The 115,343-nt window shown below is 42.9% G+C and carries 118 protein-coding genes and 1 other annotated feature (2 of these 119 cut by a window edge); of the genes, 85 read left to right on the forward strand and 33 right to left on the reverse strand.

What is annotated here, in order from left to right:
- Positions 1 to 535, forward strand: partial view of a class I SAM-dependent methyltransferase gene (locus H70737_RS12120; RefSeq protein ID WP_042187532.1) — the 3' portion only. Its footprint begins 197 nt before the window's first position; the window shows 535 of its 732 coding nt (coding positions 198-732); the start codon falls outside the window, past its left edge; the stop codon is at positions 533 to 535.
- A gap of 110 nt (positions 536 to 645) precedes the next feature.
- Here the strand turns inward: H70737_RS12120 and H70737_RS12125 are convergent, their stop codons facing one another.
- Positions 646 to 1,464: an AraC family transcriptional regulator gene (locus H70737_RS12125; RefSeq protein WP_042187534.1), complete on the reverse strand. Its 819-nt coding sequence runs from the start codon at positions 1,462 to 1,464 to the stop codon at positions 646 to 648.
- Positions 1,465 to 1,784: 320 nt separating this feature from the next.
- On the opposite strand from H70737_RS12125, the gene H70737_RS12130 reads away from it, so the two are divergent.
- From H70737_RS12130 to H70737_RS12150, 5 genes are all read left to right on the forward strand, one after another.
- The gene (locus H70737_RS12130) at positions 1,785 to 2,558 is read left to right on the forward strand and encodes a sugar phosphate isomerase/epimerase family protein (protein ID WP_042187536.1); all 774 of its coding nucleotides are present in this window, start codon (positions 1,785 to 1,787) and stop codon (positions 2,556 to 2,558) included.
- Positions 2,551 to 3,648, forward strand: coding sequence for a Gfo/Idh/MocA family protein (locus H70737_RS12135; RefSeq protein ID WP_042187538.1), 1,098 nt, complete (start codon positions 2,551 to 2,553; stop codon positions 3,646 to 3,648). The genes H70737_RS12130 and H70737_RS12135 overlap by 8 nt, the downstream gene beginning before the upstream one ends.
- 22 nt (positions 3,649 to 3,670) lie before the next feature.
- Complete coding sequence (locus tag H70737_RS12140) at positions 3,671 to 4,747, forward strand: Gfo/Idh/MocA family protein (protein ID WP_042187540.1); 1,077 nt, start codon at positions 3,671 to 3,673, stop codon at positions 4,745 to 4,747.
- A gap of 26 nt (positions 4,748 to 4,773) precedes the next feature.
- A complete protein-coding gene (locus H70737_RS12145; RefSeq protein WP_042187542.1) occupies positions 4,774 to 5,742 on the forward strand; it encodes a sugar phosphate isomerase/epimerase family protein in 969 nt (322 codons plus the stop codon).
- 97 nt (positions 5,743 to 5,839) lie between these two features.
- Positions 5,840 to 6,097 carry a DUF2164 domain-containing protein gene (locus H70737_RS12150; RefSeq protein ID WP_042187544.1) on the forward strand — a complete coding sequence of 86 codons (258 nt, stop codon included), beginning with the start codon at positions 5,840 to 5,842 and terminating at the stop codon, positions 6,095 to 6,097.
- Between the two features lie 20 nt (positions 6,098 to 6,117).
- Here H70737_RS12150 and fabV read toward each other — a convergent pair whose 3' ends face one another.
- Positions 6,118 to 7,308 carry an enoyl-ACP reductase FabV gene (gene fabV / locus H70737_RS12155; RefSeq protein WP_042187546.1) on the reverse strand — a complete coding sequence of 397 codons (1,191 nt, stop codon included), beginning with the start codon at positions 7,306 to 7,308 and terminating at the stop codon, positions 6,118 to 6,120.
- A gap of 129 nt (positions 7,309 to 7,437) precedes the next feature.
- Here fabV and H70737_RS12160 point away from each other — a divergent pair, with 129 nt between their 5' ends.
- From H70737_RS12160 to H70737_RS12170, 3 genes are all read left to right on the forward strand, one after another.
- Positions 7,438 to 8,400: a phosphotransferase family protein gene (locus tag H70737_RS12160; RefSeq protein WP_052404261.1), complete on the forward strand. Its 963-nt coding sequence runs from the start codon at positions 7,438 to 7,440 to the stop codon at positions 8,398 to 8,400.
- A gap of 507 nt (positions 8,401 to 8,907) precedes the next feature.
- Positions 8,908 to 9,975, forward strand: coding sequence for an ABC transporter ATP-binding protein (locus H70737_RS12165; protein ID WP_042187548.1), 1,068 nt, complete (start codon positions 8,908 to 8,910; stop codon positions 9,973 to 9,975).
- A gap of 187 nt (positions 9,976 to 10,162) precedes the next feature.
- Positions 10,163 to 11,629 (forward strand): arabinan endo-1,5-alpha-L-arabinosidase AbnB, encoded by a 1,467-nt coding sequence (locus H70737_RS12170; protein WP_042187550.1) that lies wholly within the window; start codon positions 10,163 to 10,165, stop codon positions 11,627 to 11,629.
- Between the two features lie 87 nt (positions 11,630 to 11,716).
- On the opposite strand, the gene fabF (H70737_RS12175) is transcribed toward H70737_RS12170, so the two are convergent.
- Positions 11,717 to 12,955 carry a beta-ketoacyl-ACP synthase II gene (fabF, locus tag H70737_RS12175; protein ID WP_042187551.1) on the reverse strand — a complete coding sequence of 413 codons (1,239 nt, stop codon included), beginning with the start codon at positions 12,953 to 12,955 and terminating at the stop codon, positions 11,717 to 11,719.
- A gap of 124 nt (positions 12,956 to 13,079) precedes the next feature.
- On the opposite strand from fabF (H70737_RS12175), the gene H70737_RS12180 reads away from it, so the two are divergent.
- Positions 13,080 to 13,928, forward strand: a complete 849-nt coding sequence (locus tag H70737_RS12180; RefSeq protein ID WP_042187553.1) for a helix-turn-helix transcriptional regulator — start codon at positions 13,080 to 13,082, stop codon at positions 13,926 to 13,928.
- Between the two features lie 106 nt (positions 13,929 to 14,034).
- Here H70737_RS12180 and H70737_RS12185 read toward each other — a convergent pair whose 3' ends face one another.
- Positions 14,035 to 15,204: an MFS transporter gene (locus tag H70737_RS12185; protein ID WP_042187555.1), complete on the reverse strand. Its 1,170-nt coding sequence runs from the start codon at positions 15,202 to 15,204 to the stop codon at positions 14,035 to 14,037.
- Positions 15,205 to 15,390: 186 nt separating this feature from the next.
- Between H70737_RS12185 and H70737_RS12190 the strand changes: the two genes are divergently transcribed.
- Positions 15,391 to 15,807 carry a Clp protease/crotonase-like domain-containing protein gene (locus tag H70737_RS12190; RefSeq protein ID WP_042187557.1) on the forward strand — a complete coding sequence of 139 codons (417 nt, stop codon included), beginning with the start codon at positions 15,391 to 15,393 and terminating at the stop codon, positions 15,805 to 15,807.
- A 158-nt stretch (positions 15,808 to 15,965) separates the two neighbouring features.
- A complete protein-coding gene (locus H70737_RS12195) occupies positions 15,966 to 16,730 on the forward strand; it encodes an exodeoxyribonuclease III (protein ID WP_042193767.1) in 765 nt (254 codons plus the stop codon).
- A 66-nt stretch (positions 16,731 to 16,796) separates the two neighbouring features.
- Here the strand turns inward: H70737_RS12195 and H70737_RS12200 are convergent, their stop codons facing one another.
- Together H70737_RS12200 and H70737_RS12205 are read right to left on the reverse strand one after the other, a co-directional pair.
- The gene (locus H70737_RS12200; RefSeq protein ID WP_042187559.1) at positions 16,797 to 18,239 is read right to left on the reverse strand and encodes a serine hydrolase domain-containing protein; all 1,443 of its coding nucleotides are present in this window, start codon (positions 18,237 to 18,239) and stop codon (positions 16,797 to 16,799) included.
- An 86-nt stretch (positions 18,240 to 18,325) separates the two neighbouring features.
- Positions 18,326 to 19,462 carry a VanZ family protein gene (locus tag H70737_RS12205; RefSeq protein ID WP_042187561.1) on the reverse strand — a complete coding sequence of 379 codons (1,137 nt, stop codon included), beginning with the start codon at positions 19,460 to 19,462 and terminating at the stop codon, positions 18,326 to 18,328.
- A gap of 149 nt (positions 19,463 to 19,611) precedes the next feature.
- On the opposite strand from H70737_RS12205, the gene H70737_RS12210 reads away from it, so the two are divergent.
- Together H70737_RS12210 and H70737_RS12215 are read left to right on the forward strand one after the other, a co-directional pair.
- Positions 19,612 to 19,959 carry a hypothetical protein gene (locus tag H70737_RS12210; RefSeq protein ID WP_042187563.1) on the forward strand — a complete coding sequence of 116 codons (348 nt, stop codon included), beginning with the start codon at positions 19,612 to 19,614 and terminating at the stop codon, positions 19,957 to 19,959.
- A 166-nt stretch (positions 19,960 to 20,125) separates the two neighbouring features.
- Positions 20,126 to 21,358 (forward strand): aminopeptidase, encoded by a 1,233-nt coding sequence (locus H70737_RS12215; protein ID WP_042187565.1) that lies wholly within the window; start codon positions 20,126 to 20,128, stop codon positions 21,356 to 21,358.
- A 238-nt stretch (positions 21,359 to 21,596) separates the two neighbouring features.
- On the opposite strand, the gene trpS is transcribed toward H70737_RS12215, so the two are convergent.
- The gene (trpS, locus tag H70737_RS12220; protein ID WP_042193769.1) at positions 21,597 to 22,592 is read right to left on the reverse strand and encodes a tryptophan--tRNA ligase; all 996 of its coding nucleotides are present in this window, start codon (positions 22,590 to 22,592) and stop codon (positions 21,597 to 21,599) included.
- A 102-nt stretch (positions 22,593 to 22,694) separates the two neighbouring features.
- Positions 22,695 to 22,978 (reverse strand) — a binding site (T-box leader).
- 201 nt (positions 22,979 to 23,179) lie between these two features.
- Here trpS and H70737_RS12225 point away from each other — a divergent pair.
- On the forward strand, positions 23,180 to 23,605 hold the full coding sequence (locus H70737_RS12225; RefSeq protein WP_042187567.1) for a hypothetical protein: 426 nt from the start codon (positions 23,180 to 23,182) through the stop codon (positions 23,603 to 23,605).
- A gap of 56 nt (positions 23,606 to 23,661) precedes the next feature.
- On the opposite strand, the gene H70737_RS12230 is transcribed toward H70737_RS12225, so the two are convergent.
- Entirely contained in the window at positions 23,662 to 24,030 is a 369-nt protein-coding gene (locus tag H70737_RS12230; protein WP_042187569.1) for a winged helix-turn-helix transcriptional regulator, read from the reverse strand.
- A gap of 224 nt (positions 24,031 to 24,254) precedes the next feature.
- Here H70737_RS12230 and H70737_RS12235 point away from each other — a divergent pair, with 224 nt between their 5' ends.
- The 3 genes from H70737_RS12235 to H70737_RS12245 all read left to right on the forward strand — a co-directional run bounded on the left by H70737_RS12235 (position 24,255) and on the right by H70737_RS12245 (position 27,663).
- Positions 24,255 to 24,791 carry a sigma-70 family RNA polymerase sigma factor gene (locus H70737_RS12235; RefSeq protein WP_042187570.1) on the forward strand — a complete coding sequence of 179 codons (537 nt, stop codon included), beginning with the start codon at positions 24,255 to 24,257 and terminating at the stop codon, positions 24,789 to 24,791.
- Positions 24,784 to 25,905 (forward strand): DUF4179 domain-containing protein, encoded by a 1,122-nt coding sequence (locus H70737_RS12240; protein WP_081951102.1) that lies wholly within the window; start codon positions 24,784 to 24,786, stop codon positions 25,903 to 25,905. Before H70737_RS12235 ends, H70737_RS12240 begins: the two co-directional genes overlap by 8 nt.
- A 186-nt stretch (positions 25,906 to 26,091) precedes the next feature.
- Positions 26,092 to 27,663, forward strand: a complete 1,572-nt coding sequence (locus tag H70737_RS12245) for an ABC-F family ATP-binding cassette domain-containing protein (protein WP_042187574.1) — start codon at positions 26,092 to 26,094, stop codon at positions 27,661 to 27,663.
- 2 nt (positions 27,664 to 27,665) lie between these two features.
- On the opposite strand, the gene H70737_RS12250 is transcribed toward H70737_RS12245, so the two are convergent.
- The gene (locus H70737_RS12250) at positions 27,666 to 29,471 is read right to left on the reverse strand and encodes a cache domain-containing sensor histidine kinase (protein WP_081951103.1); all 1,806 of its coding nucleotides are present in this window, start codon (positions 29,469 to 29,471) and stop codon (positions 27,666 to 27,668) included.
- Positions 29,472 to 29,477: 6 nt separating this feature from the next.
- Positions 29,478 to 31,106 (reverse strand): response regulator, encoded by a 1,629-nt coding sequence (locus H70737_RS12255; protein ID WP_042187578.1) that lies wholly within the window; start codon positions 31,104 to 31,106, stop codon positions 29,478 to 29,480.
- A gap of 294 nt (positions 31,107 to 31,400) precedes the next feature.
- On the opposite strand from H70737_RS12255, the gene H70737_RS12260 reads away from it, so the two are divergent.
- The 7 genes from H70737_RS12260 to H70737_RS31205 all read left to right on the forward strand — a co-directional run bounded on the left by H70737_RS12260 (position 31,401) and on the right by H70737_RS31205 (position 38,998).
- Positions 31,401 to 32,792 carry an ABC transporter substrate-binding protein gene (locus H70737_RS12260; RefSeq protein ID WP_042187580.1) on the forward strand — a complete coding sequence of 464 codons (1,392 nt, stop codon included), beginning with the start codon at positions 31,401 to 31,403 and terminating at the stop codon, positions 32,790 to 32,792.
- Positions 32,793 to 32,916: 124 nt separating this feature from the next.
- The gene (locus tag H70737_RS12265; protein WP_442950251.1) at positions 32,917 to 33,813 is read left to right on the forward strand and encodes a carbohydrate ABC transporter permease; all 897 of its coding nucleotides are present in this window, start codon (positions 32,917 to 32,919) and stop codon (positions 33,811 to 33,813) included.
- Between the two features lie 12 nt (positions 33,814 to 33,825).
- A complete protein-coding gene (locus tag H70737_RS12270) occupies positions 33,826 to 34,713 on the forward strand; it encodes a carbohydrate ABC transporter permease (RefSeq protein ID WP_081951104.1) in 888 nt (295 codons plus the stop codon).
- A gap of 59 nt (positions 34,714 to 34,772) precedes the next feature.
- Entirely contained in the window at positions 34,773 to 35,690 is a 918-nt protein-coding gene (locus tag H70737_RS12275; protein WP_042187582.1) for a dihydrodipicolinate synthase family protein, read from the forward strand.
- A 17-nt stretch (positions 35,691 to 35,707) separates the two neighbouring features.
- Positions 35,708 to 36,379 carry an N-acetylmannosamine-6-phosphate 2-epimerase gene (locus H70737_RS12280; protein WP_042193777.1) on the forward strand — a complete coding sequence of 224 codons (672 nt, stop codon included), beginning with the start codon at positions 35,708 to 35,710 and terminating at the stop codon, positions 36,377 to 36,379.
- A 19-nt stretch (positions 36,380 to 36,398) separates the two neighbouring features.
- Positions 36,399 to 37,394, forward strand: coding sequence for an ROK family protein (locus H70737_RS12285; RefSeq protein WP_042187584.1), 996 nt, complete (start codon positions 36,399 to 36,401; stop codon positions 37,392 to 37,394).
- Between the two features lie 197 nt (positions 37,395 to 37,591).
- The gene (locus H70737_RS31205) at positions 37,592 to 38,998 is read left to right on the forward strand and encodes a GNAT family N-acetyltransferase (RefSeq protein ID WP_081951105.1); all 1,407 of its coding nucleotides are present in this window, start codon (positions 37,592 to 37,594) and stop codon (positions 38,996 to 38,998) included.
- Positions 38,999 to 39,266: 268 nt separating this feature from the next.
- Here the strand turns inward: H70737_RS31205 and H70737_RS29775 are convergent, their stop codons facing one another.
- Positions 39,267 to 39,803, reverse strand: a complete 537-nt coding sequence (locus H70737_RS29775; RefSeq protein WP_052404262.1) for a GNAT family N-acetyltransferase — start codon at positions 39,801 to 39,803, stop codon at positions 39,267 to 39,269.
- A 240-nt stretch (positions 39,804 to 40,043) separates the two neighbouring features.
- Between H70737_RS29775 and H70737_RS12300 the strand changes: the two genes are divergently transcribed.
- Together H70737_RS12300 and H70737_RS30245 are read left to right on the forward strand one after the other, a co-directional pair.
- Complete coding sequence (locus H70737_RS12300) at positions 40,044 to 41,231, forward strand: stalk domain-containing protein (protein ID WP_042187586.1); 1,188 nt, start codon at positions 40,044 to 40,046, stop codon at positions 41,229 to 41,231.
- A gap of 190 nt (positions 41,232 to 41,421) precedes the next feature.
- A complete protein-coding gene (locus H70737_RS30245) occupies positions 41,422 to 41,610 on the forward strand; it encodes a hypothetical protein (protein WP_076121390.1) in 189 nt (62 codons plus the stop codon).
- Positions 41,611 to 41,687: 77 nt separating this feature from the next.
- On the opposite strand, the gene H70737_RS12305 is transcribed toward H70737_RS30245, so the two are convergent.
- The gene (locus tag H70737_RS12305; RefSeq protein ID WP_042187588.1) at positions 41,688 to 42,977 is read right to left on the reverse strand and encodes an adenylosuccinate synthase; all 1,290 of its coding nucleotides are present in this window, start codon (positions 42,975 to 42,977) and stop codon (positions 41,688 to 41,690) included.
- 113 nt (positions 42,978 to 43,090) lie between these two features.
- Between H70737_RS12305 and H70737_RS12310 the strand changes: the two genes are divergently transcribed.
- The 6 genes from H70737_RS12310 to H70737_RS12335 all read left to right on the forward strand — a co-directional run bounded on the left by H70737_RS12310 (position 43,091) and on the right by H70737_RS12335 (position 49,937).
- Positions 43,091 to 43,969 (forward strand): LysR family transcriptional regulator, encoded by an 879-nt coding sequence (locus tag H70737_RS12310; RefSeq protein WP_042193785.1) that lies wholly within the window; start codon positions 43,091 to 43,093, stop codon positions 43,967 to 43,969.
- Between the two features lie 45 nt (positions 43,970 to 44,014).
- Complete coding sequence (locus H70737_RS12315; protein WP_042187590.1) at positions 44,015 to 45,250, forward strand: molybdopterin-dependent oxidoreductase; 1,236 nt, start codon at positions 44,015 to 44,017, stop codon at positions 45,248 to 45,250.
- A 225-nt stretch (positions 45,251 to 45,475) separates the two neighbouring features.
- On the forward strand, positions 45,476 to 46,222 hold the full coding sequence (locus tag H70737_RS12320; protein WP_331281433.1) for a hypothetical protein: 747 nt from the start codon (positions 45,476 to 45,478) through the stop codon (positions 46,220 to 46,222).
- Positions 46,223 to 46,235: 13 nt separating this feature from the next.
- Positions 46,236 to 47,924, forward strand: coding sequence for a vWA domain-containing protein (locus H70737_RS12325; protein ID WP_042187594.1), 1,689 nt, complete (start codon positions 46,236 to 46,238; stop codon positions 47,922 to 47,924).
- 24 nt (positions 47,925 to 47,948) lie between these two features.
- The gene (locus H70737_RS12330; protein WP_042187596.1) at positions 47,949 to 49,088 is read left to right on the forward strand and encodes a toxic anion resistance protein; all 1,140 of its coding nucleotides are present in this window, start codon (positions 47,949 to 47,951) and stop codon (positions 49,086 to 49,088) included.
- A 126-nt stretch (positions 49,089 to 49,214) separates the two neighbouring features.
- On the forward strand, positions 49,215 to 49,937 hold the full coding sequence (locus H70737_RS12335; protein ID WP_052404263.1) for a sensor domain-containing protein: 723 nt from the start codon (positions 49,215 to 49,217) through the stop codon (positions 49,935 to 49,937).
- 86 nt (positions 49,938 to 50,023) lie between these two features.
- On the opposite strand, the gene H70737_RS12340 is transcribed toward H70737_RS12335, so the two are convergent.
- Positions 50,024 to 50,812, reverse strand: a complete 789-nt coding sequence (locus H70737_RS12340) for a tyrosine-protein phosphatase (protein WP_042187598.1) — start codon at positions 50,810 to 50,812, stop codon at positions 50,024 to 50,026.
- 214 nt (positions 50,813 to 51,026) lie between these two features.
- Here H70737_RS12340 and H70737_RS12345 point away from each other — a divergent pair, with 214 nt between their 5' ends.
- A complete protein-coding gene (locus tag H70737_RS12345; RefSeq protein ID WP_042187602.1) occupies positions 51,027 to 51,848 on the forward strand; it encodes a DUF2785 domain-containing protein in 822 nt (273 codons plus the stop codon).
- A 91-nt stretch (positions 51,849 to 51,939) separates the two neighbouring features.
- Here the strand turns inward: H70737_RS12345 and H70737_RS12350 are convergent, their stop codons facing one another.
- Positions 51,940 to 52,668, reverse strand: a complete 729-nt coding sequence (locus H70737_RS12350; protein WP_042187603.1) for an SDR family oxidoreductase — start codon at positions 52,666 to 52,668, stop codon at positions 51,940 to 51,942.
- 155 nt (positions 52,669 to 52,823) lie between these two features.
- Here H70737_RS12350 and H70737_RS12355 point away from each other — a divergent pair, with 155 nt between their 5' ends.
- From H70737_RS12355 to H70737_RS29780, 4 genes are all read left to right on the forward strand, one after another.
- The gene (locus H70737_RS12355; RefSeq protein WP_042187604.1) at positions 52,824 to 53,162 is read left to right on the forward strand and encodes a winged helix-turn-helix transcriptional regulator; all 339 of its coding nucleotides are present in this window, start codon (positions 52,824 to 52,826) and stop codon (positions 53,160 to 53,162) included.
- Positions 53,163 to 53,243: 81 nt separating this feature from the next.
- On the forward strand, positions 53,244 to 53,636 hold the full coding sequence (locus H70737_RS12360) for a hypothetical protein (protein ID WP_149644280.1): 393 nt from the start codon (positions 53,244 to 53,246) through the stop codon (positions 53,634 to 53,636).
- A 143-nt stretch (positions 53,637 to 53,779) separates the two neighbouring features.
- Positions 53,780 to 54,142, forward strand: a complete 363-nt coding sequence (locus H70737_RS12365) for a BlaI/MecI/CopY family transcriptional regulator (protein WP_042187606.1) — start codon at positions 53,780 to 53,782, stop codon at positions 54,140 to 54,142.
- A 2-nt stretch (positions 54,143 to 54,144) separates the two neighbouring features.
- Entirely contained in the window at positions 54,145 to 56,214 is a 2,070-nt protein-coding gene (locus tag H70737_RS29780; RefSeq protein ID WP_052404265.1) for a M56 family metallopeptidase, read from the forward strand.
- Positions 56,215 to 57,124: 910 nt separating this feature from the next.
- Here H70737_RS29780 and H70737_RS31470 read toward each other — a convergent pair.
- Positions 57,125 to 57,259 carry a hypothetical protein gene (locus tag H70737_RS31470; protein WP_256716290.1) on the reverse strand — a complete coding sequence of 45 codons (135 nt, stop codon included), beginning with the start codon at positions 57,257 to 57,259 and terminating at the stop codon, positions 57,125 to 57,127.
- A gap of 216 nt (positions 57,260 to 57,475) precedes the next feature.
- On the opposite strand from H70737_RS31470, the gene H70737_RS12375 reads away from it, so the two are divergent.
- Genes H70737_RS12375 through H70737_RS12395 form a run of 5 tightly spaced genes read left to right on the forward strand, consistent with a single transcriptional unit; the run spans position 57,476 to position 62,133 of the window.
- Entirely contained in the window at positions 57,476 to 58,489 is a 1,014-nt protein-coding gene (locus tag H70737_RS12375; protein ID WP_042187607.1) for an ABC transporter substrate-binding protein, read from the forward strand.
- 22 nt (positions 58,490 to 58,511) lie between these two features.
- Positions 58,512 to 59,519, forward strand: coding sequence for a FecCD family ABC transporter permease (locus tag H70737_RS12380; protein ID WP_042187611.1), 1,008 nt, complete (start codon positions 58,512 to 58,514; stop codon positions 59,517 to 59,519).
- Complete coding sequence (locus H70737_RS12385; RefSeq protein ID WP_231573437.1) at positions 59,512 to 60,549, forward strand: FecCD family ABC transporter permease; 1,038 nt, start codon at positions 59,512 to 59,514, stop codon at positions 60,547 to 60,549. Before H70737_RS12380 ends, H70737_RS12385 begins: the two co-directional genes overlap by 8 nt.
- Before the next feature lie 19 nt (positions 60,550 to 60,568).
- Positions 60,569 to 61,369 carry an alpha/beta hydrolase gene (locus H70737_RS12390; RefSeq protein WP_042187613.1) on the forward strand — a complete coding sequence of 267 codons (801 nt, stop codon included), beginning with the start codon at positions 60,569 to 60,571 and terminating at the stop codon, positions 61,367 to 61,369.
- A gap of 20 nt (positions 61,370 to 61,389) precedes the next feature.
- Entirely contained in the window at positions 61,390 to 62,133 is a 744-nt protein-coding gene (locus tag H70737_RS12395) for an alpha/beta hydrolase (protein WP_042187615.1), read from the forward strand.
- A 57-nt stretch (positions 62,134 to 62,190) separates the two neighbouring features.
- On the opposite strand, the gene H70737_RS12400 is transcribed toward H70737_RS12395, so the two are convergent.
- Together H70737_RS12400 and H70737_RS12405 are read right to left on the reverse strand one after the other, a co-directional pair.
- Positions 62,191 to 62,724 carry an SRPBCC domain-containing protein gene (locus H70737_RS12400; protein ID WP_042187617.1) on the reverse strand — a complete coding sequence of 178 codons (534 nt, stop codon included), beginning with the start codon at positions 62,722 to 62,724 and terminating at the stop codon, positions 62,191 to 62,193.
- Positions 62,725 to 62,742: 18 nt separating this feature from the next.
- Entirely contained in the window at positions 62,743 to 63,075 is a 333-nt protein-coding gene (locus tag H70737_RS12405) for an ArsR/SmtB family transcription factor (protein ID WP_042187619.1), read from the reverse strand.
- Positions 63,076 to 63,417: 342 nt separating this feature from the next.
- Between H70737_RS12405 and H70737_RS12410 the strand changes: the two genes are divergently transcribed.
- The 7 genes from H70737_RS12410 to mnhG all read left to right on the forward strand — a co-directional run bounded on the left by H70737_RS12410 (position 63,418) and on the right by mnhG (position 70,011).
- On the forward strand, positions 63,418 to 64,056 hold the full coding sequence (locus H70737_RS12410) for a universal stress protein (protein ID WP_231573438.1): 639 nt from the start codon (positions 63,418 to 63,420) through the stop codon (positions 64,054 to 64,056).
- A 126-nt stretch (positions 64,057 to 64,182) separates the two neighbouring features.
- Complete coding sequence (locus H70737_RS12415; protein ID WP_042193797.1) at positions 64,183 to 67,047, forward strand: Na+/H+ antiporter subunit A; 2,865 nt, start codon at positions 64,183 to 64,185, stop codon at positions 67,045 to 67,047.
- Positions 67,047 to 67,385 (forward strand): Na(+)/H(+) antiporter subunit C, encoded by a 339-nt coding sequence (locus tag H70737_RS12420; protein WP_042187622.1) that lies wholly within the window; start codon positions 67,047 to 67,049, stop codon positions 67,383 to 67,385. Before H70737_RS12415 ends, H70737_RS12420 begins: the two co-directional genes overlap by 1 nt.
- Entirely contained in the window at positions 67,382 to 68,860 is a 1,479-nt protein-coding gene (locus tag H70737_RS12425; RefSeq protein WP_042187623.1) for a Na+/H+ antiporter subunit D, read from the forward strand. Before H70737_RS12420 ends, H70737_RS12425 begins: the two co-directional genes overlap by 4 nt.
- Before the next feature lie 5 nt (positions 68,861 to 68,865).
- Positions 68,866 to 69,339: a Na+/H+ antiporter subunit E gene (locus tag H70737_RS12430; protein ID WP_042187625.1), complete on the forward strand. Its 474-nt coding sequence runs from the start codon at positions 68,866 to 68,868 to the stop codon at positions 69,337 to 69,339.
- Positions 69,339 to 69,632 carry a Na(+)/H(+) antiporter subunit F1 gene (locus H70737_RS12435; RefSeq protein WP_042187626.1) on the forward strand — a complete coding sequence of 98 codons (294 nt, stop codon included), beginning with the start codon at positions 69,339 to 69,341 and terminating at the stop codon, positions 69,630 to 69,632. Before H70737_RS12430 ends, H70737_RS12435 begins: the two co-directional genes overlap by 1 nt.
- Positions 69,607 to 70,011: a monovalent cation/H(+) antiporter subunit G gene (gene mnhG / locus H70737_RS12440; protein ID WP_042187627.1), complete on the forward strand. Its 405-nt coding sequence runs from the start codon at positions 69,607 to 69,609 to the stop codon at positions 70,009 to 70,011. The genes H70737_RS12435 and mnhG overlap by 26 nt, the downstream gene beginning before the upstream one ends.
- Positions 70,012 to 70,124: 113 nt before the next feature.
- Here the strand turns inward: mnhG and H70737_RS12445 are convergent, their stop codons facing one another.
- Both H70737_RS12445 and H70737_RS12450 read right to left on the reverse strand, forming a co-directional pair.
- On the reverse strand, positions 70,125 to 70,502 hold the full coding sequence (locus H70737_RS12445) for a PilZ domain-containing protein (RefSeq protein ID WP_042187629.1): 378 nt from the start codon (positions 70,500 to 70,502) through the stop codon (positions 70,125 to 70,127).
- A 119-nt stretch (positions 70,503 to 70,621) separates the two neighbouring features.
- Positions 70,622 to 71,203, reverse strand: coding sequence for a TetR/AcrR family transcriptional regulator (locus H70737_RS12450; protein ID WP_042187630.1), 582 nt, complete (start codon positions 71,201 to 71,203; stop codon positions 70,622 to 70,624).
- Between the two features lie 229 nt (positions 71,204 to 71,432).
- Here H70737_RS12450 and H70737_RS12455 point away from each other — a divergent pair, with 229 nt between their 5' ends.
- Positions 71,433 to 72,692, forward strand: coding sequence for an MFS transporter (locus tag H70737_RS12455; protein ID WP_442950252.1), 1,260 nt, complete (start codon positions 71,433 to 71,435; stop codon positions 72,690 to 72,692).
- Positions 72,693 to 72,861: 169 nt separating this feature from the next.
- On the opposite strand, the gene H70737_RS12460 is transcribed toward H70737_RS12455, so the two are convergent.
- Complete coding sequence (locus H70737_RS12460) at positions 72,862 to 74,352, reverse strand: 4-hydroxyphenylacetate 3-hydroxylase family protein (RefSeq protein WP_042187635.1); 1,491 nt, start codon at positions 74,350 to 74,352, stop codon at positions 72,862 to 72,864.
- Between the two features lie 299 nt (positions 74,353 to 74,651).
- On the opposite strand from H70737_RS12460, the gene H70737_RS12465 reads away from it, so the two are divergent.
- Both H70737_RS12465 and H70737_RS12470 read left to right on the forward strand, forming a co-directional pair.
- Positions 74,652 to 75,029, forward strand: a complete 378-nt coding sequence (locus H70737_RS12465) for a BlaI/MecI/CopY family transcriptional regulator (RefSeq protein WP_042187637.1) — start codon at positions 74,652 to 74,654, stop codon at positions 75,027 to 75,029.
- Positions 75,030 to 75,034: 5 nt separating this feature from the next.
- Positions 75,035 to 77,272 carry a M56 family metallopeptidase gene (locus tag H70737_RS12470; protein ID WP_042187639.1) on the forward strand — a complete coding sequence of 746 codons (2,238 nt, stop codon included), beginning with the start codon at positions 75,035 to 75,037 and terminating at the stop codon, positions 77,270 to 77,272.
- Here the strand turns inward: H70737_RS12470 and H70737_RS30705 are convergent.
- Entirely contained in the window at positions 77,232 to 77,414 is a 183-nt protein-coding gene (locus H70737_RS30705) for a hypothetical protein (RefSeq protein ID WP_156113105.1), read from the reverse strand. The two genes, H70737_RS12470 and H70737_RS30705, sit on opposite strands and share 41 nt — an antisense overlap.
- Positions 77,415 to 77,501: 87 nt before the next feature.
- Here H70737_RS30705 and H70737_RS12475 point away from each other — a divergent pair, with 87 nt between their 5' ends.
- The 6 genes from H70737_RS12475 (at position 77,502) to H70737_RS12500 (ending at position 81,683) form a co-directional block, all read left to right on the forward strand.
- Entirely contained in the window at positions 77,502 to 77,831 is a 330-nt protein-coding gene (locus tag H70737_RS12475) for a PadR family transcriptional regulator (RefSeq protein ID WP_042187640.1), read from the forward strand.
- Positions 77,824 to 78,177 (forward strand): DUF1048 domain-containing protein, encoded by a 354-nt coding sequence (locus H70737_RS12480; protein ID WP_052404266.1) that lies wholly within the window; start codon positions 77,824 to 77,826, stop codon positions 78,175 to 78,177. The genes H70737_RS12475 and H70737_RS12480 overlap by 8 nt, the downstream gene beginning before the upstream one ends.
- 11 nt (positions 78,178 to 78,188) lie before the next feature.
- A complete protein-coding gene (locus tag H70737_RS12485; RefSeq protein ID WP_042187642.1) occupies positions 78,189 to 79,133 on the forward strand; it encodes a daunorubicin resistance protein DrrA family ABC transporter ATP-binding protein in 945 nt (314 codons plus the stop codon).
- Positions 79,130 to 79,894 (forward strand): ABC transporter permease, encoded by a 765-nt coding sequence (locus H70737_RS12490; protein ID WP_042187644.1) that lies wholly within the window; start codon positions 79,130 to 79,132, stop codon positions 79,892 to 79,894. Before H70737_RS12485 ends, H70737_RS12490 begins: the two co-directional genes overlap by 4 nt.
- A gap of 233 nt (positions 79,895 to 80,127) precedes the next feature.
- Positions 80,128 to 81,381, forward strand: coding sequence for an MFS transporter (locus tag H70737_RS12495; protein WP_042187645.1), 1,254 nt, complete (start codon positions 80,128 to 80,130; stop codon positions 81,379 to 81,381).
- 116 nt (positions 81,382 to 81,497) lie between these two features.
- Positions 81,498 to 81,683 (forward strand): hypothetical protein, encoded by a 186-nt coding sequence (locus H70737_RS12500; protein ID WP_042187647.1) that lies wholly within the window; start codon positions 81,498 to 81,500, stop codon positions 81,681 to 81,683.
- Between the two features lie 23 nt (positions 81,684 to 81,706).
- On the opposite strand, the gene H70737_RS12505 is transcribed toward H70737_RS12500, so the two are convergent.
- From H70737_RS12505 to H70737_RS12525, 6 genes are all read right to left on the reverse strand, one after another.
- A complete protein-coding gene (locus tag H70737_RS12505; RefSeq protein WP_042187649.1) occupies positions 81,707 to 83,983 on the reverse strand; it encodes a preprotein translocase subunit SecA in 2,277 nt (758 codons plus the stop codon).
- A 378-nt stretch (positions 83,984 to 84,361) separates the two neighbouring features.
- On the reverse strand, positions 84,362 to 85,444 hold the full coding sequence (locus H70737_RS12510) for a hypothetical protein (RefSeq protein ID WP_042187651.1): 1,083 nt from the start codon (positions 85,442 to 85,444) through the stop codon (positions 84,362 to 84,364).
- A 61-nt stretch (positions 85,445 to 85,505) separates the two neighbouring features.
- A complete protein-coding gene (locus H70737_RS12515) occupies positions 85,506 to 86,909 on the reverse strand; it encodes a sensor histidine kinase (RefSeq protein ID WP_042187653.1) in 1,404 nt (467 codons plus the stop codon).
- A 2-nt stretch (positions 86,910 to 86,911) separates the two neighbouring features.
- The gene (locus H70737_RS12520; protein WP_042187655.1) at positions 86,912 to 87,571 is read right to left on the reverse strand and encodes a response regulator transcription factor; all 660 of its coding nucleotides are present in this window, start codon (positions 87,569 to 87,571) and stop codon (positions 86,912 to 86,914) included.
- Between the two features lie 197 nt (positions 87,572 to 87,768).
- Positions 87,769 to 87,927, reverse strand: coding sequence for a hypothetical protein (locus H70737_RS30710; protein ID WP_156113106.1), 159 nt, complete (start codon positions 87,925 to 87,927; stop codon positions 87,769 to 87,771).
- 147 nt (positions 87,928 to 88,074) lie between these two features.
- Positions 88,075 to 88,332, reverse strand: coding sequence for a hypothetical protein (locus H70737_RS12525; protein WP_042187657.1), 258 nt, complete (start codon positions 88,330 to 88,332; stop codon positions 88,075 to 88,077).
- Between the two features lie 676 nt (positions 88,333 to 89,008).
- On the opposite strand from H70737_RS12525, the gene H70737_RS12530 reads away from it, so the two are divergent.
- Positions 89,009 to 89,692, forward strand: coding sequence for a hypothetical protein (locus H70737_RS12530; protein WP_042187659.1), 684 nt, complete (start codon positions 89,009 to 89,011; stop codon positions 89,690 to 89,692).
- 1,257 nt (positions 89,693 to 90,949) lie between these two features.
- Here H70737_RS12530 and H70737_RS12535 read toward each other — a convergent pair.
- From H70737_RS12535 to H70737_RS12545, 3 genes are all read right to left on the reverse strand, one after another.
- Positions 90,950 to 91,786 carry a sulfurtransferase gene (locus tag H70737_RS12535; protein WP_042187660.1) on the reverse strand — a complete coding sequence of 279 codons (837 nt, stop codon included), beginning with the start codon at positions 91,784 to 91,786 and terminating at the stop codon, positions 90,950 to 90,952.
- 99 nt (positions 91,787 to 91,885) lie between these two features.
- A complete protein-coding gene (locus H70737_RS12540; protein ID WP_042187662.1) occupies positions 91,886 to 92,263 on the reverse strand; it encodes a hypothetical protein in 378 nt (125 codons plus the stop codon).
- Between the two features lie 124 nt (positions 92,264 to 92,387).
- The gene (locus H70737_RS12545; RefSeq protein ID WP_042187664.1) at positions 92,388 to 92,759 is read right to left on the reverse strand and encodes a hypothetical protein; all 372 of its coding nucleotides are present in this window, start codon (positions 92,757 to 92,759) and stop codon (positions 92,388 to 92,390) included.
- Between the two features lie 199 nt (positions 92,760 to 92,958).
- Between H70737_RS12545 and H70737_RS12550 the strand changes: the two genes are divergently transcribed.
- The 5 genes from H70737_RS12550 to H70737_RS12570 are packed head-to-tail and all read left to right on the forward strand — an operon-like array spanning position 92,959 to position 96,468.
- Positions 92,959 to 93,915 carry an ABC transporter ATP-binding protein gene (locus H70737_RS12550; RefSeq protein WP_042187667.1) on the forward strand — a complete coding sequence of 319 codons (957 nt, stop codon included), beginning with the start codon at positions 92,959 to 92,961 and terminating at the stop codon, positions 93,913 to 93,915.
- Positions 93,908 to 94,654, forward strand: coding sequence for an ABC transporter permease (locus tag H70737_RS12555; protein ID WP_042187669.1), 747 nt, complete (start codon positions 93,908 to 93,910; stop codon positions 94,652 to 94,654). The genes H70737_RS12550 and H70737_RS12555 overlap by 8 nt, the downstream gene beginning before the upstream one ends.
- A gap of 2 nt (positions 94,655 to 94,656) precedes the next feature.
- Complete coding sequence (locus H70737_RS12560; RefSeq protein ID WP_042187671.1) at positions 94,657 to 95,031, forward strand: GntR family transcriptional regulator; 375 nt, start codon at positions 94,657 to 94,659, stop codon at positions 95,029 to 95,031.
- A gap of 13 nt (positions 95,032 to 95,044) precedes the next feature.
- The gene (locus tag H70737_RS12565; protein WP_197071286.1) at positions 95,045 to 95,746 is read left to right on the forward strand and encodes an ABC transporter ATP-binding protein; all 702 of its coding nucleotides are present in this window, start codon (positions 95,045 to 95,047) and stop codon (positions 95,744 to 95,746) included.
- Positions 95,740 to 96,468 carry a hypothetical protein gene (locus H70737_RS12570; protein WP_042187675.1) on the forward strand — a complete coding sequence of 243 codons (729 nt, stop codon included), beginning with the start codon at positions 95,740 to 95,742 and terminating at the stop codon, positions 96,466 to 96,468. Before H70737_RS12565 ends, H70737_RS12570 begins: the two co-directional genes overlap by 7 nt.
- 113 nt (positions 96,469 to 96,581) lie before the next feature.
- Here H70737_RS12570 and H70737_RS12575 read toward each other — a convergent pair whose 3' ends face one another.
- Complete coding sequence (locus H70737_RS12575; protein WP_042187677.1) at positions 96,582 to 96,962, reverse strand: PilZ domain-containing protein; 381 nt, start codon at positions 96,960 to 96,962, stop codon at positions 96,582 to 96,584.
- A gap of 123 nt (positions 96,963 to 97,085) precedes the next feature.
- On the opposite strand from H70737_RS12575, the gene H70737_RS12580 reads away from it, so the two are divergent.
- From H70737_RS12580 to coaD, 8 genes are all read left to right on the forward strand, one after another.
- The gene (locus H70737_RS12580; RefSeq protein WP_042187679.1) at positions 97,086 to 97,694 is read left to right on the forward strand and encodes a pentapeptide repeat-containing protein; all 609 of its coding nucleotides are present in this window, start codon (positions 97,086 to 97,088) and stop codon (positions 97,692 to 97,694) included.
- A 579-nt stretch (positions 97,695 to 98,273) separates the two neighbouring features.
- Positions 98,274 to 99,083, forward strand: a complete 810-nt coding sequence (locus H70737_RS12585; RefSeq protein ID WP_042187681.1) for a glycoside hydrolase family 73 protein — start codon at positions 98,274 to 98,276, stop codon at positions 99,081 to 99,083.
- 20 nt (positions 99,084 to 99,103) lie between these two features.
- The gene (locus tag H70737_RS12590; RefSeq protein ID WP_042187683.1) at positions 99,104 to 99,388 is read left to right on the forward strand and encodes a holin; all 285 of its coding nucleotides are present in this window, start codon (positions 99,104 to 99,106) and stop codon (positions 99,386 to 99,388) included.
- Between the two features lie 111 nt (positions 99,389 to 99,499).
- Entirely contained in the window at positions 99,500 to 99,922 is a 423-nt protein-coding gene (locus H70737_RS12595) for a hypothetical protein (protein ID WP_042187685.1), read from the forward strand.
- Between the two features lie 120 nt (positions 99,923 to 100,042).
- Complete coding sequence (locus tag H70737_RS30255) at positions 100,043 to 100,147, forward strand: sporulation protein YjcZ (protein WP_081951108.1); 105 nt, start codon at positions 100,043 to 100,045, stop codon at positions 100,145 to 100,147.
- 376 nt (positions 100,148 to 100,523) lie between these two features.
- Positions 100,524 to 100,979 carry a DUF6773 family protein gene (locus H70737_RS12600; RefSeq protein ID WP_042187687.1) on the forward strand — a complete coding sequence of 152 codons (456 nt, stop codon included), beginning with the start codon at positions 100,524 to 100,526 and terminating at the stop codon, positions 100,977 to 100,979.
- A gap of 501 nt (positions 100,980 to 101,480) precedes the next feature.
- Positions 101,481 to 102,089 (forward strand): 16S rRNA (guanine(966)-N(2))-methyltransferase RsmD, encoded by a 609-nt coding sequence (rsmD, locus tag H70737_RS12605; RefSeq protein ID WP_042187689.1) that lies wholly within the window; start codon positions 101,481 to 101,483, stop codon positions 102,087 to 102,089.
- Positions 102,073 to 102,591, forward strand: coding sequence for a pantetheine-phosphate adenylyltransferase (gene coaD / locus H70737_RS12610; RefSeq protein WP_042187691.1), 519 nt, complete (start codon positions 102,073 to 102,075; stop codon positions 102,589 to 102,591). Before rsmD ends, coaD begins: the two co-directional genes overlap by 17 nt.
- Here coaD and H70737_RS12615 read toward each other — a convergent pair.
- Positions 102,563 to 103,789 (reverse strand): nucleoside recognition domain-containing protein, encoded by a 1,227-nt coding sequence (locus H70737_RS12615; protein WP_042187693.1) that lies wholly within the window; start codon positions 103,787 to 103,789, stop codon positions 102,563 to 102,565. The genes coaD and H70737_RS12615 overlap by 29 nt on opposite strands.
- A 152-nt stretch (positions 103,790 to 103,941) precedes the next feature.
- On the opposite strand from H70737_RS12615, the gene H70737_RS12620 reads away from it, so the two are divergent.
- Complete coding sequence (locus tag H70737_RS12620) at positions 103,942 to 104,979, forward strand: SepM family pheromone-processing serine protease (RefSeq protein WP_042187695.1); 1,038 nt, start codon at positions 103,942 to 103,944, stop codon at positions 104,977 to 104,979.
- On the opposite strand, the gene H70737_RS12625 is transcribed toward H70737_RS12620, so the two are convergent.
- Positions 104,969 to 106,207, reverse strand: coding sequence for a nucleotidyltransferase (locus tag H70737_RS12625; RefSeq protein ID WP_042187697.1), 1,239 nt, complete (start codon positions 106,205 to 106,207; stop codon positions 104,969 to 104,971). The genes H70737_RS12620 and H70737_RS12625 overlap by 11 nt on opposite strands.
- Before the next feature lie 218 nt (positions 106,208 to 106,425).
- On the opposite strand from H70737_RS12625, the gene H70737_RS12630 reads away from it, so the two are divergent.
- From H70737_RS12630 to smc, 11 genes are all read left to right on the forward strand, one after another.
- Positions 106,426 to 106,938: a YceD family protein gene (locus H70737_RS12630; protein ID WP_042187699.1), complete on the forward strand. Its 513-nt coding sequence runs from the start codon at positions 106,426 to 106,428 to the stop codon at positions 106,936 to 106,938.
- A gap of 69 nt (positions 106,939 to 107,007) precedes the next feature.
- The gene (gene rpmF / locus H70737_RS12635; RefSeq protein WP_019911234.1) at positions 107,008 to 107,181 is read left to right on the forward strand and encodes a 50S ribosomal protein L32; all 174 of its coding nucleotides are present in this window, start codon (positions 107,008 to 107,010) and stop codon (positions 107,179 to 107,181) included.
- A gap of 423 nt (positions 107,182 to 107,604) precedes the next feature.
- The gene (gene fapR / locus H70737_RS12640) at positions 107,605 to 108,201 is read left to right on the forward strand and encodes a transcription factor FapR (RefSeq protein WP_042127208.1); all 597 of its coding nucleotides are present in this window, start codon (positions 107,605 to 107,607) and stop codon (positions 108,199 to 108,201) included.
- Positions 108,185 to 109,174 carry a phosphate acyltransferase PlsX gene (gene plsX / locus H70737_RS12645; RefSeq protein ID WP_042187701.1) on the forward strand — a complete coding sequence of 330 codons (990 nt, stop codon included), beginning with the start codon at positions 108,185 to 108,187 and terminating at the stop codon, positions 109,172 to 109,174. The genes fapR and plsX overlap by 17 nt, the downstream gene beginning before the upstream one ends.
- An 8-nt stretch (positions 109,175 to 109,182) precedes the next feature.
- Positions 109,183 to 110,172, forward strand: a complete 990-nt coding sequence (locus H70737_RS12650) for a beta-ketoacyl-ACP synthase III (protein ID WP_139328492.1) — start codon at positions 109,183 to 109,185, stop codon at positions 110,170 to 110,172.
- 37 nt (positions 110,173 to 110,209) lie between these two features.
- Entirely contained in the window at positions 110,210 to 111,133 is a 924-nt protein-coding gene (gene fabD, locus H70737_RS12655) for an ACP S-malonyltransferase (RefSeq protein WP_042187705.1), read from the forward strand.
- Between the two features lie 52 nt (positions 111,134 to 111,185).
- Positions 111,186 to 111,935, forward strand: coding sequence for a 3-oxoacyl-[acyl-carrier-protein] reductase (fabG, locus tag H70737_RS12660; RefSeq protein ID WP_042187706.1), 750 nt, complete (start codon positions 111,186 to 111,188; stop codon positions 111,933 to 111,935).
- A gap of 224 nt (positions 111,936 to 112,159) precedes the next feature.
- On the forward strand, positions 112,160 to 112,393 hold the full coding sequence (locus H70737_RS12665; protein WP_036686493.1) for an acyl carrier protein: 234 nt from the start codon (positions 112,160 to 112,162) through the stop codon (positions 112,391 to 112,393).
- A gap of 218 nt (positions 112,394 to 112,611) precedes the next feature.
- Positions 112,612 to 113,850, forward strand: coding sequence for a beta-ketoacyl-ACP synthase II (gene fabF / locus H70737_RS12670; protein ID WP_076282776.1), 1,239 nt, complete (start codon positions 112,612 to 112,614; stop codon positions 113,848 to 113,850).
- Positions 113,851 to 113,862: 12 nt separating this feature from the next.
- Positions 113,863 to 114,567: a ribonuclease III gene (gene rnc, locus H70737_RS12675; RefSeq protein WP_042127220.1), complete on the forward strand. Its 705-nt coding sequence runs from the start codon at positions 113,863 to 113,865 to the stop codon at positions 114,565 to 114,567.
- 171 nt (positions 114,568 to 114,738) lie between these two features.
- Positions 114,739 to 115,343 carry the 5' portion of a chromosome segregation protein SMC gene (smc, locus tag H70737_RS12680; protein ID WP_042187708.1) on the forward strand. The gene runs 2,965 nt beyond the window's last position, so the window shows 605 of its 3,570 coding nt (coding positions 1-605); its start codon is at positions 114,739 to 114,741; the stop codon falls past the right edge of the window.

The raw sequence follows: 115,343 nt of genomic DNA on the forward strand, positions 1-115,343 counted from the left end.
CTCAGTCGTTGGCGTAGATATCTCTGAAAAAATGCTTCAAGAAGCGCGTGAAAAAACAGACGATCCAGCTATTTCATATATCCAGATGCCGATTGAAGATATTGAATTTGCGAGCGAACAATTTGATGTGGTCATCAGTTCATTGGCCCTGCATTATGTAGAGTCCTTTGAAGCTATCTGTCGCAAGGTTCATACTTACCTTAAGCCAGGCGGTAGCTTTATATTTTCAGTGGAGCATCCCATCTTTACTTCTCGAAATGAACAGGATTGGTATGTGGATGACCAAGGCAATCGTCTTCATTGGCCTGTAGATCATTATCAGTCTGAGGGGTTGCGTGAAACGACCTTCTTAACAGAAAATGTGATTAAATATCATCGCACAATCTCAACCTACTTCAATGACTTGATTGGAGCCGGGTTTGCTATCAAAGCAGTTAAGGAGCCTAAGCCTTCTGATGAAATGAGCAATGATCCGTGGATGAAGGACGAGGATCGCAGGCCGATGTTCCTGATCATTTCAGCTGAAAAAGAATAATCATCTCATTAACATGAGTATTGTTTGAATATAGAAGCAAGGGTTATCCTCGTAGTAGTTTATCTACTATAGGGATAGCCCTATTTTTGTTGATGCAATTCACCTCTATATTATACTTGAGTTCTGCTGTGTACACGGTACTGTCTAGGGGACATGCCGAAACGACTTCGGAATACACGGTGAAAATAAGTATAGTTCGCGAAACCGCAGGTTTCTGCTACTTGCTCCAGCGGCATCGGGCTGAAGGTTATTCGTTCTCTTGCCATCTCTAGCCGGACATCATTTACATATTTGATAATACTGGTCCCGAAGGCCTCCTTAAATAAATGAACGGCACGGGAGACGGAAATATCTACATGTGCGGCAACATCCTCCAACAGAAAAGGTAAGGTTGCATGCTCCTCAACATATTGCTTCATTCGGTAAGCTAGATAGCCTTTAGGCGTAATCGCTGGCTGATCTGTAATGAGTCTGTCGATTTCCATACACAGGATTTGCAGATAACAGGCAGATATCGCTGGTGAGAAATCGGAAAGACGTCTGTGCTCAAGAATCAGTTGACGAAATAAGCCGAGGAAATTCTCACTAAGTGGCACACTTAAGAGTGAGGGTCTCTGAGCACGTTCCCACCATTCAACAATCCAAGTTCCTTCACAAAAAATATGATAATCTCCGCTTTCAATCCGCGGCTTACCCACAGGATACTCTTCCTTATCAATGATTAAATAGTAAGGATCATTAGGAGCAAACAGCATGATATCGCCGCTCTCTACTGGAGTCATCACACCGTCGATCATTGCTCGGCTTCGGCCCTCTGTTTGCAGACGAATTAAATAGTTCTGATTTCCATGGCTATGTGACATATGAAAAGGTTTGCGGTGAAAGGAAAATCCAGCAGATAAAACGTGACAGGTAGTTGATTGATTCATGTGTCCTCCTTGATGTCTAGAAATGATAATCAGATTGTTCATGTTTTAATCATATTATTCATTTTATTATATACGCTTTCATATTACTATGTACCTAAGCAATAAAGAAAGAAATCGACCATCCACGCTATACGGAGTCGATATTAGCTATGCAAACAAGAATGGCAGTTGAAGGAAACTAATGGGAATCAGATTAGTCAATTCTGCAACAGCATTATTGTTCAAGTGATTGCTGCTGTTGATCTCTTTGGGGACGAGCAGCAGAAAGAAGTTTAAATGAATTAGTAAGCTAACCCTAAACCCATTGGAGTGATTAGAAAATGCTGAAGATAGGTCTGCAATTGTACACGCTTAGAGAAGAATTGGAACAGGATTTTGAAGGAACACTGCGTAAGGTAGCAGCCCTTGGATATAAAGGCGTAGAGTTTTTCCACTATTTCGGCCGCACCGCAGCAGAAGTCAAACAATTGCTAAATGAGCTTGGACTAGTTGCGCTCGGCGCACATCGTCCATATGACGCATTGCTGAATGATACAGAAGCAGAGATCTCTTACAATCTTGAGATTGGAAATCCAAATTTGATTGTTCCTTATTTGTCAGAAGAACAACGTAACTATGTAGAGGTTGCCGCGAATCTGAAGGTTATTGGAGAAAAGTGCAAAGCGGGCGGAGCAGTTCTTCTGTATCACAATCATGATTTCGAGTTAACAGATAAATATGGTGATAGTGACCGTACTGCTTTTGATGGATTGTTTGAAGAGGTGCCGGCTGACCTGTTGCAAGTGGAAATGGATACTTGCTGGGTACATCATGCAGGCTATGATCCAGTTGAATATATCAATAAATACGCAGGTCGACTACCGATCATCCATCTGAAGGATTTGAAGAAAAAAGAAGACGGATCTCCGGAAACTGTTGTACTAGGTGAAGGTGAAGTGAACCTTACTGCAATTTTAAATGCAGCTGTACAGGCAAATGTGGAGTGGGCGGTAGTAGAGCAGGATTTCTGCAGTCGTTCACCATTAGAAAGTGTAGAAGATAGTTTGAAATGGGTAAAAGCATACGCAAATCAAGGAGGAAAAGTTAATGTCTAATAAGTTGAGAATTGCTATTGTAGGTTGCGGTGGTATCGCAAATGGGAAACATATGCCAAGTTTGTCACGTCAGAAGGATGCTGAAATGGTAGCTTTCTGCGATATCATAGAAGAGCGTGCACAGAAAGCCGCTCAGACTTATGGCGCTGAAGGCGCTGCTGTTTATACAGATTACACTGAGCTTTTGAAAGCTGGCGGATTTGATATTGTTCATGTATGTACACCAAATGACAGTCACTCCGTGATTACTATTGCTGCATTGGAAGCAGGTAACCATGTAATGTGCGAGAAACCAATGGCTAAAACCACTGCCCAAGCACAAGAAATGTTGGATGCTGCGAAGCGTACGGGGATGAAGTTGTCTGTCGCTTACCAGAACCGTTATCGTTCGGATAGTGAATACCTTAAAGCACTCTGCGAAAACGGCGAACTAGGTGATATCTATTATGCAAAAGCAATTGCCCTTCGTCGTCGTGCGGTTCCTACTTGGGGCGTGTTCCTGGATGAAGAAAAGCAAGGCGGCGGCCCACTGATCGATATCGGTACGCATGCACTTGATCTTACTTTATGGATGATGGATAATTATAAACCACGCAGTGTTATGGGCTCGTCTTTCCATAAGCTGAGTAACCGAAAGAACGCTGGAAATGCCTTTGGTCCTTGGGATCCTGAGCAATTTAAGGTAGAAGATTCAGCTTTTGGATTTATTACCATGGAAAATGGTGCTACAATTGTACTTGAATCTAGCTGGGCACTAAATGTATCTGAGTATCGAGAAGCTCAGACGCTTCTTGCAGGTACAGAAGGTGGTGCAGATATGAAGGATGGTCTGCGCCTAAACGGTGACCGTGGTGGACGTCTGTATGAGACCAAAGTAGACTTGTCTGCTGGTGGAGTAGCGTTCTTTGATGGTGGACAGGAAAATGAATCTGATCGTGAAGCTCGTTTGTGGCTTGAGGCGGTTAGAGAAGACAAGGAACCTGTAGTTAAACCTGAGCAGGCCCTCGTTGTTACTCAAATCTTGGAAGCTATTTATGAATCTTCACGTACAGGTCGCGCTGTGTATTTTGACGGCACATCAGATAATTAATAGGGAAGTAGGAGTGGAAGTCATGAGCTCAAAGATACATTCCGTAGTCATCGTTGGCTTTGGTGGAATGGGAAGTTATCACGCGAAATTAATTAAGGAGACTAACTCTCTAGAAGTGGTAGGGACATACGACTTGCTTGAAGCACGTCGTGCGGACTCCATCAATGCTGGTTACAAGGTATATGAAAGTTATGAAGAAGTATTAGCAGATCCTGCAGTTGAGATTGTTCTTATTGCGACACCAAACGATGTACACAAAGAAATCGCTATACGTGCGCTACAAGCTGGCAAACATGTTATTTGTGAGAAGCCAGTCGCTATGTCCAAGGAAGAGCTTCAAGATATGCTGGATGCTGCGGATGCAGCAGGACGTGTGTTCATGGTACATCAGAACAGACGTTGGGATGAGGATTTCTTAACCATCAAAAAAATGTATGATCAAGAGACCATCGGTTCTTTGTTCCAGCTTGAATCTCGCGTACATGGAGCGAATGGTATTCCAGGAGACTGGCGCCATGTCAAGGCACAAGGTGGAGGAATGCTGCTAGATTGGGGCGTTCATTTATTAGATCAGCTCTTATTTATGATCGATAGCAAAGTCATCAGTGTGAGCAGCAGTCTGAGCTTTATTTTAGGCAATGATGTAGATGATGGCTTTGAAGCCATCCTGCAATTTGAGAATGGAATTAAAGCTATCGTTGAGGTTGGGACAACTAACTTTATTACGCTGCCTAGATGGTATGTGAAGGGTATTGAAGGAACGGGTATTATCGAAGATTGGTCTTTAACTGGACGTTTAGTAACCAGAAACAATGAAGGTGAAAAGATCGAACCTAAGCCTATACGTGCTGGTGTTGGATTAACCAAAACTATGGCGCCTCCTTCAGAAGGGGCTACGATTACAGAAGCTTTACCTCAACCTGCGGAGCTAGGCTCTAGCTTCTATGACAATTTCGCAGCCGTTATTGAGGGAACAGCAGAGCCAATCGTTAAGAATGCCGAAGTAATGCGTGTTCAGAATTTGATTGAAGCTATTTTTGAATCTGCTGAGAAGAACCAAGTAGTAAAAGACTTCGATATGTATGGTGAAGGTAAGTAAACTATTTGCAAAAGAGGTGACTTACAATGAAACTTGGAGTATTTATGGTCTTGTTTGGGGGTCGCAAGCTGGAGGATGCTCTTGATTATGTAGCGTCCAAAGGTCTAAAGGCGGTAGAGATTGGTACAGGAGGGAATCCTGGTAACAGCCATTGTGATCCTAAGATGCTTCTCGAGAATGAGACAGCATTGAAAGAATTCAAACATGCTGTGGAATCCCGTGGATTGACGATCAGTGCATTGAGCTGTCACGGAAATCCCCTACACCCACAAAAAGAGCTTGCCCAGAAGGATCATGAGGACTTTGTGAACTCGGTCAAATTGGCGCAGAAGCTAGGAGTTCCAGTCGTTAATACGTTCTCTGGCTGTCCAGGTGATCATGAGGGTGCCAAGTATCCGAACTGGCCGGTAGCTCCATGGCCAAATGATTATCAAGAAATTCTGGATTGGCAATGGGAAAATAAAGTGATTCCTTACTGGACTGAATGGGGAGCCTTTGCCGCAGAGCATGATGTGAAGGTTGGTCTTGAGCTGCACGGCGGATTCTCCGTTCACACACCTGCTACTCTACTGCGGTTGAGAGAAGCTGCAGGTGAAGTAATCGGAGCTAACCTTGATCCGAGTCATATGTGGTGGCAAGGAATTGATCCAGTGCAGGCAATTCATATTTTAGGCCGCCAAGGCGCAATTCATCATTTCCACGCTAAAGATACAGTTATTGATCCAGTCAATGTCAATATGCATGGCTTAACAGATATGCAATCCTATACCAAAATGCTTGACCGTGCATGGCAGTTCCGTTCGGTTGGCTTTGGACATGATCTTAAGACTTGGGCTGATATTATGAGTGCTCTTCGTTTGGTAGGATATGATTATGTGGTCAGTATTGAGCATGAAGATGGATTGATGTCTGTGGAAGAAGGCTTCTCCAAAGCTGTAAGTAACCTTCAACAAGTATTGATTGAGGAGCCACTAGCAGAAATGTGGTGGGTTTAGATTAAAGGGTGTAGATATAAGAAATGACGTGCGCAAGCACGTCATTTTTCCTGTATTAATAATCTGAATTTTAAACCATACAAATTGGAGGACGATCATGCAGCCGATAAAAATACAGAGAGAACACAAACTACAAATTACATCCAGCATTCAGGATTATTTTGAAACGGAGCTGTCTAGCGAAATTGGCCAATTAGCAAGTGAGAATCTTCTTGATTTTATGCTCAAAGAACTCTCACCTTATATTTATAATCAGGCACTGGCAGATGCCCGTAAAGTGATTGAGCAAAAGATGATTTCCATTGAAGAAGAATTGTATGCACTTGAGCAACCACTAACATCTGCTAGAAGATAGTCCGCAACATAATGTATTGTTTACCGCTGATTGGTAACCGTTACGTCTGGATCAGTCTCAGCTTCATAATCTACACCCTCAGTCTCAAATCCGAATAACTGGAAAAACTCCTGTTTGTAGCTTTCTAGATCTGTCAATTCATAGATATTGTCTGTCGTGAGTTTATCCCAGATTTGAGTCACTTGATCCTGTACATCCGGGGACATCTCCCAGTCATCGATTCGGATACGCCCTTCTTCGTCCACAGAAGTCCCTTCGATCGCATAAAGACGTTCTGCAAACAACCGATAGGTTTGCTCAATACAACCCTCATGAAGTCCTTTCTCTTTCATGACTTTGTATAGCGCAGAAGTGTACAGGGGGACGACAGGAATTGCTGAGCTAGACTGTGTGACCAGTCCTTTCGTAACTGCTACATAAGCTCGACCGTCTATACTAGATAGTTCATCGTTAAGAGTGTGTGCTGTTAATTCTAGATGATCTTTTGCGCGTCCAATCGTTCCCTTACGATATACAGACTGGGTAATCTCCGGCCCGATATATGAGAATGCGATGGTGGTGGCATGATCGGCCAAAGCTCCGGCTTGATGGAGAGCTTCAATCCAAAGCTGCCAATCGTCACCACCCATCACTCGAATGGTATCATCGATTTCTTTGTCTGTAGCAGGCTCAATAGAAATTTGACTAACTTCACCCGTATGAAAGTTTACGGTTTTATTAGTGTAGGTATCTCCTATAGGTTTAATTACGGAGTTATAAACTTCACCCGTCACAGGATCTGTTCGACGGGCAGAAGCAACGCTGTAGATGACTAGATCAACTTGTCCCAATTCACTGCGAATCAGCTGTATGGTTCTATCCTTAGTTTCTTTGGAGAAGGCATCACCGGTTACGCTGTAGGATTGAAGTCCAGCTTTCTCTGCAAGTTCCTCAAAGGCTGCTGAATTGTACCATCCAGCAGAGGCTGTACGGGCTCCATTGCTGCTGCTCTGGCGGTAGACGCCTACTGTGCTGGCTCCAGCCCCAAAGGCGGCTGTAATCCGTGAGGCGAGGCCATATCCTGTAGAGGCGCCAATGACAAGCACCTTGCGTGGTCCTTTGATCTCGGGTTGTGTCTGGATATATTCGATTTGCCGCTCTACTTGACGAGCGCAACCTTGCGGGTGTGCGGTAGTACAGATAAAGCCGCGTGTTCTAGGTTTAATAATCATGTTAATCGTTTCCTCTCTTTCATAAAAAGCAGGCTAATGAGACTCGTTTGTTCTAATTTTAACAATTTTCAATCAAATGGAGAAGGATTGTTTATCCTTTGATACTTATTTCATTATGGTGGTGAGATCTTGGAGAGCTTTACTAAAACAAAATTAACGACAGAGCAACAGAATGATTTGGTAGGTGTTACTTTTGGAAGCCATGTGAGCATTCAGCGAAGTACTGAACTGACAGGTGGCTATTTTAACGCAGCATATGACCTTTTATTATCAGATGGAAGAGACATGATTCTTAAGATAGCACCGTCAGCTGAAGCAGATACCCTTAGTTACGAGCATGATATTATGTCTGTAGAGGTTGCGGCGATGCGACTGATGAAGTCAAAAGGGACAGTACCTGTGCCTGAGGTATACGCTTATGATAACAGTAAAGAAATGATTTCAAGTGAGTTTTTTTTCATGGAGAAAATAGTTGGCCAGCCCTATAATGAAATTAAGGAAGCGCTAAGCTCGCAGCAGAGAATAAGTATTGAGGAAGAGTTAGGTCGTTATTCCCGTTTAATTAATGAAATTCCTGGTGAGCGTTTCGGATTATTTAGTGCGTCCACACCAGTAAAAGGAACTTCATGGCGGGAAACTTTTAAACATTTGATAATGAATCTGCTTGAAGATGCACGTCGTTTAAAGGTAGAAATGCCCATTCCGTTAGAAACTGTTGAGGCAGAGATCAAAAGTCACTTACATGTTATGGACGCAGTCGTTGAGCCTCGTCTAATACATTGGGATTTATGGGATGGCAATGTGTTTGTGCGAGAGGGCCGCATTGTTGCATTGATTGATTGGGAACGGGCACTTTGGGGCGATCCACTTATGGAATATTATTTTCGCTATATTGAGAATTCAGAGCATTTCTGCAGAGGTTACGGGAATAGCTTCGACAGCCCAAACGAACATGCCCGTAAAAAACTCTACGACTTATATATCGACTTAATTTACTTCATCGAGTGTTATTCGCGTAAGTACGATAGCCAAGGTCACCTTGAGTGGGCGCATGATAATCTGCTTGAGGGCTGGAAGCGGTTCATGAATTAACACATTTTTGACACAACTACAACATGACAGATAGGGAGACTGAGCAACAGTAGGGGAGAATTCTTATATTTGAACGGCTGAGTGTACATATTGATACCGTAAGTTTGCTGTAGCCGCTGTCAATACTACGTTTGTTTCATGATCATTTATGCACAAATAGCATTGCTTACTGAAGTACATGACCATGTAACTTTTGCTTTGGTTGTATTATTCGTGTATATTTTGATAGTGGGCTTTAGAATCATGGCAGTATTCCTTCCATACCATTTATTGTATTTAGCAGTACCTAGTAGTTCTTCCTTATTCTCTATTTGCGTATTTTAAAGAGGAGCTATCGCAACTATTGAGCACGCAATAATTAGATCTAGTACTAAAGTGTGAGGTTAGCCGTATTTTTTTCAGAAAAATCTTGACTAGAACCCTTAAAACTAGATAAAATAATACTTATTGCTTACAACATGCTGAGAATCATTATCATAATTGACGAGGAAATGAGAGGGTGACAAGATGGAGCGCCTTTTAGAGGTAAAAGACTTAGCGATATCATTCAAAACACACGGCGGAGAGGTACAAGCGATCCGTGGTGTTAGCTTCCATGTAGATAAAGGTGAAACTCTAGCGATTGTTGGGGAGTCAGGTTCCGGTAAAAGTGTAACCTCACAAGCGGTTATGAAGCTAGTTCCCACACCACCAGGAGAATATAAACGCGGACAGATTCTGTTCGATGGACAAGATTTGATTGGCAAGACAGAGAAGCAGATGCAGAAGATCCGCGGTAAAGAGATCGGTATGATCTTCCAAGATCCGATGACCTCTCTGAACCCAATGATGAAGGTCGGCAGACAAATTACTGAAGTGCTGCTTAAACATGAGAACATCTCCAAGGCTGATGCGAATAAACGTGGGATTGAGCTTCTCAATCTTGTAGGTATTCCTTCTCCAGAACGTCGCTTCAATCAATATCCACATGAATTCAGTGGTGGTATGCGTCAACGTGTTGTTATTGCAATGGCACTTGCTGCGAACCCTAAGCTTCTGATTGCGGATGAGCCGACTACTGCGCTCGACGTAACCATCCAAGCACAAATCCTTGATTTGATGAAGGAATTGCAAAAGAAGATTGATACGGCTATTATTTTTATCACCCATGATCTCGGGGTTGTAGCAAGAATGGCAGATCGTGTAGCTGTAATGTATGCCGGACAAATTGTTGAAATGGGAACAGCGGAAGAGATCTTCTACGATCCAAGACACCCATACACTTGGGGCTTGCTAGCTTCCATGCCAAGTCTAGAGAGCAAAGGATCTTTGCTAACAGCAATCCCTGGTACTCCTCCAGATTTGATCAAACCGCCTAAGGGCGATGCTTTCGCACTACGTTCCACTTACGCTATGCAAATCGATATGGAGAAAGAGCCTCCAATGTATAAGGTTTCGGATACCCATATGGTGAAGTCTTGGCTAATGCATCCGATGGCTCCTAAGGTGGAACCGCCGGCAGTTGTTAAGAACAGACAACGTGTGCTTAAGAATGCTTATCCAGAGCCAGTTTTGGTACAAGAAGGCGCTAATTAAAGAGATTATTTTACGTAAAATATAAAAGAAACGTCAGGCCATTTCGATGGCTTGGCGTTTTTTTATGTGTATGAATGTTCACTATTATTTAAATAAATATGAATTAATACGAACTTAGTTAAATAAAAAGATTGACTATTGTTTGTTTTCGTTTCAAAATGAAAAGGCATACATAGGAGGTATAACGATGAGAAAAGCAATTATGACTACAATGATCAGCGTTTCATTATTAGCAGTAACCGCGTGCAATGACAATTCAGCTAGTTCCAGCAACACAAATAACGTAGCTGACTCTGCCCAGCCTGTCTTCAAAAATGTATCTGTACATGATCCGTCGATCATTATGACAGATAACAAATACTATGTGTTCGGCTCTCATTTAGCATCTGCTAAATCAAATGATCTGATGTCTTGGACTCAGCTGTCCTCTGGGGTGGTAGAAGGAAACGTTCTCATTCCTAATGTCAAAGAGGAGTTTGCTGAAGCATTAAAATGGGCACAGACGGATACCTTATGGGCACCCGATGTTATCCAATTGGCGGATGGCAAATACTATATGTATTACAATGCTTGTAAAGGGGATTCCCCGTTGTCTGCACTCGGCATAGCTGTGTCGGACAATATTGAGGGACCTTATAAGAATAAAGGAATCATTCTGAAGTCAGGTATGATGGGCAAGGGTGATGATGGAGAAATATATGATGCCACTCAAAAGCCGAATGTAGTAGATCCGGATGTGTTCTTTGATAAAGAAGGGAAGCTGTGGATGGTCTATGGCTCTTACTCCGGTGGTATTTTTATTATGGAACTAGATGCGAATACAGGCTTCCCGCTGCCAGATCAAGGTTATGGCAAAAAGCTTTTGGGTGCGAACCATGCTCGGATAGAAGCTCCATATATGCTGTACAGTCCGGAAACGGATTACTACTATCTGTTCCTATCCTACGGTGGTCTGGCTGCAGACGGTGGATATAACATCCGTGTAGCTCGTTCAAAGGCGCCTGATGGACCTTTCGAAGATTCTGAGGGTCAAGATATGATTAATGCACAAGGATCGCCATCCGTATTGTTCGATGATCCAGCATATGCTCCTTATGGAGTGAAGCTAATGGGGAATTTCGAATTCTTGAATACAGATGACGAGCTGCCAGTGAGTGGAGAAGGATATGTATCACCAGGTCATAACTCAGCGTTTTATGATGAAGAGAATGGCAAGTATTATCTGATCTTCCATACACGGTTCCCGAATCGTGGAGAAAAGCATGAGGTAAGAGTTCATCAGATGTTTATGAACAGTGAGGGCTGGCCGGTTGTAGCCCCGCACCGCTATGGCGGAGAGAGCATAGAGAAATACACAAAAGAGCAAATTTCAGGCGAATATAAATATGTAAACCATAACAAAGACATTACGGCTGATATCGTGCAGTCGGAGCTGATTGAATTCACTAAGAGCGGTAAGATTAAAGGAGCAGTAAAAGGGAAATGGAAGCTTATTGATGATCATACTGCTGAGCTTACCATTGACGGTTCTACTTATAATGGGGTGTTCCTGAAAGAGTGGAATGAAGCAACAGCTAGTAACGTTATGACGTTTACTGCGGTTTCCAAGGAAGGTATCTCTATCTGGGGGAGCCACGTATCAACGATGGAATAACAGATTTTTTTGAAATTGGCAGTAGAAACGGGGTTCCAATTAGTCCTAAGAATGACTAAGTCGGAACCCCGTTTTATGGATGATTGGTCAATCTTCAAACTTTCGAATCACAATGACAGCATTATGCCCACCGAAACCAAAGGAGTTAGACATACCTATAGTAAGATCAGATTTTCGCGCAATGTTCGGAACATAATCTAAATCACAGATGGAATCTTTGACCTCCTGATTAATGGTAGGTGGGATGATTCCTTCTTGAATGCTCTTAATAAGGGCAATGGCTTCTAGGCCACCAGCCGCCCCTAAGGCGTGTCCAGTCATGGACTTATTAGCAGTTACGGGAATCTGGTAGGCTTGATCACCGAATAACTTCTTTATCGCAAGGGTCTCAGAGCGGTCACCTACTACTGTACTCGTGGCATGAGCACTAATTACATCCACCTCTTCGGGCTGGAGATTAGCTTCATTCAGGGCCAGCTTCATCGCTTGATAAGCACCAATTCCTTCTGGATGGGTGGCGACCATATGATAGGCATCAGAGCTGGCACCATAACCGATAACCTCTCCGTGAATCTTGGCGTTTCTACGCTGCGCATGAGAAAGTGACTCCAGAATAACTATTCCGCCACCTTCACCGATAACAAATCCGTCACGTTCCCCGTCAAAAGGCCGACTCGCCTTAATCGGCTCCTCATTTCGAGTGGATAAGGAGGTGGCATTGCCGAAACTGGCTAAAGAGATTTCAGTAATGGCTGCTTCTGATCCACCAGCAATTACGATGTCGGCACCTCCATAACGGATCAACCGGAAGGCTTCACCGATTGCCGTATTTCCAATAGAGCAGGCAGTTACTGGAGACATTGTAGGACCTAAGGCTCCTAATTTAATGCTGATCATCGCCGCAGCCATATTAGAGATCATCATGGGAATTAAAGTGGGGCTGACCCGATCTGGTCCGCGGCCCTTTAGCACATTCCCTTGTTCCATCAAGGTTTGAATTCCACCAACGCCTGATCCTACATAAACCCCGAGACGTTCCTTGTCAATCTTATCAAGCTGTAGACCGGAATGTGTCCAGGCATCTTCAGCGGCTGCCAGAGCGAACTGACTAAATCTATCCATTCTGCGTGCTTCTTTACGGCCAAATCTGGCCTCCGCATCGAAATCATGCACGACTCCCGCGATCTTTGTCTTAAAGTTAGAGGTATCAAATGAAGTGATTGGGGAAATACCCGACTCACCAGAAACTAGACGATCCCAGAATTGTTCTATTGTATTTCCAAGGGGTGAGATTAAGCCCATACCTGTAATAACTACGCGTTCCATAATGAACCTCCTCAAGAAGTGTATATAGGTATTTTTCCACTTATTTTATCCTATTACAAGTTATCGTTTATCATAGTATAATTTGTACTATACTAAAGAATGTAACAGAGAGGAGAGGAAGCGTATGGCTAATCAGACGAGGTTGCAGGCATTATCAGATTTCTTAAAAGCACGCCGTGCTGCAATCTCACCCAGCTCTGTTGGACTGCCAGAAGGCACACGTAGGAGAACGCCTGGACTTCGCAGGGAAGAGGTTGCACAGTTAGCGGGGGTAAGCAGTACCTGGTATACGTGGCTAGAACAGGGCAGGGATATTAAAGTATCTTCGTCTGTTCTGGACTGTATTGCGACTGCCCTAAAGCTAACTAATGATGAGCGGAAATATCTTTTTGCACTAGCACTAGAGACTGGAACAGGGAACGTTCTATTTCAGCAAGAAGAATCCTCAATAATAAGTCCTTCTCTACAGAAAATTTTACAGGAGCTTAAGACTTGTCCTACGATTATTTCAGACCGGCGTTGCGGGATTGTAGGTTGGAATGAGGCTGCAGCACATGTGTTTCTAGATTTCTCTAAGTTGCCCATCGAGGAGAGAAACATGATTCGTTTGTTATTTGTTCGTAAGGAGTTCAGACGTTTAGCTGTAAATTGGGAACAATTCGTAAGTGGTTATCTATCCATCTTTAGAGCGTATTACGGACAATATGTAGAGGATCGTTGGTATGATGAATTCATAGAGGAATTAAAGGGACTGCATCCAGCGTTTAATGAAATGTGGGAACAAAGTCGTGTAAGTTCTGCTCCAGATGTGCTATTGGAATTCAGACATGCCAAAGCAGGGAAAATGTTATTTCATTTAACCTCACTACAGGTTCAAGGCAGCACAGATTTACGTTGTAGTATTTATACACCTGCCGCAGATTCAAATACTGAAATCAAACTGAAGCAGCTTATGGAGCAGCATAAAGAATGACTTAGGTAGAAGTTCATAGAAAAGCATCTCTAGCTGAATTATCAACTAGAGTGCTGCGACCAACAGTGCATGAACTTGAAGTGTAAGACTATTGAATGCTGGAAGATTAATGAGTGGCTATATTCTTTTTATTAGCGTGTTTACTTCCATAGATTCTGTACAATATCAATCCGAACAGCATACCGATAAATGACATCACGGAAATTGTTAAATAAAGGACCTTACCTCCAAAGGCTTCATATAATGCTCCACCTGCATAAGAGGCGAGAATTCCTGATACACCGAAGAACAGTAACGCCAACACAGTTTGACCCGTAGCACGCCATTCCACAGGCACAATACTATATAGATACTGAATAGCTGCAGAGTAGAATACCGGAAAGGTAAGGATTTGTAGAATCTGTAGATAAGCTAATAAATGCGGATCCAAAATCCAGGCCGAAATAAAGAATCGAAGAAAATAAAAGGCTCCAGAAATCGAAATAATGATTAGCTCTTTTCCTTTGCGTAGCCACCAAAAGCTTAAGGCGAACACAATAATTTCACTCATTGCGGCGATAAAGAACGATTGACCAACTAATTCAGGACTGCCACCAAGCTCGCGAATATAAACTCCAAGGAAGGTATCGTTCATTCGTGCGGGAACGGAGCTAATAAAGATGAGCACTAGAAATAGCAGTGTTTCTTTGTTGCTAAGAAAATGCTTCAGGCTGTCAAGTGTGACCGGTTTACCGGTCACAGGAGCATCTGGCATGAACCAGCTGACTACGAAGCTTGTAAGACTAATCGCGACGAACAGCAAGGCCATCCCTTGTGAACCGAAATAACTCATCACATAACCTGTGAGTAGGGCCATAACACCGTACCCTAACGCACCGTATGTACGTATCGAACCATAACTAATTCCAGCTGCCTCAGAGATCCGGAAATTCAGGCTTTCAGCTAGCGGATCGATAGGCATTAAGAAGAAATAGAGCAGCATCGCAAAAAGAATAAGTCGCACGTAGCTGCTAGAATCGAATAAAAAGTATCCCGTTACCGCAGAGCATAACAACAGAATTAACAGCACTTTGCGGATCGTTCTTGTTTTGTCACTGATCATCCCCCATAAGGGTTGAGCAATAATGGTAACAAACCCTCCAGTACCAATAATGAATCCAATTTGCGCCGGGTTAAGACCCTGCTCCCCTAAATAGACTGGCAGAAAAGGAATAAACATAGCCAGCAACGCAAAATACAAAAAGTTAAACCCTCGTAATAGTGTTGGTGCATTCATAAGTCTCTTTACCTCACGTATTTAATAATATTTGTATAGTGTCAATTTGGTTATTGTATCACGGATGTTGAATGATTAGGATATAAATCTATGATAAAAATATACTATTCTCCCATATGATATATCCATTCAAGGTTCAGTTCATTTTCATAGAATGTTGTATAACCTTGAAAGGAAGTGTTAAGAATGGCGTCAATTATTGATTATGGTTCTACGTTTTTAACTGTTGATGGTCCAGTATTGGCGGTTGGTGTTGGTCAAGGAATAACTACTACCTCTGTATTTCTTGATCCGGCTAATCCTGCAACTTTTCGTTCGAGAGTTGAGCTAAAAGCGAGTTTCGGTGTTGATAGTTTTTCATTTACAGATGATATTCGCGTAGATATTTACAGAGGTGCTACAAAAGTATACAGTAGCCCGCTCAATCGATTCTTTGAACCTGGTAACAACCTTCAGATTGTAAACGTGCTTGCTGTGGATGGTGGACTGCCGGGAACCCAAATTTATACACTGGGTGTTCTATTTGCTAATAGTAATAATGCTGGAAGTTTAATTCAAATAAAAGGCCCAATTACATTCACAGCTACAGCCATTGGTCTATAAGTTAGCTAGCGTATGAATTAACCAAAAGCTGCACCAATTCTCCGCAATGGAGAGAGGTGCGGCTTTTGCTGCTATACATATCCCGTCAGCTCACTATAGTGATATAATAACCGCAGTAATAGTATAACTAAAGCAAAATGCAAGGAGAAAAGCCGATGATAAAGCTGGTATCATGGAATGTTAATGGCCTTCGGGCCTGTGTCAAAAAAGGGTTTAATGACTATTTCAAAGAAGTAGATGCGGATATCTTCTGTGTTCAAGAAACAAAGCTTCAGGAAGGGCAAATTACACTGGAGCATGGCGAAGAATACGATCAATATTGGAATTACGCAGTGAAGAAGGGCTATTCCGGTACGGCAATATTCACTAAAATCAAGCCGATCTCTGCGAGATATGGGATGGAAGAAGATGAAGAAGCAGAAGGTCGGATCATTACATTAGAGTTCGAACATTTTTATCTGGTCAACGTCTATACGCCTAATGCCAAACGAGATCTGTCTCGATTGGCATATAGGATGGAATGGGAGGACCGTTTCCGTAATTATCTCTTAGAACTGGATAAGCGTAAACCAGTTGTTGTCTGTGGAGACCTAAATGTTGCCCATGAAGATATTGATATCAAGAATGCAAAGGCTAACCGTGGGAACTCCGGTTTTACGGATGAAGAGAGAGGGAAAATGAGTACACTGCTTGAGTCGGGCTTCATAGATACGTTCAGATATCTTCACCCGGAGCTTGAGGGAGTGTATTCATGGTGGTCTTATATGCCGAAGGTGAGAGAGCGGAATGTGGGCTGGCGAATTGATTATTTCTTAGCTTCTTCTAGACTTGCACCTAATGTAATTGATGCCCAAATTGATTGTCAGATCATGGGTAGTGATCATTGCCCAGTCATGTTGAAGCTAGCTGATTTTTCGGAATAAAAAAAGGGATATAAGGCCGCTAAGTTCCTGCATAGGACGAAGCGGCCTTTCTTTTATTAACTATACCTATTGTATTCTTCCGATTATATCATCGAATTCAAGCGGTCCCATATTCACATTAATCCGCTGCTTAAGGATAAGCATGTTCTCTAGAATATTAATATCAAGTGTAATTAAGAAAGGCATTTCAACAAATAGCAAGGACAATTTAAGTTGATCTTCTGCAGTCCAAGTAAAGCTGGACATAATCCGGTTCATGAAAGGCTCCAGGATGAGTGCAAAGCTTTCGAGCCATTGTCCTCGGCCTAATCGAATGACATTCTTTTCACCAAGTTTAGTTATTAAAGTAACTTCAGCTTCATCATTGTTGAAAGAGATAGAGATAGTAGCTAGTGAAAATTGGTTGTCATCGAGTGTATAGGTTATACCATTCAATTGATCTTCTTGAAAAGATGACCGCTGCAATTGTGGAGGGTCTATCGATAAGTTTTTTAATTGGTCTGCCAATTTGGCTGCTAATGCTTGTTCTTCCAGAAGAGGGACATCTTTCATATTGGGTAATAAATGCTCCCACACTGCATTCAAAATACCTTGAATACTATTTGAAGCGGCAGTAATAGCAATTACCGCATCCTGATCGGGAAGAACAACGCAGAGTTGTCCGAATGCGCCATCGGCGCGGTAGGCTCCGTGTTGGCATCTCCAGAATTGATAACCATATCCGAGCGCCCAGTCATGATCGCCTTCGCCATTGGAAATGTGTTTGGAAGTTGCCTCATTAATCCACTGTTCAGGCAGGATTCGTTGATTATTCCAGATCCCTTTTTGTAAGTAAAGCTGGCCGAATTTAGCGATATCCTCTGTGGTAATGCTTAAGCCAAATCCCCCCGTGTTAATTCCACGTGGACAAGACTGCCAAGTTGCTCCGTGAATACCGAGCGGAGCGAACAGACGCGGTTCTAGATATTCTAGCAGTGTTTGGCCAGTAACTCGTTGAAGGATCGCGGACAGCATGTAAGTGGCGCCGGTATTATATAGGAAATGTGTACCTGGTTGTTTCTCCACTGGGACTGAGAAGAAAGCTTTAACCCAATTCCCGTCTGCACTTTTATGAAGTGTGTCCATAGTATCCACGACATGCCCGGTACCCATCATCAATAGATGTCTGATTGTCATGTTGGATAGATTGTCAGTGATAGTCGCAGGAGCCTCTTCAGGGAAGAAGGAGATGACTGAATTGTCGAGTGTGATTAGCTTTTCTGTGACCGCAATCCCGATTGCCGTTGAGGTGAAGCTTTTGCTAAGGGAAAATAGCATATGTGGAAGATCGGACTTATAAGGAGACCACCAGCCTTCAGAGACCACATACCCATGCCTAAGGAGCATGAAGCTATGCAGACCTAAGCTTTGCGTCTCTACTGCATCAATAAAGCTGGATATTGCGGCTGATGATATGCCCTGCTCTTCTGGAAGACTTCTAGACAACTGCAAGCTACTTGTAGTTTCCATTCATTCATCTCCTAAATTTTGAGAATCCTTGCCTTCCTATTTTATAATAAATTCCATTGTATAAATACTATATAAAATGAAGATTTTTAATCCTCTAAAGAGCTGCTGTTGGAGGCATCGGTATGCAATCTTTTCTCAGGCCATGAAATAACATGCGAGGTTCGGCTTAATTTCTCATAGATTAGCTGGTCATCTTTTTTGAATACCTTAATGATTAAATGAATAAAGAAAACTAAATCGACCAGTAGAACAATGAGGTAAGCGACCGTTCTCAATGGTGAAGATAGAAGCCCTGTCACATCAGAATCGATAACAAGCGCGTGAAGTCCAAGTAATATCCAATATAGCAGACCATATCGGATCATAAGCGCCCAGAAAGAAGCTCGATTACCTTTGCTCGTCACCCGAATACGTACAATCCATTTGCCTAAGGTCCGCCCACCAGTGAAAGCTGGAATCAGGATGAAGTAAATCCCTGTTACAATCCAGAAAGCACTTTTTATATCGAATCCATAAAGTACACCAAACCCGATGATCCACACCATACTATCGATGAAAAAAGCAATCCCTCTGCGGGTATAGGAGACTCTTTTGGCAGAACGGTCGATATTCGTATCCAGTTGTTCTATGCGTGGCAGTAACCCGTTTATCCAGATAGAAATTCGGAATCCAAAGATCCCTCCCAGCGTGTTGGTTATAAGATCATCGACATCAAATAGACGGTAGGGATGATCAAAAAAGCCGTAGATGCCTGTAACCTGAGTGACCTCAAAAGATAACGAAAGTATGAAAGACAAGAGAATACACATTCCCCAGCGCGTTCGGAAATAGTAGCCCAGAAACAATCCAAACGGCACGGTCAAAGCGATGTTAAATATCACCTGTAAAAAAGCAGGCTCGCGCAGTAATGACCAATACGTTGAAATCTGATCAGGTATGATCTTAGAACCATCTATAATATCTTGTATGAATTGAAGAGGGACGAGCTGCATCATACTTCCCGAAGGTGCCATATTATGTCTTGAGGAAGGCATCGGAAGCAAAACGAGAAAATAAGCGTTCATCAGATAGAGCAGCAATAAGTATAGGATTAAAGCTCTAAGCTTATGGATGTAGCCGTGTCTACGGTATTGAACGATTAGAAAAGGGAGTGTGAAGATCAATGCCGCTATAGGAAACATCATAAAGGCATAAGAAATTGGGAAAAAGTAAGAATGAAACATAAGTCACCTGCCGAATCATTGTTTTTGTGGAATAATGTAGTTTGCTGCAAACTAGCGTTCCCGGCTCATTATAAAATTTTATGATAGGGAACTCAACTTATTTATTTAGCGCTTCCGGCATACATATGTCTATAGAGGAGCGTGAAGTGATGGAGAAAAAGGTGCAGCAGTATTATCGACTGAAGCAAAAGCAAAAGGAAATTGAAAAAGAGTTAGCAGAGCTTCGGCAGGATATTCTAAGCTATTGTAGTGAGCAGGGGGCTACCGAGACTGAAATCGGAAGCTACAAAGTGAAGCTAGTGATGCAAAATCGCAAAGAATATGATGATCTCAAGTTATATGAAACCCTATCAGACCCCGAAGTGTGGCGTATGCTCTCCAAATCAGATCCCGCGAAGGTAGCAAGTTTGACCAAGCTTAACGTAATCTCTGAGGACAAGATTATGCATACCTATTCTTTAAAGACCGTAACGTTGCTGCAAGTGGATAAAAAATAAGGATTTACGTGAGCGGTTCCTTTCATGGGGGCCGCTTTATTATATCGAATCGCAACTCTTAGCATTTTGCGTTAAAATAAGAAGTGAAGCTGACCGTCTGCTGTTAAGGAGCTCCGGTGCTTTGGTGCGACAGTAAAGCAACCATAGAGATGGAGGAAGAGAATTCATGAAAGATTTTGATGTCATGTTAGAGAAATATGCGAACCTGGTTGTAAAAGTAGGGGTAAATGTACAGCCTGGACAAGTTTTGATGGTGCATGCACCTATTGAAACGGCAGAGCTTACTCGCTTGATTGTAAGTAAAGCCTATGAAGCAGGTGCTAAATATGTAATCGTTGATTGGGACGATGAAGCGACTACACGTATTCGTTACGAAAAAGCCCCAGAAGATTCCTTCGATTACTATCCACAGTGGCAAGCAGAAATGATGGAGAAGTTTGCGGAAGAGAACGGCGCCATCTTACATATTAAAGTACCAGATCCGGAATTGTTCAATGGTATTGATTCTTCCAAAGTGTCAAGAGCAGTTAAAGCGGCAGCTGTTGCTCGCAAAAACTACTCCAAATATACTCGTAATAGCAAAATTAGCTGGTCTCTCGTTAAGGCTCCAACGCGTGCTTGGGCGAACAAGGTGTTTGCTGATCTTCCAGAGGAAGAGCGAGTAGAGGCTATGTGGGAAGCGGTGTTCCAGATGAATCGTGTAGGTAGCGAGGATCCAGTTGCCGCATGGAGAGAGCATATCGGTCAATTGAAAGAAAGTCAGGATAGAATGAACGCTAAGCGTTATAAAAGCCTGCATTACCGCGCTCCGGGAACGGATCTGCATGTGGAGCTTCCAGAAGGACATTTATGGCGTGGAGGCGGCGGAGAGAATGATAAAGGCGTGTATTTCGTGGCTAATATGCCAACGGAAGAGATCTATTCCATGCCACATCGTACAGGTGTGAATGGTACCGTTAGAAGCACACTTCCATTGAATCTGAACGGACGTTTGGTAGAAGGCCTTTCCTTCACTTTTAAAGATGGAAAAGTAGTAGCATATGAAGCTGAATCCGGACGTGAGCATTTGACTTCGCTGCTGGCAACCGATGAAGGTGCATCCTATTTAGGAGAAGTGGCTTTAGTGCAGCATGATTCTCCAATCTCTCGCTTGAACCGAATTTTCTACAATACAGGGATTGATGAGAATGCCTCCTGCCATTTCGCGTTGGGAAGTGCTTATCCTGTCAATATTGAAGGCGGCACAAAGCTTACGAATGAAGAGCTTGTCGCACGAGGTGCTAATGTCAGCTTAACGCATGTCGATTTTATGATTGGTTCAGCTGAGCTGGATATTGACGGAGAATTGGCGGATGGTACGATTGAGCCGGTATTCCGTAAAGGGAATTGGGTGCTATAAGTGAAAATAAGGCCGTAATGATCCCTTGGGGGGAGGGTTACGGCCTTTTTTTGAAGAAAGGATTTACGTTATAGAAAGTATTTTTATATAGAAGCGGACAAGTATAAAGTCCTAACCCCTGGTCCAGAGTATAGCTTCAAGGAGGGATCGACGCTTGTAGCTGCAAGCGAAGCAAAAACAGCCGGCGCTCTCTCCAATAGAGAGTCCGGCGTTTTTTTATTGCCCTTAGAGATCAGTTTTATTTTGAAAAATAATTAAGGCCAATAGCCTCGCGTACTTCGGACATCGTTTCTTGAGCAATATCGCGGGCACGCTTAGTTCCGGATAATAAGATATCCTCAACAACCTTGGGTCTGGCAGCATAATAGGAGCGACGCTCACGCATTGGTTCAATTAGCTGGTCTAGAGCTGTCGTGATAAGCTGCTTACAGGCAGAACAGCTTATACTGCCACTTTCGCAGCTATCGTGAATTTCTGAGGCGCCATGCGAACGAACAGCACGATGATAAGCATAAATGGGACAAATATCTGGATGCCCAGGATCATTTTTATGAACACGGGCTGGATCGGTTGTGGCTTTACGGATCTTGAAGGTGATCTCTTCTTTCGTAGAGTCCAGCTCGATAGCATTGCCGAGGCTTTTACTCATTTTAGCATTGCCGTCTGTTCCTACTAGTCTTGGCGTCTCGCTGATGAGCGCTCTGGGCTCCACAAGGATGGGGCTGTACAGTTCGTTGAATCTACGTACGATTTTGCGGGTCAACTCCAGATGGGGAAGCTGGTCTTCTCCTACAGGAATAATCGTCGCTTTACAAAAGGTTATATCCGCAGCCTGGCTAACTGGATAACCTAGAAAACCATAATACAATTCATCTAAGCTGGAATTTTTCGATTCGGCTTTAATCGTGGGATTATGCCGTAAAGAATTCACAGTAACAAACATGGAGAATAGGACGGTCAGCTCAGCGATCTCAGGAACCATAGATTGAATAAATAGGGTGGCTTTATCTGGATTTATACCCGCCGATAAATAGTCCAGTGTGATTTCATTCAAGTTTTGACCAAGGTATTGAGGCCGATCAAAGTGAGTCGTTAGGGCTTGAATATCTGCTAGAAACACAAAAGTATCATATTGCTCCTGTAGAGTCACTCGGTTCTGTAAACTGCCCACGTAATGGCCAAGGTGCAGCTTTCCGGTCACTCGATCTCCAGTTAATACACGTTCTTTTATCATTTGAATTCCTCCTGTTTTGTCGCTTCTGATTAATATTGAGTCGCCACCACCAGCCATCATCCATGGCCATCACCTCCTTTAAATGACAAAAAAACCTCATCCAATAAGGACGAAGTTGTCGTGGTACCACCTTAAATGATCGCGCAACCAGGTTTCGTTAGTATTACGATCTTCTCTTACCGGTACGGAGAAGGTCTGAGACAATCTCGATACAGGTCCCTTGATAACGGCGGGAAACCCGGCTTTCCCTACAACATCAGCTAAGATGGTTCGGAAGAGCAACTCTAAAGGCCATTCGATCAAGCGCTGGACACCGGTTCGCAGCAGCCACCGGCTCTCTGAAGTCCATGTTCGATTGTCTACTTACCCTTTGTCTGCGTTGTTCATGATATTTTGGTAATTGTAATTCTGATAAGTGAGTTTGTCAATGGTTGGAAATTAGATGATGATACAGAGCATCTAGGTTTATATGATCTAGCAAAGTATCACTTAAATGTATATTATCATCAGCAATTAAGTCCAATCTATCATTGTTGATTCACAATATAATAATGTATAACCTTGTAATTGGAATGGAGTGATGATAAATGGCGACAAATATAAGTTATGGTTCACAGGCAAAAATCCCTTTAGACCCGTTTAATGCTGTTACAACGGTTGCAGGGATTCCTGGAGCTGGAGTGGGTCTTGCCACAGCGCAAGTAAATATTAGCCCAGCTAACCCAGCTTCTTTCTCTAGTAGAGTCGAGTTAAATGGTAGTTTTAGTCTTACTGCACTTGCTGATAGTCAATTTCTTGTTTTAATCCGACGTGCAGGAGTCGATATTTATAGCTCCTTTTTTCGTTTTACTACAATTACTGATATTCAATTAAATGTTCAGTGGGTTGATGGTCCTTATATTGGAGTCCACAATTATGAATTGGTAATTCAAAATGATAGCAACTTACCTATAAATCTATTTGGCCCCATATCATTCACAGCAACTGCTATTGGAGGAGACGGAGTAATTTAAGTTAAGGACAGTTAAATCAATCTGATTTAACTGTCCTTATTTTCATAGGGTAAAATTTATTTATTTAAAATGTTGTCCTCTAAAACAGCATATTTATCGCCATACTGCTTAATGATATGTTGTTCTCCCCAATTACATAGAGAAGTTAAAATGTCGCTTAAACTATCACCATACTCACTAAGCTCATATTCCACTTTGGGTGGAACCTGATTGTATACGATCCGGTTGATAATTCCATCGGCCTCAAGTTCGCGTAGTTGCTGGGTTAACATTTTTTGAGTAATTCCGGGCATTAACTGTTTTAGTTCCGATGTTCGCTTTTTGCCATGAGTTAAATGACACAAAATTACACATTTCCATTTCCCTCCAATTACTTCGAGTGTGGCCTCAACAGAAATATTGTATTTTTTCTTGATAGTTGTCATGATATCCTCCAATGTATGGGTACTTTTTAGTACCTATGGTACTTTTAAGTGCGTACTGTTGATTATGTCCAATTTTACTTATCATAACATTTATCGTTCTTTTTTTATAGAATGTTATAATTTTAAGTGCTCAGTCCCAAAAAAGTTAATACAAATAAAAACCGTTTCTATACCCTCCCCGTCTTAATCTATGAGAGGTTTAGGAGAGGGGGCTAAGGAAGGATATGACGATGACTAATGCAGAAATGAAGAAGGTAACGATTCTTGATTCTCGGAGCGAGACGGATTTCTACGATTCTATATTGGTACATAGAGAACAGCTATACAGTATTGCCTATAGCTACTTGCGTAACCGGAATGATGCGCTTGAAGCGATGCAGGAAATGACTTGCCGGGCCTGGATCAAAAGAAAAACGTTAAAGGATCCAAAAGCGTTTAAATCATGGATCATTCGGATCCTGATTTATGTCTGTATAGATGAACAAAGACGTAGAAAGCGTTCCATGCCGCTTGTTGACGAGAGAATAGGAGAGCAGATTACGCACATTGGCCATCATCGGATGGAAATGCTGTGGGCACTTGAACAGGTTAAACCCAAGTATCGCCATGTGCTGCTGCTTAAATACTACAACGATATGACCTTAAATGAGATTGCTAAAATACTGGATAAACCTGAAGGAACGGTCAAGACATGGCAGCATAAAGGACTCAAGCAGTTAAGAACGATCATTAAGAATCGGGGTGATTGGAACCATGAGTAGTCAGGAGGAGCTTGCCATGTTAATCGATGCTGAACGAATCCCACAGGAGCAAAAAATGGAGAGTGCGGCCGCACAAATCTATGCCATTCAAGCAGGACTCGAACTAGGTAAAAAGCGCGGAAAAAAGCTAATGTTCGCTAGAAGCGCTATGGCTGTACTGACTGCATCTGTTTTGATTGCAGGTTTACTCTTCTTCAATCCAACCCAATTGATGCCACAGCAAGCCTCTACAAGTATTGAATCAAGTGATTGGGGTGTGCTGGAACCTTTTAAGAAGCTGGCTGAATCTGATGTTGATGCCCTTACGTTAGAATCTGCAATTCGAAACGATTATGTGCAAATCGTGAATAAGAGCGCTGAGAAAAACGGATATAAGATCACTCTAAATGCTGTAATCGCTGATGAAAATAAAATTATACTGCTATATACAGGGACTACAAGTGGTGGTCAGGAAATTTACAATGTGAATAGTGTATGGCTTACAGATGCTGTGACGGGACAAAGTGTAGTGGATAAAAATGGGGGTAGAGGTGGGATGGGTTTACATGCTGTGGATAGTATTTATACATGGCTCGGAAAAACTATCTATCCACTAGATAAGGATAAAGCATTTCCAAAAGAGGTGGTGGCGAATTTTCAGATCGCTTCAGTGGATCCAGGAATGCTAGCAAAACCAAAAACGGGAACGGATCTAGCTGACATGCGCTATTCTGAACGTTTAAAGGTGAGCTTCGCTATTGATCCAAAATTCTGGGAACAGAAGACCGAGACAGTAGTTATAAATCAGCCTTTTATGATTGACGGACATGAAGTGAATCTTGCGCAGGTGGAGCTATCTCCTTTAAGTATAGTAGTTAAATTTACGTTAAGTGAGGCATTAAAAACCGATTGGGAGATCAGGAATGAGTTATTTGGAAAGACCCCCAGTGAGTTGACATCGCGGGTTGGGAAGCGCGAATTGAAAAATAATTCGATTGGCGGAAGTGGCAGTGAGGACGGATTTATAAGTAACTTTAGCAGTAACGTATTGGATCATCCAAAATTCATTCGTTTGAAGCTTGATGCGGGGCCTGATCGCGAGAAAGAGGAGTATATTGATATCTTGAAAAAATAAGCAGCAAGTGATGAGAGTGAGAATGTGCTGGGATTCGTAATGCAGAAAAAGGTCCGCTGACAGCGACCTTTTTTTGTTTTCTAGAAGATTAAATATGATTATAAAGTCCTTTTTAAAATAGTGCTATAATAGCTCTTTGAGTGTTCTGAGCTGTATTTTGATCTATATGAACTAGGGGTGATAGGTTTGAGCGTAATCCGTATGGAGAACGTAACTAAGAAATATGAGAATACTTTGATTTTTCGAGATATATATTTTCGAGTTAGCAAGGGTGAACGGATTGGGTTAATCGGACGAAATGGTGCGGGGAAGTCTACTGTATTTAAACTGATGATGGGAAAAGAGGAGCCAACAGCAGGGAAAGTAGAGTTAGATCCCAATGTGAAGATCAGTTATTTCTCTCAATTCTCGGAGCTTTCCGGGGCCTTGTCTGTACAGCAAGAGTTAGAATTGTGCTTTGAGCAGGTAGCGCTTATCGAACAGGAGCTTAACCAAATCGGGGAACAGCTTGGACAAGTGACGGATGATGACCAGATGAATACACTTTTAGAGCGGCAAGCGGCGCTTTTTGAACAAATGGATCATTTGGATGGCTGGAATGTATCTGTAGAAATCAACACTGTTCTGACGAAGTTGGGCTTCAATGAAAGATCACGGCATCAACCTGTAGATGAGTTATCGGGAGGATGGAGGAACCGTGCAGCACTGGCTAAAGTCTTAATTGAAATGCCCGACGTCGTATTGCTCGATGAGCCTACTAACTTTTTGGATATCGAAGGGATCGTATGGTTGGAGCAGTGGCTTCACCGTTTTAATGGGGCGATGATTCTCATCTCCCATGACCGGCAATTTATTGACAGAGTAGTCACACGTACGATAGAAATCGAGAATTATCATTTTCAGGAATATGAAGGCAATTACACCGACTATGTTCGTAAAAAGAAGATGCGCAAAAAGGTGCTTGATCGTCAATTCGAGTGGGAAGAAGAGCTTCTACTTATGGAGTCTGAAGCCATTGAAACCCGTGGGAACAAAAAGTCCCCGAAGGATCGTCTATCACGTAAACTGACAGATATGAAAAAGCGTGTGGAGCCTCATCCAGTGAACGTACTGATCACCGATATCTACAGCAATTTACGGTTTCCGGAAAAGCTTGGTGAAGTGAAGGGAATTGGACAAAGCTATGATAATCGGACAATATTCCAGAACATTAGCTTCGATATTCAAAAGGAAGATCGGATAGCTATTGTGGGGCCTAACGGAAGTGGGAAGTCGACACTCATAAAGGTATTGACTGGGCAAGAAGAGCCTGAAAGGGGTGGTGTGACTTGGGAACGTGGGGTCAGCTACGCGTACTTCAATCAGATGTGGGACGAACTCGATGTTAAAGATACAGTCAGTCATGCCGTAAATGTGTATGGGCTGGGACTCGATGCTCCGCGGAAAAAAGTGAATAAATTTCTATCGATGCTACAATTCTCGGAAATGGATCTGAGCAAAACGATCGGCAGTCTGTCAGGTGGACAGCAGGCCAGAGTAGCGTTAGCGAAATGCCTTCTCTCTGGCGCGGCTGTCATTATTTTGGATGAGCCAACGAATCATTTAGATTTGACGAGTATTCAGGTGATGGAGCAGGCACTCATTCATTTCCCTGGAGCCGTAGTTACCGTCAGTCATGACCGCTTCTTTATCGATAAAATAGCAACGAAAATGCTTACCTTCGATCCTGAAGCAGGAATCACTGAGCAGAATGTTTAGGATTATGCTGGCAGTCGGATGATCACGGTCGTCCCTTCACCTACTTGACTGGTGATTTCAATCCCATAGGCTTCACCAAAATGAAATTGAATACGATCATGAACATTTTTTATACCAATATGATCTTCATCTAGGGTGTCTGATGGTTGAGAGAGACGAAGACGTAACTGTTTAAGTTTCTCTTCATCGATACCAATTCCGTTATCTTTAACGATAATTAGCATGTCATCCCCCGAAATCATCGAGGAGACTTCAAGGAGACCCGGTTCACTTCGACACTCCAGTCCATGGACGATAGCATTCTCAACGATGGGTTGAAGGGAAAAGTGCATGACTTTAATTATTTCGGTATTAGGTTTTAGCTGTTCAATATATTGAATTTTGTCCCCGAAACGTAATTGTTGGATTTTTACATACAGCCGGACGTGTTCAAGTTCTTCTCGCAGGGTTACGGTTATCTTTCCGGTCTGGATATGAATCCGAAACAATCTACCTACAATCCCCACCATTTCGCCAATCTCTCTTTGCCCATTAATGATGGCTTTCATTTGAATAGATTCAAGTACATTCGCAAGGAAATGTGGATTGATTTGGCTTTTAAGGGCGCCGTATTGAGCTACTTTTTGCTGTGCTTTGGCCATAGAAGATCGCTCGATATAATTTTGCAGGTCTTTCACCATTTTTCGGATTCCATTGTATAGAACACCAAACTCATCTTGACGATTACTATACAAATCCACATCAAAGTTCCCCATTCCCACCAGCTTAACCTTTCGGCTTAAAAGAATAATAGGCTTAGTGACACGCTCCGATAGGATATACATGAATAAGATCGCAGTGACAAGCGACAAGAGCGCTAATGTTAAAATGATTTTTCCGAGAAAAGTGGCTTGCTTAGTCATCTCTTTTTCATCTATATACTGAATGACCTTCCAGTTGGAATAGGGAGACGTAACAAAGTTAATGTACGAGTCTTTATCGTCAAAAGTACCATAAAAGCTTCCCGTATCATTGTTCATGAAAGTATTAAGCGCCTGAGGGTCTATAGGGATAGGTTGTAAGGGTGAGGTCTCCATGATATCTGAGCTGTAAACACTACCGCCCTTATCGTCTAAAATAATGAATTTTCGTTTGCTATTCTCCGAGAGCTTTAAGATTTCACGTAATGAATCCAATCGGATATCGATTAACATAACGCCAATGGGCTGCTTGCTTCCTTTTTTATTAATGACCCGGGCAATAGAAATGACGGATTGTTTGGAATTGGTGCGATAGAAGGGGACATGGCTGCCAAATAGAATCACTCCGCCTTTTTTCTGCTGGGTCTGTAAATACCAATCCTCCTGGGTATAATCCTTCACATCATAATCCGCACGATTGAAATTGGCAGAGTAGAACACACGTGATCCCGAAAAAATCTGCACACTATCAACATTTTTAATCGTCATCTCAATCCCGCTGATGAAATGCTCAATCGTGTTTCCATACTGAATATTCAGGTCATTTCCGACGTCGTCTTTATGGATCGTCCAATGCTCAAGTGCGGTTTGGAGCTGGCTATCTACCTGTGCGTTCAGTGTACCTTTATCAATACTTTGAAGATATTGGTCAATGTTGAACGAGAGGTTATTAAGGATCAGATTTGAGCTGCTCTGGTATTCATTTTTGACGGCTTGGTTTGAAAAGATATAGATGATTGCGGATATGATCAGGAGTGGAATGGTAATGGTCAGGATCATCAGCATGAAAATTTGACGATTGACATGTCGCATCCGGTAGCGTCTCTTTGGTTGCTCAATCTGCATCATTTTAGGTCACCAGCCTGATTGTTTTCTATAGTCTGATGGGGTCATGTTGGTGATACTTCGGAATGTTTTCACGAAATGCTTATAGCTTTTGTAACCACACATCGTACAGACATCGGTCACTAGAATCTCCGGTTTTTTTAAGCATTCCTGCGCATATTCCATCCGAATCTCGGTTACAAATCGCATGTAGTTCTTATCGAGTTTCCGCTTGAACAGGCGACTTAAATAAGACGGATTATAGAAGAATCGATCTGCTACCATCTGCAGAGTCACTTCTTGATCAATATTCTCTTTAATGAAGGATTTAATATGCTCGAATATGATCACATCCTGTTGGTGGTTGTGTGTCAGTCCTTCGGTATAAACAATCCCCAAATGAATCATCCACCTGCCAAGCCAGTCAAAAAGCGTCTCAAGCGAATCAAAATCATCCGCAAACGTAAGGTTCAGGAGCTTTTCGCTGTACACACCTTCGATATGGATGTGGTTTTTATTGGCGAAGCGGATTATAACACTTATGATTTCCTGAAGAAATGCGAGCCAGTAATCAGGAGAAGAGACATCGGTTTTACTCAAAATATCTTGAGCCAGGCGATGCATCAGCTGGAGCGTTTCTATTTCGTTAGAACTTTCGATACAGGAGATCATCCGTTTCTTATCATTCTCATCTAGTTGAATTAGGGATGGTTTCTGAGAATTTGAGTTTTCTATCCATTGTGGCACATAGAATAACCTGCAATCTCTCATGTAAAAGCGTTGATATAACATTCGATCGGAATCGTGCAGCAAAGTATGTATTTGTGCAGGGTTCTCCGTCGTCTTACCTATAACTAAATAGAGGCCTAGATGATGTTCTAGCGTAAGCGCCTTCAGATATTGATCGATTCGTATCTGTACTTGAGTTTGAAGAGGGAAGTTGTCAGTAGAAGACGGAGATCCCAATACAATAAGACCATAGAGCTTTGTTTTAGATGAATATGTAAAAATAGAGTGCGGTGTAGAGGCATGAAGATACTCATCCACAGCATTATGAATGAACTTCTCCGCATATTCTCTCATCCACAGGGTGGATGGAGTGCGCGTTTCTCTCATAGGGATCCCTGTCAAAACAAAGGGGAGATAAAGATAGTAGTTACTGTTGAAATTACATAGTTCATGGATAACAGCATCATCTATTACTGAATGTTCTTCCTCTAATAACAGCTTTACAAGTTGTGCCCCTTCCAGATTAGAACGTTTTAATCTATCCTGTCGCTTTAGTTGGAGCTTGTTCATACACTCTTGTATCACTAAGAGGCTTTCCTCGTATTCCAAAGGTTTGAGCAAAAAAGCATGTACATTCCCTAGTTTAATAGCCTTCTGCGCGTATTCGAAATCGTTGAATCCTGTCAAAATGATAAATAATGTATCAGGAAGCAGATTGCGAATCTGCTCAATCATTTGAAGACCATTCATTTCGGGCATCCGGATATCGGTGATCACCAAATCGGGCTTCTCGCGCAATGCGGTGGCCATACCTTCTTTTCCATTTTCTGCTTCAATAATGCTGTGAACCCCAAGCTCCTCCCAAGCAAAGTAATGTTTTAAGCCCGTTCGTATTAATGGCTCATCCTCTACAATCATTAGTTTGTACATGAAATCCCTCCGGAAGACTAGAATTATAGTGGATCACTCGTAAGAGAATACCATTAGATGTAAGATTAAAAGGGTTACATTAAGGCGAAAAAGTGAAAAAATATAAATTCAATTGTTAATAGGTGGAATATGTAATGTATTATAACATTGAAGAGGGGTGGATTGAAGGGATATGTCAGAAATGAACCCTAAAAGTAAAAGGAGTGGGATTCTCCTGAATTTACAATTGATTTATGATTAGCGCAAGGAATGAGAGCAGTACTTTATTCCACAAAAAATAATTGGGGGTAGCACATGAAAGCAATGAAAAAAGGGCTAATGAGTATTGTTGGTGTCGCACTTTTAGGTACACAGTTAGTTGCATGTGGAAATACGAACACAGCGAATTCAGCGGTTACACCAAGTAATAATGCTGACAAGACAGAGCCCGCAGCAACTGAGGCTGCTGCTAAACCAGTAGAAATTACTTGGTGGAATTTTCCGAGCTTTCAAGCTTTAGATGGTGAAGTAGGCAAGTATGAGAAGGAAATCATTGCAGCTTTTAATGAGAAGAATCCTGAAATTAAAGTAAACCTTGAGATGATCACCTTTGAAGGCGGCCCTGAAAAACTGAATGTCGCAATTGCTTCTAATACCGCACCTGATGTGATCTATGATGCACCTGGAAGGATTATCGATTGGGGTAAAAAGGATTTGCTTGCACCGCTTAACGACATGGTGACTGATGAAGTGAAGAATGATATTTCAGAAGCTTTTTGGAAGCAGTCAAGTGTAGGCGACAACATCTTTATGTACCCGATTAACACAGCGCCTTTTATGATGGCTGTTAATAAGTCTATTTTTGAAAAGATTGGCGCTCTAGATTTACTTCCTCTAGATAAGGAAGATAGAACTTGGACGTTTGAAGAATATAAAAAGGCATTGGAAGCTGTGAAAGAAAAGGCTCCGGATGTTATTCCTACAGGATTCTTCGCGAAGAGCCAAGCTGGAGACCAAGGTACTCGCGCTTATCTTGCTAACTTGGGTGTATCCCGATTCTTAAATGAAGATAACTCAGCAGTCGCAATCAATACAGATAATGCTGCTAAAGCGTTAGACTGGATTGTCCAAGCTACGAAAGATAAACTCAGTGTCTCTGGTGCAGCTTCACTTGCGGCTGCTGACGTGAACGATTTGTTTCTGCAAGGGAAATTGGCCTTTACACTTAACTATTCCGCTGTACTAAAAGCACAGAACGTATCCAAAAAAATGGTTCAGTTCGAAGATATTCTCCTTCCATTCCCAACACTAGATGGTTCGGAACCAAAGCTTGAACCTTATCTGGGCGGTATGGCTGTATTTAACAACGGGGATGAAGCTAAGATTGCAGCTTCCAAAAAACTGATTGATTTTATTGCTAATGATCCTGTATGGGGTAAGAAAAACCTGATTCAAACAGGCGGACTCTCGGTTCGTAATTCGATTACTGGTCTATATGACGATCCAGAGTATAAATACGCTGAATATGCTCGTAAATTTACGACAGATGCCCCAACGATTGCTGATGGATATGCAGATATTCGTACGTTCTGGTTCCCTGAATTACAACGTGCTTTAACTGGAGGCGCAACCGGCAAGGAAGCTTTGGATAGTTTTGCTACAAAGGCTAACGAAGCTATTACTAAAGCAAAAGCAGCTATGAAATAAATAGTGAATGGTGTTTAAAAGAATAGAGTGCGGGAAGCACTCTATTCTTTTAAAAAAATGAAAATTTTCAAGACACGCACCTATAAATATCATTATTTTTCATCAGAGAAATGGGGAGAAGGTTGTGGGGACAACGGTACGCAAAATTAAAGGTTATGTGATACGTGACTGGATGATGAGTTATCTTTTCTTATTACCAGCGTTTGGTTTCTTTCTTCTGTTTGTAGCTTACCCGATGATAAAAGGGGTCTATATTAGTTTCTTTGATTACTCTTTGAGAGAATTTAGTTTTATTGGTCTCGATAATTATATTTCATTATTTAAAGATGATAATTTCATAAAGTCCATGGGAAATACTTTATTACTCGTAGTGATCACTGTACCGATCGTGATTATCTTTTCACTGTTTGTTTCAATGAACATTTATAAGAAAAAAGAGTTTGCCAGATCATTTTTCCGCGGTGTGTTCTATTTGCCAGCCGTATCATCGGTCGTAAGTATCACAGTCGTGTGGGGATGGATTTACCATCCCAACTACGGGATTCTGAATTATTTAACAGGTTTGTTTGGAATGGAGCCTGTTTCATGGCTAGGGGATACAAGAACCGCATTACTTGCAATTATCGTGGTTTTAATAACGACTTCTGTAGGGCAACCGATCATTTTGTATGTGGCCTCTATTGGTAACATTCCTACCTCTTACATTGAAGCAGCAGAGATTGATCGAGCAACCCCTTGGCAAATTTTCCGAAAAATATTATGGCCGATGCTGATGCCAACGAACTTATATATTATCGTGATTACCACAATTAATACTTTTCAATGTTTTGCGTTGATTCAACTTCTTACCTCAGGTGGACCTGTATATAGCACTTCAACCGTTATGTATGGTGTATATGAACAAGCCTTTATGCTAGGTCATTTCGGTTATGCCTCAGCAATGGGTGTCATACTTGCGATTGTGATTGGGATCATTTCTATCATTCAATTCAAATACTTTGGCAGCGATGTTGAGTATTAAGGAGGGGACATCATGAATTCTACGAATCCATTAGAACTGAAATCACCTATTATCCAGTCTAAGAAAGTAAGTGCATGGAAAAAAGAATTAACGATTCCAAAAATTATAGCTACAATCCTATTGATTTTGGCTACATTGTTTTTTATCTTCCCTTTTTATTGGGTAGTGTCGGGGGCCTTTAAACTTCAAACCGTGGCAACGACTATCCCACCGGAGTGGTTTCCATTAAAGCCGACGTTACAAAACTGGACAGAATTATTTAAGAATCCCGTAGAACGCTGGATGTTTAATAGCTTTATTATTGCTTTTGCAGAAATGGCTGCGATCTGTATTGTCTCTTCCTGCGCCGGATATGTTCTCGCAAAGAAATCATTTCCAGGACGAGGAATTATCTTCACGATGTTTGTTGCCGCTATGGCATTGCCTAAGCAAGTTATTCTCGTTCCGTTGTTTACGATGTTAGCTGACTTTGGTTGGGTCAATACGTATAAAGGGCTTATTTTACCGGCAATTGGCTGGCCATTTGGAGTCTTTTTGATGAAACAGTTCGCGCAGACGATTCCGGGAGAGTTGATTGAAGCGGCAAAAATTGACGGCAGCTCGGAAATTCGATTGTTCGGAACGATCATTTTACCGTTATTGAAACCAGCAGTTGGTGCACTGGCCATATTCACCTTTATTACTTCATGGAACGATTATTTCAGCCAGCTAATCATGACGCGATCTACTTCGATGATGACCTTGCCACTTGGGGTTGCGACACTTCGAGGCGAATTCACAACGAACTATGGACTGCTTATGGCAGGAGCTGCGTTAGCTTCAATTCCTATGATTGCGATTTTCCTAATGTTTCAAAAGGCATTCACACAAGGGATTACGATGGGTGCTGTTAAGGGTTAAATATTCTTATAACAACGTAAATTAATGATCTGTGACTTAAACGACGGAGGCTGTTATTTATGAAATCAACTGATCTTGAAGCTTTTAAAGGCATTATTATCGCTTTGTACTCCAGTTATGATGCCGAGGGGAATATAGATAAAGAAGCGGCACGCAAATTAGCTCGTCATTATGCTTCTACAGGTGTGAAAGGACTTTATGTTGGCGGAAGCTCAGGCGAAGGCATGCTGCAATCTGTAGAAGAGCGTAAACAAATGCTCGAAGCAGTTATAGCGGAAGTAGGAGATGAGCTTACGATCATTGCTCATGTAGGTGCTCCATCTACAAGAGACAGTGTTGAGCTAGCAGTACATGCTGAATTAGTTGGCGCACATGCGGTATCGGCTGTTCCGGCTATCTATTATCGTTTGTCTCCAGACAGTGTTGAAAGTCATTGGCAGGCGATCATTGATAGTACTTCACTTCCATTTATTATCTACCACATCCCGCAAACGACAGGCTTTCAATTATCGAAAAGCTTGTTAGTGAAGATGGCCGCGCAGGATAAAGTGATTGGCGTGAAGATTTCAGCAGAAAGTACATTTGAGCTTCAGCAGTTTAAGGCAGCAGGTGGAAATGATTTTCTTGTATTGAATGGACCAGATGAGCAGTACTTAGCTGGCCGCAGCATTGGGGCAGATGGTGGGATTGGTGGAACCTACGGGGTTATGCCCGAGCTATTTTTAAAAGTAGAACAATGTTATGGGCAAGGCGATATGGCTGAGGCGCAGAAATGGCAGTTCATTATCAATGATCTCATTGTAGAATTATTATCCTTTCCATCATTATATGGTGCATGCAAAGCAATTCTGAGTTTGCGTGGATTTGAAACGGGTCAACCGAGAATGCCACTTTTACCCATCAATGCTTCGGATCAGGATCGGGTGGAAGCTCTCAACAATAGAATATTAGAGTATATTCTTGAAGCGAAGGGATAGGGTTTATAATGACTCGAATGAGCGATATCTTTCCGATGAAAGGTCTGATCGTGTCATGTCAGGCACTTGAGCATGAGCCGCTTCATGGTGGGGATACAATGGCAAAAATGGCAAGAGCGGCGGTTCAATCAGGGGCAATTGGAATTCGCACGAATGGGGTTCCAGATATTCTAGCGATTAAAGAAGAAGTAAATGTACCGGTTATTGGACTTATTAAACGGGATATTCCCGGATCAGCCATATTTATTACGCCAACTCTGGATGAGGTGAAAGCAATCGTGTCCGCTAAAGCGGATATTGTTGCATTAGATGTTACGAATCGGGAAGGTCGCTTAGCGTCGGTTAAGCCTTTAATCGCATATGCCCATCAAATGGGTGTGCTTGTAATGGCAGATATATCGACTTTGGAGGAAGGACTGGCAGCGGAAGAATTAGGTGTAGATTTTATTGGTACAACACTTTCGGGCTATACACCATACAGCACACAACAAGAAGGACCAGATCTTGTCTTGCTTCAGCAGTTATGCGAGTTCGTGAAGATTCCCGTAGTTGCAGAAGGGCGTATATGGACACCGGAAGATGCGGCGAGCGCTAAGAGGGCTGGGGCATCTTATGTAGTTGTAGGAAGTGCGATTACAAGGCCACAGTTGATCACTTCACGATATGTCAAAGCCGTGATCGATTGCTGAGACTTAAGGAGGCGAGTCCGTGTTAGAAGATTATGATCCTCTAAAGGAATATGCTGTAGGAGTGGATATCGGGGGAACGAAAATTAATGCTGGACTGGTTACACCACAGGGGGACGTAGTACATACTGTAAGTCTGAGCACAAAGGCTGGGTTCACGAAGACCGTGGACCGAGCTTTTCAGGCTATTCAAAGGTTAATAGAAGAAGCTACAGCCATGCATGCAGGCGTTCAGATTAAAGGGATTGGTGTAGGAACGGCAGGACAAATCGATTGGGAGGCAGGGAGTATTCGCTCAGCCTCTGAGCTTATTCCTGGATATGCTGGGACAGATTTGAAAGCGTTGCTTCAGACTCAGTTCCAGCTTCCAGTAATCGTAGATAATGACGTGAATGTACTGGCATTAACAGAGAAATATTTAGGTTCTTGTATAGGTGTAGAAGATTTTATCTGTCTTGCACTTGGAACGGGTGTAGGCGGAGCAATTATTGTAGAAGGTCGCCTTGTTCATGGTTCTTGGGGTGGGGCTGGAGAGTTAGGGCATATGTCTGTAGATTTCAAAGGGCCTGCTTGTGTTTGTGGAGGAAGAGGCTGCTTAGAACATTATGCGTCAGGCACAAGCATTGCTCGTCGAATGCGGGAAAAACTAACTTTAAACAATGAGCCACTTGATAACTTAGAATCACGAGACGTGATCGCGAGATGGAGAGAAGGAGACCGTCTAGCTACAGAAGTAATGGAAGAAACAATTGCTGCGCTTGGTTCAGCTATCGCTTCGTTTATTCATATTTTTAACCCAAAGGTTATTGTTATTGGTGGTGGAGTGGCTGAAGCAGGTGAGCTATTATTCGAAGGAATAAGAAGAGAAGTGGCTACGAGAACGATGCCATCGATGCTGGAAGGCGTCCGCATTGAAGCAGCCTATCGTGGCAATTCCTGTGGAATGATCGGTGCGGCATTACAGATCTGGGAGTACGGAGTCCCATCCCTTTCATCTAGTAATGAAGGCTTTATCTAAATCTCTTGATTAAATAGAATAATTTACCGATAATGTTAAAGGGGATGAGAGTAAAGGTCAAATCTTTCTGGGGTCCCTAATCCGTTTATAAGGAGTGATGATGTTTGAGTACGAACAACACCACAATGAAGTCCGAGAGAGGTCAGTATTCGTAAGGGAAGAACACCTCTCAATGACTACGGGAGGCACTATCGGAAATGATGACTTTAATGAACATGGTGAGGGGAACAGAGAACGATCTACCTGCCAAAGAGATGATCAAGTATTGGAATCATGAGCCTGGAACTTTGAAGCTTGTGAGAGCAAGTAGCAATTTTATTTATACGTTTCAATGGAATAGTAAGCACTATTATTTAAGGTTTACTCACGAAGAGGATAATAGCGCAGAGAATATTCAGGCTGAACTAGATTTTATGATGTACTTATTGGAACAGGGCTATGAGACCGTGGCGCCAGTACGCTCCATGCAAGGGAAGTGGATTGAGACCCTTTTAACTGGAAATGGTAGATATCACGGGGTTGTTTTTGAACAAGCCCAAGGGGAGTACGTTCCGCTTGAAGAGATGTCGGAGCTGCAGTTCCAACATTGGGGTCAAACGCTCGCGAGATTGCATAATTTATCTGAGACTTATGCTCCGAGCACACCCGCGCGTAAAAGCTGGGTCGATTCGCTTCAATTTATTTTATCCGTATTAAGAAGACATCCCGAGGAGCATAAAGCGCTTAAGGAATATGAACGAATTGAGGCGTGGTTAAGTGAGCTCTCTTTTGGCGTAGGACATACGGGGCTGATCCATTTTGATTTTGAGACAGACAATATCTTTTATATGAAAGAGACGTCTCGATATAGTTCGATCGACTTTGATGACTCTATGTATCACTGGTTTGCGATGGATATCACATCAGCGTTAAGAGATCTATCCAAGCAGAATGATGATGAGAGCAAGAAGAACATCGATCTTTTTATTAGTGGATATAGATCTGTAAAGCGGCTGGACGATGAATATATCAAGTTATTGCCAGAATTCCAAAGGTTCTCTGACTTATATGGATTCGCTAGGTTGCTTCGAAGTTTAGAGAATTTGGACGTTTCTATTTGTCCGGAATGGGCACTACAGCTTAAAGCTAAATTAGATGCAATCTGTGATCGTATTCGGGATGGCTTTCATCCACATATTGCGCTGAAGACAATCACTGAGAATAACTGGTATGCCTGTACGCAATTAGAGGTGTCCAATGAGCAAAAAACGGTTTTTCCTGTACCAGTAGTCTATTGGTTAGCAGAATCGGCTTATTGCGGAATGACTCCGTTGGCTTTATACGCAGATGAAGAATTGGTAGGATTCTCAGTATATGCCGTAGATCCTGAGGACGGAAGTTATTGGATTATGGCTTTTATGATTGATCAGAAATATCAGAATAGAGGATTCGGTAGAACCGGAATGGATGCCTTGATTCGAACTATAAAAGCGGAACATCACTGCGACAAAATCGTTATTGGACATCGAATAGAGAACGAACGTGCTTCGAACTTATATACATCCCTTGGATTCGTTGAAATGAGCAGGGATGAGGTTGAAGTTATACGTGAGTTGATAGTGTAAAGAAAAGAGGCCGTTCCAAAAGTAGTTTTTAACTACTCGGGAGCGGCACTTCTTGTTATCCTGTAAATGAAGTTCCAAATGATGATCCAAGTGAAGTTCCAAGTGAAGTTTCAATAGAACAATTAGGGAAAACCTCCCCTAAATTCGTCTGATTTGATGAGAATCAAAGGAATTAGCCTGATTTATAGGGAGGAATTCCCTAATTTCATTCATTATTAGCGGATATCGACTTTTTATAGGGAGTTTTTCCCTAATCAGTTTTAAACCATCAAATATTAGCCCACTCCTGCTCTAAAGAGGAATAGACGATCTCGTTGCACCATTGCTGATTACAGAATCTAGTCTCCCTAAGAACCCCATCTTTTAACATTCCTGCTCTAATCATTACTTTCTCAGATTGCATATTCTCGGCGTTGGCATAAGCAACAACCCTATGTGCATTAAGAGAGCTAAAGGCATAACCTATCAGGGACTTTACGGCTTCAGTTGCATATCCCATTTTCCAATAGTCCGGGAGTAGGACCCAACCGATTTCCCATTCTCTGATTTCTTCCCAGTTTAACTTTATGCTGACATTACCGATGGGCTTCATATCCAGCTTTGTACATATTGCAAGATCATAATATTGCCGTGGATCACTTGTTGCTTGAGACAAGATCGAAAGGAAGTCATCTTTAATTTGTTTTGCATCAGGTGCAGTGTTCTCATATTTGTAGGAGAGGGGATTTTGTTCTAGTTCTTCATAAAAAGAAGAATCACTGCTTGTATAATCTCTTAAAATTAATCGGTTCGATACTATTTCCATGAACATAACACTCCTGGTTTAAGTTTTAACTGTTCTTCAGTTGCTACCGCCAAAAACGATTACATAGACTCTGTTATACGTACTCTGTAATTTCTTGTAGATCCATGTAATTTCCTTTATTTTTCATAATATTTACACATTATAAAAATATAAGCTTAACAACCTTCCATTTTTATCTACAAAAATAGTGGAATTGTGATAAAGTAATATTGGTTTATTTACTAGAGGGGGATTTTGGAAATGAAAATGATTAAATGGGGCATCACTGCAGCGCTGGCAGTATCTATGTTTGGTCCAATTCATACAGCGAAGGCAGCAGATACAAGTGTACAAGCAGAGACTACGACTCAAAACAACGATGATCTAATCTTTAAGATGGACTATACGGAGATGACCGTTGGTGACAAGGTTCCGGTGCAGATTTTTGCAAAAGGTCCAGATGGCTCATCCGAACGTGTTCCACTGTCTCAAGCAGATATGGTTATTGAGAAGCCTTACTTATTGCAAAAGCTGCCTGATGGTTCAATAAAAGCATTAGCCGTTGGCGAAACAAATGTAACCGTACGTTCAGGAGCTAATTCCAAAACGTTAAAGTTATCTATCAGTGCTGATAAGGACATCGAAACAGGTGTATTAATCAATGGCACGATGTATTTGCCTGTACAAACTACCTTTAAGAGTTTAGGTGCAACTATTCAGACGAATACAGCCACTAAGACTTTTAGAATTCGTGTAGGGGATTTGCCTATTCAGCTTCAACTGGGCAGCGATATTGCTATGGTGAATGGGAATAAGGTGAAAATGAGTGGTAAAGTGCAAACCGTGGATGGAGGAGCAGTATTCCCTGCTACCCTCTTAAAAACAGCATTGGGAGCAGTATTGGACTTTGGTGCTCATTATGAGTCTTTGAACATCAATTTCGGTAAAGCGGAGTTATTTGCGTACACAAAAAATACGTTAAAAATAGCCAAAAGAGAATCTCAAGGTGACCTCGCCAAGCTAATCGGAAAGACTTATTGGTTCAACCAGTATGATTCCGACTATAAATTCCAAAAAGCAACGATTGTTGATATTCTTGTGAACGACGATAATGAGTTTTCGATTTCTTTTCAATTGGCATCAGGTAAAATTGTGAATTCTTATGATATGGAATATGATCAGGTCACTCGCGATCTGGCAAACAAAGAGTATTTCTTTACGTCTGATCCTACCAAAATCTATAAATGGTCTAATGCGATTTGGGCCAAAATCAAGGCGGGTACAATTTCGACAGGGATGACGAAGCAGCAAGTAGAATTAAGCTGGGGCACTCCAATTGATAAATCAAGTCTATCCGGCAGTGGAATTACAGTTGAGACTTGGCAATATAGAAATTATAATTACGTAACCTTTACAAATGGTGTTGTCTCTATGATTTACACAAATTAATGTAAGGGAACTATAACTTCATTTTAAATCAAAGGACGCCTTCAGGTTCATCACCGGGCGTCCTTTTCATATATTCGAACGCCTCATCATTGATTTAGTCATAGAGCCTGTCTCTGAAGCATATCTTTTGAAAGAAGCACTTTCAGAATGAAATGTTGACTATTTATTGACCGAAATGAGGGGTTTATTCATGGCAAAGTCAAAACGTGGACATGCACTGTGGAGTTTACCATCCAGGGGTCGGGGTACTTGTCCGGTCTGTCAGAGCACACGGATCAAACTGCTTTATCCAAAAAGAAAAACGGACGGATCAGTCGTTAAGGTTTGTAAGCGTTGTGACAAGGCGCCTCAGACGAAAGTGGATGCAGTGTTGGTGTAAAAGAGTAACGCAAGGATGCCTAGTTGCAGCTATATGCATTTTGCATGTAGGTACAACTAGGCATCCTTATTTTGAAATTATTTCAGCGTACGATGAATGACCTGATCACGTCTAGGTCCCACAGAAACAGTAGAAATACGTATTCCAATAGACGTTTCAATAAAGTCTACGTAACTTTTAGCTTGCTCTGGCAGCTCGTTGAAGTTCGTGATATGGGAAATATCGCAGTTCCAGCCAGATAAATACGTTATTATCGGCTTTGCTGCGTTTAGTTTATTGGTTGCTGGAAACTTGTCGGTGATTTCCCCATTTTCAAGCTCATAGGCAACGCAAACCGGAATCTCATTTAAATAACCAAGAACATCCAGATTGGTCAGCACAACCTCCGTTGCACCTTGCATCAGGCAACCATAGCGTGTAGCTACTGCATCAAACCAACCCATACGTCTAGGACGACCCGTTGTTGCTCCAAATTCCCCAGCATCACCACCTCGTGTGCGAAGTTCATCCGCTACAGGGTCTTCTAATTCAGATACAAAAGGTCCGGCACCAACACAGCTTGAATATGCCTTCGTTACAGCGATGACATTCGTGATGGCAGCTGCAGGAAGACCCGCGCCGACAGGTGCGTATCCGGCAAGTGTCGATGAAGAGGTAGAGTAAGGATATATACCGTGATCAGGATCGCGCAGAGCGCCTAATTGCCCTTCAAGCAGAATCGTTTCTCCTTTTGCATAAGCTTCTTGTAGTATTTCTGTTGTATTGGCAACATATGGTGCCAATTGCGCAGCTTCCTTTTGCAACTGAGCCATTAATTCCGAGACTTGGAATGGGGCTTTCTTATATAAATGCTCCAGCAATACATTTTTTGAAGCAAGTAATTGTTCGAGACGTTTCTCAAGTCGGGCGGGATCAAACAAATCTGCAACTTGTATCCCGAGCTTCGCATATTTATCCGCGTAGAATGGCGCTATTCCTCGTTTGGTTGAACCGAACCCTTGTGACCCAAGTCGTTCCTCTTCCAGCTCATCAAACAAACGATGGATCGAGAGTACGATTTGAGCACGCTCAGATACGTACAACTTCGGCTGTGGAACCCCTCTATCTGCTAATGCTTGTAATTCCTTTACTAATACTTCTGTATCAAGAGCTGTTCCTGGTCCAATAATGTTTGTAACTGAAGGGTAAAATACACCAGAAGGCAGCATATGAAGCGAAAATTTTCCATACTGGTTAATGATAGTATGCCCAGCATTACTTCCACCTTGAAAACGAACTACATAGGATGATTGAGCGGCTAGTACATCTGTCATTTTTCCTTTGCCTTCATCTCCCCAGTTAGCTCCTACAATTGCGATTACGGTCACGTGATTACCTCCCAAGCTTGTGATTGGCTACAGGTCTAAGTATAATGCTAGATATAACATTAGAAAAATTGATATATGTAATATCTATTATAAGGTGAGGTAATGACTTGGGAATGGACATCAACTTGGAATGGTATCGCTCTTTTTATTGGGTAGCACAAACAGGCAGCTTAACTGCGGCAGCAGAACGGCTGAATATCACACAACCCGCGGTGAGTCACACGATTAAGCAATTGGAAGAAAAGATGGGCGGCCCCTTATTTTTCCGTACCTCTAGAGGGGTGGATCTAACAACAGAAGGAAAAGTACTGCTGCGATTCATTGAGCAAGCCTTTCAGAATGTGGAGATGGGTGAGCGAGCGATTGCAGAAATGAACAATTTAAATAGTGGGGAGATTCATATCGGTGCAAGCGATACCCTCTGCAAATATTACTTGTTATCTTATCTCGAGCAATATCATGAACAATATCCTAACGTACGTATTCATATTACGAATCGAACAACACCGGAAACGCTCACGCTTTTAAAAGAAGGCAAAATTGATTTCGGCATCGTAAGCTTACCGGCATCTGACAAGCAGATTGAATTTCGTAAGAGTACACGGCTCCAAGATTGTCTTGTAGGAGGCAAGGGCTTCCGTCATTTAGCAGATAATACGATGCCGCTTGCAAACATCAAGCAGTACCCATTATTATTCCTGGAGCCAGGAGGCAGCACAAGAAAGTACATAGATGGGTTTCTTGCCTCCAATCATGTGACGATAACACCAGAGTTTGAACTAGGCAGTGTAGATCTTCTTGTTCAGTTCGCTTTACGTGGCTTTGGTCTAGCTTTTGTTATTCGTGATTATGTAAGGGAAGAATTAAAAAGTGGGGAGCTTGTAGAAATCCCTTTAGATCCGCCATTTCCAGAGCGTAACATCGGGATAGCGACTCTTCGAGGGGTTCCACTCTCTGCTGCATCAAAGTCCTTTCTAACCTTATTGGACTAAATTAAATCGGGTGCGGGATTATACACATGAGGAGGAGGCTAAGCTATGAGTGATTTGCTTGGTCGGCTACGTAAGGGATACGGGAAAAAGCTGCGTGCACTTCACACCTGGAACGGCTGGATCGTCGTGATATTGGCCTTGACTGGGCTTGTGCTAGTAGGCGGTTTCTGGCGAGGTTTCCTCGGTGAAGGCAGGGTATGGATTAAAGGCTTGCATATTGTGGTAGGAATTGCATCTATCCTTCCAGTGATCTATTATCTTCTGCTGGCCAGTAAACATTGGAAACAGCTAAAGGAAAAACCTTGGCAGCGGTTCAATGTACTTGTTGTGCTCTTCCTGTTGCTTGGGTGGTTCGTTTCTGGTGTATTGTTATGGCAGTTTCGTACGGTAGGACCGCAAGTATCTAATCTTTCATTGGTCGTTCATGATGTCCTGACATGGATTGGACTGCCTTACATTATCTATCACTCATTGACTCGTGTGAAGTGGTTGAAGGAGCCGAATCGTAGGATCATCAAGAGCGAGGGGAGTGCCATTACAACATCTCAGAATACTCCGCAGCCAGTCTATACACGTAGAGCTTTCATTCGAGGGACGATCGGTGTAGGGCTTGCCCTTACAATCGGACCCTCATTTGTAAAATGGTTAGGCAGCTCGATTGGAAACATCGGTGGCAGCGAAACGATCGATAAATTAATCGAGAATGACCGCAATCAGCTGTTGCCAGCACCGCAGCCACTGGCGGCATCGTCACCGCCTCTTGGAGGTGGGTCGCAGGGTCAATTCCGTGTTTATACTGTAACCCCTATTCCTGAGTTCACGAACGATAATTGGTCCTTTAAGTTGGATGGTCTTGTTGATCAGAGCTTTACATGGAATTGGGAGCAATTCGTTCAATTGCAACGTACGGTTCAAGTGAGTGATTTTCACTGCGTGACAGGTTGGTCCGTCTATAAGAATACCTGGGAGGGCATCAAGCTGAAGGATCTTCTACAAATGGCTGGTGTGAAGTCCACTGCAAAGACAGTGAAGTTCTACTCAGGGGATGGGGTATATACAGATACCCTTACGCTGGAGCAGGCGGATATGGACGATGTTATGGTCGCGGTGATGCATGATGGGAAACCGATTCCAAGCGATCTCGGTGGACCGGTTCGGCTAATTGTCCCCAAAATGTTCGCTTACAAGTCAGTGAAGTGGCTGAACCGGATTGAACTGATCGAGGGAGAGCATACAGGATACTGGGAGCAACGAGGCTATTCGAATGACGCTTGGGTATAAATGAGTTTACTTAACCTTAATGGGCTTTGGGCCTGTTAAGGTTTTTTTGTGATTAGGGATGTAATCACAGAAATAATTCCATATATATAGAAGTGAATCAACGTAGGGCAGAGATCATCTGCGGAAAATTAGTTTTTTTGTAAATAAAAGGAGTATGGTGAGTTAGTTTCTGATAAAATAAAGCAAATGATGGAAAAAGTTACCGGATCGGTTAGGGAGGTGTTTATGTTGAACGGTGCGAGATCCGTAAAGCTATTAGGACTTATAGTTGGCGTGGTGTTACTGAATATTATCGTTTTGTCACCAGGGTTATTAGGGGTCGAAATTGGGGGAGTAAGCGTTCTAGAGACTTCCTTTGGCGTGACATTAGTAGTGATCAGTCTTCTTGTTGTCCTTTATGGAAGTTATAATTTGCTGTTTAAAGCTTCGGTGGTTCCACCTGTAAAAGAGATAAAGACGCATGAGGATTATATAGCAGCGCTCACGCAATACAAAAATGTAAAGGTGCTGAAGAAGGACATTACACTGGCTTTGGATCAGGTCATTCGGATGGAAAAGAAGAAAAACACGTTAATGGTTGTCCTTGGTCAGAGATTTGAGCAGTCGGAGCTAAGCTACAAGAAGTTTGGTGCGGTCAGTTATGAAGTAGAGAAGCTTTTCTATCTGAATATCCGAGGGATACTTAATAAGTTAAGTGTTTTTGACGCTTCGGAATTCTCCCTTTTTGCCAGTCAGCAGAGACCTGCGCAGTTCTCGGATAAATTGGTGCAGAAAAAAACAGCGCTATACAATGAATACTTGGCTTATGTAACAGGTTATCTCGGTGCAAACGAAGAGATTTTGCTGAAGTTAGATCAATTACTTCTCGAAATATCGCTATTAGACAGTACGAATTATAAAGATGTTGAAGATATGCCTTGTATGAAGGAGATCGATGAATTGATCAAACAGACGAAATTCTATAAGCAATGAAAGGAAGATGCGAATGGCTAGGAAAGGGAGAACATTTTTAGTCCTCGGAATTATAACAGTGGTAGTTTTTGCTCTTGTGTATTTTGGGATCACCTTAACATCTAATTTAGGTAAAACCACTACTGAGGTTTCGTCAGAAGATGCAGGAAGGCGGCTGGAAAAACTTTATAAAAAAATTAACGTAAATATCGCGGAGCAAGTTAAAGGACAAATCGACCTTGATCCTGTAGCGATTGGTGATTCCTTACCGGATATTTCTAAATTTCCTATATCAGTAACCAATACAACGGATAGCTTTGTCGAAATCTTTTCATCCACAGAGAAATCAGGAACGGGTAATGATGGATGGCTTAATGAAGTGGCGACAGACTTTAATAGTTCCAATATAGAAGTGAACGGATTACCTGTTTCAGTAAAAATTCGCAATATTGCTTCAGGAACAGCGACGGATTACATAAGGTCTGGTAAATATATACCAGATGCGTTTACACCATCCAATGAGTTATGGGGTGAGATGGTAAAAGCGAACGGAATGAATACGCAGCTTATAACCAATCGTCTTATTGGTAATGTAGCCGGTATTGTCACGAATAAAACGAAATATGATGAGTTAGTAGAAAAGTATGGTTCTTTAAACGTTAAGACGATTACTGATGCGATAGCGAATAATGAATTATCTATGGGTTACACAGATCCTTTTGCCAGCTCAACAGGTTTGAACTTTCTTGTGACTGCACTTGGGACGTTTGACAGCTCTGATTTGCTTGGAGAGCAAGCGGTTCAGGGCTTTGAGAAATTCCAAGCGAATGTACCTTTTATCGCATCGACTACTTTACAAATGCGTGATGCGGCTAAAACGGGGAAGCTGGATGCTTTTGTATTAGAGTATCAAATTTACGCAAATGCCCCCGAACTAAAGGGTAGTTATGTATTTACTCCTTTTGGTGTAAGGCATGACAGCCCCCTTTACGCATTAGGTGATCTTCCACAAGAGAAGCTGGACATTATTAAGAAATTCGCGGAGTTTGTTGAACAGGATAAGTATCAGCGTTTGGGTGAGGAAAAAGGTTTTAATGGACTGAATGACTATCATTCGGAGGTTAATCCAGTGGATGGCAGTCTTTTATCCTCGGCTCAAAAGCTGTGGAAGGAGAAGAAAAACGGCAATAAACCCATTGCGGCAGTATTTGTAGCTGATGTCTCAGGTAGCATGAACGGGGAGCCATTAAATCGTTTAAAGCAATCATTATTAACAGGACAGAAGTACTTGGGCAAAGATAATAGTATTGGTTTTGTTTCCTACTCCGATAACGTTACGATAAATCTTCCAATCGGCAAATATGACACGAATCAGCAGTCGATGTTTGTTGGGGCGATAGATAGTCTTCAGGCGAATGGGGGGACAGCGACTTTTGATGGAATTGTGGTGGCACTCAAAATGCTTCAAGACGAAATGAAGATAAACCCGGAAATCAAACCTTTAATCTTTGTATTAAGTGATGGAGAAACGAATGAAGGTCATTCACTGAACGATATCAGGGGCTTAATTGAAACCTATAAAATTCCGATTTACACCATTGGCTACAACGCAAATATTAAAGCACTGGAGAGCATTTCAAGTATTAATGAAGCGGCTAACATCAACGCGGATACAGACGACGTAGTCTATAAAATCGGAAACCTGCTTAATGTTCAAATGTAAGTTACAACTTTTAGGAGGGGTTCTATGTCTTTTACGATGGAAGTGGTAAGTCCGGAGAAATTGAAATCAGCGATTGAAGAACAGGTTAAACCTGAGCCACAGGAAGTAACGCAACTGAAGGAAATGGCGATAACCAATGTCTCGACGATTTTGGAGCTGGATTTAGAATCTTTGGATAAGCGAAAAGAAGTGCTGCAATCCATAGACAGCTTCGGGATGAGCACCATGAGATCGTCTTCAGACAAGAACTCTCTTTTGCAAGTTTCTGTAGGGAATTTATCAAAAACAGGGGATGAAGGCGGGCAAGTAGCTAAAGGATTAACGGAACTAAACCTCCAGTTGAAAGATTTAGACCCAAGTGCAGTGGATTTTGCCAAAAGTGGTCTTCTAGGGAAGTTCTTTAACCCATTGCGGAGTTATTTTGCGAAGTATCAAAAAGCAGATGCTATAATCTCAGATATTATCATTTCTTTAGATAAAGGCAAAACCGTATTGAAAAATGATAACACTACATTAGAGTTTGAGCAGCAATCGCTTAGAGAGCTCACTAAAAAACTGCAGAAAGAAATTCAGCTGGGAATGCTGATGGATCAGGAGATTGAGACTCAGCTAGATGCAGCCAAGTTACGTAATGAGTCTGAAGAAAGAGTAAAGTTCATAACGGAGGAGGTGTTGTTTCCTCTGCGGCAGCGTGTGATGGATCTGCAACAGATGCTGGTAGTAAATCAGCAGGGAATTATGGCGATTGAAGTGGTTATACGAAATAATAAAGAGCTAATTAGAGGGGTGGACAGAGCTAGAAATGTTACGGTTTCTGCCCTGAAAATCTCCGTTACGGTGGCCAGTGCACTTTATAATCAACGAATTGTTTTGAAAAAGATTGAACTCCTAAATCAAACAACCAACACGCTAATAAGCGGCACCTCAAAAATGTTGAAAGATCAGGGGGCGGCGATCCATAAGCAATCCCTAGAATCTAGCATTTCAGTAGATACTTTAAAACAGGCATTTACAGATGTGCTATCCGCTTTAGATTCGATAAGTACGTATAAGCAGGAAGCTCTTCCTAAAATGCGTGAAACCATTAACCAGTTCAGAGAGCTGGCAGATAGCGGAGAACAGCAGATCGTGCGGCTCGAGAAGGGGAATAAGCTGGGCTTGTAGCTATTTCCAGTCTAAACCCATCCTAGCCTTTAGTCTGGTAAGACTCCGGTCCTAAGACTGTTTTGAGCCTTCTCTTTCTCACGTATAATGAGATTAATTGATAACGTGAGAGGAAGGACATAAGAAATGAACGATAAGTTGTATACAATGCCGATCGGAGCGGTAGATTCCATGCAGATTCCCGTAGAATCGAAATCACAATCTAAACCAGGCAAACGTCGATCAAGTCCCAAGACCTATCGGAGTATGTTGTATTTTATAATCTCTTTGCCGATTACGATTGTATATTTCGTGTTTATGGTGACAGGATTAGCATTATCTATTGCTTTAACACCAATTTTCATCGGTATACCCTTGTTTTTCGCAGTAGCTAAAGGGTTAGATTACATTGTGAAATTTGAGCAAGAGCTAGTAAGATCACTACTGGATATTCCTAGACCGAGTGAAGAGCGCAGAACGGATATGAAGCAAGAGGGAGCGGGCTTCCTGCAACGCATGAAGTTAGGTTTTGATGGTGCAAAGTTTGCACGTAACATCATGCTGATTATGGGACGATTCGTATCCAGCATTATCTTCTTCTCACTAACGATAACTGTGGTAGCGGCTGCGCTAGGTCTGATCACACTACCTGTGCTACATCAGATTTTCTTGCAAACGATGGATTTGAACATTTTGGAGAATAGTGTGTTTGCCTTATTTAATATCGACTGGACATTATCTCAGCAATACATTTCCTATGTTGTAGCGGGACTCGTCGTTTCTGTGATCGCTACTTGGGTGATTAAATCGTTGATGGATGTACAGCGTAGAATGTTGTTTGTATCCTACGAGGAAGAACGTCAGTATTAATTGGAAAGAAGCGTAGCTCTTAAAGAGCTACGCTTCTTATACTTTTATCGCTATCTTAATGAATTAGTCCATAGCTCAATAAGTTGTTAAGCTTCTAAACAGTAGGCTTGTAGCTGCTTGCGCTTATCAGCAGTCATGCCGAATTCCTGTTCGAGGAAAATCTCTACACTTTTATAACGCGCGTCAATGGCAGAGAAAATGGCTTCCATGAATTCTCTGCGTAATATAAGCGCAGCCATAACAGTATCGACTTCCTTCGGTGACAGATGCTGTGAGGCTTGCTTTTTTATTTGTTCATTCAAAGGACCCAGTGTCTGATTGGAGAGCAAATAGTCTTCTATAATCGTCTCTCTTGGAACCCCAAGTGCTAGGAAGATGAATGCTGATCCTACGCCAGTGCGGTCTCTTCCGCCGGCACAATGATGCAGGATACTGAATTCATCTGGAAGCATAATGGTTGCCATAAGTCGCTTAAAGGAAGGGTTATTAAAGGCCATATCCAAATACATATTAACCAAGAAGTCTGTCGTAAAATGTTCAAGGAATCCAGAACGAACCACATCTCTCATGTCTCCAGGCACCTCTTGCTTTAGCGCAGGTACACAAATGTTATTAACTCCTGGAATGACTGGATCTGGTTTTAAACGAATTTCTTCTATTCCCCGATAATCAAATATGGTCTTAATTCCAAGTGATTTAAAGAGCTTTATATCTTGATCGCTCATTCCTGTTAATTCGGCTGATCGAAAAAACAAACCGTATTTGACTCTACGGCCATCTGAGGTGCTGTATCCCCCCATATCTCGGAAATTGAGGACGCCTTTAAAGGGGAGAACACGACGCTTAGAATCTGTTGTTTCTAGTTTCTGGTTCATTTTCGTACCACCTTTGGTTGGTTATTGAATAGGCTATTCTAAAATGTAGAAAGGGTGTCGCGTAACAATAAAAGTTTGCCCTTAATACTATATATAGTACCATGATAAATGCCGACAACCCGAAAGGATAGTGTGACATTTTATAAACTAATATCTCTGTTAATTGTCGCGTTATTACGCTGTATACGGAAAAATTCTAGTAGGAGTGTGTAAAATGAATTTAAAAGAAAAGTTGATAGTAATAAAAGAAAATGGCTACCAAGCACCTCCCGATACATTCCAGTTGATACAAGAAATGATACATAACATCGGTTCTGTGGATGCCGAGCTGCGTGATGACCTGATTTATACAATCTTATCACACTGGATTCCTGGTAATTCTCTAACTGCAAATGAACTAGAACAACTTCTTCCAGTTATTTTGGATCATAACCATTTGCATTTTAAGCTTGGTGAAACAAATACAGACTCTGTCTTTACTCGATCTTTCTCAATGCTAGTCATACCACTCGTCTTAGAGAGACATAGAGAATCACCATTTCTCTCAAGAGAGCAAATTCATCAGATAAAAGAGAAAGTATTTTATAATGTACAAGAAGAGCGAGATTACCGCGGGTATGATGAAGAAAAAGGCTGGGCTCATGCTATAGCCCATGCAGCAGATGCTTTAGACGATTTAGCTCAATGTTCCGAACTGGATAACAATGACCTCATAACGATTCTCCATTTGGTTTATGAAAAGATGATCATAACAGATCGAATTTACTCCGATGGGGAAGATGAGAGAATGGTAAGACCCATAATTAGTGTTTTAAATAGAAAAATACTTAGTCAGACTTATGTAGAGCAATGGATTCAAAGTTTTGGTGATGTGGAGAAAAATCCAGAGTTTCTTCCTGCCTTTAGGCAAAAAAATAATATAAAGAACTTTCTGAAAAGTTTATACTTTCGAGTTAAATTTTATAAAGTAGATACCGATCTCTGCCCAACTATCGAGCATACATTATATAAAGTGGAAAAAGTATACTATTCCTAATTAAGAAAAAAGTTAGGTACGGATTCAGGCGCTTACATAGGATTATGTTTATTAAAAAAAGCCCAAAAGATATATGGGCTTTTTTTGTTTCTTATCGCAAAATATAACCCCCATCAGGAAATAGGGTGCTTCCCGTAGTATAGTTATTAGTCATCAAATAAATGGTTGTATGTGCTGCTTCGTCGGCATGTCCTACCCTGCCAAGGATATTCATATTCGTATATTCATCATAAGACTTGTCTCTAGTTTCTTGTTCTGCTCCTACCCAATTAAAGTTGGTATGAATGGTGCCTGGGGAGATGACATTTACTCGAATCGGAGCTAACTCAACAGCCAATGCTTTTCCTAGACTCTCAATCGCGCCGTTACAAGCTGCATAGGAGGCACCGTCTGCAAGAGGTCGTTGGCTGAATGCGCCAGACATCAGAACAATAGAGCCGGTTGGACTTATATATGGGATCGCGCATTTCACAGCATTATATTGAGGCCAGAACTTTGCATTAAAGCAGCTATGCGCAATCTCTAAGCTTGAAGTAATCGGTCCTCTAACATAAGAGGCGCCGGGAGTGAACAAATGATCGAAGTTGCCGATTTTTTCAAAAAAAGACTTTAAGTCTTCTTCATTTTGATTATCAAGCGAATGAGTTTCGGTGGATTCGAACCCTAGAATTTGTTGAGCTTTTTCTAATTTATCTTGTGAACGCCCAGCGATTATGACATATGCGCCTTGTTCAAGCGCTTGTTTGGCAGTCGCGAGCCCTATTCCGGAGCTTCCTCCGATAATGACAATTCGCTGGTTTTTTAATGAAATACTGGACATTTTTATCTACTCCGTTCATAGTTAAATGGACTTTTAAGTTCTGTTTTTTATTATTAGGTATAAAAGAAATTCTGCACAGTACGCACTTTTTTCGTACTAGGTACGATTGTTCGTACTAGCTGTGAAATAGAATAACTATCGAAAGAGATGATCACATGGATTTACTTGAGCCGAGATTGGCCGGAGTGCTTACAACGCTTGATAAGATCGGTGGAAAGTGGAAGCCGCTCATTTTATTTATTTTATTGATAGATGGTACCAAACGATTTGGCGAACTGCGACGGATCATTCCAGATGTCTCTCAAGGGACATTAACGAAGCAACTACGGGAGCTTGAAGAGGATCAACTTATCGATCGTGTGATTTTTCATGAGCTTCCATTGAGGGTGGAATATAGTATTTCAGAACATGGCAAATCACTAATTACTGTTTTGGATAGCATGTGTGGCTGGGGAAGGATGCATCAGGAGTATTTAAATAATACAAATAAGTAAGGGGCGGACATTATTATAAATACTATTTTGCAGGACCCAACGGGTCAGGCCTATAAGACGCTGATACAGGTAGCTATGGAAGTGTGTGATGAATTTATTTTGGTCAAACGGGATCAGATGGAGTTAGAGTCAGAAGGATATGAACTATTGGAACGGTTACAGCCTTTTCTCAAAGAGATCGTCAAAGATGATTATTGGCCGGGAACTCGGCTTATGGGACATTATGCAGATGTTTATTATTTTAGATGTTCACCGGATGCGGTCGATATCCTACTATCCTATTCTACGAGCTTGTACTCATGGGTGCAGACTAGAGTGCCCGATGATCTTTGTTTTTTAAGACAGGGGCAACCGTGGTTAATCAATACAGCTCATGAGCGAGAAAGCCATATTGTAACTGATGTAGAAGAGGTGCTTAACAGACTAGAAGAGAGCGGACTATTGTTCCGTGACTTATCTGTGTTTTATCCTTAATAAAGATAACAATGAGGCGATGTTTGCAAAGACATAGTCTCTTTTTTTGTACTGGAAATTTTTGTAGACAAAACGGTCTACAAGTTGTAAACTCTAATTCAAATGGAAGGTCTAGGAATTGTAGACCAACGGGAGGCACAAGGTTGAAGGATCTCAGACTGACCGAAATGGAAGGTAGATTTGCGGAATTAATATGGGATCATGAACCGATTCCGTCAGGGAATCTGGTGAAGTTATGTGAATCCGAGCTCAACTGGAAGAAATCTACGACGTATACGATGTTAAAAAGACTTGAAGCTAAAGAGATTTTTAAAAATGATAATGGTGTGGTAGGTTCTCTTATCAAAAAGGATGACTTTTATGCGGAGCAGAGCAAGGCGTTTGTGAAGGAAACCTTCGGCGGTTCGTTACCCAAATTTTTGGCTGCTTTCACAAAGAGCCGGAAATTAAGCGACAGCGAAATTGATGATGTTCTAAGACTAATCCATGAGCATAAGGAGGAGTAACGGTGGAACAGCTGTTTGAACAACTTTTAAACATGAGCATTACGGGAAGTTATGTGATTGTGTTTATCATCGTGGCACGGCTGTTCTTAAGAAAAGTTCCCAAAATATTCTCCTATGCCTTATGGTCTGTGGTTTTGATCCGACTCCTGTGTCCGTTCTCGATTGAGAGTATATTTAGTTTTATCCCATCTGAAGTACAGAACTCACCTCTAAATAAGCTATACACACAAACGCCTCAAATCCAAAATGTAATCAACACATCCGAGCAAGCCGTAAATAATATATCAGCCGTACCTATCTCCTCTTCACCTGCTGCACCAAGTGGTATAATCCCTTCAAATCCTTCAGATGCGTGGATTAACATAGGCCAATATATATGGTTGATCGGGATTGGGCTGCTGCTCATCTACAGCATTGCTGCCACTGTTCGACTTTCACGAAACTTAAGAGCCGCAACCCCTCTTTTCGAAAATGTATATGAACATAACGGCATCTCCACACCTTTTGTATTCGGCTTCCTTAAGCCTAGAATATACCTTCCAAACTGTCTGTCCGATCATGAAAAAGCTTATATCATCAAACACGAGCAAGTGCACATACACAGATGCGACCACATCATAAAACCTCTCGCGTTCGCTGTTCTGTGTATACATTGGTTTAATCCAGTGGTTTGGCTTGCTTTTTATCTGATGAGTGATGATATGGAGAAATCCTGTGACGAAAGCGTCATAAGACAGATGGGCAGCGGAATCAAAAAGGAATATTCGACCTCACTCTTGTCCTTATCTACTGGAAGACGATTTATTAGCGGTTCACCGCTTGCCTTTGGAGAGAGCAACACGAAAGGGCGGATAAAAAATATTTTAAATTACAAAAAACCAGCCTTTTGGGTTGTTTTAGTCGCAATCATAGTCGTGGCTGCGCTGTGTGTCGGACTCATAAGTAATCCGAAAAATGATCCATTAACCGTAAAGGATTATGCCGAGCAATTTATGGAGCAGAACATTACGAACTATGAGAATAGTACAAATGTTAAGATGGTTGACAGTAAAATTACTAAGCTTGAAAAAATAGCGTCATTCGACGATCTGTTTGCAACACCCTTGCAAATTTGGAGTTTAGAATATCGCTTGAAACCGGATGATCCAGCTAAGCTGAAGATGACGGAAAATGTGGTTGATGGATTTATCACCGAAGAAGGAAGCATGGGAAAACCGATACTTATTTTTTCCATTATGAATTCAACACCACAATATTTGGGCGTAATCAGGAGTGGAGAGAATGACATATCCACACCAGCCGGTCAGGAAATTGCAGTGCGTGTGTTTCTTGAAGCAAACCATCACCTTCCGCATGAAACTTATAGTGGGAAGCATATTCTAGTGAAATTCCCCTTAACGACAGGCGAAACAAGCCAACTGTTGTTATCCCAACCTGTTATTCAAGGAGATTCAGGAATTTGGAGCGTAGAACGCTGGAAGGATTCGAATGGAAATGAATATTACAATACACCTCAAACTGATGTTATGATAGCTGAATATTATGCCCGTCTGCAGACATTAGCTGATCAGGGGGAGGAGCCAGCACTACTTGATCCTTTACAGGTCGCCATGAATTATATAAGCAATGATATTGGAATGGGTCAGCATGTTAAGCTGGATCAGCTTGTGGTGGACTATGAGGCTACAGCTGATGATTTTGCGATCACACCCGAGAGTATATTAATGGGCTATGTTTTTAATCTTAGCCTGGAGAATCATTCCTTTGATTTTGATAACATTGAATGGCTAACAATGGAGGATTCCGCTCGCTTTAAAGGGTTGAATATTAATCCAGATGAGGATATGCCCAATGGATTTTATATCCTCAACAAATATACGTATACCGATCCATTAGAGGTTACAGAGGATACGAGATATTCTATAGTTGATGCTAATGCGGGTGCTCTAAAAGAAGTAAGCAAGCAGGAGTTTATTGAATATTTCAAGCAATATACTGATTTTCTGCCCCCGTGTGTGATTACTAAAAAAGACGGATATGTCACCAGCATTGCTGAGAAATATATGCCGTAATTTATACGCTGATGAAAAAGTTGAATTTATATTTAAGCGCAGAAGAACCCGCACTTGGTGCGGGTTCTTCTGCATGTTTTTCAGCATGTTTTTCTGCATGTTTTTCAGCATGTTTTTCAGCATGTTTTTCAGCATGTTTTTCAGCATGTTTTTCAGCATGTTTTTCAGCATGTTTTTCAGCATGTTCTTCAGCATGTTCTTCAGCATGTGTATCGGCGCTGGCTCGTTTAGGTTACCTTCGGCACAATGTATTCGGTTTTTCGCATACATTTGGCTTATTACGTTAGCTTTGGCACATTGTATTCGGTTTTTCGCATACATTTGTCTTATTTACGTTAGCTTCTGCACAATGTATTCGGTTTTTCACATACATTTGTCTTATTTACGTTAGCTTCTGCACAATGTATTCGGTTTTTCACATACATTTGGCTTATTACGTTACCTTCGGCAAATTGTATTCGGTTTTAAGCATACATTTGTCTTATTTACGTTACTGTCGGCACATTGTATTCGGTTTTTCGCATACATTTGGCTTATTACGTTAGCGTCGGCACAATGTATTCGGTTTTTCGCATACATTTGGCTCGTTTAGGTTACCTTCGGCACAATGTATTCGGTTTTTCGCATACAATTGGCTCCTTTACGTTACCGTCGGCACATTGTATTCGGTTTTTCGCATACATTTGTCCGTAAGCTCGACTAAAACATGTATTTTAAGGATTTAAGGTTCGCTCGGTCCGTCATCCCAAAGAGGCGTGTGCTTAATTAAAAACAGGGCTCCCCATGGCCAACAGTTGAATATAGGCCCATCCCTTGAGTTCATTTCACATTTCTCCGCAATCTAGAAATTTTAAAAATTCTATTATAGCAAGCATAAACGCCTTCGGTGTTCTTAATAGGATGGTAGAGTCTAGGCCACTGGCAGACCCAACTGTTTACGAAACTTATTCCGAACTACGACAGAGAGTGCATCTAGCTCGACAAGCTCTGCCAGAGCATACGCCTCTTGAAGACCAACCTGCATTAGATGCAGTACATGTGACACGGATGCACAGCCAGCTCGATTTCCTTTTTTAACAATTACGTCATCTGCGGAAATTTCTCCCTTTATAATGATCTGACAATTTACAAAATTTCATATATTTAAAGAAATCTATTGATAATTATTCTCATATGATTTAATATGATAACGATTATCATTATCATTATCATTACTTTGCTATAAAGAATGATAAAAAAAATAGAGATGGGGAGATAGAAAATGAATCAGAAAAAAGTTTTATTAGCAGGGGTATCAGCGGTTTTAGCTTTGAGTTTGGCGGCATGCGGTAACAATGAAAAGGATAACGCAGCTTCAAAAAGTGCAAATAATTCCGCCGTAGCAGCAGAGGGAAATGCAAACAACAAAGGAAATACGGCTCAGGAGGCAGTTGCCACTGAACAAACCATTACATATCTAGGTAAGGATTATGTTGTACCTACAGAGATTCACAATATCGTAGCTGCAAGTCTGGAATCTATGGAAGATGCTGCAATTCTAGGAGTGAAACCTGTAGGCGTGCTAGCCATAGCAAATGCCATTCCAGCTTATTTATCAACTGAATTAGCGGGTGCATCTTTAGTGGGGGATAAATTTGCTCCAAGTAATGAGGCGATCTTGCAGCTAGATCCAGATGTTATTTTAGGGTCTTCCAAGTTTGGTGAAGATGTGTCGGGTGCGCTTAATAAAATTCAAACGATGATTCCTTATTCACATATCTCAACGAATTGGAAAGATAATCTGCTTTTACTAGGTCAATTATCCGGAAAGACCTCAGAAGCAGAAAAGATTATTAGCGATTATGAAGCAAAAGCTGCTAGTGCAAAGGCTGACATTGGAGAAAAGTTGAAAGATAAATCAATTCTAGTTATTCGTATTCGTGAGGGTAGTATGTGTGTGTACCCAGCGGGTGTTTACCTGAATCCGGTTATTTACGAAGATTTAGGTGCTACCATTCCCGAAGTAATAACAACTACTAAAGCTCAAGCTGAGCTTTCACTAGAAGCTTTAGCGGAAATTAATCCGGACTATATTTTCTTGCAGTTTGAGACCAGCGAGAATACGGATAATGCAACGGCACTTGATGATTTACTTAAGAATCCGATCTTCAAAAGCGTAAATGCAGTCAAAAACAATCATGTCTTTGTAAATGCAATTGATCCGTTGGCGCAAGGTGGTACAGCTTGGTCTAAAGTAAGATTCCTGGATGCTGCAATTGAAAATCTCTTGAAGTAAAACCGAAGGTGCGATGAATAAGATGAATACAAAAAATTGGAAAGTTATATTGATCCTATCAACTTCTCCATTATTCATCGTATTAGCAATGGTTGTATCCGTCTTATATGGTGTTAAGGATATTGGAATAGTAACAATCTGGCAGGCGATTACACACTTCGATGCAAATAATGTGGACCACAACATTATTATGACATCTAGATTACCGCGTGTAATCGCCGCTTTATTAGTTGGAGCGGCACTGGCTGTTTCAGGGGCGTTAATGCAAGGCGTTACACGGAATTATCTTGCATCACCATCGATTATGGGAGTAAATGACGGATCGGCATTTGTTATTACGTTGGCTATGGTGTTTTATCCTGGATTATCGAATGTTCATATGATTCTTTTATCCATGGTGGGTTCTGCTATCGGAGCGGGTTTGGTTTTCGGATTTGGCTCATTGGTCAAAAACGGCTTATCTCCAGTCAGACTAGCCATTATTGGTACTGTAATTGGTACATTTTTAAGTAGTATTGCCTCAGCAGTAGCGATGTTTTTTCAAGTCTCACAAAATGTTAGCGTTTGGTATAGCTCGAAAATACATACTGTAAATCCAGATATGCTAATATTGTCCATTCCTTTTATTATCGTTGGTCTGCTCTTGGCAGTTAGTATTTCTAAATCTGTAATGGTTGCCTCCCTAGGGGATGAAACGGCGATTAGCTTGGGTCAACGGACAAAATGGGTGAAGATTATCAGTATTTTATCTGTTATATGTCTGACCGGGACAGCAGTGGCCTTAGTAGGTAAGATTGCCTTTGTAGGTCTAATCATTCCTCATATTACACGTTTTATCGTTGGTATCGACTATCGTTTCATCATTCCTTGCTCAGCAGTCATTGGGGCTGTTTTTTTAGCATTTTGTGATGTCTTAAGCCGGTATATTAACTTTCCGTTTGAGACGCCAATTGGCGTTGTGACAGCCTTTATTGGAATCCCGTTCTTCCTTTATTTAATTCGGGTTAAAGGGGGAGAGCAACGTGGATAGAGGCAGAATACAGTTTAGTCGCTATATATTGACGCTATTAGCTTTTATCCTGCTAACACTTGTGGCGGGGTATTTTCATCTAACGAATGGCGCTTTTGATATGTCTGTCATGGATGTGATAAAAACACTGCTGCGAATAGATCCCAATCCTAAATTTGACCTGGTTATTTTTCAATTTCGACTACCACGGATCATTATTGCGTCATTAGTAGGCATAGGTCTGGGGATGGCTGGAACGGTCATTCAAGGCATTACCCGAAACGGGCTGGCTGATCCAGGCATCCTTGGAATTAATGCCGGTGCCGGAGCTGCCATCGTTGCATTTATGTTTTTCTTTCAGATGTCAGGGGTTACTTTTTTTAAAGAAAGCTGGTTTTCGATACTAGCCATGCCTCTCTTTGGTTTTGTGGGGGGGCTTGCCGCAGTTGTGGTTATCTTTATTTTCTCTTGGCGGAATGGTGCACTTGATATGCAACGTTTGATATTGACAGGGATCGCGATAAGCAGTGGTTTTGGGGCGTTGTCGTTGTATCTATCTCTAAAAATGAATGCTAGTGATTATGAAATGGCTGCGGTATGGAGTGTCGGAAGTATTTACAGCGCGAATTGGACTTATATCATAATGATCACACCTTGGGTGCTGATTTTAGGATTTGTGATGTATCGAAAAAGCTATTTGCTCAATTATTTTCAATTGGAGGATTCCAGCACAAAAAGCTTGGGGATCTCCGTAGAAAAAGAAAAGCTGATCTTTCTGTTATGCAGTGTGGGGATTGTAAGTGTCTGTGTATCTGTATCCGGTTCTATAGGTTTTATAGGATTGATGGCTCCTCACATCGCCAGAAGATTAGTAGGGATTAATCACCGCTATATTATGTTATCCAGTGCAGTGGTTGGGATGTTCTTGCTTGTGATCTCGGATTATTTTGCCAAAACATTATTTCAGCCAGCAGAGTTGCCTGTGGGAATAGTCGTTTCCATTATTGGCATTCCCTATTTCTTATATTTATTAGCCAAGTCAAGAGTGTAGGGGAGAGTGAGCAGCACATATGTCAACACAAGTTGAACTCGAACGCACAGAATCATGGAAGCTAGAATCTCAGTATATGGGCTACACGTATGATATAAAGGTCTCAATTCCGAGAGAAGAGGCCCCTGAGCATGGATTTCCCGTCTATTATATGCTCGATGGTAATTCATATTTTCAATTGGGCCGGGATGTTGTGAAATTGCAGTCAAGAAATGCGCCGAAAACTTTGATTGCACCAGCCATCGTGATTGGCATTGGGCATTATGGTTCAGATGATGAGGTCTCCAAAAGAAGATTTTATGATTTCACGCCTCCTGCGAAGCAGTATGTATATCCGGATCGATTGAAAAATGCTGACATAGGACCACATGGTGGTGCTGAAAAGTTCCTATCTTTTTTAGAGTTAGAGTTAATGCCCCTGGTCTCTGAAAAATATAATATCGATCAGCATAAGCAAGTTTTGTTTGGTCACTCATTAAGCGGGTTGTTTGTCCTCTGGACGCTGTTCACTCGTGCCGAGCTATTCCAGTATTATTTGGCCTCTAGCCCCTCGATTTGGTGGAATGATCATGAAATCTTGGCGTATGCGGAGGCGTTTTATAAGAAGGGTCAAACGATAAGATCCGAGAAAAGAAAGCTATTGATCACAGTGGGCAGTGAAGAGGCGTTTATGGTCGATGATGCTAAAGGATTATTTTCAAAATTGTGTGAGTATTCTTTGTCTGATTTGCAGGTTGAGCATTACATAGCGCCAGATGAAAACCACGCGTCAGTAGTACCGACCATCATGAGCAGAGCGTTCCGTATGTTGAATTGTTAAGGAAGGGGCTATGATGCAGGATGATGTTAGGAAAAATTACTGCTTTTGAACATATGGGGCGACAAATTATCGTGTATCTCCCTAAAGCATATCATTTGTTTACTGAGCGAAGCTTCCCGGCGGTTTTCTTACAGGATGGCGATTTCTTGTTCAAAGAGTCGATTGCTGATATAGAAAGGGATGTGGAGGAGGGGATTACAGAGCCGGTTATTTTTATCGGGATTGATTCTCAGCTTCGTAATGATGAATATACACCTTGGGAAATGCCTGCACTTTTTAAGGATTGGTCCTTTGGGGGCAAGGGGGATGATTATTTGGATTACGTATATAAGGAACTGGTCCCGCATATAATTCGTTCCTTTCGCATCTCTCATGAGCCGGGCAAATTGGCATTAGGCGGTGTATCACTAGGTGGGTTAATAAGTATGTACGCGATGTACAAGACAGAGTCTGTTTTTGATAATTTTATATACATATCCGCGTCTGTGTGGTTTAAAGATTTTATACATTATATGGAGAATTCAAAGTTAGATAGGGAATGCAAAGTCTATATGTATGTAGGTGAAGAGGAAGGTATCCAGAAGACTAATGCACAGAAGGACATGGTGCCTAATAGTAAACGTGCTTTTGATATTTTAAAAGAGAAGATAGATGGAGCTGATCAGCGGGTGATGTTTGAGACAGATCCATTAGGCACGCATAATGACACGTTTTTTCTGCAATATTTTCCGAGTAGCATCAGGTTCTTATTTCCCACAAAATGAATAAAAGGACGAGCAGGAGAGAGTATCCTTGCATCGTCCTTTTTATCTTATCTTCTCTTAGCTATGCTTCTGTATATTCTCAAGATGTACGTCCAAATTATCAAAGGTTTGTGAAATACCCGGTAGCATCCCCATATCAATCACTTGTTGTAACGCTTCTGGAGAAGCGTATTTACCGGTGTTAACCAGCTTCGTTTGACCATCCAGCTCGATAAAATCTAGTTGGACTAGTGTTTCGGGCAGATCTTTTGAAATATTACCTTCTGCATCTGAGAACCCGTCCGTGTAAATAATTTGCTCTGGAATCGAAATTTCCCGATAAATCGCCTTACCCCAAGACTCCATACCGTAGAAATCTCCCTGACTCTTATCCTCGCACTTCATGCAATAATGCCAAGTACCTCCTGGCCGAAAATCGACATGGCATACGGGAAGTGTCCAGCCTTTTGGCCCCCACCAATGCTTCAAATGCTCAGCCTCAGAAAAAGCTTTAAAAACTAGCTCACGTGGAGCTTTAAAAATACGCTCTAATATTAGAGTGCTGCCTTCAACTTTGGATACTAGTTGGTTGGTTTGGTTAGAATTTGTCATTGGATAAATCCTCCTCGTTTAATTTTCATTATCTAATTCCTTGCTTTGAAGCTTCTGCAAATAATCATCCAGTCGATCGTAGCGTTCCTCCCACATATGACGGTAGGATTCTAACCAAGTATCTAATTCCTTAAAAGGGTCAGGGCGGAGCTTGCAAATGCGCCGATTAGCAACAGCTTGAACTTCAATAAGGCCTGCTTCACTGAGAACACGCAAATGCTTGGACGCTTGAGGCTGACGCAACTGAAGACTTTCTGCGATCTCTCCAACGGTTAGGGGATTCTCGCGTAATAATTCAACGATCTGCATACGATTAGGCTCTGCTAAAGCACTCATTACGTTAGTATTCATAAACAAGCATCACTTCGATTCATTGATTTGATTCGGATTTCATATGACGGGCCGTGATGGAGCGACTAAACAGGCCTACTTCCTTGTATTTCCTGTTTGCATTTACAATATACCATTAAGTGAATATTCCTGTAAAGGGATATTTAAATTTTCATTGTATGATAACTTCAAAAAAAGGGCATAGTACAAGCATCACGTAGAAATATGTTCCATGATAACCATTAAACTTTACAAAAAACATAGGAATAGATATAATTAAGTATAACTTATCGGTTTTAGATTTACGCAAGGGGCCTAACGCCAGTAGGCTCCTTTTGTATTTCTTGGCCATGTTACAGGAGGGTGAAGGTCATACACAATGAAAAGATTATGGTTTGTGTTCATTATGGTCCGCATGGGGAACGTTTAATCCGGCGTGGTGTGCAACTATCTGAAATAATAGGGGCCCCATTGTTTGTATTAAATGTCGATAGTTCGGACAATGATGAATATAATCAGAGCAAAGAAATGTATATGACGGTTTGGAAACGTCTTGCCGATGAAGCTGGCGCAGAATTTATCATTCGGAAACGTGAAGGCCGAAAAACAACTGATATTATTGTAGAAGTAGCTGAAAAGAATGAGGTTACACAGATCGTCATTGGACAATCTGCTCAGACTCGATGGCAGGAGCTTACCAAACGCAATTTCATCAATGAACTCATTGGTAAAATGAAAATGATGGATCTGCATGTAGTCGCCGTTCAACGGATGCGCGCCGGGCTGGAAGAAACCCATGAGGAAGGCGTAATCGCCTACCTGGTCAAAATCGGGGATGAGTATCAGCTCAGTGATGAACCTAAGGGAGAGTATTCGCTTAAAGGAAAGTTCTTTCACGAATTACACACAGAATTTGAGAACGGTTTATTCAGAATTGAGCAAGAAGATGGAAAGGCTAGATATTTGCATATTTGTGATGGCACATTGACCGATTCTTTATAATCGGCGTGCCCTTATCTTCATGAGGGCCTATTATTAAGGGCCCTTCCAATCATATGATCTTTGGCTTTTGGTAAAAAAGTAAGTACTAAAGTTCACAACTTGATAAGCTCAAGTGGAAAAGGAGGACTGCCTTTGCTGCATGTAATCATACTTGTTCCGTTTCTAATGGCCTTAGTAATCGCACTTTTGACCAAGAGAGCATCCAACCTTCATAGAGGATGGCTTGTTTTCCCCGGTTCACTCGCTTTGTTTGTATATTTTTTAACCCGGATTCCCGTTATTAAGGGAGGGGATTTGGGATATGAAACCGTTTCATGGATTCCTTCCCTAGGCATTGATTTGGTTTTCCATCTGGATGGATTAAGTTTACTGTTCGCTTTGTTAATCACTGGAATGGGTAGTCTTGTAATTATCTATTCGATTTATTATCTAGACAAGCGAAAAGAAGCGTTGACCCCTTTTTATATTTATTTAATGTTGTTTATGGGAGCGATGCTTGGCGTTGTGCTCTCGGATAACTTGATGGTGTTATACGGTTTTTGGGAATTAACAAGTGTCTCGTCATTTCTGTTGATTGCTTTCTGGCATCGGCGGCAAAAATCGCGGTATGGTGCTCTTAAATCTATGTTGATTACCGTATTTGGTGGTTTAGCGATGTTTGCCGGCTTTTTAATGCTTTATGTAATGACAGGCACCTTTAGTATCAGGGAAATTTGGAGTGAGGTTGGCGATATTAGCGGGCATGCTTTATTTATTCCGGCGATGCTACTAATTCTCTTAGGCGCCTTCACCAAATCAGCTCAGTTCCCGTTTCATATCTGGCTGCCGGATGCCATGGAGGCACCGACACCCGTCAGCGCATATCTTCACTCGGCGACGATGGTTAAAGCTGGATTGTATCTTGTCGCCCGTTTCAGCCCTGTTTTTGCGGGGCAATATGAGTGGTTCTGGGTTGTGTCAGGCGTCGGTTTGATCACCTTGATTTATGGCTCTATCCAGGCGATGAAGCAGACGGACCTGAAGGCTCTATTAGCCTATTCAACGATTAGTCAACTTGGACTGATTATGGGATTGCTAGGAATGGGATCGGCAGCGGCATTTTATGCAGGGGAAGATTCAGTCTTTTACACTGCTGCAACAACTGCGGCTATCTTTCACCTTATTAACCATGCCATCTTTAAAGGCTCTTTGTTTATGATGGTCGGTATAGTTGACCATGAGACGGGTACCCGCGACCTGCGAAAGCTGGGCGGACTGATTTCCATTATGCCGGTTACCTTTACGGTAGCGATGATCGGCAGTTTCTCCATGGCTGGTTTGCCGCCATTTTCAGGATTTTTAAGTAAAGAGATGTTTTTTACAGCTGTCCTGAATATCCGAAACTTGGATATATTCTCTATTCCCTCGTTGTTTACGCTCTTCCCGGTTTTGGCCTGGATTGCCAGCGTGTTTACTTTTGCATACAGTATGATTTTGGTATTCCACACCTTTTTCGGAAAATATCAGCCTGAGAAGCTGGACAAAAAACCGCATGAAGCCCCATTTGGACTTCTGCTTGCCCCGTGCCTGCTAGCAGTGCTGTCTATATTTATCGGTTTTTTCCCGAATATATTATCTAATACACTTATAATCCCTGCAATGAATGCTATACACCCTATCTTGCAGACCGGGGAACCTTTTGTTGTGAATATCCATTTCTGGCACGGCTGGACACCAGAAGTATGGATGACACTTGGTGTTGTGATTCTTGGTATTACTGTATACCGAATCTATGGCCGCTTAAGTCTGGTCGATAAAGAATGGGGCAGTGGCTACACTTTAAATCAAGTCTATGACGGAGTAATCCGGCTGGTTGAGAAATTGTCTAGATGGGTGACTAGTTCTTATATGACTGGTTCCATGAGACATTATTTAATGTATATTTTTTCCTTCTTGATCGTAACGATTTGCGGTGTCGTCTGGTATTCAGATGGAATTACACTTGGTACGACTGAGTATACTCCTTTTTCTTTGTTTGAGGTTATTGCTGTAATGGTTTTGCTTCTAGGTGCTTTAGCTATTCCGTTTGTGCGTTCCAGAATAACAGCCATTTTGTTAACAGGAATGGTTGGTTATATGGTTACATTGCTCTTTGTTCTGTTCAGAGCTCCTGATCTGGCGCTTACGCAAATGATTGTTGAAGTGGTATCTGTTACATTGTTCCTATTATGTTTCAGGCATTTGCCTAGGCTGGAAAAAGAGAAGCTCAAACCTCGTGCGCATTTCCTGAAACTAACTATTTCCATCGGGATGGGCGTAACGATGACATTGGTTGCACTTGCTGCTCTAGGCAGTAGTCCGTTCGAATCCATCTCGAAATATTATGTGGAGAATAGCTATACTTTGGGTGGCGGTAAAAATATTGTCAATGTTCTGCTCGTTGATTTCCGCGGCTTTGATACCATGTTTGAAATAACAGTACTAGGCCTTGCCTCACTTGCTATTTATTCCATGATCAAGCTGCAGTTGGATGGAGAGGGTACAGCAGACCAACTGAAGAGGGTTGTTCCCTATAATAAGCCTCGTTATTCCCGAAGTGATGATGTGTTACTGCAAGCGGTAGCTAAAGTAGCATTCGTTATCATTCTGATATTTTCGTTGTTTTTGTTTTTTGCCGGTCATAATAATCCGGGAGGCGGATTTATTGGGGCTTTGATGGCTTCTGCAGGTTTGGTGCTACTTGCTATTACTTTTGGGATGGATATGGTTGAGAAAGTGCTGCCTATTAATTATCGTAAGTTAATTGCGATCGGGATTTCGATTGCTTTTCTTACCGGGGTTGGCTCATTTATATTCGACGTACCCTTCCTGAGCCAAAATTTTGGGTATTTCCAATTGCCGCTTATGGGCAAAACAGAATTAACCACTGCAATGTTCTTTGATCTTGGTGTTTATCTAGCTGTTATTGGTGTCACTATGAATATCATACTTACGATCGGGAGGGATAACTAATGGAGCTTGTTGTTGCCTTGGCGATCGGTGTATTGTTTTCCGTAGGTGTTTATCTAGTCCTTTCCAAAAGCTTGCTACGCATCCTGCTGGGTACTAATTTAATTACCCATGGTGTTCATTTACTGCTACTGACAATGTCGGGTCTCAAGACAGGTGCTCCACCTTTGCTAGGTGAAAAAGCGGAGGCGTATGTAGATCCGTTACCGCAGGCGCTCATTTTGACCTCTATTGTAATTAGTTTTGGAGTAACAGCATTCTTCATTGTTTTGGCATACCGGACTTACCGTTCGACGGGCACGGATGATGTGGAAGGAACCAAGGAGGAGAGACAACAATGAACAACTTGCTAGTGCTGCCTCTGCTGATTCCGGCCTTTACGGCAGTTATACTGATTTTTCTAAAAGACCGAGTGGATCTGCAACGTATTATCAGTGCCGTCAGTGTGTTTTTAAATATCTTGGTTGCTGGAATCATTGTGTACCAGGTAAGTACAAAGGGCATCCAGACCCTATATATGGGTGGATGGCTTCCACCTTATGGCATTGTGTTTGTTGCCGATATGTTTGCGGCCTTACTTGTGCTAGTCGGTGCTATTGTTGGTGCGGCATGTCTATTTTTTTCCTTCGCCAGCATTGGGGAAGAAAGAGAAAGGTTTTATTACTATCCGTTTTTCCATTTTCTATTAACTGGGGTATTTGGCTCCTTTCTCACCGGAGATTTGTTTAACTTGTTCGTCTGCTTTGAGGTCCTGTTAGTTGCCTCGTACGCTTTAATTGTACTTGGTGGCTCCAAAGGTCAACTGAGAGAGACGTTAAAATATGTATTAGTTAACGTGATTTCCTCTTCCTTGTTTGTAGCAACGCTTGCTTATTTATATGCCGCAACAGGAACACTGAATATGGCACATCTATCTATGCGTGTAGCAGAGGCGGGACAAGGTGGTGTAATGAACGTCATTGCGGTCCTGCTGCTGATCGTATTTTCGATAAAGGCAGGTTTGCTGCTCTTTTTCTGGCTTCCGGATTCTTATAGTGCACCACCTGTGGCTGTTAGAGCACTGTTTGGAGCATTGTTAACGAAAGTGGGATTGTATGCCATTACACGTACCTTTACATTGATTTTTATTCAAGAACCGGGACTCACCCATTCACTGATTGCCTGGATGGCGGGAGCGACGATGATCCTTGGTGCAATCGGTGCACTGGCTTACAACGATCTGGGGCGGATTTTTAATTATAATATCATCATCAGTGTTGGATTTATTGCTTTTGGGATTTCTGTCGCGACTCAGGATTCGTTAAATGGTGTAGTGTTTTATTTAATGCATGACATGGTTGCCAAAGCATTATTATTTTTCCTGGGCGGGATGATTATCTCAGCATCGGGCACCGACCGCTTAAAAGAAATGGGTGGTTTAATCCGACGCTATCCGTGGACCGGCTGGATGTTCTTCGTACTGACTTTGGCGTTGGTTGGTGTTCCACCACTTAGTGGTTTCGCTGGAAAAGTGATGATGGTGCGTAGCGGATTTGGACAGAATCATGTGGCTCTGGCACTAATTGCACTTGCATCAAGCTTCATAGTGTTATATTCCTTGATCAAGGTATTCCAGCAGGTATTCTGGGGTGGCGAGAAAAGGGAAGAACAAGTCAAACCGCTTCATTATAAAGCTATGATGGCACCGGCAGCTGTTCTGTTCGCGATTGTAATTCTGATGGGTGTAGGTGCTGAGACGGTAAACGGATATGTCAGCCAAGCCGGAGCCGTACTGGCCGATCCAGCATTATACATTAACGCTGTCATGAAGGAGTAGATACTATGGCTTTTCAACTATTATTGAATTTCATGATAGCATTCCTGTGGATGTTTCTGCACAATGATTGGACTGGGCCACGTTTCGTCATTGGTTTCCTGCTCGGTATACTCATTCTGCTCGGAATGCGACGCTTTTGGCCCAGGCTATATCTTGGAAAAGTGTGGGCGATCATTAAGCTAATCCTGTTGCTGCTGCGGGAGCTGGTCGTTTCTAGTTATGTAGTGGTAAAAGCCGTTCTAAGACCGGAGCTTAATATACGTCCAGCTATCCTCAAATATACTACAGAGCTGAAATCAGATTGGGAAGTGGCAACGTTAATCACGATGCTCTGCCTCACTCCTGGATCGGTGGTGCTTGAAGTGTCGGATGATAATCGGACATTGTATATTCACGCAATGGATGTTGATGACCCTGCACAGTTCAGGGCAAATATCCGTGATACCTTTGAGCGAGCGATACTGGAGGTGACCCGCTAATGATTCATTTTATTCTTATGCTATCCATTACAATCATGGCTTTAGCTATAGGCGTATGTGCTTGGCGTTTGGTGAAAGGACCTTCTTTACCTGACCGAGTCGCTGCATTAGATACGATTGGAATTAATCTGCTAGCAATGGTGGCCGTGTTATCTGTCTTTCTCCAAACGCAGGCTTTTATAGAAATTATTTTATTGATTGGAATTCTTTCCTTTATTGGAACGACAGCCTTTGCCAGATATATCGAAAAGGGAGTGGTGCTAGAAAATGGAAATGATCAAGACTACAGGTGAGTTGCTGTTTGCCTTGTTAATTCTTACAGGGGCATTGCTTAGCGCCGTTAGTGCTATTGGTTTGATACGGCTACCTGATGTTTATCTAAGATCACATGCTGCCGCGAAGAGTGCCACTCTCGGTGTGTTATGTGTCTTAGTTGGGGCATTTCTATATTTTGCATTTTTTCAGAATCATATTAGTGCAAAGCTATTACTAGGAATTGTCTTTGTATTTATAACTGCACCTTTATCCGCCCACCTAACAGGTAGAGCGGCATATCGCTCCGGTGTTCCTCATTGGGATCGAAGAATTCAGGATGATTTAAAAGAGGTGCTGGAGAAAGAGCAAGTTATACCAGTAACCCCTGAACGAGATATACCTCAAGAACAAAGGTAGAAGTGTTAGGAATTATCTTGATTTTGAATAACAGCAGCAAAAACTGTAACAAACCCGCGTCTACACGCGGGTTTGTTTTTTTATTAATGGAGTACTATTCTTTTGTTAACATCTCAACGAACCAATATTTTACCTTCTCCAGCGAGCCTGCGTAGCACCCTCGGAAGACACTCAATGTCTGCTTCAGGTATGTCTAATTGAATACCGTAATGGAAACAGTCCTGCTGTTCTCTATTCCATTTTAGAATTCCTTCTAAGTAAATAGATTCATCCGTAAGATTCATTTCCATACCAATCCGTACCAGGTTATTTTCTGGATTAATGTTGAGGGGTAACGATAAGTGGCAGCCTGTTCGACTGATGTTGAACAGTACAGCTCTTACAGGCTTAGAAGGAACCTGGATTCCGTTAATACTAAGAATATGAAGATCAAGGGTTACAGGTTCTTTAAGGGTATATCGAAAAGGTTCAGTTCTGCGATTAGTGTTCATATGCTCCTCCATACTTTTCCATCTACTATAAATTATCGACAGGAAAACAGGATTAGTGAAGAGTTATTAAACATATTAAAGTTTCAAAGTTACAAAAGCTGCATATCTAATTTTTGATTTTATCGTAACAATGTAAGTATTTCTTTTACAGAATTATCTACAAATGATCTTTCAGGACGGGATTTCATGATCACAGTAAGTCCAATTAATGATATGACTAGTGTCTGCGCTAAACTTTTTGCGTTAATAGTTGAATCAAGCTCACCTGAGCGCAAACCCCGATCAATCGTTTCTTGAAATATTACCGAGAGATACATCTGGTGTTCTCTTGTCAGGAGCTCAAATTTCTCATCGTGGGGTGAAAGTTCAACCATCGAATTAATGCAAAAGCATCCCCAGTTCGGATGTTGTCCATATTCTTTTGTCACTATATTTTCGAAAAAGTCACGGAATGCCTCTTTAACAGAAGAATTGTTTTGAAGCTTGTTACGAACATAGGCAGCATGAGAACTCGTATATTTCCGCAACGCAGCTTCAAATAGTCCTTTTTTATCTCCGAAGGTAGAGTAGATGCTAGGCCGCTGAATACCCATTCTTGATGTCAGGTCGCTTAAAGAGGTAGCCTCGAACCCTTTTTCCCAAAATACTTGCATAGCTGCATCCAATGCTTTTTCCTCATCAAATTCACGTGGTCGAGCCATACTAACTCCCTCTTTTCATATCGAACGGTATGATATTATTTTATGGTTTGAATATTATTATGTCAATAAGAAATGAACGTATAAATAGTCGGATTCTAATTTTTGGTTGTTCTATAAGCTAATCTCTTGACAGTTATCTTTTTTTAGAGTTATATTTGTCAAACGTATTTACGTACTGATTGGTATGTAATGTATGAATTTGATAAAAGTTAATCAGGAGGCGTTATCTTTGGGGGAATCTGTTGAGGAATCGAAAGCTATTATAGCGGATCAAACAGTCAAAAAAACTGAAAAAGTACGAGGAGGGCTTAGAGCGTCGGAACCAGTGCCTGTATCAATAATATCTCGTAATGTGGCACTTTTATTTTCCATCGCCTGCGGAATAGTTGTTGCTAACATTTATTATGCGCAGCCTTTACTGGACGCTATTTCGAACGAGTTTGGTATTTCTCATTCATTCGTTGGACTTGTTATTACAATCACTCAAATTTTTTATGCACTTGGACTGTTATTACTAGTGCCTCTGGGTGATCTATTAAATCGGCGTTGGCTGATCGCTGGACAGATGCTTCTATCCGTATTGGCTTTAATTGTCGTTGGTACTGCCACCAGCAGTATAGTGTTATTCATAGGTATAGCAGCGGTTGGGTTTCTAGCCGTAGTGACACAGACGCTCGTTGCATTCGCGGCAACTTTGGCTGCTCCAGCCGAACGTGGGCGTGTCGTTGGTGTTGTGACAAGTGGAATCGTAATTGGTATTCTACTGGCGCGAACTTTCGCTGGCGTATTAATGGATTTAGCAGGTTGGCGTTCTGTCTACCTTGTTTCCGCGGTATTAACACTAATCATGGCATGTGTATTGTTTCGGGTGTTGCCAAATTATGAGCATAAAAGAGAATCATTATCTTACCTACAGCTGATTCGTTCAATGTTCACGTTGTTTGCTCAGGAACGAACTCTTAGAATCCGTGCTGCACTAGCCATGATGATTTTTACTGCTTTCAGTATATTATGGACATCTCTAGTATTACCTCTCAGCGCCCCACCGTTTTCTCTTTCACATACTGCAATTGGAGCGTTTGGTCTCGCAGGTGTTGCAGGCGCGTTAGCAGCAGCGCGAGCAGGTCGCCTCGCCGATCGGGGTTTAGGGCAGAAGACCACAGGTGTAGCCTTGATTCTTTTGCTCATATCATGGTTGCCAATAAGTTATGTTCAACATTCTCTTATTGCATTAATCGTTGGTATTATCCTTCTTGATCTTGCAGTACAAGCCGTACATGTCACCAATCAGAGCATGATCCTTACTTTGCGACCTGAGGCACGCAGTAGGCTTACTGCCGGTTACATGATTTTTTATTCCATTGGCAGCGCCACTGGATCGATCGCATCTACGAGTATCTATGTTTACTTTGGCTGGAACGGAGTGAGTTTGTTAGGTGCAATTGTGAGTGCTCTGGCTCTTCTTTTTTGGTTATTAACAAAGGAGTAACTGAAGGGATGAATATTCGTGTTGAAAAAATTGTAACACTGATCTCGTATAATTAGGTGCGATTTCTAAGTCTTAACGCTCCAGCCAGGGCTATAGTATTTCATGTCACCTGGCCGTGGGAGCAATTCGAAAAGTTCAATTCAACATGAAAAATATACAAAAAGAAAGCTCAATTAGAAACTACATCTGTTGTTGAATTAGGGAGGGGGTCTTCTGGTGAAATAAATTCGTGAATGATTTGACGGAAGTATTCATGATTATCGTAGCTATTGTACATACGCCAGGCCATTGTTTCTGAATTCCCAAAAAATAACCGCTCAAATTGGGTTTGGCGGCCACCGAATGCACCCGCTCCCAGTTCCCATGCGACCCGGAATAAGGCATTTCGGTACCAAGCATCCGAGACATTACCCTTCAAATACTGATGGAGGTATGAACCGGCACTTGAACTGAAGTCCGATTCAGAGATGATCATGATAAGCCCGCTTGAACTGAGATTTTGAACCATTTCAACCATCTTCGGATAAAACTCTGAAAAGTGAATGGTTGAAGCTAGAAGGGGGCCTTTATCAGGAACAAGAAATCCAAATTTATCGTGGGATGCTCCTACTTCAGAAGCGAGTCTTAACGCTTTGAATGTTTCTAGAAACGTCAGTATTCTTGAAATCGGCAGAATGGTGAAGGACTCGAGCTCAGCATTTTGTTCTTCTGCCAAAGATTCTAGCACACCGAGAAAGAACTCAGTCTTAGCAATATAGCGGGTGATGATTTGGTGACCCATATGGGTATGAAAGTGACTCTCACCGAACAATCGGGCACAGTAGATCTCATCTCCGTAATAAAATATTCGATCATGTGGGATGAGTACGCGGTCAAATATAACAAGCGTATCCATTTCTTCATATCTAGAACTTAAGGGATGGTCGTAAGTAGATGTGGCTGAGTAACTTTCACGGCAAAAAAAAGTCATCCCAGGCAGATCATTAGGTACTGCAAAGGCAAATGCGAAGGGATTATCATCATCTACAAGGGATGGTGAAGGCGTAGGGAATACTAGCATTTCATCGCATGTAGCCCCTTGTGTTGCCATCATAAAAGCACCGGTCACAACCATCCCTTTGTCCTTGATTTCTACGACTTTAGCAGCGATAGAATCCTCTGTGGCATCAACTTGACCGGATATTTTACTTGCTTGAGGCTGGATGAATGCATGGGATAAAGTTATGTCATGATCTCGGCAGTAGGCATAGTATTTCCTGAGGTTCTCAGCATATTTCGGATGAAGGTCCTCAAGGATATCGGCAGCAGTAAACAGGGACATGATTGCCGTATTCATATAATCTGGGGAGCGTCCTAAAAAACCGTGATGTCTGTTTGACCAGAGTTCAATCATTTTTCTTCGACGTTCTAAATCATCAACACTTTTGGGTGGGAGAAAAGATAGACCAACAAGCTCTCCAGTATCAGGCGAAGGGTAGGTCATCTGCGCTAAATAACGTTCGTCACACTGCATGTTGTACAATTCGGCTTGTGTTTGTATGAGGCCTTGAAATGCAGGATGTTTGGATAATGGTCCTTCGATACGCGTCCCTTTGTACCAAATATTGATATTTTGCTGATCGATTCGTTCGATGTATTGATTACCATTTTTAATAGGCACACATTCCACCTCTTTGGAGAGTTGTATTAATATTTTTAATGTACGTAATCATAATTCTTCTTGTACATTGTCCATACACCGGGTCAGTGAAGGGGCCAACCTTAATTTAAACTATAAAAAAGAGGATATTCACAATTATCTCCCCAAATATAGTGTTCTGCACTAACCCCACATCTGCATTCATTGTTAATAGTGATTCGTATTGTTACTTATGGTTGACATAAACGAGACTTACTTGTATATTTTTTACATTGGATTACAAGTGTAGTCATTCAGTAGAAAGAAAGGCGGATAGGATTATGTCTACGGAAATTCCAAAAATCTCGGATGCCGAGTGGGAAGTAATGAAGGTGCTGTGGACTGGAGCCCCGCGCACGGCAGGAGAGATTGTTGAAGCTCTGGAGGGCAGCCGGGACTGGAACCCAAAAACGGTGCGGACGCTGATTAAGCGTCTGACGGAGAAAGGGGCTATCGGTTACAACCAGACAGGAAGGGTGTATTCGTATTACCCACTGGTGCGGGAAGAGGAATGCGTCCAATCGGAGACACAATCTTTTCTGAAGCGGATCTACGGTGGAACGCTGCGCCCGATGTTAGTCAACTTTTTACAGAATGAGAAGCTGTCCCGAGAAGATATTGAAGAATTGAAGAGAATTTTGGATGAGCGAAAGGACTGAGTCGCTTGCTGGAAGCTGCATACAATCTGTTCGTTAAGATATTGTCACTATCCGCTATGGCGAGCGTGCTGGCTTTGCTGATCCTGGCAACCCGTTTCTTGATCAAGAATAGATTAAAACCGACCTGGACGTATCTTCTGTGGATACCGCTGATCGTGAGGTTAGCCGTCCCTTGGACACCGGAAAGTGCGTTCAGCATTTTTAATTTGTTTCCGCTGGAGACAGAATCAGCTCTGACTTTCAATATTCCTTCTGCGCAGCCGGATGTAGGTGATTTGCCTGTGTCCGGGATGAACATTCAAGAGGTGGACTCGACCAAGGTCGCTGAAATAACAGGAACAGGAACTTCAAAGCAAGCCGAGAGACCAGATAGTATGACACTGGTGACTCCGGAAATCTACGATCCTTATGAGACATTCAATACAGGCTGGACGCCGATGCATTTGCTGGTTCTGATCTGGCTTAGCGGAGCAGTGGTAATGATAAGTCTGTCGGTTCGTGAGCAGCTGCGATTCACGGCACGGGTTCGACGGGAACCGGAGATCCGTTCCGCAGATATCCTGTGGTTGTTCGAAACGTGTCAACGAGAGATGAAGGTAAGGCGCCCAGTGAAGCTGGTTGAGACGAAGCAGATTGCCGTGCCCACACTGCTTGGTGTGATGCGCCCCAAGCTGCTGCTGCCGACATCCATGTTGCACACGCTGGAGGCAAACGAACTGCGTCATATATTTCTGCATGAGCTGGCGCATGTGAAACGTCGTGATATTTCGCTGAATCTGCTGACAGGACTGCTGCTGGCCCTGCATTGGTTCAATCCGTTGCTTTGGTATGCCGTTAGCCAAATGAAACGGGATCAAGAGGTCGCCTGTGATGCGCTGGCTTTAAAGCATCTTGCATCGGAGCACCACAAAGACTACGCACGGACTCTTCTTAAACTATTGGAAACATTGACCGATCCAATCCGAGTGGCTGGTGCGGCCGGCATTTCAAGCAGCAAGAAGGAAATGAAAAGAAGGGTAACCATGATCACCAGGCATAAAAAAATCACTGTACAAAACACGGTGTTGGGGTTAGCAGTAATTATGGTCTTAAGTGGCTGTACCTTGACTGGGGCAAAGCTGAGTTCTACGTCAGCCCCGGAGAAGAGTGTTGTTATCCCATCAGCTTCTCAGGCTAAAGATTCAACTGCAATCGATCCCGAAGGAACCCTATTAGCGGAGAAAAACGGAATTACTGTAACTGCGAAGCCCACGGCTGAGCATGCACTTTTGCATGAAGTCACGGTTGATGTGCGCGGTGAGGTTAACAGAACGTTTTTGTGGAATGCCGGCGAAGATGAAACGCGGCCTCCTTCCATTGAAGAAGCCGATCTTAACGGGGATGGTACCAAAGAAATCTTTATTCGTATTACTACCGGTACTGGAACAGGGCTCTCAATGAGTGAGATTCATGTGCTCCAGCCTGTCACTCTGGAAGAGCTTGTGGTAGAGGAACCGGTCGAGACGCTAAATCGGAGGCTGAAATCCTCCATTACACACCGGAATAACCACACTTACGTATCCGCTGAACTAGACGGAAAGCATTTGACTAAAGTGTATGATTACACTGAGGGGGCTTGGGGCGAGAAGATTGGATTTGGCGCCGTAGTTTCGTATGAGCTTGATGGGGACCGTATTGTAGCTCGTTTGGCAGGTGCAGCATCCATCTCTGAGTTTCCGCTTGAAGTTATTGTCGTTTACGGCAAGGAATTGACCATTGAGAGTGTACAGATGTACTATGGCTCGTTTATTTCTCCTCCGCTCAGTGAACAGGATATTAAGTCCTTGCTGGAAAAAAAGCTTCCAGCTAGCGGCTGGACTTTTGGTAAAAAAGGCGATCAATACACGATTAATTTTATGGATCCACCGAATGGCGTAGGGGAAGGCCTTAGCTATAAAATTAATCCTCTTACCGGAACGGTTCATGATACAACTTCTGGCAGTCCAGTGAGAAGCCTTGTGAATCGAGAAGCGATAGATCTGTGGAACATATCTAACGGTACGGAATACAAGAAGGAGCTGTATAAGTTACTTCAGCCAATCTTTGATACAGAAGGCTTCGAGCCAATAGATGAGGATTGGATTTCCGGCTTTATTGGAGATGGTTATTTGTTCAGTAATGTTAGGCAAGGCGGCAGGGAGTTCACGATAAAAGTGGATGTCTTCACTGGTCAATGGGAAGAAATTGCTGACCCGTATAAATAGTTTTGTCGATGTCGAAGAACCTCGTAACAATAAAGAAAGCCCGTGCCCAGCGCGGGCTTTCTTTATTGTTACTGACTAAAAGCAAATGCTTTCCACTCATACCAAATCCAGTCCCTACTGCTGTCGTATTTATTTTCAGCAATCCGCTTTTCCTCCTATTTACAATTCCACTACTCGGTGTTACTATATAGTGGTACTAAGCAATACAGAGTAGCATTGGAGGATTTAAATGGATAACCTAACAGAAATGCTGAAAGGAGTTTTGGAAGGCTGTGTACTTGAAATCATCAGCCGGAAAGAAACCTATGGGTATGAAATCGTAAAAACGCTAAATGCGCTCGGTTTCGAAGATGTTGTTGAAGGAACGGTCTACACCATCTTGATACGGTTAGAAAAAAATAAACTCGTCGATATCGAGAAAAAACCGTCCGAAATAGGACCACCAAGGAAATTTTATAGTTTAAATGAAGAGGGATGGCGGGAACTGTCCATGTTTTGGGAGAAATGGGGATATGTTTCGTCAAGACTTACCCAACTGAAGGAGGATAGCCGTGTATAAGAACATGCTCGCTAAATTTAAAGATTTACGTGAACAAAAAAAGGCTTATAAAGAGTGCGTAAAACGTTCAAAAGCGCTCCCGAACGATTACCGAGAAGTTTACAATATCGCATCGCGCTACATGCTGAACTTCTCAACAAACGATTCTAGCGTCATCAACCTGTTTCCCGAAATGCTTGACATGTTTGAGATGGGAGCTGCTGAAGGTCGAGATGTTCTGGAGATCGTAGGGAATGACGTAATGGCGTTCTGTGACGGGCTGCTCGAGGACGTTTCCGCTCAGACTTGGACAGGGAAAATGCGAGCCAAAATGAACGAGTCCATTCACAAAAAACTTGGAAGATAGGGGGGATTAGGATGACATCGAACAATTGGGCGATTGAAGTAATAGGCCTCAAAAAATCCTATAAGAACGTGGAAGTGTTGCGGGGGGTGGACTTCACTGTTCAGAAGGGTTCAACTTTTGCTCTTCTAGGGTCCAACGGCGCGGGTAAAACCACTATGATTAAAATTCTTGCCACCCTGCTCCAGCCCGACAACGGAAGCGCAAAGATTAATGGAGCCGACGTAACTAAGCAACCAGAGCAAGTACGTAAGGAGATCAGCCTGACAGGACAAAGCGTCACCGCTGACTATATCCTGACCGGACGCGAGAATCTGCGAATGATGGCCAAACTCCGCCATTTGCCCGATCCTGACAAACAAGCCGAGGAGTTATTACGTCGTTTTGACTTGCTCGATGCCGCCGATCGCCGAATCTCCACGTATTCCGGAGGGATGTGTCGGCGCTTGGATTTGGCCATGAGCTTATTGGGTAACCCTTCGGTCATTTTTCTCGATGAGCCGACCACCGGACTTGACCCGCAAGCGCGTCTTGCTATGTGGGATATGATCAAGGATTTAGCGAGATCAGGTGTCACTGTTTTTTTAACTACGCAGTATTTAGAGGAAGCTGACCATCTAGCTGATCAAATTGCGATCTTACACGAAGGTCATATCGTGGCAAGCGGCAGTCCCGCGGAGCTAAAAAATAGATTGCCTAAGGGTCATATCGAGCTTCGATTCGACAATGAAACAACGCTAAATCAAGCACAAGATCTGTTAAAGGAATTTAACGCGACTGCAGATTCGAACAATCTCACGCTCTCCGTCATTACAGACGGAAGTACGAGACAGATGATGCGTCTGCTAACGAAAGCAGCGGAAGCTGACATAGAAATTGCCGAGTTTGCGCAGAAACTGCCCTCGCTTGAGGATGTTTTTCTCGCGATCGTCACTAGCAAAAAGGAGGACTCCCGATGAAATTCATTCATTTTCTAGGCGATACCGCCGTCATGAGTGGGCGTGTCATTCGCCATTCCACACGTAGCATCGACACGATTATTACCGTCATCGCCATGCCGATCATGATCATGCTGCTCTTTGTTTACATCTTTGGCGGAGCGATGAACACCGGTGATGTAAGCTATATCAATTATATTGTGCCCGGAATATTGCTCTTTTGCATTGCTAGTGGCGTAGCTTATTCTTCTCTTCGTATCAATAACGATCTCACAAAAGGCATATTCGAGCGTTTCCATTCCATGCCGATTGCAAAAGCCTCTATTCTAGGCGGTCATGTGGTTGCTTCATTAGTTTTTAACGTCATTTCCTTGCTTGCCATTTTCCTTGTTGCCTTCGGAATGGGATTTCGGCCGAAAGCGGATGTGCTCGGCTGGGTATTAGCCATTGGTATTTTGTTGCTTAGCGTACTTGCGTTTACTTGGATTGCCGTCACCTTCGGCTTGCTTGCTAAGTCATTCGAAGGAGCAGGAGTGTTTTCTTACATTTTGATGTTACTTTTATTCGTTAGTTCTGCCTTTGCGCCGACCGACAGCATGCCTTCGGCTATACGCGTATTCGCAGAATATCAGCCCATGACACCGCTTATCGAGAGTATTCGTTCTCTTTTACTCGGAGGAACGGCAGATAAAACTACGCTTGTGGCGGTATTATGGAGTTTAGCAATACTTGCTTTTTTCTGGGCTTCCGCAATGCGAGTGTATAAACGGAGAATGAAATAGACGTAAAAAAGAGCCGGTGGCTTCTCGAAAGAGGGGGATACCGGCTCTTTGTGTGCACAGGCTAATTTTAAGATGCTGGCTGAATGGTGGGGTGAATATTTCTGTGCTATTCTAGAAATGTGATTTATATAAAATTTTTGTACATAGAATTAGAAGTACCGGATTTGGTAATTAATTTTAATAGGCGAATGGGGAATGAAGGATATTTTTTAAAAATGGGGGAGTAAGTTATAGTGATACCAAACGAAGCACAAAACAAAAAACATTGGAAACGGGATATAATTATCTTTCTAAGTAGTCAAACATTTTCGTTATTCGGTTCTGCTTTAGTTCAATATGCTATTATGTGGTACGTTACGCTTACAACAAAATCAGGTATGATGATGACATTATTTATTATTTGTGGATTCATTCCTACCTTTTTATTATCACCGTTTGCAGGTGTATGGGCGGACCGTTTCAACCGGAAATATCTTATTATGATATCAGATGCCATGATTGCCTTTGTTACACTGATTTTAGCCATTACATTTTTGCTTGGTTATGATGAGATATGGTTGTTGTTCGCCATTGCTGCAGTTCGTGCGCTCGGAGCTGGGGTTCAATCACCTGCGGTTGGGGCAATATTACCTCAAATTGTACCAGAGGATAAGCTGACGAAAGTAAATGGGATTAACGGAAGTCTTCAAGCACTAATGATGTTTGTTGCACCTATCGTTAGCGCGTCATTGCTTTCATTGGCAACAATTGAGGTCATTTTCTTTATCGATGTTATCACAGCGGCGATAGCGATCTTTACATTATCTTTCTTTTTGAAAATACCGTTGCATAAAAAAGCGACTGATAAACAAACGACAAGCTATTTGGACGATTTTAAACAGGGTTTAAGCTATATTAAAACCCACAGCTTTCTCAAAACTTTTTTCATTTTTTTTGCCTTTTTCTTCGTATTGATGGCACCGGCTGCATTTTTAACACCGCTACAAGTGACACGCAGCTTCGGAGATGATTATTGGCGATTAACAGCCATTGAAATTGTTTTTTCTATCGGTATGATGGCTGGCGGAGCAATTATTGCTTCATGGGGCGGCTTACGAAACAAAGTATATACGATGACTTTTGCTAGCTTAATTATGGGTGTATGTACGTTCGCTTTGGGTATTGTACCTGTTTTTTGGATCTACTTGGTTATGATGGCTATTTTCGGCGTAGCTATGCCCGTCTTTAATACACCGACAACCGTAATGCTACAAGAGAAGGTAGATCCGGATTACTTGGGACGCATATTCGGAGTCTTTGGTATGATATCGACTTCCATGATGCCAATCGGAATGCTGATATTCGGTCCGCTCGCAGATGTAATTGAGATTGAATGGCTCCTTGTTGGAACAGGGGTGTTAACTGTAATACTGTCCATTATCTTCATTCGAAACAAACGTTTAGTTGAAGCTGGGATGCCTTTAATACAGGAAGCATCACAAGAGTAGAATTTTGCTAGAAGCGAGAACTTAAAACCCTTGTGTAGATAAAAAAAGAAGCTCTCCTAAAGTTCGATTGAACTTTATGGAAGGCTTTTCTTAATTAGAAAAAAAGGAGACCGACAATGACTTATTCACAGATGTGGAACAACGCAGGAAATGAAGCTGAAATTCTCTATTTGGAACAGCAGATTATGGCCATCAAAAAAGAAATAAAACGAGCAAAAACCGCAGAACAACAGGAGATATTGGATCAAGCGAATCGCAAGCTGGCTGAATTGGAAGCGAAGCTGGATGAGCTAGAGGAGTAGGGGCTAACCGCCCCATCGTTGCATCAATATTTTGACAGCTTGAATATCGGCCTCGCAACCGTGCGAAGCCAATAAGCAAATACGGTCGTTCCGGTCCATGAGGTTCGCTTATTCTGTAGGTATTGATCGTTGATAATATAAGTCCGGGTGGAAGCAGGGCTTTTCAGACCGAACTTTTCCCACTCTGCCGGATCATTTGAACCTCCGAGCTTTTCAAGCATATTTTCTGACGCGATATTTATTTTAGAAGGAATTTGCTCGTAGGCTTCAGTGATTTGCGCATGAAATTCGTCGATTGGATTGCGGCTGGCAAGGCTCTCTAAGTGAATGCCTTCACGAAGGTAAGAAACGTATGCAAGATGGTCAGCCCAGAATTCGTCGATATAAAAAAGCCGTACCCGCTGCTCCGCTGGGCTCAACGGCTGCTCGCCTTTCAAAATTCGCAGCCGCTCCGCGTATAGAATTCGCCTCTGATCCTCCACCATATCCGAATAACAGTTCAGTTCCTTGTGGATATCGAAGTTTTGGCCCATAACAATACGCTGAGTACTTGTGATCTTGCTGCTGAGCCCTGTCTCTTCAAGAGCCTCATCCTGCCTGGGAGCGCGAACTGCTTTATGGATGCCGAAGCGAAGCAGTAACTCGTCCTCCAAGCTTACATAAAAAACGGAAGCTCCGGGGTCGCCTTGGCGACCGGAACGCCCGCGCAACTGGTCGTCGATCCGCACGCTTTCGTTCACATGGGTGGCAATTACGTACAACCCGCCTAGCTTGGCGATTACCTCTGCTTGCGCAGGGTCGCCGCCGCCGAGCCGGATGTCGACCCCGCGTCCCGCCATATTTGTAGACACAGTCACTGCACCGATTTCTCCCGCTTTGGCGATGATGTCGGCTTCTTCTGCGTCGTTTTTCGCATTTAGAACATGGCAAGATACGCCCGAAACCGCTAGCGCCTCTGCCAGCATGGCAGACTCCTCGACGCTTGACGTACCAATGAGAATTGGACGTCCCGTCCTATGGACGGATGAGATTTCTTGTACGAGTGCCTTAAGCTTGGCTTCTTTATGGGTATAAATCCGGTGCAGATGGTCGATTCGAATGTTTGGCCGGTTCGGTGGAATTTGCAGCACCTGGAGCGCATAAATATCTTCGAAGTCCATCGCGGAAGCATGAGCGGTAGCCGTCATTCCGCAAATCTGCGGATACAGGCTAATGAAGTGTTGAATGGTGATCGTCCCGAGAATTTTCCCGCCGGCTATGGAGTACAGCCCTTCTTTTGCCGTAAGCGCGGCTTGCAGCCCGTCCGGCAAATACCGGTTCTCCGCCACTCGGCCGGTATATTCTTCGATCAGCTCGATTTTTCCGTCCCGGACGATGTAATCTATGTCTTTCTTTAATAACGATTCCGCATGCAGCGCGCAATTTAAAGAAGTCAGCAAGTGACTGTTATGGCTATCGTATAAATTGCCGCATCCCAGCATCAATTCCGCATGCGCAGCGCCTGTTTCATTTAAGTAAACGTTCCGCTGGAACTCGTCGAAGTCGTAATGTCCATCTCTCTTAAGCTGCCGAGCTACTTCTGCGAAACGAAAGCCGTCGCTCCTGGAAGAGGGCATATCTCCGCTGATGACCAGCGGTACCCGTGCTTCGTCGAGAAGCAGCGAATCCGCTTCGTCGACGATGACGTAGTGGAAAGGACGATGCACGGTATCGGCTTCGTTTAGTGCAATTGAGTCGCGCAAGTAATCGAATCCCGCTTCTTTGGCCGTAACATAGGTTATATCCTTGGCGTATGCTTCCTGTTTTTCGGACAGGCTCATGCCCGCTTGAACCGAGTTTACCGTTAACCCGAGAAAACGATAGATCGGGCCCATCCATTCCGCATCCCGTTTGGCTAAATAATCGTTAAAAGTCAGAACATGAATGCCTTTGCCAGTCAGTGCATTTAGATATGCAGGCATAACAGCAGAAAGTGTTTTTCCTTCACCGGTATGCTGCTCGATCAAGAATCTCTCGTGCAGAGCGATGGCAGCCATGATCTGGACATCGTAAGGATTTAATCCAAGCTTTCTCTTCGCTGCCTCGCATACTAACGCATAAGCAGCGATAAGCAGCTCATCCAAAGGTGTACCTGATTTTGCTTCCTTTTGTAGCCGGAGGGATTCCGCTTGAAGCTGCCCATCGTCCCATGCTTCCAAATTCCGTTTTCTGATGAGCTCCACTTTGTCCTGATAAACTTTCAGCTTATTCTGGGTGTCGCGGTCTTTGAATTTATGCATCAATTTGACGGCTATATTCATAGAAATCTGATCTCCCCTCGGTAGAAATACGCTTAGTTTTGAACAATATTTGCGCTGATCAGTCGGTTAACAAGTTCCTGGATTCAATCTACCAAAATATTCTATTAAATGCAATTTGGACAAAGGATAGAGATTATTAAAGCGTGGATGCTTCTAGGTACACTACAACTATCATCTTCGAGTTTTTGATTGCAGATTGTTTGCAGAAGAAACCAAAAAGGACTGAACAGGGATCTTACTCATCACCTAGTTCAGTCCACAAACCACTTATTCAAATGCCTCGCAATTCTTACTCTTCCTCAGTAGCTTCTTTGACTTTTTCAAGAACTGGTTATACCGATTTGAAATATAATTTCCCCTTTGTTCATCCTTAATATCCTATTTAGCAGCTTCTGCTTCTTCATAGATGAGGCACCGAAGAGTCTGATCTGGGTAGCGTAACTCTGCAGTATAACTGCTGCCGTCTTCGAGCAACATTTTGACCGCTACCATACCGCGCTTATTATTTACGTCAGTGTCTGTAAGGGAAGCCGTGGCGATTTTCCGGGTTTCTCCTTGTCTGTCTGTAACTATTTTTATAGCCTCGTTAATCCAGGTTGCATCCTTTTGGATAGCGATGGCAGCTTCAGCATTGATTGGGGTTCTTGTGAGTGAAAAATTAGCTGCGGTCGTATCTACTACCGTCCGGGTGGAGGGATCAATAATTACGGTATATTGCCAAAATTCCTTACCTTGTCCTCTTAAGGTGTTGGTTTTATAAGGGGTGAATATTACCATCCAGGTCTTTTTCTTTGATAGCATGGATTCTCCTTGGCTTGCTTTTACTTCAAGCTTGGAGACGTCAGCTCCGAATATTTTTCGCACACTTGAAGCGGCCATGGCAACGGCGTCGGTCTGGCTCAAATTCCCTGTTTCTGGAGGGGTTACAATATTCCGTTTGGACAAGGCATAGGCCTCCCGGTAGAACCAGTCAATATATTGTAACAGTTCCTCGTCAGTCAATGTCCGATTCGGATACTTGAGCGTGTTTTTCTCCAAGTCAAAATAAAACTCCGCTTGTCCCGATTTTAACGGGAACAGCTGCTTGGGACGAAGGCCGTCATACACATACTGGTCTTCCAATATCAGCCTCCGGTTTATTTCATCCTCGGTCATCTCCCTTCCGATGGTGATAATTTCGTTATTGGGCTTGTCCGCAAAATCATAAATTTGCTGCATTTCTTCTTGGGTCATCAGCTGCTCTAGATCTCTGTTCACAGTAGATACCGGAGCTTCTGCTTCTACTTTTAGTACGGGTGCCTTGCTGCTGTTCAAGGTTAGATTGCCCGAGTCTTGTACTGCAGAAATGCTCTTGGCGGCGGTGGTGTTCACAAATCCTGGGACAATCATTGCGCTCACCGCCAGCACGCTTCCAGAGAACAAGAGTACAGCGAGTGTAGCGGAAATCTTGTTGTTCTTCATTTAACTTAACCTCCATTGGGATCGGATGATGATGAATCTTCCTAACCTTAATCCAAAGATGTTATAGAGTAGGAGGGCAGTTGTTATAGAGTTGTAAAAAGAGTCTGATGCTAGTTCCCTCGCCGAGGACAGAGTTTAAGGATAGTCTGGCCTTATGCGCTTCAGCAATTTGCCGACATAATGATAATCCTAGACCAGCGCCGCCATATTCACGGGAACGAGCCTGGTCTCCCCGATAGAAAGGTTCAAACACACGTTTAGCCATCTCTGCGGTGATTCCGGTTCCCGTATCACGGATTTCTAGCACGGCTTCTCCATCCAGCTCATAGGCCAGCATGTGGATTTCGCTGCCTTGCTGGGAGGCATGAATCGCATTCTCAACCAGATTTACCAATAATGAAGCTAGTAAATCGGGATCTCCCCAGACATTTGAAATCGTATGTTGGACATGAAATCTTATGCCAGCATCCGTTAATTTTGGGCGCTCCGTCTGTTGGATAGCTTGAAATAGTTCCGAAATATCCACCTGCTGAAGTGCCAACGGCTGATGCCGGAGGACAGACAAATCCAGCAGCTTGAAGGCCAGATTCTTGAGACGAAGGGTTTCACTAAGAATATAGCCACCCGCAGTTTGCTGTTCTTCCTGTCCAATATTGGCCGTGGTCAGAAACTCGGCGAACCCCTGCATGCTGGTCAAAGGCGTGCGCAACTCGTGGGCCAAATTATCTACCATCCTTTGTTTCTCTTCAGCCATGTCTGAGAGTTCCGTAACCCTCTGCTCCACGGCCTCCGCCATCCGGTTGAAGTTCAAGGCCAGTTCGCCAAATTCATCTTTGCTGCGCAGCTGCACCCGTTTCGTATAGTCGCCTTCGGCGATTGTTTTGCTGGTCTCTGACAGGAGCTTTAGCGGCTTGCTTAGATGCCGGATTAGAAGATAAAGAAGAAGCAGTAGAACGGGTCCCACGATCCAGTTAATCATTACAAAAAAGCGGTTCAGTTCCTGTTGCTTGTTGAAGAGCTCACTGATATCACGCTGATAGACAAGCAGCAAATGCTGGTAAGGAGCAGGAAGCTGAGTGGAGAGCTGAATAGAGCGTTCGTCTGAGGATACAGGCTGATCGCCTTTTCCCAAATTAGATTTCCCGAATTGTCCTTTTTGGGGAGGGTAAATCATTCGGTCGTTCTCCCATAGCTGCAAATAGATTCCCTGCTTACGGTAGTAATCTCCATAGGACTCAGAGACGCTGGCCAGTAGAATAGGGGTCAATGCCGTTCCCCGCGCTTGAATAGAATTAAGGTTCTCATAAATATTGTTGGCAATTAACAATTGCTCACTGGATGCTCTCTGCATTTCACTGTCCATGTTTAGCTGCCAGCTTTTTTTCATCACCATAATGACACTTACATCCAGAGCGGCAATAAAGAGAGCGAGTACCGACAGCAGAATCTTATGCCAGAATCTCATGATTAGCTCTGAACTTCCAGGCGGTAGCCTAGCTTAAAAATGGTTTTGATCCGTTCTTCCCAGCCCAGCTTTTTACGTAGCTGCCGGATGTGAACATCCACGGTGCGGGTGTCGCCCTCAAAATCATAGCCCCACGCCAATTCCAGCAGCTTTTCCCTCGACAATGCAATATTCCGGTTACGAATTAATACATCAAGCAGCTCGAATTCCCTAACGGTCAAATCAACCGGTGTCTGATCTACTAAAACTTGCCGTTCCAGGTAACGCACCTCAACATTATCGCAAATGAAGCTGGAAGTGCCTTTTTCACCCCTGCGCAGGACTACATTGATTCTTGCCAGCAATTCAAGAATTTCAAAGGGTTTAATGATATAATCATCCGCGCCCAGCTCGAAGCCTTTAATGCGGTCAGCCAAAGAATTCTTGGCGGTGATCAAAATCACTGGAACCTGCATATGTGCAATCCGCTGCATCACCTCAAAACCATCCAATTCCGGAAGCATAACATCCAGCAGAATCAAATCAGTCTTTTCACGCTCCAGAATTTCGAAAACCTCCGGTCCACGGTATGCCTTGCTATATGTATGTCCAACCAGCTTGAGATTCATTGTAATTAAATCATTAATCGCTCGTTCATCTTCTACTACCAATATATTTGCCATTTTGTATTTCTCCTCCTAGTACCTTGCTCACTATGTGCCACTTTCGTTATACACTATATACAACTAGAGGAAGGATTGTCCAGAAGGTTGGTAGTTTCATCAAGCGTTAATACCTAATAGGATAGAAAATTATGTGCTGAACTGTTACCTTAACAGTACAAACTTTTATATTGGTCTTCCATCTATCATGAAAATATTTATAAATATAAATTGTTGATATCGAATATATCTGAGAAACTCCAGTGTGAGGTATACGGGCCACCACCAGTACCACCAGCACATTCGGGCAGTCGTGACGCACAGGAGTTAGCTTTGTACTCTAATGGTTTACTTGGCACAGACAAGGTTAACATCATAGAGCGATATCCTCAGGTTGCTGGATTTTAGAGCGTTTGGATTTTAGAGCGTTTGCTTCGGAGGCGGGCAGCGAACGGATTGTACGTAAAAAGCTGCCCAAACTTCCCGGGCAGCCTCTCATATTCTTACGCGTACGTCTTTTGAGATCAAGCCGTTTGCGCCTCATGTTTGCGAGCTGTTACAGTGTCTTCTTTTTCCGTGGACCCGTTGTCCTGACGCTTAACTGCTTCCTCGTCTCGTACCCCATTCAATTCATGTTCGTTCTGATGAAATTCCTTGAGTATATTCTGGTAAATATGAGCCTCTTGAAGGTTCAGTCCGTCGCGATTTTCTTTCAAAACCCAGTTCTCGACCGTTTTCTTCAAGATTTCGCTCTTCCGTTCCAGCAGTTCCGTATAACTCAATTTACTTCATCCTTTCCGGTTCATAGTTTCAAACGCCGGATGGACTTTCTTTACTTGTCATTTCGTGCGTTTAACATCACATCCGACGTAACGTTTACCATTATACAGAAAATCCTGGTCGAACCCAACGCGGACCAACCGTCCTCAGATAGGGTGAGCACTACTTAGAATGGAACGGGAGTCCTCAGCGGACCGTTTCGCAGAAGTGCGGCCGGATACTCCGGTATACTGACAGTTGCTTCTCTTTCATATAATCGTTTAACCAGATATCAAGCACGCGCTTTTAACTTTAATCTTCCTCAAGAGCAACCGTAATCCCCATACGAAACCCAATCACTCTAACTCACTGCATACCGTTGTATATTCGTATATCCGGCCTTCTCCAGCGATATTACCCCGGGCGGGCAGTTGATTAAAATGGAAAGTAAACCCAAAATTGAAAAGATAAAATATGCCATATGAAAATGTATTAATAGTGAAAATATTAAAAGAAAAGAGGAGTTTATTTTGAATGATCCTGCCAATTTCCTATTGTGCATTCTAATGATAATGTGGCACACTATGTATAAATAAAACCAAACGAGGCAAAGAATGCCCCGTCTCCTTTCCTTTTGGAATAGAGGCGGGGTTTTGTATGATTAAAAACATATTTCGTTGCAGAGCGAGGGGATAGGTAATGGGTTTCGAGAGCGAGCATAATGAATGGTTATGTAATCATCTTAAACAAAGGAAGGGAGAGCGGCTCGATGCACTTAAACGCGGTCATGGTTACGGAAACCGCTTGTTTGTCGAGCGGGTGTGGTGGCCTCTAGCCGGACATTTTCACGGATTACACCCAGAATATGAAGTTAAGGACTGGCGCGGCAGATCCTATTTTGTGGATATTTTGTGGGAGATCGGAGCCTCGCGTATTGCATTTGAGATCATGGACTATGGCTCACATGGAACGGATCGTAGCAAATACCGGATGGACTTGAACCGCGGGCTTTTTCTACAGTCTCAAGACTGCACGGTGCTCTATATCTCGCTGGATGAGCTAAAAGAAAATCCATCCTTCATTCTCTCCGCGCTGCGGAACATTCTCTTTTCTTATTTGTTAGCAGAAAAGTCTGCGAAGACAACCGTTGAGAGAGCCTATTCCAGAATCGAGCGCGATCTGATGCGGGCAGCCATCCGGCACCATCGAGTCCTTCGCCCGGCTGATGCCGCGAGAGAGCTGGAATTGCACACGATGACGATCATTAAATACTGCCGTCAGCTGGTGGATAAAGGTAAATTTCGCCCGGTAGCAAGAGGTTCATCTCAGCGGATCATTTACTATGAATATATTGGTACGCTACAAAGTCCAGATTTGGTTTGAAGATGAAGTCCGTCGTGAGAATGTGAATGAAAAATCGAATACAATGTGCCGTCGGTAGGCTGAACGAGCCAAATGTATGCGAAAAATCGAATACAATGTGCCGCTGGCAAGCTGAAGGAGCCAAATGTATGCGAAAAACCGCATACAATGTGCCACCGGCAAGTTGAACGAGCCAAATGTATGCGAAAAAGTGAATACAATGTGCCGCCGGCAAGCTGAAGGAGCCAAATGTATGCGAAAAACCGCATACATGTGCCACTGGTACCATAAACGAGCCAAATATACACGAAAAATCGAATGCAATGTGCCGCCGGCAAGTTGAACGAGCTAAAAGTCTGCGAAAAATCGAATACAATGTGCCACCGGCAAGCTGAACGAGTTAAATGTATGCGAAAAAGTGAATACAATGTGCCGAGGGTAGGTAAACAAGCCAGATGTATGCGAAAAATCGAATACAATGTGCCGTCGGCAAGTTGAAGGAGCCAAATGTATGCGAAAAAGTGAATACAATGTGCTGCCGGCAAGCTGAAGGAGCCAAATGTATGCGAAAAATCGAATACAATGTGCCGACAGTAGGTAAACGAGCTAAATGTATGCGAAAAAGTGAATACAAAGTGCCACCGGCAAGTTGAAGGAGCCAAATGTATGCGAAAAACCGAATACAATGTGCCACCGGCAAGCTGAACGAGCCAAATGTATGCGAAAAACCGAATACAATGTGCCACCGGCAAGCTGAACGAGCCAAATGTATGCGAAAAACCGAATACAATGTGTCGCCGGCAAGTTGAACGAGCCAAATGTGTGCGAAAAACCGAATACAATGTGCCGCCGGCAAGTTGAAGGAGCCAAATGTATGCGAAAAAGTGAATACAATGTGCCGACGGTAGGTAAACGAGCTAAATGTATGCGAAAAAGTGAATACAAAGTGCCGCCGGCAAGCTGAAGGAGCCAAATGTATGCGAAAAACCGCATACATGTGCCACCGGTACCATAAACGAGCCAAATGTATGCGAAAAATCGAACACAATGTGCCACTGGCAAGCTGAACGAGCCAAATACACACGAAAAATCGAATACAATGTGCCGCCGGTAGGTAAACGAGCTAAATGTATGCGGAAAACCGAATACAATGTGCCACCGGTACCATAAACGAGCCAAATGTATGCGAAAAATCGAATACGATATTTTTCCAGTCTGGTAAATCAGACCTCTGATTTCCAGGGGAATCACAAGAATCCGCGCCGCAGGTTCTTTATTCTATTCTTCTCCTATCGCCACCGGATTCTCCTCATACGAAATCCAATCACTCCAACTACCCGCATACAATTTCACATTCCTATACCCAGCTTTTCCAAGCGCAAGCACATTCGGGCAGGCACTTACACCTGAACCACAGTACACGATAATTTCTTGCTCAGGATCAATTCCCTCATAATGCTCTTTCAGCACCTCAGTTGATTTCCAGCGTCCTTGCTCATCCAGCACTTCTTTCCAGAACTTATTGATCGCCCCAGGAATATGACCTGCCTTCGGATCAATCGGTTCTTCCAGCCCTTCATAGCGACGGGACTCGCGGGAATCAATCAATAGTGCACCACCGTCGTTAACCACATTTTGCACATCTTCCATGCTAACAAGCATCTTCTTCTGAACATCTGCTTCATACTGGCTAGGAATCCTAACCGCTTGATGATCACTGACGGGGAAGGATGCTTTTTTCCAAGCAGAGTAGCCTTCATCCATTACAAACACACGTTCATGTCCCAAATATTTAAGCATCCACCACAGACGGGAAGCGTAGGCACCACCTTGATCATCATAAGCAACGACAATACTATCTCTGTTAATGCCAACCTTGCTAAGAACGGTGGTTAGCTTCGAGATTTCTGGTAGGGGGTGGCGCCCCCCGTGTGCGCTTACTGGAGCGGAGAGTTGTTCTTCTAGATGAAAATAGATTGCGCCGGGAATATGATCTTCCGTATAGGCTTTACGCCCAGCTTCCGGATCCGTAAGTAAAAAACGGCAATCGACTATAACCAGTTCAGGTTCGTATAACCGAGCAAGCAGCCATCGGGTAGAAACGATTGGTTCCATAAAGATACCTTCTTTCTATTAATATGTATGGAGTCATTATAGCGGAAAATAAATGAGGACGCACCTTAAGCTTATAGCTTAAACTGCGTCCTCAGGTGATTAGATCAAACGATATCCTGAAGGCAAGCTACCAGTGCGCTGTATGGCGCGAACCTGCGCCGGAGTCAGACGCTGATTGCTTGAAATGAGCGATTCGACATCTCCTCTACGGAGAAAGTCATCTAGTTCGCGAATGCTGCGGTTACCACGCAGAATTACGAAATTGTCACGGAAGCGAGAGCGATCGAACAACACAAGCGTAGCGTTCGGATTCGTTGAGAAAAAGCGTAAGCTTTCTATTCCAGTAAGTACTGCATCAATATCTGCAATGCCTAGATTGCCGCGATAGGTTCTGCGGAGCCCACGAAAGTTCTCCTCACTATATACTCTAATCTGGGATAGATTACGGACGCTGCTTTTATGGTTACCATATTTCATCTCTCCTTGTTGGATTGATTTAGCAGGTGAATTTACTAACTATTTGACCTTAGAAGATAAGTTGGGAAAAAGGAGTAACCTGGGCTCTTGCTCCAGATTACTCCTTTCTTGTTGAATGGAAATGTTAGATCAGGCGATATCCCGCAGGCAAAGTGCCGCTGCTGCGGATATTGCGAATCTGTTCGAGAGTTAATCGTTGATTAGTTGAAATAATCGATTCCACATCATTACCGGAAATGAAATCGTCCAAATCACGGATGCTGCGGTTTCCACGGAGTACGCGGAAGTTCCCTCTAAACCTAGTTCTTGTGAACAGTACCAGTGTTGCGTTGCTGCTGGTAGAGAAGAAACGAAGACTCTCAATACCATCGAGGATGTTGTCCGTATTACGAATGCCAAGGTTGCCGGTAAAGATTCTACTGCTACCCCTAAAATTTTCTTCATTGAATACAGTCAAACGTGGGTTAGTCTGTGATACATGAACCTCTTTTTTCATTTGTCATTCCTCCTTTGTAATCTAATCTATGTTCATTTCAATTTTTGGTTTGGCAGATAGTCTAATAGAAAGCCCTTATTTTGCGTAATCCATAATTTCGGGCTTTACATCAACAATATATTAGTGTACTATTCAACTATAACACCGATACATTAAAACAAACTCATCAATAATACAAAAGATGGCAGGGAGGATTACCATGAAGCAGGGAAGTGATGAACGCATGCAGGATTCAATCGTGCTGCAAATGAATGGGGTAAGCAAGATCATTAAAGGGAAATCCATTGTGGATAAGCTGACATTTGATATCCGTAAGGGAGAAATTGTTGGGCTATTGGGACCCAATGGTGCAGGGAAGACAACAACGATTCGGATGATGACGGGTCTTATACGGATGAGTGAAGGCGATGTGATCGTTCAAGGTCACAGTGTTAAGAGTGATTTTAATAAAGCTATTGGACATATTGGAGCGATTATTGAAAATCCAGAGTTCTATTCGTATATGACAGGGCTTGATAATCTAAAGCAATACCAGAGAATGACAGATAATATTGAGGCTGGAAGAATTGATGAGGTTGTGGAATTGGTAGGACTTCAGGAAGCGATGAATAAGAAAGTGAAGGCCTATTCGCTTGGTATGCGTCAACGTCTTGGGATTGCTCAGGCGTTACTGAACCGACCAAAGTTATTGATTCTAGATGAACCTACGAACGGTCTTGACCCAGCAGGCATACGAGAAATGCGTGATTATATGCGTAGGATTGCTGAGGTTGAAGGGATTTCTATTCTAATATCCAGCCACTTACTGACTGAAATTGAACAAATTTGTCACCGGGCCATCGTGATTCAGAACGGCAAATTGGTGACCGTTACAACGATAGGTGGGGAGCAGGAGACAGTTGCAGATGTGAAACTAACCATTCGTGTAGGCTCAGTAGAATCAGCAATTAACATCTTGGAAGGTCTAGAATACGCAGAGCTATTGTCTATGGATAGTGCTCGTTCTGAGGTGACAATAAATCTGCATGACAGTAAAGTGCCGGAACTAGTGTCGACTTTTAGTAATAAAGGGGTAGGTATTTACCGGATTGCAGAGAATAAACAAAGCTTAGAGGAAGATTTCTTGAAATGGACAGGAGGGAACCGAATTGCGTAGCTTTAATAATTTGGTTGTTAATGAATGGCTCAAGCTCTCGAAGAAACGTACGTTTTTTGTACCTTACCTGATATTAATTCTAATATCCATGCTATTAGGTTACATTGTTCATTCTGCCTCACCGGATATGTTTGGATCAGCTTATGATTTTTCAGCAATGATGCTGCTTTCACAAGGGATTGGGCAAGTGATTACCATTCTCGCAATCATCGGAACAGCGGGAATAGTCTCGAAAGAATATAGTCAGGGCACCATCAAATTCCTTCTAATCCGTGCGAGAAGTCGTACAGCAATACTTGCGTCCAAATATGCTGTTGTGTTGATTTACGCGTTCTCAGTGGCAGTTGTCGGCATGTTGGCAGTTTTTGCATCAGGAGCTTTATGGTTTGGCTTGAGTGGTGGTGAGGCTGGTATTCGTGAGATGTTAACCAGTATAATGTATAACTCAGTTAGTACAGTTGTATATACAACACTTGCTTTTATGATCGGGATTTTGACAACATCTACGGGTGTTACAATTGGTGCTACAATGTTTATGCTGATGATAGACAAATTGGTTATTTTTCGTGAATTTTATAAATATGTATTATTTCCCAACCTAAATTTAGCTGCTTATGAAGGTGGAGGAGCACCTATGCCTGGAATGACGCTGACCTTTTCCATAGTAATGCTAGTTTTATACACAGCTGTCTTTCTACTCGTAGGCTTCTCCGTCTTTAGACGAAGGGATGTTGCTTAATCATGACAATCGAATTCGATAACAACTTGCCGATTTATATTCAGATCATGAATTACATCAAAGGAGAAATCGTCACAGGTAAGTTAAAACCAGGAGATAAAATTCTCTCGGTACGAGAGCTTGCCAATGAACTGCAGATTAATCCGAATACAGTACAAAGAACCTTTCAGGAACTGGAGCGTGAAGAAATCGTGGAGACCCGGCGTGGAATGGGAAGATACGTCACTAGTAATGAAGGAACTATTTTGACCATCAAAAAAGAAATGGCAAAGGATGTACTAGATCGTTTCATTCGTGGCATGCAGGACCTTGGTTTTCAAGGTGAAGATATTTTAGCGGCAGTAGCAGAGAGTATCCGAAACAAGGATGGAGAATAGGGGGATAAGCAAGTTGGAAAATATACTTGAGATTCATGACGTTACAAAAAAATATAGATCCAAGCACGCCCTCCGCGGAGTATCCTTTAATCTGAGTGCGGGTAAAATCACGGGACTGCTGGGCAGTAACGGCAGCGGTAAAAGTACACTAATGAAAATCATCGCCGGGCTGACACAGCCTACTTCCGGTCGTGTATCCATTATTGGAGGGGCTGTAGGCTTAGATAGTAAAGCAGTAGTGTCATTTATGCCCGATAAGCCGCTTACAGAATCCTGGATGAATGTTAAGGATGCTCTAAAGTTCCAAAGTGATTTCTATCCGGATTTTGATCAGACTAAGGCTTCTCGAATGTTGGAGTTTATGAAGCTAAGAGCTCAAGATAAGGTGAAGGATTTGTCCAAAGGGATGAATGAACGTCTACAGCTTACACTTGCTTTATCACGCCGAGCTAGCCTGTATTTACTGGATGAGCCAATCGGTGGTGTTGATCCAGTAGCTAGAACTAAAATTCTTAACGCGTTAGTAGAGTTTTATGAAGAGGACAGCACCATTCTCCTTTCTACTCATTTAGTATCGGATATCGAGCGGATCTTTGATGATGTGATTTTTATAAAAGAGGGAGAAATTGTGATGCATACGGCGGTAGAAGATATCCGGCTGCGCCAAGGTAAAAGCATAGACGAACTGTTCAGAGAGGTGTACGCAGAATGCTAAAGCTAGTGAAGTATGATTTTAGACGAGATAGGGATAAGTTTCTTGCTGTTTTTGTAATCACCATTCTTGTGCAGTTTGTGATAGGATTTACTGTTCAATCAGATCAAGATATGTTCATGATGAACATCACTTCCTATGCCGTAGCAGGTGTAGTGCTTCTCTTTTTTAGTCTGCGCACCTTCGGTCAGAACCTGAGATTATTCAATCGGAGGCTTGTGCCAGTACCAGTCCTGTATACCGTTCTCTCACCAGTAATGCTGTTTTTAGGGTCGTTACTCGGTTTATTTCTAGTCGCTTATATTCATTTAGCAGTAGATATTATGATGTTTTCAACTTCGTTTTTACCGGAAAAATTTTGGCTGATTTCCGCATATACAGTGCTAATTGTCTTTTGGGCTTCCGCCTACTCTATGTTGCTCGTGATGTTCTCCATGACCGTTGCAATGAGTGTGAGAGTGAAAGGAAGAGTATGGATTGGGATAGCCGTTTTTTTTGTAATACAGTATATAATTTCTTTATTAGAGTCATCGATGTTCGATCATAAAAATATCACTTTGGAAAGAGCTTTTCGATTTGAAGTGACGGATGAGGCCGCTAAATTAAATGATATTGAGATCTCTCAGTATGTTCTTGGCTTACTTCCTACCCTGTTCGAAGCTGTGATTATTACGATTCTAGTATTTGCTATTGTTAAGCTCGTTAAAAAAAGAGTGGAGTCCTAGGTACACGGTGAAATAACGCTTTTTAGAACGGAGGCAGAGCGATTAGCTTTGTCTTCGTTTTTATGCAAAAAAAAGACGCCCTTCCATGAGAAGGGCATCTGTTATGTAGAATTCTACAGGCCCTCTACATTTAGAGAGGCTGTCCATATATCGAGTTCTCTATGTAGCTGTTCTTCTTCGTCCTCGTTCAATTTAAGTTTAACTCCATATTGGTATTGGCCGAGTCCGAACATCCAGCCCCAACGGACGCTACCCACGAGTTGAAGCTTTTCTTCGTTTAATTGAAGATGAATTACTAGCTTTGTATCGCCCGCCGTGAATCGAAGATTCAGGGGGGTGCGCACTTTGCAGCCAGATCGGCTAAGATCGAGCAACACAGCTTCTGTTAGCTTTCCGGCACCCGGACCGCTACTACTTATTGGAACTTCAATCCAGCATTCAAGCGGCTGGTTCATTACATAGCGAAATGGTTCTTTCCTGCTGGACACATCCATAATTTCCCTCCATATCGTTTATTTGCAATTATATCGAAAGAGATTGTTGAGAACAATCTACTAAAGTGCTATTTTTAATAAGAATAAATTTATTTAATCCTAATGAAGGTGATGAGACTTAACATGTACCAATACCTTAATGAAACGTTCCAAAAACACAATTTTGACCAAGGAAGTCTACAGGACGGGGAACTAAATAACTGTACATTTGAGCAGTGTTCCTTCAAGGGAAGCTCTATGGAAGAGATGACTTCCATCGGCTGCCGATTTATAGATTGCGATTTTACTGGAGCCATGCTCAATGCATCACACCATAAAGGCACGGCTTTTACTAACTGTAAGTTCACGGGTGCGAATCTGTTCGTATCGAAATTTGAAGATTGTAAAATGGTAGGCTCTGATTTCTCAAATGCTTATTTGGACGGGATCACACTTATCGGCGGGGACTGGTCCTACACGAACCTGAGACATACCAATCTTAGCAGACAGGATCTGCGCGGGATTCGATTTACTGAGGCCGATCTAATGGGTTGTAATTTGCAAAAAAGTGATCTTCGAGGGGCTGATCTGAGCCGTGTACAGCTGTCTCAATGCAAGCTTAAGGGGGCTGACCTACGGGATGCTATTGTTGAAGGAATTGATTTGAAAAGTTTGGATCTGCAGGGTGTTCGTATGGATATAGATCAGGCTGTACTGTTAGCACGCTCTTTTGGGGCTAAGGTAGGGAACTAGGAATAGGGGCATCAGCTGCTAATGTTGTAGCGGTTGATGCCCCTTTAGATTGTTATCAAGAAATACATATGCACATTGTATGAAACTTCTTATGTATATTTGCTTGCTTAACGGTTAACGCAGTCTTTTTCTGGGTTTGGCCCACCATTTAATCCAAAGAAAACCTTCGTCATCACGGAAAAATTTAATGCCTACCCAGCGTAAGGGTGTCCATAGTTCTCTAAAGTAATATGAAGGCATAGTCTATTAGACCCTCCTATATAGTCAATTAATACTATATGTTACGCTAGTTTTAATGAAACTTCAAGACAATTTTACTTATAATTACATATTATGAATCTACGAGAAGTAAATTGCTCATGTGAGCAGGACCAATAGCCCTATGTTAGTTGCATGCTTCATTTAATTCTTTTCAGCTACTTATGTCACATTCGAATTATCAAATACTAACACGCGCTCTTTGGGCGCGTGTTTTGACGTTAATTTTGAATGGAATCTAGCAATGACGCTCTATTAGTAGGGATATGCACAAGCATTTCATTATGCTCAGCATTTAATAAATGGAGAGGAAGTGATGAAATGACGGAGACCGAGTTTATTGCGAAGATCGCAAATTTTGCTGTGAAGGACATGCAGATCAGCAAGGTTCCAGCATCGCTAACGATAGCTCAAGCGGCGCTGGAATCGGGCTTTGGCAGCAGCGGATTGACTGTTAAGGCCAACAATTTGTTTGGGATTAAAGGTAGCGGACCAGCCGGTAGTATTACTGTGCAAACTACTGAATATGTTAATGGTAAAGCTGTTAAAGTAGAAGCTCTTTTTCGGGCCTATAACAACTGGGGAGAATCTGTTGCGGATCATTCCGCGTTGATTGTGAATGGTGTTTCGTGGAATCGTAATCTTTACAGCAAAGTGCTTGGTGCTAGTGGCAAGGTAGCCGCACAAGAGATTGCTGCCGCTGGTTATGCTACCGACCCAAACTATGCAGCAAAGCTAATCCAAATCATGAATACCTACAATCTGTATAAATATGATGATGAAGCCAAGGAAGGTGATGACGAAATGTCGGCAGAGGATAAACAAAGGCTGGCTAGTCTGGAAACGGAAATAAAGGAATTGCGTGCTCTTATTGTGAGCCTTACGGATAGCAAGGATACGCTAAAAACAGGTATGCAGGAACAAGGCCAGTCGATTACTATGCTTTCAGATCGTGTGACTTTAATCGAAGGCCGAGCAGTGATGAATGTACCCCCATGGGCTGAAGCGGCAGTAAAAGCAGCGAGTGCTGCAGGGCTGCTAGATACACCGTCAGGTGGCAGTTATGACTTCTATCGCATAATAACAGTGCTGAACCGTGCAGGCTTACTTGCTTCTGGTAGTGGAAAATGAAATAAGGAGGATTAAACACCATGTATAATGATGCTCTCAACAGTGTGCTTGCCTTTGCTTCCGTGCTGGCTGTTTTCGTAATGGCACTTGTACAACTTGTGAAGAATAGCGTGCGACTTCCGCGGAATATTGTACCGGTTGTTGGATTAGCTATTGGCTTGCTGGTTGGAGCAGTGGCCTATCCGTTCACTGATATGAATCTGATCCTGCGGCTATGGGCTGGAGGGCTAGCAGGACTTTCGGCGACGGGGTTATTTGAGCTTGCTTTTAACAAAAGGGATGGAACCAAAACAGATGAAAAATAGACTCGGCCTATCAGTTATATAAAACAATCGTTTTATACAGGTATTGTGACTATGCAATCTATCGAGAACCCTAATATATTATCTTATGTCAATTATAAAGGGGGTGCAACAATGGGAACTTATCTTGATGCAAGAACGTCGCAAAATGCCAGCCTCGCCAACTCTATAGCCATTCCTATAACAGTTCTAAATACTCCACAGCTGTTTGGACAGATTGGGTTGTTGACTGCAGGAGTGACTACAAATCCGCGTGTGCTGCTTAAAGGAACGATCTCTGTAACGCTTCCTTTAGCTTTAGTGGGTATCACAATTACGATTGTAAGGGGAACCTTGCCGACCGATCCGCTTATATATTCTGCTACTTCAACTTTTGGTCTAAGTATTTTGGCTCCGCAAGTCATAACCTTTTCAGCAGACGATTTCTTACCTGCAATCACACCTCAACTCACTTATACAGCATTTGTTTCATCTAATCTACTCGGCACAGTTCGTGTGGGTCCAGAAAGCTTTGACGGTATTTTAGTTTCTGATTAATTGCAGAGCATTTAACCTCACTGGTTGCCAGTGGGGTCTTTTTTTAACCGTTCGCCCAATCTTCTAAGAAGATGATTACATATCTTATGATGTATTCTAAAATACGGAGGAGGTCTTCTCATGGGTGCAGAATTTGGCGGGGTTGGTGGCGCTTTTACTTCCACAGGCGCAATCTTAGTGTTGTTCATCTTGTTAGTTATTATTACGAGCGCATGCATATTCTAAAGATATAAAAAAGTCTGCTTCTGGCATTCGTGCTGGAAGCAGACTTTTTTATGGTACTATTTCGATTTATGCCATGCAAAGCAAACGTCGTTAGGATTCTACTCTCGTATTGAAGTACATAAAAAATGCTGATCGGGATTTCTTCCATTATTGTAGTATTAATCATTGTCGTAACGGTGGGAAGCTTTTATTTCTATCATGTAACCCCGAACGTGACTGTCTAACAAAGGGCTGCCGAAAGGTGGTCCTTTTGTGATGTATATACTCTTTAGCGAATTTATTGTGTGAGTTTGCTTTTTATTCACATTTAAATGCAATATATAAATTGCATTATGTAATAAATATATTATAATTCTGGTTATAGGGAGGGATAATAATGAAAAAAAGTAAAATGAATGATGAACGAATTGTATCTCAAAGAAGAACGATTCAAAGTGATGCTTATCAAATATTAGTATATTGTTTGCTGATTTCAGTACTGATTCAACAATTCATAATGAATGCTCCGTTTGAGCAATTTGCAGTCGAGTTTTTCTGTTTAATTGGTAGTGGAATATATATAACGATACGGCACTTGTCTGTTGGTGTTGATATTTGGGATTCCCGAAGAAACACAAATAAAAAGCTGCTCATAAACAGCATTATTTCAGGCGGAATTTGTGTTTCGTTGCTTATAGTTTTGGCGGGAGAAAGAAATGTATGGAGCATTATTTTAATCTTTGTATCTTTTACAATTGTTTATTTTCTTACACACCTAGTGTTACGGAATATAAACAAAAAAAGACAACAGCAAATCGATGATGAATTAGGTAGTGATGATACAGTTGAATGAAATGCGCGGATTTTTAGTAGATTCTAAAGATTGCGAGGAATCAAACCTACGAACCTACGATCTAATGGCTTCCAGACAGGACAACATTAAGCGAACCCGTCAACCTTAAGGGGGCGGCGGGTGTTTTTCATTGTCCGATACTAGTAATTTTGTATTGGTTATTCCATATATAATAATAACTTTTAATGTCTTTAAACATAAATTCGGGGCCCTATCTCTAGGGCCCCTTTCATGGGAGAGGAGAAACCGGACGAAGAGCTTATGGGGAAACGTAAGCCTGCTCCGCGGTTGTCTACGACATTTGTGGTGTCGATAATTACATGATGTCCCTGGAAGCCCAGTCTTATACATAAGGAAGACTTATTTATCAGAATAGTCTTGATCTTTCCATTTTTCATATCTAGACAAATTTTTTATTTCATCGCGCAAATGTGTTACGATAGGCGTGGACTTATGCCCTTTTGGGTATAACAAACAGAGACATAGAGCGGGTGATTGACGGTGAGAGTGGTATCGGGAAGTGCAAAAGGAAGACCACTAAAAAGTGTGCCGGGAAGTGGAACAAGACCTACAACCGATAAGGTGAAGGAAGCTGTATTCAGTATGATCGGTCCATATTTTGAAGGTGGAGCGGTACTGGATTTGTTCGCAGGTACAGGTGGTTTGGGTATCGAAGCTTTAAGCAGAGGGATGGAAAGTGCCGTATTTGTAGATATGGATCCCAAGAGTATTGACACCATTCGTGCCAATTTGAAGGCGACTAATCTTGAAGCGAGTGCGCAAGTGTACCGAAATGAAGCAGGAAGAGCACTTAGTGCATTGGAGAAGCGGGGACGTGTTTTTGATTTAGTTTTTCTAGATCCTCCCTACCGATTGAAGCACGGAGATGAGCTGATGCTATCTATGGTAGAAAAAGGAATGCTGCAAGAGGACGCAATCATTGTTCTGGAGCATGAATCAAGTTATGCCTATCCTGAGGATATCCCAGGATTTTATAGGCTGCGTCAGGCCGTATACGGAGAAACGACAATTTCTATTTATCAGTATGAAGCTAATCCTTCTGTGGAAAGCGAGACTGATGAGGAGGTAGAGAATGAGTCAGCAAATTAGAAAAGAACGTGTTGCCATCTATCCAGGCACCTTTGATCCCGTGACTATGGGACATATGGATATTATTCGGCGCGCATCCAAGCAATTCGACCGTTTAATCGTAACGGTGCTTAATAATTTGAGTAAGAACCCGCTGTTTACTGTAGAAGAGCGGACAGAGCTTTTAAGACAGGCAACAGCTGATATTCCCAATGTGGAAATCGACAGCTTTAGGGATCTATTAGTCAATTATGTTCGTCAAAAAGATGCTCAAGTCATTGTACGTGGTATTCGTACCGTAACTGACTTTGAATATGAACTGCAAAATGCATCCATCAACCATAGTCTGGATCCGGATGCGGAAACGATCTTTATGATGACTAATCCGAAATATTCCTATTTAAGCTCCAGCGTTGTAAAAGAAATTGCCCATTTTGGTGGGAATGTGTCTGACTTCGTGACGCCTGAGGTGGAACGGGCGATGAAGCTTAAATTTAATCGAGCCGATGGCGAAAAGCGCTAACGAGATAGATCGTTGCGGATAATGCCAGTAGGATGATTAGCAGAAGCGATTGCAAACTAAGCAACTGAGGAAAAGAGCTCCATATGGCAGTTACATTAATGGTTCTGTTTGGTATGGATTGTGAATCAGCGAGCGCAGGCAAAGCGGCTTCACTTATTACTAAAAGTGGTTTCCATAGTAGCAGTGTTAATAAAAAAGCATAAACGCCATGCATCAGGCGTACGACAGCATAGGGGAGGAATCGGACATTTGCTTGTTTAAGCAACGTCAGCACCTGTAGCTGCGCGCAGAGCCCGCTCCAGCCTAGTGCAGCAGAGAGAAAGGCCAAGCCTAGTACACCTGATGCTCCGGCTCCGATGCTCGAGAGCCCTTTGCTTATAGCGTCGGCTCCTAAATGAATCTCGAGCAAGCTCGCTGGCAGAGCGGCTGGCAATGCAGGAAGTACCGTAGTTATGATATTGATGACCACGGCGAACATAATCATGTAACCGCCCACAACCATCAAATTTTGTACCGCTGTAGCTACTGACTCCCCAAGAAGTCTACCGAAGCTTCGGCCATCTCTTGATCTGGCTTCAGTGGCTGCAAATTGGACACGACTATATAAAGAAGGTCGTTTGGTATTCGTGCGTTCCTTTACAGAAGGCTGCGGATTGTCTAGCCGGCCATTTAAAAGAGCGTCTGTATAACTGGCCAGAAGTCCTGAAACCCAGTGGATAGCAAGTAGAAAGTAACCTGCTGTAGGACTATGTAGGAAAGCTACACCAATCACAATGAGCAGGGTTACTGGACTGGCGAAATGCGTAAGTGAAGCAAGACGAGCGGCTTCCTTGTCCGAAATGCTGCCCTGCCTATGAAGCTGCATTACACCTCCGGCCCCGCCGGGGAATCCAGCGGTGATCCCAAGCGCCAAAGTCCAACCACTCGCGCCAGGTAGTCGAAAGACCTTTTTCATCAATGGTTCCAGGAGCACTCCGAAACCATGTACGAAGCCCGAAGCGGTTAGCATCTCAGACAACATCAAGAAGGGTAGAAGTGCAGGGAATACGAGTGTCCACCAGAGCTTTAACCCTTGGAGAGAAGCCTCGAAAGAGCTTTCTGGTGAGATGATGATGGCAATGGCTAACAGGATTGCGATCACCCCAGATAAAAAAGGTGTGGAGCGACTAGCTAGCCGGCGTATTTTAATATTGTTCATTTCTAGAATCACCTCTTCATAACTTAAGGCATAGCGGATGTGTTATCAATTTATGCAGAGTAGACAACCATCATGCCAAACCACTAGTCGAAGCGGTAATGAAGTTCAAACATTCAACTCCTAATTGTGCCGTGGGAAAGAAGGGAAGAGTAGTGAAGCAGTTGAAGCATCGGCCGGGATTCCGTGCCACAGCTTACCTCTTTACGTTTGTAGTTATCGTGTATGTATTTGTTTTTATGAACACCCCGTACATTGTATATCAACCGGGTAGTGCCTCTGAAGTTGCCCCTATGATTAAAGTGGAAAATGCTGATCCAGCTGAAGAAGGAACCTTCATGATGACTACAGTATCTGCTAGTTACGCTAATGTGGCGTTACTGGTCGCCTCTGTTTTTAACTCCAATTCAGAGGTTGTGCGGAAAGAAACACGGTTAGGAGATAAGTCTGAAGATGAGTATGCTGCGGAGCAGGTTTTTTATATGAACAGCTCGCAATCTTACTCCGTTCAGGCGGCCTATCATGCTGCAGGAATTCCGTATGAGGATGTTGTGGATTATTTGTATGTTTTTTCAGTTCCGGTTGCCAGTAATAAAGGACAATTCCAGCCGGGTGACAGAATCATAAGTGTAGAAGGCCAGAAGGTACCCGATCCAGAAGCACTTTCTGCTTTACTTTCAACCAAAAAAATCGGTGATCAGGTCGCTGTTGTTTTACAAAGAAACGGTAAGGAAGTAAAGGAACAAGTGACACTTGTCGAGATCAAAGATAAAGAAGGTTCTGCAGTCCGACCTGGTTTTGGAGTCACTATAGCCGCAGTTCAAAAGGTAAAACCTAAAGAACAAGGCAAAGCGGTCAGCTTTGTGGATACGAATGTTGGTGGACCTTCTGCAGGACTGATGTTCACTATGGAGATTTACAACCGGCTTACGCCTGGTGATTTAACCAAAGGTCATAGGGTTGCAGGAACGGGCACGATCGACGCTGAGGGTGTGGTTGGTGCTATCGGTGGAGTGAAGCATAAGATTGTTGCTGCGGATCGAGAAGGGGCGGAGATTTTTTTCGTTCCTGTTAAGAATTACGACGAAGCCAAAACGAAAGCTGATAAAATCGGCACATCTATGAAGTTGGTACCCGTATCGACACTGGATGAAGCACTGAAGTATATGGAGGAACTACCGGTCAAACCATGACCGGAGGTTCCAAATAATCGCGATACAGATCGGTTCTGTGCGGTTCTCGAAAAGCTCCTGCGAAAGCAGACGCGGCTTGAAGGTCTCGTTCAAGTTGTGGATGGGAGCACAGTGACGGCCGCATGATGATGGGTAAGGTTGCTTTTTGTTTCATCTCTTTAAGGAGAACTCGTCCACTTTCTCTAAAACCAAGGATTCGAATATATCCGGGCCCCTCCGCTAGTACAGAAGGGGTCATTTCTTCCTTTGTATGATTTAGCAAAATGTGCAGTAGTAGACGTTGCAGTCGTGTATGCGTATAACGCTTGCTCTTAAGGGCTTGAAGCAAACCCGAGATAGAGAATTGCTCAAGATCGGGCATAAGGCGAAGGATTCTATTCTCCAAGCCTTCATTCATGTCTTGGATGGTTCGTAGCTCGGCAGCGGTACGTGTAGAGAGCAGGTGACGGAGGGGACCTCGGAAATGCTCCAATTCCAGAGGACCTCTACCTGCTGCATGCTCTCTTTCTAATATGGACACGCTATAATCCGGCATGTATGCTGCTGGAGAGCCGCCTTCTTGCAGCAGCTTGCGAATAGCAGTGGCGCTTGCGATCGATGAGTCAACTTGCAAAGGATCATGGAATCCGGCTGCCGTTCGCGGAACGGTTAGCGGCTCGATCTTGCTATTTAGCCGCTGCAAGGCGATGAGATAATGCAAGCCAAGGCTGTTATTCGGCTGACGCAGCAACTCGCCAGCATCGCCGGGACTCTCCTCTTCATGGAGAGTCCCTTCAAAGGCCACCGCCGCCGCTGCGCTGTACGCGGCGGGGAAGCTCGCTCCGAGCGCCATGCGGCGGCGGATCTCGCTCTGAAGTTCGCTGCTTTCCTCTGCCAGATACCTGGCCAGAGGAAGCAGCGAACCCAAAGTGCCGGCTTCGGAGCCGAAGCACAAGCTGTCCACGACTCCGGTCGCTTCCAGCAGTGCAACTGCTCCGAAGGCGAACCATTCTGCCGGCTGTACAGCATAGGCCACCGGCAGCTCAATGACGAGGTCGGCGCCCATTCGTAGCGCCATCTCTGTCCGGGCTTGCTTGCTTACCGCCGCCGGCTCGCCGCGCTGAGTAAAGGGACCGCTCATGACGACGATGGCGCGCTCAGCGCCAGATAGTCTTTTGGCTTCGGTGAAGTGATGGACATGTCCGTTATGTAATGGATTGTATTCTGCTATTATTCCAACTGTTGTCACTGCTGCTTCCCTCCGTATGTAACCATTATTTAAAATATAAGTGGAGATTAGTAGGATTAATATTTAGAAACTCAGTTCGCATATGCTGTCATTTTGATTTACACTAATAGTTATATCATAATTCTCTCCAATTCCTGAAACAATATAAAGGGAAAATGGTTGACAAAGGTATATAATACTAGGTATAATAAATTTTGTTTGTTTGGGAGTGATAAGTTATGCAGATTCACTTTCGCAAATTAGCGAATGCCGACGAACCGTTACATATTCACGATGTTGTGGATGTCAGCGAGGTAGTCAAAGGGCGCAAGGATATTCTAGCTGTTGCTCCGCTCTCAGTGGACCTTAAAGCGCTGCCCGCGGGAACCGATTGTGTGAACGTGGTGGGAAAACTGAGTGGAGATGTGGACATGTTATGTTCACGTTGTCTCACGGAGGTCAAAAGTGATTTGAACATTCCTTTTGCTGAGACTTTCAAGTGGCTAAAGCAGCCAGTTCTTCCAGATGATGACGAAGATGAGGAACTCATTTACGTCAAGGATGAGGTTGTGGATCTTATTCCTTATGTGGAAGAAAATTTCGTACTGCACTTACCGGATTCGGTATTGTGCAAGGCAGACTGTCTTGGTCTTTGTCAGAAATGCGGACAGAACTTGAACGAAGGCACCTGCAGTTGCGACAACACAGTGATCGATCCTCGACTCGCTGGGTTGAAAGACTTTTTCAAATGAAACATTACAACAAAACACATTCTGCTCTGAGGAGCAGGCTGACAGAAATATCACAAGGAGGTGGAACACATGGCAGTACCACAACGTAGAACGTCTAAAACACGCCGTGACAAACGTCGCACCCACTTTAAGTTGGTTGTGCCGGGCATGGTGAAATGCGAACAATGCGGAGAGTTGAAATTGGCTCACCACGTATGTAAAGTTTGCGGAACTTACAAAGCAAGAGAAATCATCAAACAATAGTTTCGGAATAAATAGTACTTCACTATCGGTGAAGTACTATTTTTTTTGAAATATAAGAATATATAAGTTTCACGCTATACATTATCCTTATATTTTTTGCATAAACGCTTACCGTCTATTAGGGACGCTGAGGCGTTTATGCTTATCCAAACATAAGCCGCCCAGAAGTCAATGCTTTATTTTTGGTGCGGCATGCTTTATACTACATATTAGTACCTGGTTCTAAATAATGTTTGAGGTTATTTGACCTAATATAACAGCGGCCATTCAAGCGGCCGAATGCTTTCTTTAAAATATAAGAAAGTATAAGTTATGCACCTATACTTGATGTCTTATATTTCTCGCTTAAACGCTTATCGTCCATAAGGACACCGAAGGCGTTTATGCTTGGCACGTGCCAGGAGGTGAGCCGCAATCGAGCGGATGTCCAAGAAAGAACGTCAGCAACAGCTGCTACATATAATCGCAGGTAATCCTTTTGTAACGGATCGGGAGTTGACTCGTCAGCTAAAAGTTAGCATTCAGACGATTCGGTTAGACCGAATGGAGCTGGGGATACCGGAACTGCGTGAACGAATGAAGCAAATGGCAGAGCACTCCTATGATCAGGTGCGCTCTTTGCCTGCGGATGAAGTCATCGGAGACATTGTGGATTTACAATTGGACAAGAGTGGGATTTCGATATTTGAGATTCGCGAAGACCATGTGTTCTCTAGAAATGGGATCGCTCGTGGTCACTATGTGTTTGCTCAAGCGAACTCGCTTGCGGTTGCCGTAATCAACGATGAAATTGCTCTGACCGCTTCAGCCGATATACGTTTTGTACGCACAGTTCAGCTAGGTGAGAAGTGTATTGCCAAAGCACAGGTGCGGTCACTCGCCGGTAGGGGTGGCAAAGCAGAGGTGGACGTATTCACCTATGTCGGAGAAGAACTAGTGTTTCAGGGCCATTTTATAGTGTATCGGTCCGCAAATGATGAACACAGTGAAGGGGGTAACCATAGTGCTGATCGCCATTGATGCCATGGGCGGGGACAACGCTCCTGAATGTAATGTCGAGGGGGCGTTGTCCGCGGCCGCGGAATGGAAAGATACGCAGATTGTGCTCGTTGGTGACGAAGCCAGATTAGAGCCACTACTCAAAGACAAGCCATCTAATCTGACAATACGTCATGCAGGAGACGTCATTGGTTCTGATGAAGAGCCGGTTAAGGCAGTTCGTCGTAAAAAAGACTCATCCATGGTTGTAGCTGGACGAATGGTGCGTGAAGGTGAAGCAGATGCTATGATTTCGTCGGGTAACACGGGTGCGCTAATGACCACAGGACTCCTCGTAGTTGGCCGGATGCAGGGAATTGAACGTCCTGCACTGGCGCCTATGATTCCAACGCTTGACGATGTTGGCGTACTGGCTCTTGATCTTGGTGCTAACATGGATGCGAAGCCTGAACATCTGGTACAATATGCGCTGATGGGCAGCATTTACCGGAGCAAGGTTCATGGTATTGCTAAGCCGCGTGTGGGACTTCTGAATGTAGGGACGGAGCCTGGAAAGGGTAACGAACTGACGAAAGAAGCTTATCCGCTGCTTGAGAACTTGCCAGGTATTCATTTTATCGGTAATGTTGAGGCACGTGACGTACTGACAGGGAATTGCGATGTGCTTGTCTGCGATGGATTTGCCGGTAATATTTTGCTGAAGTCTCTTGAGGGTACGGCGGGCGCTTTGTTCTCTTTGCTCAAGGAGCAATTTAGTCGTTCCCTGAAGACTAAGCTTGGCGCGGCTATGCTGATGCCGGAGCTTAGAGCTTTAAAGGGTAAAATGGATTACAAAGAGCACGGTGGTGCACCACTACTCGGTCTTAGCGGATTGGTAGTGAAGGGCCACGGATCTTCTGACGGAAATGCAGTTAAGAATGCGGTAAGACAAGCGCGGATTGCTCTACAAGCCGATCTTGTGCCAAGTATATCCAAGGAAATTAGCGGGAAGTGAGTGACGACATGAGACAGTTGCGACCGGTTGGAATTATAGGAACTGGCAAATATGTACCTGAGAAAATATTGACAAATAGCGATCTGGAAAAAATAGTGGAGACTAACGATGAGTGGATCGTCAGTCGGACAGGCATCCGCGAGAGACATATTGCTGCGCCTCACGAGGCAACTTCTGATCTAGCGTATGAAGCAGCACTCAAGGCACTTGATTCCGCTGGAATGAAAGCCGAAGATTTGGATCTTATTATTATTGCAACAGTAACACCTGATAGTGCTTTCCCTTCTACAGCCTGTATTTTACAGGATAAGCTGGGTGCTAAAGGCGCTGCGGCTTTTGACTTGTCAGCAGCCTGCTCTGGTTTTGTATACAGCTTAGCTACTGCGGTTGGCTTTATTCAGAACGGAATGTACAACAATGCACTTATTATAGGTGCGGATACTTTATCCCGCATCACAGATTATACAGATCGCAATACTTGTGTCTTGTTTGGTGATGGAGCAGGTGCAGTTATCATTGGTGAGGTTCCGGAAGGTCGTGGTTTCCAATCCTTTGATCTGGGTGCTGAAGGCTCTGGAGGGAACTTGCTTAAGCTAGAAGCCGGCGGTTCGCGCTTGCCTGCCTCTCAGCAAACCGTTGAAGATAAGAAGCATTTCATTTATATGAATGGCCGTGAAGTCTTTAAATTTGCTGTTCGTGTAATGGGCTCAGCTACAGAACGTGTGCTTACTAAAGCTGGTCTGGGTAAGGAAGATATCGATTTGTTCGTACCTCACCAAGCGAATATTCGTATCATTCAATCCGCTATGCAGCGTCTTGATTTGCCACCAGAGAAATGTGTAATCAATGTTGATAAATATGCCAATACTTCGGCTGCCTCCATTCCACTTGCGCTTGTTGAAGCGGCGGAAGAAGGACGTATGAAAGAAGGCGACACCGTCCTGATGGTTGGATTCGGCGGGGGCTTGACTTGGGGCGCATCTGTGTTGATCTGGTAATAAGCTAAGACCGTTATACGGGAAGGAGTTCATACTTATGAGTAAAATTGCATTCGTCTTTCCCGGTCAGGGAGCACAAGCAGTTGGAATGGGCAAGGATGTTTATGATGCTCTTCCAAACAGCCGTGCAGTGTTCGAGAAAGGGGATGAAGTTCTCGGATTTCCACTAAGTAAGCTGATTTTTGAAGGACCGGACAGTGAGTTGAAGCAAACGGTAAACACGCAACCAGCGCTTCTTACAGCAAGCGTAGCCTATCTTGAAGCTCTACGTGAACAAGGTTTGAAGCCGGATTATGTTGCTGGTCATAGCCTTGGTGAATACAGTGCACTAGTAGCTGCGGGTGTGTTGTCATATGAAGATGCTGTAACACTTGTACGCTTGAGAGGTCGTTTCATGGAAGAAGCTGTTCCAGGAGGACAAGGTGCAATGGCTGCAGTGCTTGGCGCAGAACGTGAAGCGCTGGCAGCATTATGCCAAACTATCTCTGAAGAGAATGGTGTTGTAGAACTGGCTAACGTTAACTGTCCTGGTCAGATCGTTGTTTCCGGATCTCAGGAAGGCGTTAATGGTGTTGTGCAGCGTGTTAAAGAAGCTGGTGGCAAGCGGGCAATTCCGCTAGAAGTAAGTGGACCTTTTCACTCTTCTATGATGAGAGCTGCTGCAGATCGTTTGGCAGAAGAGTTGAAGAAAGTAACCTTCAACACTCCAAATGTACCTGTCATCGTTAACGTCACTGCATCACCGGTAACAGATCCCGAAGAAATTCGCGAACTGCTTGTTCGTCAGGTGTATTCTCCTGTGCTTTGGCAAGACAGTATTGAATGGTTGATTGCGGATGGTGTTGACACTTTTGTTGAGATTGGTTCTGGCAGTGTTCTGGCAGGTCTGATCCGCAAAATAGATAAAACAGTCAAAGTAATCAACATTAATACACTTGAAAGTGTCCAAACTGTTTTGTAAGAAATGGTTTAACATTTTGACAACAGCATCACGATTGAAAGGGGATTAGACTATGTTTTCAGCATTGCGGGGCCAAACGGCCCTTGTAACTGGCGGCTCACGTGGCATTGGTCGTAGTATCGCGCTTGCTCTTGCAGAACACGGTGTAAAGGTGGCCGTGAACTATGCAGGAAGTGAAGCAGCGGCACAGGAGACTGTGGCCCGTATTGTCGAGCTTGGCTCGGAGGGTATTGCACTCCGTGGAGATGTCGGCAATAGTGAACAGGCCGAGAGCCTTGTGAAAGAGGTTCTTAATACCTGGGGACGTATTGACATTGTTGTCAATAATGCCGGCATTACTAGGGACAACCTGATTATGCGCATGAAAGAGGAAGAGTTCGATCAAGTGATTGAGACGAATCTGAAAGGTGTGTTTAATTGCCTTAAGGCAGCAACACGTCCGATGATGAAACAGCGCTATGGCCGAATCATTAATATTTCCTCGGTTGTGGGCGTGACAGGTAACCCTGGTCAGGCTAATTACTCTGCAGCTAAGGCTGGTGTCATCGGTTTAACGAAGGCATCGGCTCGGGAGCTTTCTTCGCGGGGCATCACTGTCAACTGTATTGCTCCTGGGTTTATTGATACAGATATGACACGTGAGCTCTCTGAAGAAGTTCGCAGTGAGCTAGAGAAGGGCATTCCACTAGCTCGCCTTGGGCGTCCGGAAGAAGTAGCTATGACAGTTGTTTTCTTAGCTTCTGAAGGCGCCGCTTATATGACCGGCCAGACACTACACGTGGATGGCGGGATGTATATGTAATTCTCCTTTGAAAATATAAGAAAGTATAAGTTTCACACTATACTTTATCCTTATATTTCTTGCATAAACACTTACCGTCCTTATAAGGACGCCGAAAGCGTTTATGCTTGGGAGAAATTACACTGTTTTAAAGATGAAATGTGAGGGATCAGGAAAGCGTTTTTTGCGGTCTATGGTATTTTGACCTCATATCTCGTATAATACCAAAAGAGGAGGTGAACCGGATGTCCGATGTATTAGAGCGTGTAAAACGCATTGTCATCGACCGCTTAGGTGCCGATGAAGCTGAGGTAACATTAGAAGCGTCTTTCAAAGATGATTTAGGTGCTGATTCTCTTGATGTAGTAGAATTGGTTATGGAATTGGAAGATGAATTCGACATGGAAATCTCTGATGAAGATGCAGAGACGATTACGACCGTGGGTGAAGTTGTGAAGTACATACAATCTCATACCTAGAGTCATATGATTGAGAGTCCCGTTCCAACTTGGGCGGGGCTTCTCCTCATTTATACAGCATTAAAGATGTATTACAGGTTGCCATGTGCAGCTTCATAGGGATTATAACAGAACCGCAGAAGCTTTAATGATGCGGTGATCGCTGTTCATATAGTAATAATTTGCAGTATATAAGTACTGAATATAATGTATACAGCCTATAGATGGGGTGATTGTGTTTGAGTCATAGAGTGGTTGTAACCGGGATGGGCGTAATTACGTCACTGGGGAAAGACTTGGAGACGTTCTGGGATAATCTGATGAGCGGTAAATCAGGTGTATCGATGGTTGAAGCGTTTGATGTCAGTGAATACACTACGCAAATTGCTTCATCAGTTAAAGACTTTGATCCGGAGGCGCTTTTTGGCCGCAAGGAAGCCCGCAAAATGGACCGTTTTGTACAATTTGCAGTGGCTGCTGGTGAAGATGCATTGAGAGACAGTGGACTTAAGATCGGTGAAGATATCGATGCTGAACGGATCGGTGTATCTGTTGGTTCGGGTATCGGTGGTCTTGGTACTTGGGAAGACAATCATAATCTGTTGCTTGAAAAAGGGCCAAAACGGGTTAGCCCGTTCTTTATCCCGATGATGATCGCTAACATGGGTTCTGGGCAGCTGTCCATTAACCTCGGTGCAAAGGGACCGAATACGACTACAGTGACGGCCTGTGCTACAGGAAGTCATTCCATTGGGGAATCATTCCGTCTGATTCAACGTGGAGACGCGGATGCTATGATCTGCGGTGGTTCGGAAGCGACCATTCGTCCAACAGGAATGGCAGGATTTTGTGCAATGAGAGCAATGTCCACTCGTAATGATGAGCCGGAGAAGGCTAGTCGGCCATTTGATGTAGATCGCGATGGTTTCGTTATGGGAGAGGGCGCTGGGATCTTGATTCTGGAATCCCTTGAACATGCTGAGAAACGTGGAGCGAAGATTTATGCTGAGGTAATCGGCTATGGTCTAAGTGCTGATGCTCACCATATGACTGAACCGGATCCAGATGGTGCAGCTCGCTGCATGAAGATGGCAATCCGTGATGCTGGTATCTCTCCTGAAGATATTGATTACATCAACGCACATGGTACTTCAACGCCTGTAGGAGATCGATCAGAAACGGCTGCTGTTAAGAAAGCATTAGGTGAACATGCCTATAAAGTAGCTATTAGCTCAACGAAATCCATGACAGGTCATCTTCTAGGTGCTGCTGGTGGAGTAGAAGCTATTATCTGCGGACTCTCTTTGCAAAAAGGCATGATTGCTCCAACAATTAATTTGGACAACCAGGACCCGGAATGTGATTTGGATTATGTACCAAATGTTCCACGTAAAGCGGATCTTGATATCGTAATGTCGAATTCGTTTGGATTCGGGGGACATAACGCAACAGTTATTCTAAAAAAATATAATCAGTAAGGGGACAGCGCGGTGAAAGGAGAACTGAAGCAGTTACAACAGCAACTTCAAATCCAATTTCACGATTCTGTGCTTCTGAAGCAGGCCTTTACCCATGCATCTTATGTGAATGAACACCGTTTCAATCAGCATCAGGACAATGAGCGCCTCGAATTTCTAGGGGATGCTGTACTGGAGCTGACGGTTTCTGAATATTTGTACAATCTGTTGCCAGATCGACCTGAAGGGGAACTGACCAAGCTACGTGCCGCTATCGTATGCGAGCCTTCGCTGGTTAAGTTCGCTGAGAGTTTAGGTTTTGGCCGTTATGTACTGCTGGGAAAAGGGGAAGAACTTACGGGCGGACGTACTCGCCCGGCCCTGCTGGCTGATGTGTTCGAATCCTTCGTGGGAGCGCTTTATCTTGACCAAGGGCTGGAAACTGTACGGTCTTTTCTTGATAATCACGTATTTCCACTTGTGGAGACGGATGGGAAACTGCAAATGCAGATGACCGATTATAAGACGGAACTGCAAGAGCTAATTCAGCAGCACAATATGGGTACGTTGGAATATCGGATCATTGAAGAACGGGGACCCGCGCATGAGCGTGAATTCGTCTCTGAAGTGTTAATGACTAACCGTTCACTTGGTAAAGGGAGCGGCCGCTCGAAGAAGGAAGCAGAGCAGCAGGCTGCAGCAGCTGCACTCTTGCATCTGAAAGAAGATGGTGCCTGAATTTTGCATCATGTGGACAAGCGGAGGAGAGCAGCAAAGGTCTGAATACCGGCGTTTAGGCGGAGCTCAGACCGTTGCTGCTCTTTTTCGAAAGAATAGCCAAGCTTCATTTTGAAGCTATTTTAGGCGAATAAACGCTATGGTATAATGGGTCAGAGGTGATAGGCAAGTATGTTTTTGAAACGGATAGAATTAGCTGGTTTTAAATCATTTGCCGACAAAACAGAAATGGAATTTGTGCGCGGAATAACGGCCGTAGTGGGTCCGAACGGAAGCGGCAAGAGCAATATTTCTGACGGCATACGCTGGGTACTCGGCGAACAGAGTGCTAAATCACTGCGTGGTGGCAAGATGGAAGATATTATTTTTGCCGGTAGTGACGCGCGTAAAGCTGTGAATTATGGTGAAGTATCACTTACGCTCGATAATGAGGATCACACGCTTCCACTGGATTTCAGCGAAGTTACAGTGACTCGGCGTGTTCACCGCAGTGGTGAGAGTGAATATTTAATTAATAAGCAATCCTGCCGACTAAAGGATATCACAGAGCTGTTCATGGATACCGGTATCGGGCGTGAGGCTTATTCGATTATCGGACAGGGTCGGATTGAAGAGATTCTGAGTACTCGTTCCGAGGATCGGCGAGGCATCTTCGAAGAGGCATCGGGTATTGTAAAATATAAATCGCGCAAAAAAGATGCAAGTCGAAAGCTTGACGACACGGAGCAAAACTTGCTTCGTATTCACGATTTGATTAGTGAGCTTGAGGATCAGAT

The organism is Paenibacillus sp. FSL H7-0737, from assembly GCF_000758545.1.
GTDB lineage: Bacteria > Bacillota > Bacilli > Paenibacillales > Paenibacillaceae > Paenibacillus_AQ.

What these genes read in the sequence shown, in the direction of transcription:
- H70737_RS12125 (WP_042187534.1), bottom strand. Translation starts at nt 1,464, where the DNA reads ATGAATCAATCAACTACCTGTCACGTTTTATCTGCTGGATTTTCCTTT.
- H70737_RS12130 (WP_042187536.1), top strand. Translation starts at nt 1,785, where the DNA reads ATGCTGAAGATAGGTCTGCAATTGTACACGCTTAGAGAAGAATTGGAA.
- H70737_RS12135 (WP_042187538.1), top strand. Translation starts at nt 2,551, where the DNA reads ATGTCTAATAAGTTGAGAATTGCTATTGTAGGTTGCGGTGGTATCGCA.
- H70737_RS12140 (WP_042187540.1), top strand. Translation starts at nt 3,671, where the DNA reads ATGAGCTCAAAGATACATTCCGTAGTCATCGTTGGCTTTGGTGGAATG.
- H70737_RS12145 (WP_042187542.1), top strand. Translation starts at nt 4,774, where the DNA reads ATGAAACTTGGAGTATTTATGGTCTTGTTTGGGGGTCGCAAGCTGGAG.
- H70737_RS12150 (WP_042187544.1), top strand. Translation starts at nt 5,840, where the DNA reads ATGCAGCCGATAAAAATACAGAGAGAACACAAACTACAAATTACATCC.
- fabV (WP_042187546.1), bottom strand. Translation starts at nt 7,308, where the DNA reads ATGATTATTAAACCTAGAACACGCGGCTTTATCTGTACTACCGCACAC.
- H70737_RS12165 (WP_042187548.1), top strand. Translation starts at nt 8,908, where the DNA reads ATGGAGCGCCTTTTAGAGGTAAAAGACTTAGCGATATCATTCAAAACA.
- H70737_RS12170 (WP_042187550.1), top strand. Translation starts at nt 10,163, where the DNA reads ATGAGAAAAGCAATTATGACTACAATGATCAGCGTTTCATTATTAGCA.
- fabF (WP_042187551.1), bottom strand. Translation starts at nt 12,955, where the DNA reads ATGGAACGCGTAGTTATTACAGGTATGGGCTTAATCTCACCCCTTGGA.
- H70737_RS12180 (WP_042187553.1), top strand. Translation starts at nt 13,080, where the DNA reads ATGGCTAATCAGACGAGGTTGCAGGCATTATCAGATTTCTTAAAAGCA.
- H70737_RS12185 (WP_042187555.1), bottom strand. Translation starts at nt 15,204, where the DNA reads ATGAATGCACCAACACTATTACGAGGGTTTAACTTTTTGTATTTTGCG.
- H70737_RS12190 (WP_042187557.1), top strand. Translation starts at nt 15,391, where the DNA reads ATGGCGTCAATTATTGATTATGGTTCTACGTTTTTAACTGTTGATGGT.
- H70737_RS12200 (WP_042187559.1), bottom strand. Translation starts at nt 18,239, where the DNA reads ATGGAAACTACAAGTAGCTTGCAGTTGTCTAGAAGTCTTCCAGAAGAG.
- H70737_RS12205 (WP_042187561.1), bottom strand. Translation starts at nt 19,462, where the DNA reads ATGTTTCATTCTTACTTTTTCCCAATTTCTTATGCCTTTATGATGTTT.
- H70737_RS12210 (WP_042187563.1), top strand. Translation starts at nt 19,612, where the DNA reads ATGGAGAAAAAGGTGCAGCAGTATTATCGACTGAAGCAAAAGCAAAAG.
- H70737_RS12215 (WP_042187565.1), top strand. Translation starts at nt 20,126, where the DNA reads ATGAAAGATTTTGATGTCATGTTAGAGAAATATGCGAACCTGGTTGTA.
- trpS (WP_042193769.1), bottom strand. Translation starts at nt 22,592, where the DNA reads ATGATAAAAGAACGTGTATTAACTGGAGATCGAGTGACCGGAAAGCTG.
- H70737_RS12225 (WP_042187567.1), top strand. Translation starts at nt 23,180, where the DNA reads ATGGCGACAAATATAAGTTATGGTTCACAGGCAAAAATCCCTTTAGAC.
- H70737_RS12230 (WP_042187569.1), bottom strand. Translation starts at nt 24,030, where the DNA reads ATGACAACTATCAAGAAAAAATACAATATTTCTGTTGAGGCCACACTC.
- H70737_RS12235 (WP_042187570.1), top strand. Translation starts at nt 24,255, where the DNA reads ATGACGATGACTAATGCAGAAATGAAGAAGGTAACGATTCTTGATTCT.
- H70737_RS12240 (WP_081951102.1), top strand. Translation starts at nt 24,784, where the DNA reads ATGAGTAGTCAGGAGGAGCTTGCCATGTTAATCGATGCTGAACGAATC.
- H70737_RS12250 (WP_081951103.1), bottom strand. Translation starts at nt 29,471, where the DNA reads ATGATGCAGATTGAGCAACCAAAGAGACGCTACCGGATGCGACATGTC.
- H70737_RS12255 (WP_042187578.1), bottom strand. Translation starts at nt 31,106, where the DNA reads ATGTACAAACTAATGATTGTAGAGGATGAGCCATTAATACGAACGGGC.
- H70737_RS12260 (WP_042187580.1), top strand. Translation starts at nt 31,401, where the DNA reads ATGAAAGCAATGAAAAAAGGGCTAATGAGTATTGTTGGTGTCGCACTT.
- H70737_RS12270 (WP_081951104.1), top strand. Translation starts at nt 33,826, where the DNA reads ATGAATTCTACGAATCCATTAGAACTGAAATCACCTATTATCCAGTCT.
- H70737_RS12275 (WP_042187582.1), top strand. Translation starts at nt 34,773, where the DNA reads ATGAAATCAACTGATCTTGAAGCTTTTAAAGGCATTATTATCGCTTTG.
- H70737_RS12280 (WP_042193777.1), top strand. Translation starts at nt 35,708, where the DNA reads ATGAGCGATATCTTTCCGATGAAAGGTCTGATCGTGTCATGTCAGGCA.
- H70737_RS31205 (WP_081951105.1), top strand. Translation starts at nt 37,592, where the DNA reads ATGATGACTTTAATGAACATGGTGAGGGGAACAGAGAACGATCTACCT.
- H70737_RS29775 (WP_052404262.1), bottom strand. Translation starts at nt 39,803, where the DNA reads ATGGAAATAGTATCGAACCGATTAATTTTAAGAGATTATACAAGCAGT.
- H70737_RS12300 (WP_042187586.1), top strand. Translation starts at nt 40,044, where the DNA reads ATGAAAATGATTAAATGGGGCATCACTGCAGCGCTGGCAGTATCTATG.
- H70737_RS30245 (WP_076121390.1), top strand. Translation starts at nt 41,422, where the DNA reads ATGGCAAAGTCAAAACGTGGACATGCACTGTGGAGTTTACCATCCAGG.
- H70737_RS12310 (WP_042193785.1), top strand. Translation starts at nt 43,091, where the DNA reads ATGGACATCAACTTGGAATGGTATCGCTCTTTTTATTGGGTAGCACAA.
- H70737_RS12315 (WP_042187590.1), top strand. Translation starts at nt 44,015, where the DNA reads ATGAGTGATTTGCTTGGTCGGCTACGTAAGGGATACGGGAAAAAGCTG.
- H70737_RS12320 (WP_331281433.1), top strand. Translation starts at nt 45,476, where the DNA reads ATGTTGAACGGTGCGAGATCCGTAAAGCTATTAGGACTTATAGTTGGC.
- H70737_RS12325 (WP_042187594.1), top strand. Translation starts at nt 46,236, where the DNA reads ATGGCTAGGAAAGGGAGAACATTTTTAGTCCTCGGAATTATAACAGTG.
- H70737_RS12330 (WP_042187596.1), top strand. Translation starts at nt 47,949, where the DNA reads ATGTCTTTTACGATGGAAGTGGTAAGTCCGGAGAAATTGAAATCAGCG.
- H70737_RS12335 (WP_052404263.1), top strand. Translation starts at nt 49,215, where the DNA reads ATGAACGATAAGTTGTATACAATGCCGATCGGAGCGGTAGATTCCATG.
- H70737_RS12340 (WP_042187598.1), bottom strand. Translation starts at nt 50,812, where the DNA reads ATGAACCAGAAACTAGAAACAACAGATTCTAAGCGTCGTGTTCTCCCC.
- H70737_RS12345 (WP_042187602.1), top strand. Translation starts at nt 51,027, where the DNA reads ATGAATTTAAAAGAAAAGTTGATAGTAATAAAAGAAAATGGCTACCAA.
- H70737_RS12350 (WP_042187603.1), bottom strand. Translation starts at nt 52,668, where the DNA reads ATGTCCAGTATTTCATTAAAAAACCAGCGAATTGTCATTATCGGAGGA.
- H70737_RS12355 (WP_042187604.1), top strand. Translation starts at nt 52,824, where the DNA reads ATGGATTTACTTGAGCCGAGATTGGCCGGAGTGCTTACAACGCTTGAT.
- H70737_RS12375 (WP_042187607.1), top strand. Translation starts at nt 57,476, where the DNA reads ATGAATCAGAAAAAAGTTTTATTAGCAGGGGTATCAGCGGTTTTAGCT.
- H70737_RS12380 (WP_042187611.1), top strand. Translation starts at nt 58,512, where the DNA reads ATGAATACAAAAAATTGGAAAGTTATATTGATCCTATCAACTTCTCCA.
- H70737_RS12390 (WP_042187613.1), top strand. Translation starts at nt 60,569, where the DNA reads ATGTCAACACAAGTTGAACTCGAACGCACAGAATCATGGAAGCTAGAA.
- H70737_RS12395 (WP_042187615.1), top strand. Translation starts at nt 61,390, where the DNA reads ATGATGTTAGGAAAAATTACTGCTTTTGAACATATGGGGCGACAAATT.
- H70737_RS12400 (WP_042187617.1), bottom strand. Translation starts at nt 62,724, where the DNA reads ATGACAAATTCTAACCAAACCAACCAACTAGTATCCAAAGTTGAAGGC.
- H70737_RS12405 (WP_042187619.1), bottom strand. Translation starts at nt 63,075, where the DNA reads ATGAATACTAACGTAATGAGTGCTTTAGCAGAGCCTAATCGTATGCAG.
- H70737_RS12420 (WP_042187622.1), top strand. Translation starts at nt 67,047, where the DNA reads ATGGAGCTTGTTGTTGCCTTGGCGATCGGTGTATTGTTTTCCGTAGGT.
- H70737_RS12425 (WP_042187623.1), top strand. Translation starts at nt 67,382, where the DNA reads ATGAACAACTTGCTAGTGCTGCCTCTGCTGATTCCGGCCTTTACGGCA.
- H70737_RS12430 (WP_042187625.1), top strand. Translation starts at nt 68,866, where the DNA reads ATGGCTTTTCAACTATTATTGAATTTCATGATAGCATTCCTGTGGATG.
- H70737_RS12435 (WP_042187626.1), top strand. Translation starts at nt 69,339, where the DNA reads ATGATTCATTTTATTCTTATGCTATCCATTACAATCATGGCTTTAGCT.
- mnhG (WP_042187627.1), top strand. Translation starts at nt 69,607, where the DNA reads ATGGAAATGATCAAGACTACAGGTGAGTTGCTGTTTGCCTTGTTAATT.
- H70737_RS12445 (WP_042187629.1), bottom strand. Translation starts at nt 70,502, where the DNA reads ATGAACACTAATCGCAGAACTGAACCTTTTCGATATACCCTTAAAGAA.
- H70737_RS12450 (WP_042187630.1), bottom strand. Translation starts at nt 71,203, where the DNA reads ATGGCTCGACCACGTGAATTTGATGAGGAAAAAGCATTGGATGCAGCT.
- H70737_RS12465 (WP_042187637.1), top strand. Translation starts at nt 74,652, where the DNA reads ATGTCTACGGAAATTCCAAAAATCTCGGATGCCGAGTGGGAAGTAATG.
- H70737_RS12475 (WP_042187640.1), top strand. Translation starts at nt 77,502, where the DNA reads ATGGATAACCTAACAGAAATGCTGAAAGGAGTTTTGGAAGGCTGTGTA.
- H70737_RS12485 (WP_042187642.1), top strand. Translation starts at nt 78,189, where the DNA reads ATGACATCGAACAATTGGGCGATTGAAGTAATAGGCCTCAAAAAATCC.
- H70737_RS12490 (WP_042187644.1), top strand. Translation starts at nt 79,130, where the DNA reads ATGAAATTCATTCATTTTCTAGGCGATACCGCCGTCATGAGTGGGCGT.
- H70737_RS12500 (WP_042187647.1), top strand. Translation starts at nt 81,498, where the DNA reads ATGACTTATTCACAGATGTGGAACAACGCAGGAAATGAAGCTGAAATT.
- H70737_RS12505 (WP_042187649.1), bottom strand. Translation starts at nt 83,983, where the DNA reads ATGAATATAGCCGTCAAATTGATGCATAAATTCAAAGACCGCGACACC.
- H70737_RS12510 (WP_042187651.1), bottom strand. Translation starts at nt 85,444, where the DNA reads ATGAAGAACAACAAGATTTCCGCTACACTCGCTGTACTCTTGTTCTCT.
- H70737_RS12515 (WP_042187653.1), bottom strand. Translation starts at nt 86,909, where the DNA reads ATGAGATTCTGGCATAAGATTCTGCTGTCGGTACTCGCTCTCTTTATT.
- H70737_RS12520 (WP_042187655.1), bottom strand. Translation starts at nt 87,571, where the DNA reads ATGGCAAATATATTGGTAGTAGAAGATGAACGAGCGATTAATGATTTA.
- H70737_RS30710 (WP_156113106.1), bottom strand. Translation starts at nt 87,927, where the DNA reads ATGATGTTAACCTTGTCTGTGCCAAGTAAACCATTAGAGTACAAAGCT.
- H70737_RS12530 (WP_042187659.1), top strand. Translation starts at nt 89,009, where the DNA reads ATGGGTTTCGAGAGCGAGCATAATGAATGGTTATGTAATCATCTTAAA.
- H70737_RS12535 (WP_042187660.1), bottom strand. Translation starts at nt 91,786, where the DNA reads ATGGAACCAATCGTTTCTACCCGATGGCTGCTTGCTCGGTTATACGAA.
- H70737_RS12540 (WP_042187662.1), bottom strand. Translation starts at nt 92,263, where the DNA reads ATGAAATATGGTAACCATAAAAGCAGCGTCCGTAATCTATCCCAGATT.
- H70737_RS12545 (WP_042187664.1), bottom strand. Translation starts at nt 92,759, where the DNA reads ATGAAAAAAGAGGTTCATGTATCACAGACTAACCCACGTTTGACTGTA.
- H70737_RS12550 (WP_042187667.1), top strand. Translation starts at nt 92,959, where the DNA reads ATGAAGCAGGGAAGTGATGAACGCATGCAGGATTCAATCGTGCTGCAA.
- H70737_RS12560 (WP_042187671.1), top strand. Translation starts at nt 94,657, where the DNA reads ATGACAATCGAATTCGATAACAACTTGCCGATTTATATTCAGATCATG.
- H70737_RS12570 (WP_042187675.1), top strand. Translation starts at nt 95,740, where the DNA reads ATGCTAAAGCTAGTGAAGTATGATTTTAGACGAGATAGGGATAAGTTT.
- H70737_RS12575 (WP_042187677.1), bottom strand. Translation starts at nt 96,962, where the DNA reads ATGGATGTGTCCAGCAGGAAAGAACCATTTCGCTATGTAATGAACCAG.
- H70737_RS12580 (WP_042187679.1), top strand. Translation starts at nt 97,086, where the DNA reads ATGTACCAATACCTTAATGAAACGTTCCAAAAACACAATTTTGACCAA.
- H70737_RS12585 (WP_042187681.1), top strand. Translation starts at nt 98,274, where the DNA reads ATGACGGAGACCGAGTTTATTGCGAAGATCGCAAATTTTGCTGTGAAG.
- H70737_RS12590 (WP_042187683.1), top strand. Translation starts at nt 99,104, where the DNA reads ATGTATAATGATGCTCTCAACAGTGTGCTTGCCTTTGCTTCCGTGCTG.
- H70737_RS12595 (WP_042187685.1), top strand. Translation starts at nt 99,500, where the DNA reads ATGGGAACTTATCTTGATGCAAGAACGTCGCAAAATGCCAGCCTCGCC.
- H70737_RS30255 (WP_081951108.1), top strand. Translation starts at nt 100,043, where the DNA reads ATGGGTGCAGAATTTGGCGGGGTTGGTGGCGCTTTTACTTCCACAGGC.
- H70737_RS12600 (WP_042187687.1), top strand. Translation starts at nt 100,524, where the DNA reads ATGAAAAAAAGTAAAATGAATGATGAACGAATTGTATCTCAAAGAAGA.
- coaD (WP_042187691.1), top strand. Translation starts at nt 102,073, where the DNA reads ATGAGTCAGCAAATTAGAAAAGAACGTGTTGCCATCTATCCAGGCACC.
- H70737_RS12615 (WP_042187693.1), bottom strand. Translation starts at nt 103,789, where the DNA reads ATGAACAATATTAAAATACGCCGGCTAGCTAGTCGCTCCACACCTTTT.
- H70737_RS12630 (WP_042187699.1), top strand. Translation starts at nt 106,426, where the DNA reads ATGCAGATTCACTTTCGCAAATTAGCGAATGCCGACGAACCGTTACAT.
- rpmF (WP_019911234.1), top strand. Translation starts at nt 107,008, where the DNA reads ATGGCAGTACCACAACGTAGAACGTCTAAAACACGCCGTGACAAACGT.
- fapR (WP_042127208.1), top strand. Translation starts at nt 107,605, where the DNA reads ATGTCCAAGAAAGAACGTCAGCAACAGCTGCTACATATAATCGCAGGT.
- H70737_RS12650 (WP_139328492.1), top strand. Translation starts at nt 109,183, where the DNA reads ATGAGACAGTTGCGACCGGTTGGAATTATAGGAACTGGCAAATATGTA.
- fabD (WP_042187705.1), top strand. Translation starts at nt 110,210, where the DNA reads ATGAGTAAAATTGCATTCGTCTTTCCCGGTCAGGGAGCACAAGCAGTT.
- fabG (WP_042187706.1), top strand. Translation starts at nt 111,186, where the DNA reads ATGTTTTCAGCATTGCGGGGCCAAACGGCCCTTGTAACTGGCGGCTCA.
- H70737_RS12665 (WP_036686493.1), top strand. Translation starts at nt 112,160, where the DNA reads ATGTCCGATGTATTAGAGCGTGTAAAACGCATTGTCATCGACCGCTTA.